This window comes from Vibrio sp. RC586 (genome assembly GCF_000176715.1).
Lineage (GTDB): Bacteria > Pseudomonadota > Gammaproteobacteria > Enterobacterales > Vibrionaceae > Vibrio.
In genome coordinates this window covers 230,686-344,472 of the sequence record NZ_ADBD01000010.1, presented here as the reverse complement: position 1 = coordinate 344,472, position 113,787 = coordinate 230,686, and the positions used below count along the sequence as shown (strand labels likewise).

Sequence of the window (113,787 nt, the reverse complement as noted above, 5' to 3'; positions counted from 1 at the left end):
CGTCACGCAGACCGTAACCGATATCCGTTACCGCTTGCTTGAAGTGGGTGTGTTTGTTCACAAAGTCCCAGTTCACCGCATCGTTTTGAATGATGTAGTTGGCGATGAAGTTGGCAATCGCTAAGTCAGACTGTGGATGGAAAATGTAGCCGTGATCTGCCAACTCAAAGGAACGGTGATAGTAAGTGGAGAGCACATTCACTTTGACATGAGGGTGACTTAGGCGGCGGTCAGTGATGCGAGTCCAGAGTACTGGGTGCATTTCCGCCATGTTTGACCCCCAAAGCACAAAAGCATCGGCGTGTTCAAAGTCGTCATAACAGCCCATAGGTTCATCAATACCAAAGGTACGCATGAAGCCCACTACCGCAGAAGCCATACAGTGGCGCGCGTTCGGGTCAATGTTGTTGGAACGGAAACCGGCTTTCATCAGCTTCACTGCGGCGTAACCTTCCATGACTGTCCACTGACCAGAACCGAACATGCCCACGCTGGTTGGGCCTTTGGCTTTTAGTGAGGCTTTCCATTTTTCAGCCATGATGTCAAAAGCAGTATCCCAAGACACAGGAGTAAATTCGCCATCTTTGCTGTATTGACCGTCTTTCATACGCAACAAAGGTGTTTTTAAGCGATCATGCCCGTACATGATTTTTGAGAGGAAGTAGCCCTTAATACAGTTAAGGCCTTTGTTCACGGGGGCTTCAGGGTCACCTTGAGTTGCGACAACGCGACCATCTTGGGTACCGACCAGCACAGAGCAACCAGTACCACAAAAACGACAAGGCGCTTTGTCCCAATGAATAGCGGTTTGATCGGAGCTAGCGATCAAGTTGGTGGCAGAAGCGGGGAGGGTGATCCCTGCAACCGCCGCAGCTGAGGCGGCTGCGTTTGCTTTCACAAACGCACGTCTGGTCATTTTCATACATTACCCTCGAGTTCAGAAAAGGTATTTCCTGTGTGTAATATTTCCTTCCTACAGAGTGCCGTCACGACATCGGCGACAGGCTACTCAGCAGTTTGGCTATAGTTCTTCTTCCGTTGCAGTCTCTACCTGATGGAAAACCAAAAAAGCGTTAAGTACATTAGGAAGATTATTTATGTGTTCAATCGTTTCGGTGATGAAGCCTTGACGATCGGTTTCAATCACCACGACGAGTTTGCCTTGCGGATCTTCGCCGTAAATTTCCACGTCACGCAGTTCGCTCACTTGCTGTTTTACGGTGAGTAGATGCTCTGGCAAGGTGTGAACCACCAAGCTGGAGATGTGTACTTCATGCAGTGAAGCTACAGGTTGTGGCATATTGCTCTCCAATTTATCCACACCGTCTAAGCGATGTTATGAGTATAGTGAACCGTCATTGCGTTGCTTGGGCAAACTGAAACACAAGCACCGCAACCCGAACAGTTTTGCGAGTTCACTTGTGGGCTCGCGGTACGGCCAATTTGCAAAGCAAAATGGATGGCCTCTTCTGGGCAAGCATCCTGACAAGAGCGGCACTCAACTTGGTTATGTGCCAAGCACTGGCTCGCGATTTCAACGGACGCTTGCCATGGCTCTTCACTTTGCGGCAGAAAAAGCGGTTCCGGACAGCTCTGCGCGCACTGGTAACAAAACGTGCACTCATCAATCGAAAAGTTGACGGAGGGGAAACCCCCATCACCTTTTTCGATGATGTGGGTTTCACACGCTTCAACGCATTTTCCGCAACGTGTGCACTCATCAATAAATGCTTGTGGACGTGCAATCCAAGGCAGTCGGACTTGGCGTTGGTTTTGTTGACGGCCAAGGGCAAACCAACGTCGTTTGGTTAAATCAACCATATTTTTCTCCGTGCCTGTTCACAATCTGCCACATTTCCATACACAAATTGTAGTTTTTGACATATTTGTATAAATACCTCTTAGGGGGTAATTGGGGTGGTGGATTGTTTTGGATCAATAAATTAACCTGCTCGTTTCGGATAGTGTAGCCCTAAAGAGGTGGAACCTTGGTTACCAATGAGAGAGAAACCGCGTTGTCTAGTCCGGTACGCAAGTCATTAACTCGCACGATGGCGAAAGCCATGTTGCTGATTTTATTTTTATCCGCGCTGACGACAGGGGTCGCGATTGTGACGCTGGCTTCTTCACTTAATGACGCGGAGGCGGTTAACGTTTCTGGCTCAATGCGTATGCAAAGCTATCGACTGGCGTATGACATTCAGGCTCAATCGAAAGATTACAAAGCGCACATTTATCTGTTCGAAAATTCGCTCTATTCACCTTCCATGTTGGCGCTGCTGGATTGGACAGTGCCGGGTGACATCCAGCACGATTACTACCAGTTAATCGAACGTTGGCATCAATTAAAAAAGGTGCTCAATAGCGACCAAAATGCCGATTATCTTCGCCAAGTTGCGCCATTTGTCGGCTTGGTGGATAGTTTTGTACTCAAGCTGCAGCGATTCTCGGAGCGTAAATTAATTGCTCTGGCGGCGGTCGGCAGCTTTGGTTTGGGTGGTATTTTTGCCGTCTCGTTGTTTGTGGTTTATTACATCCGTGAGGAAGTGGTGCGGCCTTTAAATGCGATGGTGGCTGCCAGTGAGAAGATTAAAAACCGTATTTTTGAAGTCTCGCTGGATGAAACCAGCAGCACAGAAATGGGTATTTTGACCCGTACCTTTAACAGCATGGCGGGGGATCTTGGCAAGTTGTATCGCGGGTTAGAACATGCGGTGAATGAGAAAACGTATAAGCTGCAAACGGCCAACCAATCATTGCAAGTTTTGTATCACTCTTCGCAAGAATTGACGGCGTCTCGGATTACGGCGAGTAATTTTCAAACCATATTACGTCATTGGGTGGCGGTTGAGGGGATCAACGCCCTGCGTTTAGAAATTGAAGAAGAAGCAGGAAAGCCATTGATTCTACAAGAAGGCAAGCCGAGCGGTGAGACTATGCTACAAACCCCTCTGACGCTCGATGGTCGTCATCTTGGCTATCTCTACTGGGACGCAAGCGCGGCAGGGCCGGATCGCGCTTTGATTGATAACTTTGCGATGATTTTATCGCGTGCCATTTACTACAATCAGTCGCAGCGCCAAGCCGAGCAACTGCTTTTAATGGAGGAGCGGGCAACCATAGCGCGTGAGCTGCATGATTCGTTGGCGCAGTCGCTCTCTTATTTAAAAATTCAATTAACCCTGCTGAAACGCTCGGTGATGCCGTTAAAACCTTGTGGTGATTTGAGTAAGACGGAAAATATTATCAGCGAGATCGATAAAGGTCTGTCGGATGCTTACACTCAGTTGCGAGAGTTGCTAACCACCTTTCGCCTAACCTTAAGTGAGGGCAGTTTTGGTCAGTCATTACTGGGAATGTTGACTCAACTCTCAAGCCAAACTGAAGCTAAAATTGAACTCAATAACGCGCTTTCTTCAATTGCGCTGGATGCTCATCAGCAAGTACATTTAGTGCAGTTGATCCGTGAGGCAACGATCAACGCGATCAAGCATGCACAAGCGACAAAGATTACGGTGAATTGTCACGAGCAACAAGGGGCAGTCAGAGTGACAATTGAAGATGACGGGGTCGGTTTCGACCCACAAGATCACAAGCTCAACCATTATGGTATGAGCATTATGCAAGAACGTGCCGCCCGCTTGCGCGGTGAATTAAAGGTTGAATCCGCTCTAGGTAAAGGCTGCAAAGTGGTGCTGACTTATCAGCAGGGCGAGGAGAAAAATAAGAATGAGTTGTAGAGTCCTTTTGGTGGATGATCACCCGCTGATGCGCCGTGGTATTAATCAACTGTTGAGTTTTGAAGAGGAATTTGAAGTCGTTGCCGAAGCTGGCAATGGGGCAGAGGCCATAGCTCTGGCACATGATCTGCAACCGGAGTTGATTCTGCTCGATCTCAATATGAAAGGTATGTCGGGATTGGATACGCTGACGGCGCTACGCACCGATGAGTGTGATGCTTATGTGGTGATCCTGACGGTTTCAGATAGCGCGGCGGATATTGAAGCGCTAGTGAAAGCGGGGGCTGATGGCTATCTGCTCAAAGATACGGAACCAGACCAGCTTGTGGCGTTACTAAAACAAGCCATGAGAGGTGAAAAAGCTTTTAGTGAATCCGTAGAGCGCTACCTATTAAATCGCGATGACGCGAGCAATCCTTTTGAAGCGCTAACGGAACGCGAAATGCAGATTATGTCGGAAGTCGCGAAAGGGTATCGCAATCGACAAATTGCTGATCGCCTGTTTATTTCCGAATCCACGGTGAAAGTGCATATGAAAAGCTTACTGAAAAAGCTTGATGTGCCTTCGCGAACCGCCGCAACGATTCTTTATCTAGAACGTTTTGCCACCTCATAGTGGGATCTTTCCCCAAAGTGGTCTAGGTAGATGGGTATATACTGATGAGTATGATGACTCGAACTCGGATGACATAGGGGAAAGTGATGCTCTCAATCTTTGATATTTTCAAAATTGGTGTTGGTCCATCCAGCTCGCATACTAATGGGCCGATGATCGCAGGTTATCGCTTTGTGCAACGGCTATTGCCCCAGTTAGACAAAGTTGAACGTATACAGGTGGATCTCTACGGGTCACTATCTCTAACGGGCAAAGGGCACCATACCGATCGTGCGAGCTTGCTTGGCCTAATGGGGAATCAACCTGCCACTATCAAGATTGCTGAAGCCAATCAGGCTCTACGTGAAGCACTGCAGTTTGGTAAGCTGAACCTGAACGGTGAGCATGATATTGCCTTTGATTACTACCAAGACCTTCTCTTTCATTCTGAAAACCTGCCATTGCATGAAAATGGTATGACGCTGAGTGCGTTTGATTCTCAAGGGCAACAGATTGATTTTGAAACTTATTATTCTGTTGGGGGCGGATTTGTTGCTACTGCTGAGCAACTGCAAAATGGTACAGCCAGCGCCGATGTTTCCGTCACTTATCCTTTCCTCAGTGCTGATGAAATGCTGCGTCAAGCCGAAAATCATGGTTTGAGTATTGGAGGGATGATCCTGCGCAATGAACTGGCTTTTCAAGAGATGGCGGTGATTGATGCCAAGGCCGACCAGATCTGGCAAGTGATGAGTCAATGTATGGAGCGCGGCTTTGCGACTGAAGGTATTTTAGACGGAGGATTGAGTGTTACTCGCCGTGCGCCGAGTTTACTTAAAAAGCTAGAAGCCAACGCCGCGATTGAAAACGATCCGATGGAAGTGATGGATTGGATAAACCTGTTTGCCTTTGCCGTCAGTGAAGAAAATGCCGCCGGTGGGCAAGTGGTGACATCGCCAACCAACGGCGCTGCGGGTGTAATTCCCGCTGTTTTGATGTACTACCACCGTTTCATTAAGGCGCTCGATACCAAGCAGCTCAAGGATTTCCTTGCGGTGTCTGGTGCAATAGGCATTTTGTACAAAACCAATGCGTCGATTTCAGGCGCTGAAGTGGGGTGCCAAGGAGAAGTAGGAGTTTCTTCCTCCATGGCGGCGGCGGGCTTAACCGCTTTGCGTGGCGGCAGTAATGAGCAAATCTGCATGGCGGCGGAAATTGCCATGGAACACTCATTGGGTATGACATGCGATCCAATTGGCGGGCTAGTGCAAGTCCCTTGCATTGAGCGTAATGCGATGGGGGCTGTGAAAGCGATTAATGCATCGCGCATGGCGTTAAAGCGCACCAGTAAATGTCTGATATCACTCGACAAGGTGATTGAAACCATGTACCAAACCGGGAAAGACATGAATAAGAAATACCGCGAAACGTCATTAGGTGGGCTGGCGCTTATTCATCTTGCGCCACCTTGTGAATAATCCAGAATCGGAAATGTTTTACGAGTTGCTCATGTGACTGAAAAAGAAAAGGGCGTGATTTCACGCCCTTTTGAATTTTGGTCATGACACGGGCAATTAAGCGTGCATAGGTACCAGAACCATAGTGCCGATGATAACGGTCACAAGACCCAGTAAAACAGGAACAGAAGTACGTTTTACTACTTCGAATGGGCTGATTTTACCCATACCTGCCGTTGCAACCACTACGCCTGAAACCGGAGAAATGGTACGACCGAGGTTAGATGCTTGCAGCATTGGGATGATCAAGAACGCTGGGCTCAGACCCATTTTCGCAGCCAATGCTGGCGCGAGCTCGACAAATGCATAGAAAGGCGCGTTACCAGAACCGGTAGCAATAGCGGCTGCTACGGTTAAACCAGTGAGGATCAGCATCAGCGCAATACCACCAGCGCCCGCCACTTCTGCTAAGTGCAGTAGGTTGTCAATCGCGCCGATAGACATCAAACCTTGTGCAAAAACCCCCGCCGCGACTAACAGCATCACCACGCCTTTAAAGGCATCGGCCATACCAGCGTAACAGGCTTCCAGATCTTCCAAGATACTTGGCATCACTACGTAGCAAAAAATCTTTTTCGTTACGGCGTAAATTGAGTAGCCTTACTTCCAGTTTGTCGACTTGGTTGATGGCTTTGTTGAGTTCATCGCTAGTGTGGGCAAATTCAGAAGTGGTAAAAAAAATGGCAATGGCCCCTAAAACGGCTAAGCTGCCCAAGGTATAAAGTTTATTCCTAATGTTCATAGCGTTACCTATTTATTATTATGACTACAACAGACAGCGACTTTAGGTGTCTGAGTGTAAATGTGCTGCAGTGTACTGAGAATATCGAAACTAGCAATACCAGTGACATTTATATCTCCAGTAGCATACCACGCATTAATGATAGTTCTATTACAAATAATTGGTGAGAATGTGTTGAGTGTCAATCTAAACTCTTATCAAGGGTTCATCTTTGATATGGATGGAACCTTGCTTGATACCATGCCGGCCCATTTAGCTGCATGGAAATTAACCGCCGAGCATTTTGGCTTTCCCTTTGATCCTCAGTGGATATATTCATTAGGTGGAATGCCGAGTGCCAAAATCACGATGCATATCAACCAAAAACTAGGCTTAACACTCGATCCTGAACAAGTCGCAGGATACAAAATGGATGTATTTGCCAGTATTGGAACACAGGCTGAAGTGATTCCAGCAACCTATGATCTGCTGTGTCAGTGGTATGGTAAGAAGAAAATGGCAATTGGGACGGGGAGTCAGCGTGACAGCGCTCTGCGTTTGCTGAGTTCTGCACAGGTGTTAGAAAAGTTTGATGCCGTAGTTACAGCAACGGATGTGCAAGAACACAAACCGCACCCAGAAACATTCTTGACGGCCTGTGAGTTGATGGAATTAACACCCAAACAGTGTTTGGTTTTTGAAGATACTCAATTAGGGTTGCAAGCCGCGCATGACGGTGGAATGGATTGTGTGTTAGTGACCGAACAAGGACTCGTGTTTTATCCCTTACCGTCCTAAAACAAAAAGCTGCCGCGGCAGCTTTTTCGTATATTGGATAAGTTGAAAGCATTGGCTTAGTTATTCGATGGCCAACAATTCCACTTCAAAAATCAGTACGGCAGAGGGGGGAATAGGACCCGCCCCATTTTTCCCGTAACCCAAATTACTTGGAATATAGAAACGCGTTTTTTCACCCACCACCATCAATTGCACGCCTTCTTGCCAACCTTTGATCACCTGATTCAGGCCAAAACTGATTGGCTCACCACGTTCAACAGAACTGTCAAACACTGTGCCATCCAGAAGTTCGCCATGATAATGCACTTTCACTCGGCTTTTTGGCCCAGGGTGCTCTGTACCCGTACCGGCTTGAAGCACTTCGTATTGCAAACCGCTATCCGTGGTGATGACATTCTCACGTTGGCCATTTTCGGCCAGAAATTGCTGGCCAGAAGAAAAGTTCACATCCGCAGCTTTGTGATTTGTCCATGTACGATAAATCATGAAGCCAGCGAGCAGAAACACAACTAAGGGAATAATAATTTTAGACATAAAGCTTTTAGCGTCCTTTAACAGCGATACCGTACCCGCTTAAACCTACTGTTGCCAGCTTGGTTAGAGTATGCAACTCAACGGGAGTAAAGAATGAGGGACATTCTAGCGATGGATTATGTGATGGCAAGCAACCTATTTGTAAATTGTTGTTGATAGACAATAAAGTTTTTCAAAAAGTGCCGATAAAATAAGGGAGTCTAATGGCTGGGTGTTTAATATGAAGTTCTGGGTTGTGTGCATAGTGTTTTTACTGACAGGGTGTGGTTCACTCGCGACCGACCGTATGTTTAATGACAATTTGCTTGATGTTGCCCCCAAAGGTGATTTTGATGTAAGACACCCAGAATGGGGAAATGCACCACAGCAAGAGGTGACGGGTAAATCAACCGCATCTCGTGAATTGTCCCGAATGGATCACTCTAGCTATGCTGACTTGCGCCAATTTTTGCTGAGTAATGGCATTGCCCATGAAGTGGTTCCTGGTGACTACCCCATGATCAAGGTGAGTAATACCATCCGGTTTGAAACGGGCTCTGCGAAAGTCTCGGCATCGTCAAAACGCTGGTTGGATTCTATGGCTCGATTCTTAGCATCGGAATCTGGCATTGATATCGTACTGGAAGGGCATACCGATAACACTGGTGCGGAACGATTCAATGATAAATTATCGGAAAGACGGGCAAGCGCAGTAAAAACGGTCCTAGTACAAAGCCGAGTTGCACAAAATGCCATTTACACTCGTGGGTTTGGCGAAAGCGTTCCTGCTTGCACGAATAGCACAGTAAAAGGGCGTGCTTGTAACCGCCGTGTGGAAGTGCGTTTTATCCTTTCTTCTAATTAGTGCTCATCAAATTTGTCTTTATATTGAGACGCTATGGAAAACAATCAGAAGTTCTAAAGTGGCGGAGGTTCATAGCATGAGTCTCCGCTTTTTAACATTTTCTAAGTATTAACCTTACTAATTTTGATGTAATTCACGTTTGCGTATTTCATCTGGTTTATAAGATTGAGTTTTTGATAGCAAATGTGCAACATTTGCGTCCATAAAAAATAACCATAAAAGAATGCGCAAGAATGCCAGTTTATTCAGCCACTTCTCAACAAGAAATCCTTCTTAATGACCACGAACAATTGGTTTCCACCACTGATCTAAAAGGCGTTATTACCTATTGCAATGAGACCTTTTGCCGTATTGCGGGTTTCCAAGTCGATGAACTTTTGGGACAAAATCACAACATAGTCCGTCATGCTTCTATGCCGAAAGCAGCATTTGCCGACATGTGGCAACACTTAAAGCAGGGGAATGCGTGGCGAGGGATAGTGAAAAACCGTACCAAATCAGGAGGCTATTATTGGGTTGATGCGTATGTTACCCCAATTTATCAACAAGGTAAGATTGCGGGTTACCAATCGGTACGAGTGAAAGCGCAAAGAGAGTGGGTTGATATGGCAGCTAAAGCGTATCAAGCGCTGCTGTCTGCGGAAAAAGCGGGTAAACAGTTTCAGCTTAAACTCAACACTTCATTGCGCTATGCGCTTTTGCTCGGCGCATTAATGTCACCGGCATTGGCGCACGGGTTCAATGTCAGTGAAGGGTGGCAATGGCTGGCGAGTTTACTGCCCGTTGGCGTTTTAGCTTTATTGTTCCGTCAAGAGTTACTGCATACCCCGCATCAGTTGAAACAATTACAGAGCGAATATGACAGTATCAGTCGGCTGATTTATTCGGGTTCTGACTCGTTTTCTGTGGCGGATTATCATTTGAAAATGGCTTCAGCACGTATTCGCACCATACTTGGCAGAATGATGGATTCTGCATGTCCACTCGGTCAACTTGCTAACCAACTGCATTCGACCACTCAAGAAGTGCATCAAGCACTGGCACTGCAGGACAACAACATACGTGCAGTAACGCAAGCTACCGATGAAGTGGAAAATTCCGCAGAGCAGGTATCTAGTCACACTGAATCTGCTGATCAACTGATTCATCAAGTGCAGTCACATTGTCATAAAACCAAGCAGAGCATTGAAACCACTCACCGCAATTTAGAGCGATTGGCACAGCAAGCGGAAAATGCAACGTTGACCACGGTTAAATTGAGCGAGCAAGCGCAACAAGTTGGGCTGCTGATGAGTGAAATTGGTGGAATCGCTGAACAGACTAACTTGTTAGCGCTCAATGCTGCAATTGAAGCGGCTCGTGCCGGTGAGCAGGGGCGTGGTTTTGCGGTGGTTGCAGATGAGGTTCGTGCTCTGTCTGGACGTACCCAGCGAGCAACGCAGCAGATCCAAACGAGCATTGATGCGATGTTGAGTACGATTGATGCTTGGCGAAGTGACATTATCACTAGTCGAGATCAAACGGATCACTGTGCAAAAGAAGCCAATACCACTTTGCAACAATTGCGTGACGTAGAGTGTGTGATGGGAGAGATGCAACGCGTGATTGGTGACGTTGCTAATGCAGCAAAACATCAGCGCGTATTGACATCAGAAGTGAATCAGCACGTCCATTCTATTGCTTGTGCCGCCACTCAAAATTTGGCAGCTACCCATACGGTAGAAGAGCTGGCAGTGGCGATGAGTGAGCAAGTTGCAGCGTTTGGGTCGTTAGCCAAGCAGTTTGCGGAGAAATAGACCAAACTCAGTCCATTCTGTCGAGAAATGGCCACATTATGTGGCCATTTTTAGTGATAGATAAGTCACCGCTTTTCGCGATGGTGAGCGTTTTAAACGGTTGCTTGCAGCGTGTTAGATGACAAGGCTTTTTGTTGGAGATAGGCTTCTACTTCGGTCACTACGCTATTATCTTGGCTCAAGCCTAGCTTGCTTCGACGCCAGAAAATATCTTGTGCGTGACGGGCGAATTCGTGATCCCAAAGATAATCCACTTCTCTTTGATAAAGTTCGCCACTAAAGGCGATGCCTAAATCTTCGATACCCGTCACTCCGGCAAGTAATTGTGAGGTACGGCTTCCATAGCTGTGCAGCCAACGCTCAATCACTGACTCAGTAATAAAAGGAAATGCCACAACCAGTTGTTTTTTTAAGGTGGCGTAGTCAAAGTTTTCCCCCCCCGGTAGAGGAGCTTCCGCAGTCCAAGGCGCTTTCATATGCGGGAAGAAAGGGGCGAGGTTCTTCATTGCTGCTTCGCCCAACTTGCGGTAAGTCGTCAGCTTGCCACCGAAAATGGACAGTAGTGGTGCTTCATCCGCTTGCTGATCCAGTGACAAGGTGTAATCACGAGTAATGGCTTGTGGTGAGTTAGACTCATCATCGCACAGTGGGCGCACCCCGCTAAACTCGGCAACAATGTCTGAACGCGCAATTTCGCGCATAAAATGCTTATTGACGACGGAAATCAAATAATCCCGCTCTGCATCGGTGATCGCTACTTTTCTTGGGTCACCCTTGTATTCCACATCTGTAGTGCCAATCATCGAAAATTGATCTAAGTAAGGGATGACAAATACAATCCGTTTATCTTCATTTTGCAGAATATAGGCTTGTGGCTCATCGTGAAGTCGCGGCACGATAATGTGTGAACCTTGAATTAATCGAATGCCGTAAGGGGAACTGACCTGAGCATTCTCGTTTAAAAATTGTTTTACCCAAGGACCTGCTGCATTCACCAGTGCATGACTACGGCGCTCAAAGCGCTGCTGAGTTAACTCATCAAGTAAGGTTACGTGCCATAAATCGCCTATACGCTTGGCTTTTTCTACTGTGCAGTAGTTCAGCACTTCCGCGCCTTGTTCTTGAGCTTGCATAGCGTTGAGGATCACCAAGCGCGCATCATCAACCCAGCAATCGGAATATTCAAAGCCAATTTGCATTTCAGGTTTGGTTACAGTACCTGCTTTGAGAGTGATTTTGTGACTGGCTGGTAGGGAGGTGCGTTTGCCCAAATTGTCATAAAGAAATAGGCCTGCGCGGATCATCCATGCTGGGCGCAAGAAAGGACGATGTGGCAAACGAAAACGCATTGGTGTCACAATATGCGGCGCTTTTTTGAGTAGCACTTCGCGCTCCGCCAGCGCTTCACTGACCAAGCGAAATTCGTAATGTTCTAAATAACGTAAACCGCCATGCACCAGTTTTGAGCTAGCAGAGGATGTCGCACTAGCGAAGTCTTTGGCATCGTATAAACCCACCTTAAGCCCTCGGCCTGAAGCATCCGCGGCGATACCAGCGCCATTAATGCCGCCACCAACAATTATTACATCGAGCACTTCATCTTGGGAAAAACGTGTTGAGCGAGCATTCATTTTCTTTCTCCGAGCTTAATTGTTTTCGTTTTTGTTCTTTAATGTTCGTATGAAAGCATTAAATAGGTCAATAGAGCAATAGTTGCTGTGTAAAATTTGATCTTAATCATAAATGAAAGCGGATTTTCATTTTCAAACGACAAAGAAAAGACACAGAAAAATGTGGTAGGCGAATGCGAGGGAATAAAAAAGCCCACCAGTGAATGGTGGGCTTAGGGAGAAATGCATGAAAAGCTTATTTCACGAACACGTCTTTGAAATCGCGCTTCAGAATTGGGTCGCGGCGTGCTTTTTTGATCTGCTTAACCATGTCTTTGACACAGTTGCCCAGCACTTGGTCGAGAAGTTGAGCGCGGTACGCGTCTTTATCTTCTTCGCTCATGTCTTTAGGAAGGTTCAGTGTTGGGAACTCTTCCATCACATTTAGGCCTGCAAATGCTTGGCTTACCGAGATCAGCGCGTGGAACTGCTCAAAGTTATCCAGAATGTTTTGCGCACTCGCTGGCAGTGAATCCCATGCCTCACGAACCACTTCTTCAGAGACTTCATGGATTGAAGTCACCATATGGAACATGGCTTCAGGCACCTGATCAAACTCTAGAACCTGACGCAGTTCAGGAGAGATGGATTCTAGATCCACTTTTGGTGTTTCGGTTTGGTTTGTCTCAGACATGGAAAATTCTCATTTGAGTAAAAAACGCCATGCTAAAAACTTATCTCAAAATGTCAATACAACAGCGGCAAATTGCTGTTTTGCGCACGTTTATCGCTTCTTTTACCACCAATAGTCGTTGTCTGAGCGACATTTTTTGGAGGGCGTGAGCGATTTTTTGCGCATTTTATTGCGCAATGAAATTTTAATTGAACAGATACGGTCTAGAGTAATAGGTAGAGTGAATAATTATGATGGATTGATTGATGGAGTTAGCGTTAAGCCAATGGATTTCAGCACATAGCAGCTCACCGCTGTGGGTATTTGTTGGCATCGTTTTACTTTCGTATTTATTAGAAGACGTAGCGATAGTGACGGCGGCTGGTTTAGCCAGTCAACACCTCACCTCATTGCCTTTAGCCCTAATGGCTGTGTTTGTGGGTATTGCAACAGGGGATGTCGCCTTATATTACCTTGGACGTTACTGCCGCTATTTTCGCACGGTTCGCTATCGTTTATTGACTAACCCTTATTTTCGAATTGTACGGCGCCGGTTATTACAAAGACCGTTTGTTAACCTATTTTTTATTCGATTTATTCCTGGGCTACGAACCGTGGGCTTTACTTTAAGTGGTTATGTTGCTCTACCACTACAATTGTTTATGACGGCAGTGCTGATCGCGACTGCATTGTGGACGATATTGGTTTTTTTTGCCGTTTACCAATTAGGCAGTCAGGCTTGGTTTCAAGCCAGTGAATATCGCTGGTGGTGGCTGTCGATATTCGTTTTGTGTTTACTGGGTTTTAATCGCGTATTCAGTGCCAAAGTTATTAAGGAAATAGCATGACCGCCTTCTCTTCTGTTTCTTACATCGCGGACAATAAAGTTAATGCAGGAATGCCACTATTAGAGGTGGATACGGAGCGGGTGATTTCGCCATTCGAGTTTTTGCCAAGTTGGTTTTTTTATACTCCCGTAGTGCTGCAAAGTTTAGTGCAAGGCTTGTATTACCGAGATTGGCGTCTGCCTCTGGTCGCAAACCCTAGCATTCGCTTAAGTGGCATGGTCGGGGAGTCCAAACACGATATTTTGAGCCTTGCTGGGGACAACGCTCGCCGTTGGATATCACCATTTATCACTTGTACAGTGAGCGAGCGGCCAGTCCAAGAGCAGCTTGATCTGATTGCTGAGCGTTTGGCGCAAGCCGAACTGAATTATCCCTTGGTAGCAAAACCTGATTTAGGTTGCCGTGGCGTTGGCGTGAAACTCATTCATAACTCTGTGCAGCTTAGTGATTATCTGCATCGATTCCCTTCACAAGCCCGTTTTCTTTTGCAGCAAAAAGCACCGTACCGTGCCGAGGCGGGTATTTTTTACGTGCGTTTTCCTGGCGATGCGCATGGTCAAATCATCTCGATGACCCTGAAATACGCACCGAGTGTGGTGGGAGATGGAATGCGCACTTTGCGTGAGTTGATTCTGGCTTGCCCACGAGCGGGACAGCTGGCACATCTCTATTTACCTCGCCATCCCGAACGGCTTGATTGGGTGGTTCCTGCTGGTGAAGAGTTTCAATTGGCATTTGCGGGCAGTCATAGCCGTGGCTCGATTTTCCGCAATGGTAATCGCTACATCACGCAGGCACTTGTGCATCAACTTGATGCGATATTCGATGATTTCCCTGGATTTCACTACGGTCGATTGGATGTGAAATTCAGCAATATAGATGCACTGATGCGCGGTGAGGAGTTCACCATTTTGGAAGTCAATGGTGCGAGCAGCGAAGCGGCGCACATTTGGGATCGTGAAACACCACTGCATGAAATTTTTTCCACGTTGCTTAAGCAATACCGAATTCTATACGCGATTGGTGCGGAGCAGAAAAAACGCGGTCACACTCCACCGAGCTTACGTGCACTACTACAAGCTTGGAAGGAAGAAAAACAGTTGATTAAGCACTATCCGGAAACCGACTAATTCAAACCGCAATTCAGAAACTACGGACTAAAAATGCATAACCAGAAACAAAATTCATTGAAGGGGACTTTATGTTTGCTGTGACAACCTTAGCCCAACCATACCGTTACTCAGCTGCCATTCATGGTTGCCTTGAAACGCTAGAGCAGGGACGTGATTTTCTCAATACGATTCAAGATGAGCACTACACTTACCTTGCAGAACCGTATGTCAGTAGCAGTATTGGCCAACATTTTCGTCACTGGTTAGATATTTTCCATGCGCTGCGTGCGGCGCCTGAGACGGTGGATTATAACCAGCGTCGCCGCGGCCATCCGGTGGAGTCTTCTCGTCAAGTGGCATTAAATGAAATTGATGGTTTGATTGCGTGGCTGGAATCGGAAAATGGGCTTACTCCAACGCTAGAGATTGATGTGGTGACAGAGGTTTCTTTATCGCAAACCGAAAGTTGCACCTTTCACTCCACCTTGGAGCGTGAATTGGCGTTTGCTGCGCTGCATGCCAACCACCATTTTGCGATGGCTAAAGTGGTGACCAGTCTGCTTGAATTAGACACCGCTAGTACCTTTGGTTTAGCGCCGGCTACGGCCACCTTTTTACGAGGTAACGCATAATGTGCTCCGTCACTTGGTATTTAAGTGATACTGGTTATCAGGTGTTTTTCAATCGAGATGAGCAAAAAAGCCGTGCATTAGCGCTGCCACCTGCTTTGTACGAGCTGCAAGGCGCTTCGGTATTGATGCCTCTTGATCCACAAGGTCATGGCAGTTGGATCGCCGTGAATGAGTTTGGGTTGTCGATCTGTTTGCTCAATAATTATCAAGGAAAAGTCCCCTCTGGGCAGTTGATCAGTCGCGGTTTATTGCTCAAATCCCTTGCAGGGCTGGCCACTGTTGAACAGGTGACTCTCGCGTTTGAGGCGATGAATTTGTCTCATTTCGCCCCTCTCACTTTATTGGCTTTTGATCCTCTGCTCACCAAGCAGCACGGAGATGTATTGGCTTACGCTTGGGATGGTGAGCAATTTGCGTATGGTGCGACATCATCACCGCTCTTTTCTTCGGGAGTGGCGCTTGCAGAAGTGCAGCGCTATCGCACTCAGATTTATCAGCAAATGATGGCTGATGGGGTGACACCAGAAAAGCTGTTGGCATTTCATTGTCATCAGCATCCACAATTTTCGCATCTCTCAGTGGCTATGCAGCGAGAGGATGCCCATACCGTGAGTTTTACTCATATTAAGGTCAGTTCTGGGCACCAAGTGATGAGTTATATCTCTGGCCGACCCACACAACTGGCAGAGCAGATATTGCAACATCAGCAATATCCACTTCCTCAATTGATTTCGCTTGTATCGTAAGGAGTTCGCTATGAAATATTGGTTAGGTTTAATTCTATTTTTCGTGAGTACACTGGGCATGGCTCAGGATCAGATTTACACCGGAATTTTCAGTAATAAAGCGTTGGATGGCTACGATACCGTCGCTTATTTCACTGAAAACAAACCTGTAAAAGGGCTGCCACAATTTAAGACCGAGTACAAAGGTGCAGAGTGGTTTTTCGCCTCTCAGCAAAATCTCGATTCGTTTGTCAGCGATCCTGAAAAGTATGCCCCACAATTTGGCGGTTACTGTGCTTGGGCGGTATCAGAAAAAAATGATTTTGCCCCAGGAGATCCACAATATTGGGCGATTGAGGACGGTAAACTTTATCTAAACTACGATAAAAAAATCAAAGGGTTGTGGGATAAAGATCGCACACATCATATCGTTCAAGCCAACAAAAACTGGCCGGCGTTAATCGGTAAGGAGTAATCCATGAAACTTCGACTCAGCAAAACTCTGCCTGCGATATTCATTGCCTTTGTCTTTGTGCAATCGCTGTTTTACAAATTTTCTGGTTCTTACGAAACTCAGTTTATTTTTCAAACCTTAGGGGGATGGTCAGGTTTTACATGGTTTGGTGATTGGGGCGCGTACTTAATTGGCAGCGCTGAGTTGGTGGCCTCTATTCTACTTTTCACTCGTTGGCACGGACTGGGTGCGGTAATGAGTGTCGGTATTATGAGTGGGGCGATATTTTTCCACCTTTTCACTCCACTTGGTATCGCTATGCCTGAATTCAATGAGGCAGGGGAGATGGTAGGCAATGATGGCGGGCTATTGTTTACTATGGCCTGTTTGGTTTGGATCTGCGGTGTGTATCTCACCGTACGTGACTGGCGTTCGTCAGAGAGCACTCTGCAAAGAATGATCGGAGGGATCTAATGATGCAAACCCACCCATTTCGGCTGCCTCGCTACACTCCATTTGGGGTTATAGAGAAAGGAGTAGAGCTGGCAACAGGGCTTAGCAAACTAGAGCGCTACTACCAACAAAGGCCAACTACGCGAGATGGTTTTGAGTTTATGCGCTATACCCTTGATGCGCTGAATGTGCATTACCAAGTGGATAGGGGCAACATTGAACAGATCCCAGCACAAGGGCCAGTGGTGATTGTTGCTAATCATCCACTTGGCGCCATCGAAGGGGTGATTTTGGCGGATCTGGTTGGGCAAGTTCGTAAAGATGTCAAAGTGCTTGCCAATCAACTGCTCAAACGTCTACCAGAAATTGAGCAGTTGTTCATTGGTGTGGATGTGTTTAATAGCGCACAAGCGAGTAAAACCAATGCTCGAGGGATTCGTGAAGCACATCGTCACCTTGCTGAAGGTGGTGTATTGATCGTGTTTCCTGCCGGAGAAGTCTCGACACCGCAAAAGGAAACCGGACAGCTGAGCGATATCGACTGGAGCCAGTCAGTCGCCAAGTTTATTCAGCGCAGTCAGGCGACCTGTGTACCGATTTATATCAATGGCCGTAACAGCGCTTGGTTCTATCGCGCGGGGCTAATTCATCCACTTCTGCGTACTGCCATGTTAGGCAGAGAGCTGCTGAATAAGAGTGCGAGCACTATTTCACTCTGTATTGGTCAGCCTATCCCTTATGCAGAATTAAAAGAATTCGCTCAAGATGAAGATATGGTGAATTATTTGCGGCTCAACACCTATTTGATGAGTCCTAATGGGCAAGCAGAACCTGCGAAAATTTCTTTTGCCACTCCGGTGATTGAGCCGGTATCCAAAGCTGAGTTAATCGCGGAGCTTGCACAGTTGGATAAGCAAGCGACTTTGCTTGAGCAAGGTGAGTTCACCGTGTACTGCGTACCTTCAACCCAAATTCCGCTCATGATGCAGGAGATTGGACGCGTGCGCGAAATCAGTTTCCGCGCGGTCGGCGAAGGCAGTGGTCATGCATGTGATGTGGATGCCTATGATCAGCATTATTGGCAACTGTTCGTTTGGAATCGAGAAAAGAGCGAGCTGGTTGGCGCTTATCGCATGGGCTTAGTGGATAAGATTGTGGCGGAAAAGGATCTGCAAGGGCTCTATTCGCGCAGCCTGTTTCATTACGATCAAGCTTTCTTGGCAACCTTGGATAATGCGATTGAGCTTGGGCGCTCGGTGGTGGCTGAGCAGTATCAACGCAATCTCAACTCGTTGCTTTTATTGTGGAAAGGCATTGCTCGTTTCGTGGAATTGAACCCACGTTATACCCATTTGTTTGGCCCGGTCAGTATCAGTAATGATTACAGTCCGGCCGCTCGACAGCTGATGGCGGCGACGTTATCTATCCATCATTATGATCAAAATAAAGCGGCGTTGGTTAGTCCATCAACCCCTTTGCGTACTGGAGCCGAAGTGTTCTGGCAAAAAAGCCTTTTATCCGCACTCGCCAGTGTCTCTTTGCTCTCTAAAGTGGTTGCACGTATGGAGCAGGGCAATGGGCTGCCTGTGTTGCTGCGCCAGTATCTCGGCATGAATGGCAAATTGGTCTGTTTCAACGTTGATCCAGCTTTTAACGATGCGTTAGATGGTTTGATTGTAGTGAATTTAAAGCAAGTACCACTGAAAACGTTGGCTAAATACATGGGCAAAGAAGCGGCACAAAATTACCTTAAGGCCGCCGAGTAACAAACATAAGACAACATAACCGACAGGAATTGACTATGGTGATTGAGGAGATAATCAAGCCCCAAAGCGTCTCTTGAGGCACATTTCTGCGAGTAAGGGGCATAACAAACAGAGGTGACACCATGCAAAATAACCCGGTCGGTTGGTTTGAAATTTATGTCAATGATATGGAACGCGCAAAGAAATTTTATGAAACCGTCTTGAAGGTTTCCCTAGAAGAACTGCCTAATCCAACATCGATGCCTATACAAATGTTCAGTTTCCCTGCCAATATGGAAAAATATGGCGCATCTGGCGCGTTGGTCAAAATGGAAGGCATTTGCGCTGGTGGAGGCGGAACACTGATTTATTTCTCATGTGATGATTGTGCTGTTGAACAAGAGCGAATTGTTGCCGCAGGAGGACAAGTCCACACGCCGAAAATGTCGATCGGCCAATTTGGTTTCATTACTTTAGCGGTGGATACCGAAAGCAATATGTTTGGTCTGCATTCTATGCAGTAAATCCTTAGCCCAACCGATGAAAAGAGATGGAATACACCATCTCTTTTTTGCTGTTTTTCCTAAAATGCCACTTATGCTCGTTAACGTTGAACATCGTTGTTCAAAACAAGGCGTTATTTCTCTTCTAACCCACGAACATCATGATGTTTCAATGACATCACACGTATTCCATGGTGCACGATCCACATCAACATGGTGGTCGCAATGACGGCGACGAAGATGGAACTAAAACGGTACAAGATGGAAAAGAAGGCGTCTTTTGTTTCAGGCACAATGGCGGTCAGTGGCACCACCAGTGCGGACATCGCTGAAAAAGCAATTGCGCTTTTGATCGGGCCTTTAGTGAGTAAATAACAAAATGGCCCCATGGCAATGGTAAAGGCCAGCCAAAACAGTAAACCGTTGCTGTACCAACCGCCTAAAATCAACTGCACGGCTAAGCCGGCTAGGCAGCCCAGTGCGGTACCAATCACCCGAATTTTTGCCATCGCCATCGAGCCCGCTAATGTCATTGGCGTCAGAATAATGATGACAGAAGCTTGTGCTGAGAGTGAATCGTAGAGATCCGCCATTTGAAACAACAAAAAGGCACTCATCGCAACAATCCATCCCATAGCGACTTGGCTGATGTAATCTAGGTCGCTTTTTACTGGCGTTGTCATGGCGTTCTGCATTTCGTCCCTTTTGGGCTCTGGGAACAGCCAAAATGCCATGGCACAAATAGCGATATTGGCGAGTGAGATGACCCATAAGTTGACGTTAAAGTCTTCGATGTCGATGAAGTCATAGCTAGCAAAATTCAGCACGATTGACCCCATCAATAGCCCCATATAGCCGAATAAATAAGTGTTGGGATTCATCATCGCGATGCATTTGAGTAGGAAAAACAGCCCAACTGCCACCGTCATCAGCACAGGGTGAAACTGAAAATATTCCAACAAAAAGGTGGCCTGTAATGTAGTCCACACTGCCGAGAACGCTACCATCAGTAACGGAGTGATTTGAAAACGCTCTGCTCTGCTTAAAACGAACAGTGGCAACATGATGGCAAAAAAACCGTAGGACCAATCAAAAAGCATACTTAGGGCAAGGCCGCTGGCGCAGCCAAACCAAATTCGCTGAGTTTTCATCGGCGGCCTTAATACAAATAGTGGAACACGCTGGCCAGCTTGATCTGCCAAGTCGCCATCCAGCGCCAAAACGTACTTTCTTGTGGATACAGCACAATGGTGGCGCGCGAGCCAACAAAAAGCGCTTTTGGCATGACCGCATCACTGGCGAGATTGACGCGAGTTCTTTGCGCATCACGCACCCAACGGTTGTTAATTTCAACGCTGGTTAAAGATCCATTCGGTGTTTGCTGTGCAGCGGCAACGCCATAGTCTCGGCTAGAGAGGGAGAAGTCGTAAACTTGGCCGGGGTAAGCATCAAAGGCCACCATGGCGTGATAGCTGGTATCCACGTTGGCGACAGATTTTTCACGAAAATCGCCAGTAACCCAAAGTGAACCAGTGGGAATAAAAGTCAGCATTGGTTGATTGGCATTGGCCATACTACCCACCTCCAATTGCAAATTGGTGACTACGCCATCGCTAGGGGCAAGCACTCGGGTGTTCGCCAGATCCAACTGCGCTTTTTCAATGCCATTATGTGCCACGCGTACCGCAGTGCTTTGCCCTTCACCCTTTCCAAGTTGTGCTTCAATCACTTTCAGGCTCTGTTGTTCGGCTTTTAGATTGGCGTGTGCCACTTGGTTTTGAGCAAAGGCATTGTCGAGAGCCGAGCGTGAAATCACTTGTTGCGTCGAGAGTTTTTGTAAACGCAAATATTCGCGGTGCGCATTGTCATAGGTGGCTTGCGTACGGGCAATGTTGGCTAAAGCAGCTTCGCGTTGCGAATAGAGGGTTGCTTCTTTCTCTAGGGCTGATTGCAACGAGAGTTCCGCTTGTTCTAATGCGATGCGATATTTACGCGCATCAATCGTAAACAACACATCGCCTTGATGTACCTGTTGATTGTTACGGATCTGCACTTGGGTGACTTTGCCTGAAACCTCAGGTGCTACCTGCACAACATAACCTTGAACGCGTCCTTCTGTGGTTATTGGGGAGTGCTGGTCAGCAAAAATGATGTAGAAGAATAGTACGATAAATAGGACAATCAGTGTGCGCATCCAGAGTCGAAATTTATGTTCTGCCGTCATGGTAATTATCATTCAAAAAGAAAGAGTGCAATTATAGAGAAGAGTAAAGCGGTGCAGTAGAATGTGAAAAAAGACATTAATGAGCTAAAAGTAGGACAATGAACGTTAATCTTGATGATCTGTATCTCTTTACACAAACAGTGATGCATGGCGGCATCAGTGCCGCGGCACAAGTTCACCAATTGCAGCGTTCAAAAGTGAGCCGTCGTTTGCAAGAATTGGAGAAGGCACTGGGCTGCCAGTTATTAATTCGCACAACACGTTCGATCGAGCTGACCGAACACGGCCAACGTTTGATTGAATTGATAGGCCAGCCGATGGCGCATATTCAACAGGGTTTAGCCGTCATGTTGGAACATAATCAGTCGTCTGGCGGTAAAGTGCGTTTGGCTATTCCTTCTGCATTGGTGACTTCGGCGGCATTTAACGCCATTATTCGCGAATTTAGTCGGCGTTACCCTGCGGTGGCCTTGGAGATTGAAAACCATCAGCAAAGTGTGGACTTGCGCCGCCAAGCTTTTGATCTTCAATTGTTACCTGACATGGTAAAAGTGAGTGATGACAACTATGTGCAGTTTAGTTTGTTGCCTTATCGCTCGCATTTGGTGGCATCTAAAGAATATTTAGCAAAGTATCCAGCTATCAATAGCGTGAAAGATTTACGTCACCATCGGTTGCTTACCAATCGTTATAACGCGAATTTGCTTGATTCCGGGCTACCGCTGGCACTTAAATCGGACGATTTACATTTGCTGCGTTCGATGGCGATTGCTGGCCAAGGCATTGCTTTTATTCCTCAAGTGCATTCAAAGCCAGCGTTAGAGGAAGGAAACTTAGTGGAAGTGTTGCCAAACTTACGCCATCCCCAGCAGCATTTGACCTTAATCTATCCTTCGGCAGTTTATCTCCCTCAGAAAGTCAAAGTGCTTATCGAGTTGTTCCGTGAAAAATTTCAATAAATGGATACTGTTTTGCTTTTGCTAGGTCTTATGACTGTTGAACGATAACGAGAAGAGGTGATTAGAATGGTATTGCGGCTATTTAAACCGAATCTTATTTCAAGAAATATCTCCTCGATATTGGCATTTATCAACATCGAGGAGAGGGATTTCACTACTCAGCCGAAAGCAGCGAATAGGTGATAGGTCTCACTAAGCCTTAGCAAACTTATAAGTGCGATAACCGCCAATCAGATTGCGCGCTTTAAAGCCGTTATTGACCAGCTGACGATATGCTACGTTACCGCGTAACCCAACTTGGCAATAAATCACGATCTCTTTGTCTTTCGGTAGCTCATTCATACGCTGGCGCAACTGATCAACAGGAATGTTGATTGCGCCGGGCAAGTAGCCCATATTTTGTAACTCCATCGGGTTACGCACATCGAGCAACACTTGATCATCGGTGAGGCTATCAATCTCATCAAAATGAATCGCTTTAGCATCGCCTTTCATTAGGTTAGTCGCGACAAAGGCGGCTTGGTTAATCACATCTTTCGCGCTACCAAACGGTGGAGCGTAGGTCAGTTCAAGGTGCTGTAACTGCTCAACCGTCATGCCTGCACGTTGTGCAACCGCCATCACATCGATACGCTTATCGATGCCATCTTTACCCACGGCTTGTGCGCCGAAGATTTTGCCTGTCTGCGGATCAAACAACATCTTGAACGAGACGACTTCCGCACCCGGGTAGTAGCTCGCATGGCTTGCGGTATGTACGTACACTTTTTCGTAAGTAATGCCTTCACGCTTAAGTTGCTTTTCGTTTTTACCGGTTGAAGCGACCGCTAAATCAAAAATCTTACAAATCGCGGTACCTTGTGTGCCTTGGTAGCTTTCGTTGCGGCCAAGCATGTTATCTGCGGCCATACGACCTTGACGGTTGGCTGGACCTGCCAGTGGTACCAGCGTTTGCTTGCCTGTGACAAAATCTTTCTCTTCAACCGCATCACCGACCGCGTAAATCGCCAGATCGCTAGTCTGCATCTGCTCGTTGACCCAAATGCCGCCAAGTTCACCGAGCTGCAAACCGGCTTCCGCAGCCAGTTTGGTTTCTGGGCGTACACCAATCGCCATGATCAAAATGTCAGTAGTTAGGGTGTCACCATTGCTGAGCACCAAATCCAGTTCGCCTTCCACGTGTTTATGCTCAAGGGATTCACCCGATTCCGTGCTCGGTAACGTGGCGGTGGGTCTGTATTCGACCGATTTCAAAGCCACGCCTAAACGCAGGTCGATACCTTTGGCGCGAATTTCAGCGTGAGCAAAGCCCGCCATTTCGCGATCGACCGGTGTCATGACTTGATCGGCCATTTCAATCAGTGTGGTTTTGATTCCAAGGTGATGGAAAGCTTCCATCATTTCCAGACCGATAAAACCACCACCCACGACAGTGGCATGTTCTGGCTTATTCATTTGCAGTGTTTGGATGATCTTATCCATATCTGGAATGTTACGCAGCGAATGAGTCAGTGGGTTTTGAATCCCAGGGATAGGTGGCACGACAGGGCCTGCACCGGGAGAGAGCAGCAGAAAATCATAGTTTTCATCATACTCAGATTGGTCGAGCAGATTACGTACGGTAATGGTTTTTGCCGCACGATTCACGCGCAACACTTCATTCATGGTGCGCACATCCACATTAAAACGCGCTAAAAAACTCTCTGGCGTTTGCAGCAGCAAATTGCTGCGTTCTTTGATGTCGCCACCAATGTGATATGGCAAGCCACAGTTGGCAAAAGAGACATAGGGGCCGCGTTCAAACATGATGATTTCAGCGTCTTCGCTGAGTCGACGAGCACGAGCCGCTGCGGAAGCACCACCTGCAACACCACCAATAATCACTATTTTCGTCATGAGTTACTCCAAATCAGTTGCTAGATCCCAACACACTATCTCGATAAGACAGAGTGTTGGGGTGTCATTAACGTAATCCTAGTTTCTTGAGAAAGAATGCGGCAGGACAAAAGCCCGTGAATGCGCTTTGGATCAGGTTTACGCCCACAAATACTGTTAGCCACAGAAAATTAGGGTGAACACACCAAGTGAGAATGACTGAAAGCAGAACCATGCTGCCAGCTAATACTCTTACACCGTTTTCAATCGTCATGTTGGTAACCTCCATTGTTGTTTGTTCAAAACTATACGCCTATTAATTAGATGTGTCTAATTTAATTTTATCTAAAATGTTTTCAGCTAAATAAGAATTGACTAATATAAATATATTTGTATGATCTCGTTAAATTTTAGTTAGAGGATAAGCCATGACTAAGCAAGCCAGTGACCATATTGAAATCGAACAAATGAAGAGTAATGCCGTGGAGGTTGCTGAATTACTGCGCGTGATGGCTCATCCGGAACGGTTAATGGTGTTGTGCCAACTGACCAATCGCGAGATGGGGGTTGGGCAGTTACAACAAGGTTCAACATTGAGTCAGTCTGCGTTTTCTCAGCATCTTACCGTGCTGCGTAAGCACGGCATTATTCAGGCGCGTAAAGAATCACAACAAGTTTTCTATAGCCTAGCTGACAGCCGAATCACCGCGTTGATTCAAAGTTTACAGAATGTGTTTTGTCGATAATTAAGTAGAGGAAAGTATGACGTTTTCTATTCCTTGGGACTCGTTAATTGGAGGGATGCTTTTAGGGATTTCAGCGACATTGATGTTGCTCATGAACGGAAAAATTGCCGGAATCAGTGGTATTTTGACGGGCTTACTGACGCCTAAATCGCGAGATTTTGCATGGCGACTGCTGTTTGTGGTTGGCATGATGTCTGGTGGTGTTATCGGTGTGAGGCTTCTTGGTCATCATGTCCCTACCGATTTTGGTGTAAGTGGTATTGTGCTTGCGACCGCAGGTTTATTGGTTGGCGTGGGTACACGACTGGCGAATGGCTGCACCAGTGGACACGGTATCTGCGGCATTGGTCGCTTCTCTAAGCGTTCCATCATTGCGACCTGTGTGTTTATGGTGGTTGCTGCTATGACGGTTTTCGTTCGTCTTCATCTGATGTAAGTGGGTTGGTATGCATAACGTATTATTTCGTGTGACTTCGCTCGTTGCTGGTCTGTTATTTGGCTTAGGAATGGTGGTATCTGGCATGGCGGATCTCGCAAAAGTGATCGGGTTTCTGGATGTGGCAGGAGCTTGGGATCCCAGCTTGATGTTTGTGATGGGGGGCGCGTTAGCAGTCTTCATGCCTGCTTATTTCTTGCTGATCAAACCGAAAGCCAAGCCAGTTAATGCCAAAGTGTTTTGTTTGGCCAATAACACCAAGATTGATCGTCGCTTGATCTCAGGATCTGTGATCTTCGGTTTGGGGTGGGGATTGGTTGGCATCTGTCCGGGGCCGATTGTTTCCAGCTTAGCGTTAGGGAATTTAGGGGCATGGGTCTTTTTTCCCGCAATGATGCTTGGCTTAGGTGTTACTAATTTATTGATCTGTATTAAAAATTGTAAAGAAATTCAGACACAAAATGCCTAATGCAACTAGTCTATTAGGCAGTATCTAGGAAATCACTCTCTGACCCGCTTGAAGCGTTCGCGATACCGTGTGGCAACAAGCGGGAAAGTAGAATCTGCGAGGGAAGAGGATGAAAGCGTTAAGTTGGAGTATCGCACTGGTGCTCGCCAGTTCGGCCTATGCTCAAAATCAAGACAGTAACGAACTGTTTACCGTGAAAACAGAGTCGATCTCGCAGGTGGTCGAATTAGATGGCGTTGTGCAACCTGTCAATCAGGGGTCTTTAGCGGCGCAAACCTCGGGACGAGTGGTTGGCTTATATGTTGATGTCAATGACTATGTCAAGAAAGGCCAAGTGCTGCTAGAAATCAGTGCGGTTCAACAATCGGCTTCGCTTGATGCGGCTAAAGCCCAACTGGCGAGTGCCAATGCACAAAATCGTGAAGCGCAAGCGCAGCTAAACCGCTATCGCCAACTTTTTCCCAAAGGGGCGATTTCTAAAGATCAAATGGACAGTGCCGAAGCGCGCGCGCGCAGTGCGGATGCCGCAGTGAAATCTGCGCAAGCGGCGGTGGAACAAGCCAAAGAGTCTTTGGGTTACACTAATATCACCGCACCTTATGATGGCATTGTTACCAAGCGCATGGTGGAGTTGGGTGAAACCGTTGCACCGGGTACGCCATTGCTTAGTGGTTTTTCGCTCGATGAACTGCGAGTGGAAACGGAAATTCCTCAGCGCTATCAACCTTTTGTTTCTCAAGTCGATCAATTTACTGTGCGTACCGCGCAAGGTGAGCAACTCAAGCCAACAGAATTTAGTTTGTTTAGCTATGCCGATCCGCAATCACATACCTTCAAGACTCGGCTTGAGCTGCCGGAGAAAACTGCCGCACTTGTCCCTGGTATGTGGGTGAAAACCGAATTCAATTATGGTCAACGAGAAGTCTTAGTGGTTCCTAACAGCGCCGTTTTGCGCCGCGCCGAATTGAGTGCCGTGTACCGAGTGAATAACGGCCAACGTGCACTTAACCCAGTACGTTTGGGGCAAAATTATGGCGACTACGTTGAAGTGCTTTCTGGCCTTGAACAAGGTGATGTGGTTGCTACACGAGCAGTAACAGCAAAAGGTGAATGACATGGATAGTCGACTCGGTATTTCGGGTCGCATCGCTGCGGCCTTTCAAAATTCAGCCATGACACCACTGCTTGCCTTAGTCGGTTTGCTGATGGGGTTATTTGCGGTCATGGTGACTCCGAAAGAAGAAGAGCCGCAGATTGATGTGACTTTCGCGGATGTCTATATTCCATTTCCCGGCGCTTCTCCTCGTGAAGTGGAAAGTTTGGTCACCTCACCGGCAGAACAAGTGATTTCCGAAATTGAAGGGATCGATAAGATCTACTCGTTTTCTCAGCCGGATGGCGCAATGATTGTTGCCATTTTTAAAGTGGGTGTACCGCGTAATGATGCGGTGGTGCGGATCTACAACAAACTCTATTCCAACAAGGATTGGATGCCGCAAGGCGTTGGGGTGGGTGAGCCCATCATCAAACCGAAAGGAATTGAAGATGTACCGATTGTGACCATTACCTTGGCAGAGAAGAGTGACCGCTTCGATCAACAGCAACTCACACAAGTTGCGCATGGTTTAGAAACTGAGCTGAAACGTATTCCCGGCACGCGTGATATCTACACGGTTGGCGGACAAAATACCATTGTTGATGTGCGTCTTGACCCTGCCAAAATGAACAGCTTTGGTATTACGTTAGATCAACTCAATCAAAGTTTGCCGGCGGCGAATCAAAGCTCACCGATGCTGCGTTTAACCCACGATAACCAAGAGTTTCCGGTGCAAGTTGGCCAGTTCTTAACTCGGGTGGAAGAAGTGAAACAGTTGGTGGTTGGGTTACACAATGGCACACCCGTTTATCTGGAAGATATTGCGAGCGTTTCCTTTGGGGTTAACACGCCTACTCAAAATGTATGGACAGGCGATCGCGACGGAATTCATCCTGCAGTTACGATTGCGGTGGCTAAGAAAGGGGGAGAAAACGCGGTCGATGTCGCCAAAGCGGTGGAGGCGCGCCTAGTCAGCCTTGAAAACCAACTGATCCCGCAAGGGATTGATGTGGATATCACTCGCGATTACGGACAAACTGCCGCCGATAAAAGCAATACCTTGATTGGAAAACTCGCTTTCGCCACCACGGCAGTGGTGATTTTGGTGCTGCTGACTATGGGCTGGCGTGAAGCGATTGTGGTCGGTATGGCGATTATCGTCACCTTGATGATTACCTTGTTTGCGTCTTGGGCATGGGGTTTTACTCTCAATCGTGTGTCGCTATTCGCTCTGATTTTTTCCATCGGTATCTTGGTCGATGATGCGATTGTGGTGGTGGAGAACATTCACCGGCATATGGCGATGGACAAAAGCAAGTTGTCGGAACTCATTCCCCCTGCGGTAGATGAAGTCGGTGGGCCAACCATTCTTGCTACCCTAACTGTTATTGCGGCCTTGTTGCCGATGGCGTTTGTGTCAGGCTTGATGGGGCCGTACATGAGCCCAATTCCAATTAACGCTTCAATGGGGATGCTGATTTCCCTTGCGGTAGCTTTTGTACTTTCTCCTTGGCTGGCGGGTAAATTCCTCAAGGCGGGGCATCATCATGAAGAAGGCAAAGCGGCGAATGGCATTTTCCACAAAATTATGTCGCCTTTTGTCACTGCACCAAAACAGGGGCGTAACCGACTGTTTTTGCTGCTGACCATTCTGGCTCTGATTGCCGGTTCCGTACTGCTACCAGTGTTCCAAGCCGTAGTGTTGAAAATGCTGCCGTTTGATAACAAATCGGAATTCCAGATTGTGCTCGATATGCCCGAAGGCAGTTCGCTAGAAAAAACACAACGGGTGCTGTTTGAGATGGGGGCGGCGCTGAATGACGTTCCTGAAGTGCGGGATTACCAAATTTATGCCGGCACGGCTGCACCGATCAACTTCAACGGTTTAGTGCGCCATTACTTTATGCGTAACCAAGCCAACCAAGGCGATATTCAAGTCAACTTGCTGGGGCGCAAAGAGCGCGACAGAGATAGCCACACCATCGCCAGCCAACTGCGCCCACAACTGAATGAAATTGCGCAGCGTTTTGGCGGCAAAGTCAAAGTGGTAGAAGTGCCGCCAGGACCGCCAGTTTGGTCGCCGATTTTGGCGGAAGTGTATGGTCCTACACAAGAAATTCGCAACGACGCAGCGCGCCACGTACGGGAAATTTTCCGTGAAACGAAAGACATTGTTGATGTGGACATGTACTTGCCGGAAATGCATGAGAAATGGCAGGTGGTGATTGACCGTAGTAAGGCTGCGCATTTGCAAGTGGCTTATGCCTCGATTGTCGATGCGTTGGCGACGGCGGTGGGCGGTAAGCCCATTACTTATCTGCACAGTGAACACAGTAAGTACCCGATTCCGATCCAGATTCAAGCAACCGAAACCGCCAAAGTGCGCTTAGAGCAGGTGCTGAATATGAAAGTGGGTAGCCAAAACGGTTACGCTTATCCGCTTTCCGATCTGGTTGAAGTACGCCAAACCCGTATGGACGACTACATCGTGCACAAAAACTTGGTGCCTATGGTGATGGTGGTCGGCGATATGTCCGGCAATTTGGATAGCCCACTGTATGGCATGTTTGAGATTGGCTTCGCGCTTGATGAACAAATGGGGCTGGAGCAGTACTACATCCATCAACCAGACGGCCTAAGCGGTGTTGCTGTGGCATGGGATGGCGAATGGACGGTGACTTACGAAACCTTCCGCGATATGGGTATTGCTTACGCTGTGGGCATGGTGCTGATTTATCTACTGGTGGTTGCACAGTTTAAATCTTATCTCGTGCCACTCATCATCATGGCTCCGATCCCGCTGACTATCATCGGCGTCATGCCCGGTCATGCCTTGCTAGGGGCGCAATTTACTGCGACATCCATGATTGGGATGATAGCGTTGGCGGGGATCATTGTGCGTAACTCAATCTTGTTGGTGGACTTCATCAACCAACAGGTAGAGCAGGGCATGGAGTTCTCTGAAGCGGTCATTCAATCTGCGGCGGTACGGGCAAAACCGATTATGCTGACTGCTCTGGCGGCCATGATTGGTGCGGTGTTTATCCTCGATGATCCTATCTTCAACGGTCTGGCGATCAGCTTGATCTTCGGGATTTTTGTCTCCACCGTACTGACTTTATTGGTCATTCCTGTGCTCTATTACGTGGTGATGCGTAAACGCTTCTCGGCACATTAACTCAAAGTGACGAGACAATTTATGGATAGAGGCTGATCGCACAGGTCAGCCTCTTTTTTAGGTGCTATTCGCTATCCCAAACATGTAGCTGGCCTATTCAAGGTTGGATTATCAAAAAATTTTTGAAAATGATTCAAGCAGCAGGTGGTTTCTTGTTGTGTGTCAGTCAGATATCTTAGCGCCATCTTTACCCAGACGACTTGCAATGGCAGGTCATATACCCAAACTACTTGGAGTTGCAGGTAGGCGGCAAGTAAGTTCATCCCCATGAGCATAGATACACTATGTGATTGGGGTGAACGAACGTAGCCAACACCGCTGCAGCTTCAAGTAGGAAGGGTATAGAGAATTTCCTTAGGAGTGAAACATGAATATTCTACAAGCGTCGCAGTCTCGCTATTCCACCAAAGCGTTTGACGCTAGCCGCAAGCTGTCTGAACAGCAAGTTGCAGATTTGAAAGAGTTGGTACGCATGAGTGCCTCTAGCGTGAACTCGCAACCTTGGCATTTTATTCTGGCCGGCAGTGATGAAGGCAAAGCACGCATTGCCAAAGCAACGCAAGGCGGTTTTTCGTTTAACGAGCGCAAAATTTTAGATGCATCGCACGTGATGGTGTTTTGTGCCAAAACCAGTATTGATGATGCTTATCTGCTCTCACTGCTGGAGAACGAAGATCAAGATGGCCGTTTTGCTAACGAAGAAGCAAAAAATGGCATGCATGGCGGACGCAGCTATTTCGTTAATCTACACCGTGAGACCCTGAACGATGCTGAGCACTGGATGCAAAAACAAGTTTACCTCAACGTGGGTACACTGCTACTGGGTGCTGCGGCGATGGGGATTGATGCGGTTCCGATTGAAGGCTTTGATGCTCAAGTGCTGAACGAAGAGTTTGGCTTAACCGAAAAAGGCTTCAACAGCGTGGTGATTGTACCACTAGGATTCCACAGTGAAGGCGACTTCAACGCCAAACTACCTAAATCACGTTGGCCTGCGGAAGCGGTCTTTACCGAGCTGTAAGTTATGATCCATTTACTCGCAGAAATCAAAGCCTTCCCCGATTCAGCGCAGCAAGTGCAAGCGCTGCTCGAAGCGCTCCTTGAGCCTAGTCGCAATGAAGAGGGGTGTTGCCAATATGAGCTGTATCGTGACAACTCGATTGAGGGGCTGTTTTTAATGCAGGAAATTTGGTGTTCGGAAGAGAGCTTGCAAAAGCACCAACAGAGCGCCCATTTCCAGCATTTTCAGCAAAAGATCGGTGAGCGCGAGATGTTGGAATACCTGCAGTTACGCCCACTGACTTTTGTTGGCTAACGAGGATTTTGCTCTCGCTCTTGAATGGCTGTCAGTACCGCACGTCGTTGCTGACAGCCTTTTTCACGAATGAACTCCTGAAAAGCGCGAATGGTTGGGGTGATCAAACGTCGATCGGCACACACCATATAAATGGGTACTGGGCCGCTTTCCCATTCCGGCAAAATCCGCACTAAACGCCCATCAATAATGTCCTGACTGATGTCCATCAGCGATTTATTGGCAATCCCTTTGCCTTTTACCGCCAATCTGTGTACCACTTCGCCATCATTACAGGCAGGGTTGCCTTGCACCACCACACTGTGCGTTTCACCATTACGGCTCAAAATCCATTTGTTGTGTAGTGTATCGGCCAACATAAAGCACAGACAGTTGTGATGCTGTAAATCGTCAGGATGCAGAATGGGCGGGTGAGCGGCCAAATACTCTGGCGAAGCACACAACACGCGCTCGTTAGAATCGCACAGCAACATTGCCACCAAATTAGAATCGGCTGGCTGACCATAACGAATCGCGATATCGACCGGATTGGCGTACATATCCGTGAGACGATCGGAGAGATCCAGTTTCACCGTGACATTCGGGTGCCGCGCGATAAATTCATCAATCCAGTCGAGCAGCAAATTACGCCCCAAATCGGAAGGCGCGCTGATGTGCAGTTGGCCAGCCAACTGGCCACGCGCACAAGCGATCTGATCTAAACCCTCTTGCAAGGTGGCCAGTGCGGTTTGGGTTTTGGCGAGAAAGATTTCACCCTCATGAGTTAAACGAATATGTCGCGTCGAGCGCACAAACAGCGGAAATTGCACTTGCTCTTCCAAGCGGCGGATCGCAGCGCTCACGGCGGCGGTTGTAAGTGATAGGCTGTTAGCGGCTTTAGAAAAACTGCCTTGGCGCGCGGTTTCGACAAACAAATTCAAATCATTGAGTGCTTTCATCTTTCTAGCCTATTGAGCGAGTTCTAGAGTGGCATCCATGTGCTGAATGATCTCCACAGCCTGATACGCTTGCCAACACTGCTTTGCACCTGCATCACCGCCTTGTGCTTTGCGCTGATAGTGCTGCTGCAACTGCTGTAAATAACGCTGTGCGATCTTCTGTTGATCTGCGCCGTTTGTTTGCCAAAGCAATTCACCGACCAAAGAGAGAGGGTGAGAGCAAGCCCCCGAACTGGGATGGATCTGCACATGCAGTAGCTCATAAATGCGCTGATTCTCTTCCACTAAACGCTCGCTTTTCAGCTCCGCATTAAGCGCGATTAACTGCTCGCGCAACGTATAAGTGTGGTGAACCGGGCACAGCAGCAGCTCAAACGTCATGCTCGGGTGACGCTTGGCAAGCTCGGCAATAAATTCCATCATCAAATCTCCGCCCACTCCGGCGATAATGACGAGATGCGATCCTGCGTTGGCTTCGAGTGGCAAATCGCGCACATCAAGGCAGTAAGTGCGCCAGCGCGGTGAGTTGGTCGTGGCAGGAAAATAGCGGGTTAAATCGAGCGTGACCTTCTCAATCAAAGAGGGAACGATATCGACAAAATGCACTGTGGTGCTAGGGTGCTGTTTGAGTAACGCCGCACCGAGTAAACCGTGGTCGCAACAGCAATCCCAAATCTGGTCGTAGTCGTGTTTTACGTGTTGGACTAACTGAGTCAGCCGTTTTCCTAATTTCATGCCGTACCTACATGTCGCAACTAAAAGAAGCCGCTGAATCAAAACTGAGGCGGCCATTTTACTCAGGTTCGGAAAAATGTTGCAGAGAAATTAACAAACTGGTTAATGAGCAGTTCTTCTTAACGGGAGAGTGATTTATAGTGGTTGCCTGTAACCTGTTCTGACAAAAGGAAATGTCATGGCGGCTTTGTTTTTCAAGTGCTTGCTTGGAGCGCTTGCGGTGTTGATCATTGCCCTGTTATCGAAAACCAAAAGCTTTTTTATTTCTGGCCTTGTGCCGCTATTTCCCACCTTTGCTTTAATCGCCCATTACATTGTTGGCACCGAACGCACTATGGAAGATCTGCGCACTACCGCGCTGTTTGGGCTGTATTCGCTTATCCCTTATGCGGCGTATCTTCTTGCGGTGTATTACTTTAGTTACCGCTTGAGCCTTACTGGCACACTGGTCTGTGCCACCTTGGTTTGGCTGGTATTTGCTGCACTTTTACTGGTGGGTTGGACTCGTTTACACCCGAGCATGGCCTAAGCTCACTCGCCATCATGAAAGGATTTAAGGAGAAAGCTGTGTCTGTAGAAAAAACGACAACAAGATTGCCCGTGGCCGAATGTGTCTCTTTTTTGCTGATCAAAGAGGGCACTTGTCTACTCGAACGTCGCTCAGCAACCAAAGCGAGCGATCCTAATATCATCGCGATCCCCGGTGGGCATATCGAAGCGGGAGAAAACCAAGCGCAAGCGTTGCAGCGTGAAGTGCAAGAAGAGTTAGGCGTGGACGCTACGCGCAGCGTTTATCTCTGCTCGCTCTATCATCCGACAGAATTTGAGCTGCAACTGCTGCACTATTACGTGGTGGATCAATGGCAAGGTGAGATCGCCTGCCACGAGGCGGATGAAGTTTTTTGGACGCCGATTGCGCCAAGTGCGGTGGAAACCGTTGCTGATAAAATCGCGATTCAAGAGTTCCAACGCCTGTATCCACGCTATCTGGCGCTTTAAATTCGCGCTCAATCATTCGTCAAGGAGAGACTATGCCGTTAACTCGATTAACTTTGCAGGATGAAGCGGCGTTTGCCGAGTTCTTCCAAGATTTTCAGCGCCACGACCCGATCAACTGTGATTTTTACCGCCAAGGCGATGAGAATTTTGCCGACTACGTGCAACTGCTGGATGACCACGCCCACGGCCAAAACCTGCCTTGTGGCTACGTGCCTTGCAGCTATTTTTGGTATCAAGATCAACAAGGCAAGATTTTGGGTGCGCTGCGTTTGCGTCACCACATTGATACGCCATTTCTTACTAACGAAGCGGGGCATATTGGCTACGATGTTGCACCCAGTGCGCGCCGCAAGGGCATTGGCTGCGAAATGCTGCGCCTTGGATTGATAGAAGCCAAACGCTTAGGCTTAAAACGCGTGTTGCTGGTTGCCGATAGCGATAATCACGCATCACGCCGAGTGATTGAAAGCAACGGCGGTGTGTTTGAAAGCACGATCACCGGAGAGTATTTCCCCTCTTTACTGGCACGCTACTGGATTGACCTTTAGCCACAAGGACGTGAGATGAAAATTGCGATTCTAGATGATTACCAAAATGTGGTGCGTGGCTTAAACGCCTTTCAATGCTTACAAGGGCATGACGTCACCGTATTCAATGACAGTGTGAGCGATGAAACGGTATTGATTGAGCGCCTGAAAGCTTTTGAGGCTTTGGTGCTGATCCGCGAGCGCACCCCAATCACTGAAAATCTTTTGGCTCATCTGCCGAATTTAAAACTCATCAGCCAGACCGGAAAAGTCAGCAACCATATTGATGTGGCACTGTGTGAGCGTTATGGCGTGACCGTGTTAGAAGGCATCGGCTCTCCTGTTGCCCCAGCGGAGCTGTGCTGGGGTTTAATCCTTGCCGCTTCGCGCCATTTGCCAAGTTATATCGAGCAGTTACACGCAGGCCATTGGCAGCAAAATGGCGGATTAGGGTTAGGTCGAACCCTCTCTGGTCGCACCTTGGGCATTTGGGGGTTAGGCAAAATCGGCCAGCGCATTGCTCAATTTGGTCACGTATTTGGTATGCCAATCTTGGTGTGGGGCAGTGAAGCCTCGCGGCAAAAAGCGCTTGAGTTGGGTTATCAAGCTGCCGCCGATAAAGCCGAGTTTTTTGCTAAAGCCGATGTACTTTCACTGCACTTACGTTTGAATGACGCCACGCGTGGCATTGTGACCAAGCAAGATCTGCTTGCCATGAAACCCGATTCGCTGTTTGTGAATACCAGCCGAGCTGAACTGGTGGAGTCGGGCGCACTCTACTCAGTGATGCAGGCTAACCCAACGCGCCAAGCCGCGGTCGATGTGTACGAAAACGAGCCCGCGTTACCCAACAATGAGCCGCTGCTGAGTTTGCCCAATGTGCTGTGCGCGCCGCATCTCGGTTATGTGGAGAAAAACAGCTACGAGATCTACTTTCAGGCCGCGTTTGAGAATGTGGTCAAGTTTGCTCACTCGGCCGCGAAAGCGTCACTGAGCGATAAGGCCTAAAGGAAACACAGCATGTCCGAAAGAGCTTCTTTCACACTCTTTATTCAAATCTTGATTATCGCCGCCGTGTCTGCGGGGGCAGGGACGCTACTCTCCATCCCACTGTCTGAAATGTTTATTGCCTCGGGTTTGGTTATTGTGCTGCACAAGAAGCGTTGGCTAACTATTCATACGCCGCCGTGGCTGCTGCTGTTTGTGCAAGTCGTGCTTGGGATCAGTGTCGGTGCGACTATCAGTTTGAGCGAGCTAGGTACCACCTTAACCTTGCCGGTGATCGTGGGTTTGGTGTGCTGTTTAACGCTGCAAATCATCAGTAGCTATTTGTGGCTCACCAAAAAAGAGGGTTGGACGCCGTTTGAATCTCTACTCGGTGCCGTACCGGGTGCGATGGCTGCAATTTTGGTGATCAGCGAATCAAGCGAAAAGCCTTCCGCCAAAGTGGTCTATTCCCACTCTGTGCGCCTGATGATCCTCACTTTATTGGCACTGTTGATCTCCAACAGCGCGCCGGATAGCGCATCCGTAGACGGCAGCTTGACCGTTTACGCTTGGCTTATTTTCTTGGCTCTGGCGCTTATGAGCTTGCTACTGGGTAAAGCTTCCACCTTACTCGGCATTCCTGCGCCTTATATGTTGGCAGCGTTACTCATCACCGCCAGCTTTAATGGCTTTGCCACCGGCATTGATATGCAACTGCCGAAATGGATGGTGATATTCGCCACCGCTTTGCTCGGCATTTTGATCGGCTCACGCATTGCCGATACCACACTGCGCGAAGCCATGGCGTATTCCCGCGCAGGGGTAATGGTCACCATGATTGGCCTTTTGGTCGCGGTGGGCGTCTCCGGCGTCTTTTCTATTTTGATCGATAAATCATGGGTCGTGCTGCTGCTTTCTTGGGTTCCCGGCAGTGTAGAAGCCATGACCGCCGTCGCCTTACTGCTCGGAATGGAGCCCGCGTTTGTGATGATTAACCACGCTCTGCGCCTGTTGTTGCTCTATTCACTGCCCGCCATGCTGAAAAAGCAGTTGGAGGAGTTGAGGGGGAGGTGATGGGGGAATTCTTGAGTAAGAGCTAGCTAGTGGATGGGGTTAGCTCAGAAGTGCCCCTTTTCGTGCCAGCAATGATTAACCTCTTGATTTTCTGCCGCTTGTTCAAGAGCTCTATGTACTTAGAGTGGGCAAGTGATTGGCCATGACGTTCTTGTCAAAGGTCAATCATATCAACCAAGCTTCTAAGCTCGACCTTATCACCAAGCCAAGGTTTCTCATCAACCTCGGCCATAGTGAACTTTTCGAACGCAAGTGCTTCGCCTTTAGTAGTGAAGCGCTTGCGAATCCGCTTACTAGCCCGGCCCTGTAGGTAGCATTCACAAAGCCAAGTTTTTGTGGCCGTCTTTTAAGTTTCTAATAGACATTATAATCACAGAGTTATACTGTTTTTATATACAGTTTTCTGGTGAGGTCTGATTATCCATTATTTGTTTTTGTAATGATAAATAAGTTAATTAACGTGGTGTGTACCGAGGTGTTAATCACATATATGGCTATGGCGTTTAACCCTCTAAAAATTAAGGATTAACTGGATGTAACCGAGCACGTATCATGAGGGTTATTTATATGTGATGGGTGCTCAAAATATATGATTTACACTGATGTTGGCCTATTAGACGGTGACAGATGGGAAAGGTTGATCCAGTCGGTCTTTAAAAAGAGATATGACACCTATCAAGATATGGTAGCGTCTCCGGGTGATCTAGGCATTGAAGGCTTTGTTCTGGACGAGGGCATTATGATTCAGTGCTATTGTCCTGATGAAGAATATAGCGCTGGGATTCTTCATGAGAAGCAGCGAGACAAGATGACGACCGACATTGGTAAGCTTGCTAAGAACGAAGAAGCTCTAATCAAGCATATAGGTGATTGCAAGATTTCTCAGTGGTTATTCATTACTCCTCGTATCGGAAAACATGACATTCATGCGCATGCGAGAAAGAAAGAAGCTGAAGTCAAAGAGCAAGGGTTGGCATTTATAGCTGATGACTTCCAAGTACTAGTAAAAGACCTAGATTACTTTATTCAGGATATAAGACAGCTGCAGGTGGTGAACGGTCAGCAACTGTGTTTTACGAGTGCTAAAGGTGAAGTAATTCCAGAACCTGAACTAACGACAGAGTATGACGAAAATATTTTCGAAAAAAATGAAGTCAGAAGCTCTATCAATAATGTTTATAAGCCTAAAACACATCAACGACTTAATGAATTGACCAAAAAGCAATACCTCAAAGGGTACGAAATTTTAAGGCGTATTTTTAACCAATCACCAGAGCTCTATGAGCGTATAGCAAAGCTTGTAAACAATTTTGAGGACGAGGTAGAAGAAGTGTCGATGACATGGGAAGACAGTCCTCAAAGGTTAGTTTCTTCAATTGAAGAAAAGCTGATTGGTCGATTTCAAAAAGACCCTCACATTTCAACGATTGAATACGAAGATTTGGTGTCGATTACCAAGCACATGGTGGCGAGGTGGATTGCAGAATGCCCAATGAGGATTGAGTAGTGAGCAAACTGATATTTAACAGAAAAAAATCGGCAGTAATCCCTGAGTTGAGACCAATGTACAAAATTGGAAAGTTGCTTTTGATTTTGAAATTGTGTTGTAGCGGTGGTAAAGCGAGTCTTCTTAAATTGCACTTGTTTAATTGGGCAATGCTTGAGCCTCAAAGAATGAAAGCATTACAGGTGTCCGCTGAGAAAAAAGAGCTTCTAGTAGGTGTATGGGGCATTGATCCATCACTCAATATGGCACTTAGCTATGCAACCTCAGAAGGTTTGCTTGAAAGGACTAGTAATGGTGCATATCAGCTAACTGCGAAGTCTGAGAATTTTATAGCAGGGTCAAAACTGATTGAGTTGTTTGATTCAGAAGCGAAAGAACTGAAAGTAATTGCAAAAAAAATCACTGAAACAATGGTAAGTAATGCAGCTAAAAGGTGGGTAGATGAAGTTTAACCAATTATTTGTAACGTTATCTGCTACAGACAACCAAGATTACGGGTATAGAATTCCGTTCAGTCCTGGTCTAAACATTATTCGTGGTGACAACTCATCAGGAAAAAGTACTTTCGTTAACTCGTTAATTTATGCTCTTGGTATGGAAGAGATTATCGGGTCTAAAGGAAGTGCAGCTCTACCATATGCACTAAAAGATAGATTTGATTTAGATGGTGAAGAAAAGCGAGTTGTGAGTTCTACGGTCTATTTAGAGCTAGAGAACAAACAGGGGCAAATCATAACATTAAAACGCGCTATCAAATCGGACGCTGTTGATACAAAACTGATTCAGATTATTGAAGGTGCATATCTGACTAACGAATCTTTATCAAACTTCAGAAGCCAATATACGTTTTTGCATGATGCGGGTTCTGCCCAAGATGAATACCGAGGTTTTTTTGCATATCTTGAAAAGTTCTTAGGCTTTGAACTTCCTAACTTGTCAGATAATAAAGGTAAAGAGACCAAGCTGTATTTGCAATCAGTCTTCTCGGCTTTACTTATTGAACAGAAAAGAGGTTGGACAGATTACATTGCTAATATCCCATATTATGGAGTAAGTGGGATGCGAGAAAAGGTCGCTAGTTTTCTGCTAGATCTCGATAGTTTCAGGAACACCAAAAAGCTCAATGAACTGCAATCTCAGCGTGCTAGGGTACTCAGTGAGTGGTCTGAGTCTGCAACTGAAATTAAGGTTTCAGCAGAAAATAAAGGCTTGTCTGTTTCTGGGGTGAGTAAAGCACCATCAGTCGAGTTTGACCCGAAACTGGTAACCATAGGTGAAAGAGTAGGTTTAGAGGTTAAACCTTTTGAACAGGTTAAAGCTGAGCTAAACCAAGAAATGTATGAGGTTGTGAAAAATGAGAAGTCACAGCTCTCTGACGACTCGCCGGACTTAGTAGCCAAAATCGAATCAGTTCAAGATAGAATCGATGAGCTTTTGCTCATGCAGGGGATGTGTGGGAGCCAGATTAAAATTAATGAGTCTCAGCTTGGTCAGTATAAAGAAAGCTTAGAGAGTATCGAAAAAGATTTGAAAGGCAACAAACTTACCAGAAAGTTAGTCAAGTTTGGTGTGGATGAAGCAGAGCTGGATTTTGCCAAAGGTAGGTGCCATACCTGTCTCAATCTAATTGATGATATTTTAATTTCTCCGGATAGCGTAGCTATGCCGATGTCACTAGAAGAAAATATCACTCACTTAGACAACCAAAAGAAGATGACTAAGTCGTTAATTGATGGCCTCCAAAAAACAATTGAGCGAGACAAAGGTCAACTACTAACCATAAATCGAGAGGTGGCTAAGTTTAGAAAAGAGCTCATCTCACTGAAACGAGACATTAAATCAACGAACAGCATCAAAGAAGCTGATATTAGAAAGAAAATCGTTATAGAAAACCGACAGACAGAACTGCAAAAGCTTGAAGAGAAAGTGAAGGGGCACCTAGAAACATTGGCGTCTTTAGCTAAACACTATAAGAAGTTAAATTCAGAGATAGCTTCACTTTCAAAACATAGCTTCACAGGAAATGACTGGGGCAAGATTAACGCTTTCTCGACTGAGTTTAAGTCATTAGCTTCCAAATTTGGCTACCGAAGTGCTGTAGTCGACGAAATCGAAGTGAAGCCAGGAACACTTCTCCCATATCTAAGTGACATAGAGCTAAGAGAGCAGCTAGAAACACCTACGGAGCTTCAGAAAAAGCAAAGTGCAAGTGTGGCCGATATTAAATCTGACTCATCAGCGAGTGATTTTGTAAGGCTTATTTGGTCTTACTTGATTGCACTATATAAAGCATCGGCATCTCAAGGAGGGAACCATCCGGGGCTAATACTGTTTGATGAGCCAGCACAGCACTCTATGAGTACCAAGAGTGTGAATCAAATGCTTGACACCTTAGCAAAAACTCGCGGGTTACAGAGTATTGTGGCAGCATCATTTGATGAAAATGAAGATACTTTTAACTCTTCAGTCGCGGGGTTAAGCGAAGATAGCTTTGAGTTGGTTCGTTTACCTAGGAAAGTAATTGTAAGGCTTGAATCTAGTTCTTTGAATGCGTAATCATGTTCAGGTAAAACAAAAACAGAAAAATGGGGCATGTCTTGCCTTTTGACTTACTTTTGCTAATCGTAGCCTGGCGAGTGAGCATAATAATCTAGCACGTTTCTGTCCATAAACGTGTTATCAGTTCACAATCAGCCACAAAATCCAAATGACCGCAAATCCAGTTCCCTCCCCTTCTAGGGGAGGGTTAGGGTGGGGTATTTTAGTTGTCGCTGATGTAAAGTTTGCACACAGTTGAGTAAGGCTGGCGTGAAATACCCCCTCCCATCCTCCCCCTAAAAGGGGGAGTGGCATGAAGCATTTTCGTTATCGCTAACGTAAAGAGTGAACGCGGTTTAGCTTTTCACCTTCAACCGATTTTTATTATCTCGATTGGCGATCACTTGTGCTTGATCGTCAATCTCACCGAGGCTTTTGGCTAAACGGTCATACAGCACAACATTGACGGTGGCGGCGAGGTTCATACAGCCGTGGGTGGGCACGTAAACCACATGATGCGCTTGATCGACCACCTCTTGCGGCAGCGAACCATCTTCGGGGCCAAACAGATAAATCGCTTGCTCTGGATGCGTAAAGTGAGGCAGCGCGGTTGCACCTACCGCCAGTTCGACACAGACGATTTTGACTTCACTATCCAATCCCGCGGTGAGGTCGTTCATCTCGACCAATCCAATACGTTCATGGCTATTTTGAGTGTCGGTCTGAAATTTCACGGCGCGAGCATAACGCGTACCGTTGTAACGCACTTGAGTGGCGTTGTAGCAGCCAGCAGCACGCATTACTGCGCCGACGTTGGTTGGGCTTTTCGGGTTGTGCAATCCAATAATTACAGTGGAAGAGGTGGTCATTGCGGTGGTTCTACTTCTGTGTTGCTTTGGTTTGAGCTTGGCTCACGAATGGCGCGATTGTCGCTCTAACACGAGAGAAAAGCCAGTTGATCGTTATGGCAGCTTTAATAACAACAAAATCCCGCCGCAGCGGGATTTTGTTGTTATCCATAAACCCTCGCCTTTAGCGGTGGTGATTGTTTTGGGGGTTATTACTAGCAACTACCTTCAAAAGCCCACACCCAATAATTACTGTATGGATTCTCTCCCCAGTTGTCATGCATGGAAATAAAGCGATTCCCCCAGTATTTCACAGCAGTCCCCGCAGGGTAGTAATGGTAAGGAGACCACTCTGATAGAGCGTCACAGTGGTTTTGAGGTACAGGTTTGGGTTGCGGCGTTTCTAATTCTGCGCTTACTGCAACGTAAGCTTCTGAAGCTCCTTGTGTGTTTGTCACGAGGATATAAATATCGGCATCCTTGATATTGTTGAATTCACAATATTCGTGATTACCTTCGTTACTCGACATGCAGTCATAGTCGGACAGACTTGCTTGGCGATTAAGTGCAACATACATGTTGACATTGCCAAGGCCATGGTATGTTTGAATCCAAACTTTACCTGATGGGGACTGGCGTAATACGAACGGCTGTTGATGGTCTGCTGTTGGCTGCACCATTGATGGTTCATTGATTTTGAGTTCTGTCAGGCCTGATTCTGGTTTAGGTGTGGGTGTTGGCTGTGATTCTGTGCAATTGACTACCTGAACACCAACTTGAGAAAACGCAGATGCAACGGCTGCGCTATCATACCCTAGTTTTTGTGCGGCTTTACACACTCCTTCTGCACCTTGCTGGAAGTTAGAGTTAGATTGCCAGTACAGTTGATTTGCTGTCGCGTAAGCAATGAAGGCTTTTTTGATGTCCCAGCCCGCACTCGTTGCTAAGTGATAGAAGGCTTTATTAAAAATGCCGGAGCTGTGGTGAACATCAATGCCGTTATAGTATTGGTTTATATGTTCGATCGATGCTCCATCGTGACTTGGATTGATGAAGTACCGCATCGCAGGGGAGTGCTTCATTACGTGCTCGCCCATTTTCCAGTTAAAACTACCGTGTACATACTGGCTGAGTGCTGCAGCTGCTACATCAGAAAAGGATTCATTCATTCCCCCAGACATCCCACGGTATTCGAGTCCTGAGTTTTGTTCAGTAAAGCCATGGCTTACTTCGTGGGCAATCACATCCCACGTTGCGAGTGGATACATATAGCTATTGCCATCACCAAAAGTCATTTGTCGACCATCCCAAAACGCATTGCCATAATTTGAAGCGTAGTGAACGCGCATTGTGAGCTTTTGGCGAATAGGGCGAGCACCAATCCACTCTTGATACATATTGAAAACACGCTGCCCAAAATAATGAGCATCGTTCATCGGTGCATAAGCTCCATTTACTGCACGGTAGTTATTGATGCTGCAATTAAAACGATGAACCTGTCCTCCCCATTCTTGATTGTTCATATTCAGTGTTATTACGTTCTCACTATCCATCTGGCACTGATGATTTACTTGGAATCCACCAAATTTTGTGTTGGGACCAAAATAGTAACGACCGCTTTTTTGATTTCCGCCCGGACCTTCAGCTTGATGAAAAGCAATGCCTTCCCATTTATCGACAATTTCCCCTGATTTAGCATCGACAAAAGTAATAGGCCGTGATGGGTGATGGTTCTTTATCTGGAGCGCATCGACCTTGTAAATTAAACGTGCGTTCTTTTGTTCATCTAACCAGATCAGTAAATCAGCCTGCGCATCATTGGATTGCGATGTGGATACTGTATACCCTTGTGATGCACCCGTAGCAATTTCAATCGCTTGTTTGGCGCTGATCATCGGTAATGTTGAATCAATATCCTCCTCGATCCCCGTGACCACGTGACCTGCGATAGGTTGAACAACCCCTTGTGTAGAAAGATCTGCGACAATAGAGTGCCCATAAACAGGGATTCCATAATGTAATTGTTGTTTACGAACAAAAACCTGCTTACCAATCTCAACACGGTTGAGATCCTGATAGCTCAACTTGCGGTTAGCGACTGAATGAACAGCAGAGTGTGGAATATTTAGTGCTGATGAAATGTCGGTTTCTGAATAGTCCAGAACTTGTGCCGCCTGTGAAGCAAAAGCGAAGGGAGCAAGTGTTAATAAAGTGATATTTCGCATAATTTACCTTTTTATTATGTTATTTATTTGTGCAATAAATGCCATATAAGGTTAACTATAAAAGAGTAATATCATTCAGTGCATTGAGTTGAATATTAGAGGTTAATTCAAAACAAGTTCATAAATTGTTTTATTTTTGAGCAAATAAGTTTGGCCATAAAGCGGTTAGGATTAATTTTGTGAATGAGAAAGAACACTATTTTGGGGCTATTTATAAAAATCAAATAATAAAAAAATCCCGGCGCAGCGGGATTTTTTATCATCGATTTTTCTTTGCTTAACAAAGAATGGCTTTGATTACGCCAGCAGTTCTTTGGCTTGTTTCACCACATTTTCAGTCGTGAAACCAAACAGTTTGAACAGTTCACCGGCGGGTGCTGATTCACCGAAGCTGGTCATACCGATGATGCGACCACCAAAGCCAACATACTTGTACCAGAAGTCGGCAATACCCGCTTCAATCGCGATACGCTTAGTCACAGCGGCTGGCAGAACGGCTTCGCGGTAAGCGGCATCTTGCTTGTCAAACGCATCGGTGGATGGCATAGACACCACGCGAACGGCTTTGCCTTCGGCGCTCAGTTGCTCGTAAGCGGCAACCGCGAGTTCCACTTCAGAGCCAGTCGCAATCAGAATGAGCTCAGGTTGGCCTGCACAATCTTTCAGGATGTAGCCGCCTTTAGCGATGTTCGCCACTTGCTCTGCGCTGCGTGGTTGCTGCGCGAGGTTTTGACGCGAGAAAATCAGCGCAGATGGCGCATCTTTACGCTCAATCGCCAGTTTCCACGCCATCGCTGACTCTACTTGGTCACACGGACGCCATGTGCTCATGTTTGGCGTCATACGCAGAGAAGCGATTTGCTCAACCGGTTGGTGAGTTGGGCCATCTTCGCCCAGACCAATCGAGTCGTGCGTGTACACTTGGATGTTTTGCACTTTCATCAGTGCCGCCATACGCATCGCGTTACGCGCGTATTCCATAAACATCAGGAAGGTCGCACCGTAAGGCACAAAGCCACCGTGCAGCGCGATACCGTTGATGATAGCGGTCATACCAAACTCACGCACACCGTAGTGGATGTAGTTGCCTGAGAAGTCTTCTGCTGTGAGAGACTTAGAGCCAGACCACATGGTGAGGTTAGATGGCGCTAAGTCAGCAGAACCACCCATAAATTCTGGCAGCAGTTTGCCGAACGCTTCTAGCGCATTTTGTGATGCTTTACGCGATGCAATGTTGGCAGGGTTGGCTTGCAGTTCAGCGATGATTGCGCTGGTTGCTGCTTCCCAATTCGCTGGCAGCTCGCCCGCTACGCGGCGCTTGTATTCTGCAGCTTCGGCTGGGTAAGCGTTCGCGTAAGCGGCGAATTTCTCATCCCAAGCGGCTTCTTTGCTTGCGCCTGCTGGTTTTGCATCCCACGCAGCATAAATGTCCGCCGGGATTTCAAATGGAGCATATTCCCAACCCAAGAATTCACGCGCAGCTTTGATTTCATCGTTGCCCAGAGGCGCGCCGTGACAGTCGTGTGAACCCGCTTTGTTTGGAGAGCCAAAACCGATGATGGTTTTGGTACAAATCAGCGTTGGGCGAGACGTTTCTGCTTTCGCGGCTTCAATCGCTGCATTGATGGCGTCTGCATCGTGACCATCAACCGCTGGGATCACATGCCAGCCGTAGGCTTCAAAGCGTTTTGGCGTGTCGTCTGAGAACCAGCCCTCAACGTGACCGTCGATAGAAATACCGTTGTCGTCCCAGAACGCAATCAGTTTGCCAAGGCCCAGCGTACCCGCCAGTGAACAGGCTTCGTGCGAGATACCTTCCATCAAACAGCCGTCACCCATGAACACATAAGTGAAATGGTCAACGATGTCGTGACCCGGTTTGTTGAACTGCGCGGCCAGAGCTTTCTCAGCCATCGCCATACCTACGGCATTGGTGATGCCTTGGCCTAGTGGGCCCGTAGTGGTTTCGATGCCCGGTGCGTAACCGTACTCTGGGTGACCCGGTGTTTTGGAGTGCAGTTGACGGAAGTTTTTCAAATCGTCAATCGACAGCTCGTAGCCGCTCAGGTGCAGCAGCGAGTAAATCAGCATAGAGCCGTGGCCGTTAGACAGCACAAAGCGGTCGCGGTCAGCCCAGTTTGGGTTTTGTGGATTGTGGTTCAAGTGTGAACGCCACAGCACTTCGGCGATATCCGCCATGCCCATTGGGGCTCCCGGGTGGCCAGAGTTAGCTTTTTGAACGCCGTCCATGCTCAGGGCGCGGATAGCATTGGCAAGTTGTTTGCGATTCATAGTGTTACTCATTTCAATAAAGGAGGTTGAACGGGGTGCGTTCAACAAAAATAAAAAGCAGAAAGAAGCGAGCCGGAGCTCGCTTCAAAATCAGGATTACAGCTTAGCCGCGATCATCGCTTCCAGTTTGCCTTGGTCAACCGCGAAGTTACGGATGCCTTCAGCCAGTTTTTCAACGGCCATAGCGTCTAGGTTGTGTTCCCACAGGAATTCGCTGTGCGTCATTGGAGCAGGGCGAGCTTTAGAGCCTTTTGAGTCAACCAGTTTTGCAACCAATTCGCCTTCAGCCGCTTCAAGCTCAGCCAGTAGCGAAGGTGCGATAGTCAGGCGGTCACAGCCTGCCAGTTCTAGGATCTCGCCGATGTTACGGAAGCTTGCGCCCATCACGACCGTTTTGTAGCCGTGCTCTTTGTAGTAGTTGTAGATCTTGGTTACTGACAGTACTCCTGGATCTTCGTTTGCTGCGAAATCACGACCTTCTTTAGCTTTGTACCAGTCCATGATACGGCCAACGAAAGGAGAGATCAGGAAAACGCCTGCTTCAGCACACGCACGCGCTTGTGCGAAAGAAAACAGCAGAGTCAGGTTACAGTTGATGCCTTCTTTCTCAAGAATTTCCGCCGCGCGGATACCTTCCCAAGTAGAAGCCAGTTTGATCAGGATACGATCGTTGCTGATGCCAGCATCGTTGTACATTTTTACTAGCTGACGTGCTTTCGCTACGCTGCGCTCGGTGTCGTAAGAAAGACGCGCGTCAACTTCAGTCGAAATACGACCCGGAATGGTTTTTAGGATTTCTTTACCGATGTTGACCGCCAGCATGTCACAAGTATCTTGTACTTGTTGTGCTTTGTCGTTGCTTTGAGTTTTTGCGTAGGCGATAGCTTGATCAATCAGAGGTGCGTATTCAGCAATCTGCGCAGCTTTTAGAATCAGAGAAGGGTTAGTGGTTGCGTCTTCTGGCTGGTATTTTTTGATTGCATCAATTTCACCAGTGTCGGCCACGACTGTGGTCAGTTTACGAAGTTGCGCTAATTTATTGCTCATTTCGATCGTCCTATTTCGTTGGGCTTATCTGCCGATGAGGGTCAGATAGGGCAAGCAGTTGAATGACTCAATCACTTTATCCCCTTCCTACTTGAAGCTGCAGCGGTGTTGGCTACGTTCGTTCACCCCAATCACATAGTGTCTCTATGCTCATGGGGATGAACTCACTTGCCGCCTACCTGCAACTCCAAGTAGTTTGGGTATATTTAGAGAGTGCGAGTCAGTAAATGCAAAATTTTCAGCGCCCGAACTTTTGCTCTGAACATTTGCTCGTTCGCTGAGTAAATGATGGAGCCATATTTATCCTATCTGTCGGGAAAGTCAATTCAACAACCCGGTTTATGACGCGTTGAGCGGAGTTTTTTTTCGCCTTCACAGCCCTTGCTGCCATTAAATCGTTTGCTCAAATTTGGCCTCACCATGGGCTATCCGCCCAAGGTGAGAAAACCACGCTGAGAAAATGTTATGACTAAGATCATTTGCTCACTCCAAAAAGGCGAGTAACATAGCGCGCATACTGATGTTGAGCTGAATGTTGAGCGCTGCGGCATGCAAGGCCGCTGCCATAGAAGGATAGCCCATGAGCCAAATTCCAGAGATTTCGGTTGAAAGTACCGATCTGCTGACTGAAATCGCCGTCTCTTATTATCAAGATGGCGCAACACAGGAAGAGATTTCCAAAAAATACACCATTTCACGCGCCAAAGTGGGGCGGTTGCTCAAGCAAGCCCGTGATGAGGGGATTGTTGAAATTACTGTGAAATACCATCCGGTGTTTAGCGCCAAAATCGAGCAGCGCTTGATCGAACGTTTTGGCGTGCGCCGCGCCTTGATTGCCCTTGATCAACCCAATGATGAAGCGCAGCGTCAACAAGTTGCAGGTTTGGTATCCAACTATCTCACCAGCACGCTAAAAAACGGCATGGTAGTGACGGTTGGACAGGGGCGTAATGTGTCGGCCGTAGCACATCATGTTGGGGTGATCACGCCGCGAGATTGCAAATTTGTGTGCAGCATCGGCGGCATTCACCCACGTGGCGGTATGTTTAACGCTGACCATATTTGCCGCCAACTCGCAAAAAAATACGGCGGCAGCTCGGAAACCTTGTATGCCCCAGCTTACGCAGAAAACCCAGAGCAGAAACGGGTATTCATGCAGAACAGCACGGTGAAGCAAACGCTCGATCTTGCTCGTAAAGCGGATATCGCACTGGTCGGGATTGGCGATATGAGTGAAAACAGCTACATGGTCGATCTGGGTTGGTTTACGCCGGAAGAGGTGGTGCAATCACGCCTGAATCAAGGTGTGGTCGGGGATTTTGCTGGGCATGATTTTTTTGATGTGCACGGGCGCATCGCCAATACCGTGATGAATGATCGCGTGATTGGCTTGGGGATTGATGAGTTCCGCCCGATTGCAGAAGTGATCGCGATTGCGGCGGAAAACAGTAAACCGCTTGCTCTTTTGGGCGCACTGCGCACCGGCGCGATTGATGTGATCGCGACGAGTGTAAGTAACGCTTTGACGGTGCTCAACTTAGATGAGCAGATGCAAACGGCATTAAGTTCATAAGGTTGAATGAAATCGATGAAAAAGTGAGCCAGTTTTTAACACTGGCTCGCAAGAGTCGCATGTTTTTTAGGTTTGAATCGATTAAATAATCTTGCAGGGCACACAAAACAAAGGCCACTGAGGTGGCCTTTGTTTTTTCTAATGCTTGAATGTTCGGACATTACTCAATCGGCAGATCTTGCCGTTGTCCCCATTCCGTCCACGAACCATCGTAAACCGAGAGGTTTTGATAGCCGCACACATACGCCGCGAGCAGCACAATACATGCAGTGACGCCTGAGCCGCAGCTAAACAGATATTCTTGTGCTGTCTCGGGCAGCATATGAGTCAGCAGCGGGCGTAATTCGGCTTCCTCTTTCAGCTTGTGACCGGTGATGAGCTCTGCAAAAGGCAAGCAGGATGAACCGGGAATATGTCCACTGCGCACGCCGGGGCGAGGTTCTGGCACTTCACCGAAAAAGCGCGCTAATCCGCGAGCATCAATGGTTTGGCTGTGCGGATTAGCGATCTGTTTGTGAACATAGCTCGCATCAACAAAGGCTTGTGGGTTGAGTTTGCCGTCAAAGTTGCCTTTTGCGGTGGGTTCACGATAGCTTTGAGTGACGTTGTAACCCTGAGCCTTCCATTCGGTTAATCCGCCATTGAGGATATACACCTTGTGGTACCCCATGGCTTTGAACATCCACCATGCACGGGGAGAGGCAAACGTGCCGCTATTGTCGTACACCACAATGAAGGAATCTTGGTTGATACCCAGTTCGCGAGCGAGAGTGTTAAAGCGCTCTTCTGAGGGCATCATATGGGGCAAGGGCGAATCAGGGTCGCAAAACACTTTGTCGTAATCAAAGCGCTGTGAATTAGGGATCTTGTTGACCCAATCTTTCTCAGACTCGGCTGGAATTTGAAACTCGATGCTGCTATCGAGGATCACTAAATTAGGATCGTGCAGATGTTGTTGCAGCCATTGCGCCGTGACGAGTGGGGAGGTCATTGTTATTCCTTATTTTTGTGATTACACAATACGTTGTCCAATACGCCACAGAACATCACTCGGGTCAACTAAGCAAAACTCCAACATGCCCCAAGGTTGAGTGATGAGATCAGTCACTTTGCTTTCAAAACGCTCTTCGAGTTGCAAAGTTTTGACGTGATCGAACCAGCTTTGCGCATCTTCCACTAACAGATGCATCATGGTGTTGCCTTGATGGGGACGTTGATGAATGTTTTGCAGTAAAAATGCACATTTGCCTAAACGCAAATAAGCCACATCACCAAATTCTGAAACCACTTCAAAACCGAGGGATAAGTAAAACTGTTTGGAGGCAGTAAAATCCTGAGCTGGAACAAAGGATTTGATTTCAAGCACATCGAGATTGGGCATAGCGACTCTCCTTAACACATCAACTGAGGTAACTGTAGCGACCTTTATGATGCTGAACCAGCGAGCCACCCACAGTTTTGGCGGCAGAGGAATGGCAACACCCCAAAATTGGAGCGTTGCCACACTCTATCTGTTCTCAAATATTTAGCTCGGTCACTCTGATGTATGACAGACAGGACACTGAGGAAGTTTCATCAGGTTCATTTCACGCCATGTCATGCTCATCGCATCAAGAATCAAGATCTTACCTTGCTTAGGTGTGCCTAATTCAGTCAGTACCTTAATGGCTTCCATTGCTTGAACTGCACCAATAATGCCGACCACTGGAGCCATCACACCCGCTTCAACACAACTGAGTGCCGATGAGCCGAATAGGGCGCTTAAGCATTGGTAGCAAGGCTGTGTGGGGTCTTGATAAGTAAACACGCTCACTTGGCCTTCCATGCGAATCGCCGCACCGGAAACCAGCGGCGTTTTATGTTTAAAGCAGAGACGATTGAGCTGGTTGCGTGTGTCCACATTATCGCAGGCGTCGAGTACCAGATCGTGGCGTGCAATCAGCGCGTCCAATTCGTCATCACTTAAACGTGCTTGAATCGTCTCGACATGAAGATGAGGATTGAGCAGACGCAGCGAATCGGCCGCCGAATCGACTTTCGCGCGGCCAATATCCGCATCATGGTGTAGCACTTGGCGCTGAAGGTTGGAAAGCTCAACCACATCATCATCAATCAATATGATGTGACCGACCCCCGCCGTCGCTAGGTATTGGCTACTCGCACAGCCTAAACCACCCGCACCGAGGATCAGTATCGAACTCTGCTTTAGTTTCTCTTGTCCTTCAAAATCAAACGCTTTGAGAATGATCTGTCGGTTGTAACGCAGCATTTCTGCATCGCTGAGAATATCCACCATCACTCCTAGTACAGGGTTGAGTTAAACAGCTGGATTTGAACGGTTTCACCGACTTCCACGCGGCCACGTTCACGCTCAAGCACCACAAAGCAGTTAGCCAAGCTCATTGAGCGGAACGCGCCAGAGCTTTGGTTGCCTGTGCTTTCCACCACGAATTGACCATTTTCAATGCGGTAAATGCCGCGTTGGAAATCCGTCCGTCCCGGTGCTTTTTTAAAGGGGCTGCGCGTGATCGCTGGGATAGATTCCGGCGCTTGCCAAGCGCTGTGTCCCGCCAATTTGGCAAGCATAGGTTGTACGAGCACGTACATGGTCAGTACGGCAGAAACAGGGTTGCCCGGCAGGCCGCAGAACCATGCGTTTTGCAGCGCGCCAAATGCAAAAGGTTTACCCGGCTTGATTGCCAGTTTCCAAAAACCGATTTCGCCGAGTTCTTCCAAAATATCTTTGGTGTAATCGGCTTCACCCACGCTGACACCACCGGAGGTGACCACCACATCCGCCAAGCTTTGTGCTTGCTCAAACGTGGCTTTCAGAGTGGCAGGGCAATCCGGCACAATACCGAGATCAATCGCTTCGCAGCCGAAGTTTTCAATCAAGGGTTTAATGCCGTAGCGGTTGCTGTCGTAAATTTGTCCGGCTTGCAGCGGTTCACCGAGTGGTTTGAGCTCATCACCGGTGGAGAAAAACGCCACTTTCGGTTTGCGATAGACAGTGACATGGCTAATGCCTAGTGTCGCAATCATTGGAATATCACGTGCGGTTAAGCGCGCACCGCGTTCCAGCACCACATCATTTTGGCGTATGTCGTCACCCGTCGGGCGGATGTTGTCATTGGGTTTGACTTCGTGCTGGCAGAACACCACGCCCTCTTCGGTGATGGTCGCTTGCTCTTGCATGATCACCGCATCACACCCAGCAGGAATTTGTGCACCCGTCATAATGCGCACGCAGGTCATTGGCGGCCATTCTGCTGTAAAGGGTTGACCAGCAAACGATTTTCCTGCAACGGGCAACGGCTTTTGCTGCGCAAGTTCAGCTCGACGAACGGCATAACCATCCATCGCTGAGTTATCAAACGGTGGCACATGAATCGGCGAAAGAATCGCTTCGGCAAGTACATAGCCCAGCGCTTCTGGCAGCGGTAAACGTAAAGTGGATTCAACAGGTTTAATGCGCGATAGCATTTTCTCAAGCGCATCTTCAATCGGCATTAAGCCGGGTGCATCACAACAGCCCATCTGGATATCCTATGGTGTTCTTCTTTTGCGGCAGACTGTAGCACAGAATCCTTCTGTGATGCAGAATCCCACGTGAATTTAGGGGTGTAATTGTCACTAAATCCGAGTATTCTTGTCAGCCATCCGAAAGGGGTATTTAAGAGGTAGAGGAATGTCAGGTCTTAGCGAATCCGCAAAGTTAGTCAAAGATGCGCTAGAGCGCCGCGGGTTGGAAACACCAATGCAACCTAGCTTGGCGAGCCCAGCAGAAAAAAAGGATAAAATCGAACATCACATGCGTGAGGTCCTCAACCTGCTTGGACTGGACTTAACCGATGACAGTTTGGAAGAAACCCCACAACGCATTGCTAAGATGTATGTGGATGAGATTTTCTCAGGGTTGGATTACGCCAACTTCCCCAAGATCACTGTTATCGAAAACAAGATGAAAGTGAGCGAGATGGTCAAAGTCAAAGACATCACGCTGACTAGTACTTGTGAGCATCACTTAGTCACCATCGATGGTACGGCGGCGGTAGCGTATATTCCGCGTGGCAAAATTATCGGCTTATCGAAAATTAACCGCATTGTGCGCTTTTTTGCGCAGCGCCCGCAGGTGCAAGAGCGTATGACGCAACAAATCTTAGTCGCGCTGCAAGCGCTGCTTGAGTCCGATGATGTGGCGGTAACGATTGATGCAACACATTACTGCGTAAAATCCCGCGGTGTGATGGATGCAACTAGCGTGACCACAACAACGGCGTTGGGGGGTATTTTCAAATCTAACCCAGCGACGCGTGCTGAATTTCTACACGGTTTACGTTAAATTCATTCTCTTAAGAATATTAATCAGCCCTCAATTGAGGGCTGATTGCTTTTCGGGGATAGGACTAATTAAGACGTTATTTGAACAGTGCTAGATATTCGCCGTAGCCTTGCGCTGCCATCTCTTGTTTGGGGATGAAACGCATCGCGGCGGAGTTCATGCAATAGCGCAAACCGGTTGGAGCAGGGCCATCGTTAAACACATGGCCGAGGTGTGAATCGGCAAAGCGGCTACGCACTTCGGTGCGAGTATAGAACAGGCTATTGTCATCTTTAGTGACAATGTAACCTGAATTGAGCGGTTTAGTGAAGCTCGGCCAACCGGTTCCTGATTTGTACTTGTCGGTAGAAGAAAACAGCGGTTCACCCGATACAATATCAACGTAAATACCATCTTCTTTATTGTCCCAATATTCATTATCGAATGGACGTTCTGTGCCTTCGTGCTGAGTCACCTTGTATTGCAAGCTGGTCAGTTTAGCGCGGATCTGATCATCTGATGGACGCACATAAGTTTTGACGCTAGCTTGCCCATTTTTCTCATCAATCAACTGACGAAGGGTTTTCGCTTTTTCATTTCGGTCGGCACCAAAAATCTCATCCAAATACTGATCACGTCCGGAAGCATAGCGATAGTAGTTGTAGCGAACTTTGCTCTTTTTGTAATAGTCCTGATGGTAGTCTTCAGCCGGCCAGAATTTTTTAAACTCGATTAATTCCGTTTTGAGTGGCTTCTTGAAAATACCGAGTTGGTCAATTTCCATCATAAAACGTTTAGCAACGTCAAGTTGCTCTGCATTGTGATAGAAAATCGCAGGACGGTATTGTTCACCTCTGTCCACAAACGAACCTTGGTTATCAGTAGGGTCAATATGGCGAAAGAAGTTATCCAGCACTTGTTCATAACTGACAACCTTAGGGTCAAAGGTGACTTGGATCGATTCGATATGTCCGGTTTTACCAGACGAGACTTGCTTATAAGTTGGGTTATCGACATTCCCCCCGGCATAGCCTGAAACCACATTCACGACACCGGGAAGTTTTTCCATATCAGATTCTGTACACCAGAAGCAGCCGCCAGCGAGTGTGGCTTGTTGATAACTGTCTGGAGTTGGTGGCATCGCACTTGGTTTGGTATCGGCTTGACTAAATAGAGAGAGGGTCAGCGCAACCAAAGCGAACAGTGGAGCTCCCCAAGCAAAGAGTCGTTTCATGAGCATTTCCTTTTGGTTCTTTACAGAGTTATAGAAAAAGAACGGCAAACAGGAGCAGAAATTTCAGCGTTGGAGGGGACTTTTTATCTTGAGCATTACGCCGTGCATCAAGTGACAGCACGGCGTAGATAACAAACGGTGGTTAACTGAGGCCGACAATATTGCCGTCTTGATCGATATCGAGTGACATAAAAGAAGGCTTTTCAGGCAATCCCGGCATGGTCATTACGTTGCCACACAAGGCGTAGACAAATTCTGCACCTGCACATAAACGCAGTTCACGGATCGGCACGATAAAATCTCTTGGAGCCCCTTTAAGCGCGGGATCAGTAGAAATAGAAAGCGGTGTTTTGGCCAAACAGACTGCAAGATGATCAAAGCCTTGAGCTTGCAGTTTTGCCAATTGCTGCGCGGCTTTATCACTCAGGGAAATCTCTGTCGCGCGATAGCCTTTCATGGCCACCGCTTTAAGTTTTTCATCCAATGGCATGTCTGAATGGTAGAGCGGTGTAAACTGAGTATGGTTTTGGCACTGCTTAACGACTTTTTCTGCAAGCAATTTTGTGCCTTCGCCGCCACGAGCGAAGCCTTCAGAAATTGCCACCGATACACGGTTGGGTAGGGCTTCAATCAGCTTAACCAGTTGATCCAGCTCTTCAGTGCAATCTTGTGGGAAGCGGTTGATCGCCACTACAGCAGGCACACCATACTGGTTTACGTTATCAATATGCCATTTCAGGTTTTCAAAACCGGCTTGTAAAGCGGCACTGTCAGGAGCGAAGAGGGCATCCGGTACTGTATGACCGGGGCGCAAGTCATACAGGCCTGAATTGGCTTTTAAACCGCGTAAGGTGGCAACAATCACGGCACAATCTGGGGTTTTACCAGAAGCTTTCGCTTTGATATTGCACGCTTTCTCAAACCCCATATCGGAGCCAAAACCGCCTTCGGTCACGGTGTAGTCAGCCAAACGGGTGGCGATTTCATCGGCAATAATTGATGAGTTACCGTGCGCGATGTTGGCAAACGGGCCTGCGTGAATCAGCGTTGGTACGCCTTCCAAGGTTTGCATCAAGGTCGGTTCAATCGCTTCTTTCATGCTCACGGCCATTGCACCTGCCACTTTCAAATCTTCGGTGGTGACCGGATTACCGTCCAAATCATAAGCCAGCACCACATTACCGATGCGGCGACGCAAATCACGTAGATCCGAGGCGAGAGCCAAAATCGCCATCAATTCGGAGGCGGCAGAGATATCGAAACCATCTTCGCGCTCATAACCATTAATATTTTTTCCCGGTTCATTGCGGCCGACTGTCACCATGCGCAGCGCGCGATCGTTATGATCCATCACGCGTTTCCATATGACCTGTTTGGGGTCAATGCGCAGCGCTTGCATGCCTGTGCGGCGTTCAAAATCGTCATATCCGAGTCGTTGTTCGTGATAAATTCGCGCATCAATCGCAGCTGCCGCAAGGTTGTGCGCCGCCGTTACGGCATGAATATCACCAGTTAAATGCAGATTGAGTTCTTCCATTGGTGCGACCTGCGAATAACCACCACCTGCCGCGCCGCCTTTTACACCAAAAATAGGCCCCATAGAGGGCTGGCGAATACACGCCGTGACCGAGTGATTAAGTTTGGCTAATCCTTGCGCTAAGCCAATAGTGGTGACGGTTTTACCTTCGCCCAGTGGTGTTGGGGTAATTGCGGTGACAAGAATAAGAAGCGGCTAATAGTAAGGTCTCCGAGCAGCTTAATCTGTTTGGGTAAGAGGTTGTGGAGTTTGAATGGCGCTTGATCCCAGCTTGGAGCAAGCGTCATTTTTATTGGTATAACCGTAGAAGGTGCGATTGCGCTCAAGCTTGCAGGCGCATAACCGAAAGTACGTTAACCAAACTTCATCGCGGCTGGCCGCTTCACCATAGGTCTTTGGCTTTTGATTAAAAGGCTGCTCACATTCGATTAGGTCGCTACTGGGTGGTGCCTGAATCACATCCTGATACTCATAGCGAGTCACAATCTTAGTATCCTGACACCCAGTCAGCAGGATAAGCGATAGGCACAGTGCTGCACGTTTCATCTTTGAGTTCCTTTTCTAATTGTTCAATGCGGTCGCTTAGCCGAATGCGGGCATCGCGCTCTCGATGCGACGACTCGTCAGCGGCTTGCTGCGCCTTGCTTCGTTGATTGGTTAATTCAGAGATACGCTGGGCCAGTTGATTGTTGGTGGTCTCCTGACTGGTGATGGTCTCGCTCAAGGTGTTATTGCTGGCCTTTAGCTCACTGGTGTAACCAAACAGCTTGTAGTTCACCAATAAGCTCAGGATGAGAATGGCAACTGCTGCCCACAGAACTGTGCGTTTGAATTGGCTCAGAGCATCCATGTTATTGCCACCCGTATAAGCAGATGTTCATCTCTTTATCACGCCGTTTGGGGATGCCTGGGCAGTCGTTCTCTTCGATTCGGCAGTCCTTGCCATTGACATACACCCATCTTGGATACTGTTGGCAAGCACTTTGGTTGTCGCCCTGGTTAAACTTTCGAAGCAGCGTTGAGGTCTGAAAGTTTCCAGCCCCTAAGTTAAAGACAAAGCTCACCATCATGTCGTATTCCGCTTGGTTCGGGGTTTGAGTAATGTATTTTTTCACCACCTTTTCGGCCGTGGCCACGTCTTTAACAAAGTACTGGGCTACTTGCTCGTTCGTTGCCTTATCACCTTGCTTTACGCCTGACGTGTGCCCTAAGCCAATCGTCCAGACATCAGCGCTGCATTGGTAAGCTTTGGCTCGGCAACCTTCTTCATTAGCAATATGACGAAGCCCATTTTCACTCACGCTTAGCTCGTCATCGATGTTGAACACAATCGCTAACACCGCCGTCACCGAGCAGACGATGACTTGTGTCGCTTTACTTTTCAGGCTCATGAGGTCTCCTCCGACTTCATCATGGTCTCATCACCCGCTTGCAGGCGTTTCAGTTTGGCTTTGTTTAGTTGCGTGGCCACCGCGTAGTGACGAATGGCCATGCAGCCCGACACAATCCCCACGGTAATCGCAATAAGCTGCGCAATATCATTCACCCCAAAACTGACCACGGTTGCCGTAACGGAAGTCACGACTTTCTTTAGCCCTGTTAAGTCAGCCAGTGACATCAACGCCGCTTTTATTCCCGTTTCATTCATTGTTTTTCTTCTCTTGTTATTGTTGTTATTCAAATGTCTGTTGGCTGTTCTCAGTCACCACCTCAAAGGTGAAGCTCTCTAATGTGATGAGCGGTCGTTGTTTTTTGGTCACGCTCTTGGTGTCAGTGATAACCGTGCCTTCACTGTCTTTCACGGTGCCTTTGGCGAGGTAAACCCCTTCAATGCGCTGCGCCAGTGAGGTTAAAGCCGCAGGCACAATGTCGCGTCCGTGCTGGGTCTTCCATGCATTCATCGCCGCTTCAATATTCGCTTTGGCCGTGCTTTGAATGGATTCAGCCAGTGACGCGTAATCACTAAAGATTTGCAGGTGAAAGCTCGCGGTTGCGGTCACATCTTCAGCGTCAACAACGCGCACCAAATCCCCCATAGGGACACGCTTTTTCCCTGAGCACTCCGATTTAATCAAGTCCTTGATGGCTTGATTCGGTAGCGAGCCATCTTGCAAAATGGCGCTGATCTCAATTTCATTCGGTGCAGGCGTCCAGACAGATACGTTCTTAATCGACGAGCTGCTGGAGCGTGCAAAGTACTCATACGCTTCATAGGGACCTGCCACACTGAACTTGGATGGTGAGATATAGATGCGATAAGCAAAGGCATCATTGTCTTCAATCTCCGCACCACCTTGTGTGGTCTCGGTATTCGTCACGCTTTCCAGTGCGGTTAATGGCTCAACCGCTTGGTTAATTTGTCCAGGCAAGAAGCCGTTACCTTGAATACCCGCTTCAATGCATTCCACATTCACAGAGACAGCGAGTGTGCCGGCACTGACCACCGTATCTTCGAGTGTCTCAAAAATGGTTTGGTTATCCACCGCAATCACTTGATAGCCCTGTGGAATGACAAGCCCAGTATGCAGGGAAAAGTTAAACGCCATTACCGTACGGGCCTTTGAGGCTGGCAGTCGTTCGGTTTCGGTCAGTAGCCCAATGTTGTCCAAGCGTTCATCCTCAGCAAACGGCAGCAAGTTCTGTTTGCTTTCATAGTTGATGAGCGCTTTGAGTTCGTTCTTCTCGTAGGCAATCTGCTCAAGGTGGAAGGTTTCGGGATCATTAATACCAGGGTAGTGCCCCGTGCCTTCTTGATAACGCGCCTTCAAACTGGCAAGGTCAGCGTCATAGTCCACCTCAACCAGCTTCGGCTCTGGAATGTTCGGAAATCGCTTTGTCATCTCAGCTTGCTCTTGATAGTTGTGCGCTGGCCGTCCACGAACGACCACTGATGGAGGTGGTGACGGTGGTCGGTTTCCAGCGGTTTGGCACTTTGCCAAGGTTTAAAAATTCAATCAGGTGCGCGGTGGTCAGCATGGTATTCACCACCGACATTCGCCCCTTCGCGCCTTGTTTGCCGTCTTCACCGTTTTGCAAATAGGATTCGGCGTACGCTCTGGCATCAGCCATGGATTTCACGTTGTCGATATTGCGAAGTCTCTTCACTCTGTCACCTGTGGCGGTGGCATCACCGGCGCGGTAGCTAAAGAGTTTGTTTGACTGTTGATCGTATCCTTCGACTTCCACAGCTACATATTTAGAACGATCGCTGTCAGGCAGATTAAGAGAGGTCAGAATGCTGCGGTTGAAGGTGTCGATTTGAATCACATCGGATTCAAAGCTGCCCATTACAAGGTTCTTACCCTTGATGGCCATCGGCACACTGGTTTGCTCTGACAGTCTGGTTAAGAACGCGGGTGTACTTTCATCACGTTGCTCGATGCGATCAAAGCGAAAGTCCGGAGTGCCAGGCGCTTTGATAAAGGACAAGCCACTCTCTTTTGCCCAAGACTGAGCAACACGTTCAAAGGTCACGTTCTCTTGCACAAGGCATTGCTCGTTATCAATAAAACCGCGCTCAGTGACTGGCGGTTTGGCGTTCGCGCCGACTATCACATCATCAGGGCCAACTTTGAATGCCACCTCATCAATACTGAACTCACCCCATAGCCATTCATGACGTTGACCTTGCTCATCCAACCAGCCAATACCCGGCTTTAAGGTGTCGCCTTTGGTTGGATACCACGCATCACAAAAGCGTCGGTCTTTGTTAAACAGCGTCAAAGACAAAGTATCAGTGCCCGTTTGCTTGCTCTCCATCACATCGGTATAGGTCATCGACTTCACATAGCGGCTAAGCTCTGCGGTCACATCCTTTCCCGCCCAATGCAGGATTGCGAACGGGCGAATAAGCCCTGTTGCGGTTATGCCCATGGTGGTGTCTCCACAGTGACGGTGTTCACCACTTTCACCGCAGGGATGTTGACGGTTTCCCCTCCGCTGAAGGTAAAGCTAGTCATAGTTCGGGTTAGTTCACGGTTGGCATCAAAGAGCGCATCGACGAGTGCTTGATTGGTGGCGCGATAGGCGCGATAACAAAGCTGCTCCCAGCGCTCGCCTTGACGAGCAATTAAGGTGTTCATGCACGTACTTCCACAATATCCAGTTGATAGTCCACGTTGGTCACCACACCACTTGGCAGCGTTTGAATATTGGTGCAGCTAATTTTGCGAATGCTGAACTGACCATGTACGGTTGAACCCACCACCAAAGCGCGAGGTACTCCGTTTTCACCCATCTGCTCTAGTTGCTTGGTCATCTTGGTGATGTCCACAAAGTGGTTGTTGAAGGTCAGCTCCAGTGAGGCGGTGTGCTCATCTTCGCCCATGTTCTGGTGCATGGGATAACCGTTAACCAGATCTTGTTTGTTGATCTTAAAGGTGCGCGAGTCGCTGATTTTGTTGGGTGTGAAACGACCTTTAAACACCAAATCACCAAAGCCGCCCCACTGGGCATAGTTTGCCGATTGCTCTGCCATGTTATTGCTCCTCGTTGCTGATGGTATGGCTTTCGCCGGTTAATTCACTGTGGGCGGTAATTTCGGTTACTTCAGGGTTGGTAAACTGCTTGTGCACGGTCAGCTCTAATGTGGCTTGCCAATCTTCACGCCAGACAAACAGCTCGTCTTTGTGTTCAAAGTCATCATCACGTTTCGGCTCGCTCCAACCCGAACCCATTTTGCGAGCATCAGAAATCTCCGCATCGCCCACAATGGTTAATCGTTCATTCAATCCTCCAAAGCCTGCTGGCAGCGCTTCACCAATGTCTTTCAACACAATCAAATCGTTGGTCAGAAAATCGGTCATACACAGGTTGAGCTGCATCTGCTGACTAGATAAGAAGCACTGCGTGTTGCCACCACTGACACGAGCGGAAATCACCACATCAATGAGCGTTTCGTAAGGCACATAAGCCCCTTGTGTCACCAGTGGCAAGCGGCTCATGCTTCGAATGCCACTGAGCATCACGCGCACTTCTTTTCTGGCAATCGCATTGGACGGCTCGATGACCGCTTGCATCCCAAGCGCTTCTTCTAAGGATGTCTTTAACGCTCGTATTACTTTCATTGAATCGCTGCCTTTAAATGCTCTAATGCCATCTCTCTTTGCGCTTGTTGTTGCTCAGGACTGAGGTACATAAACTCGCGACTGGAGACTTTGACCTGTGGCGTTCGGATATACAGCACATAGAACACGCCTTTATCCGCGCCTTTGTTATTTCGGTTCGCTTTGGTTTTGACTCGCTGACCAAAGGCTTTCGCACCGAGTGGCGCTCGCCCCATAATCGAATGAGGGCGGTAGAAAATCTTCCACCCTTGGCGCTCTAAGCCTTCAAGCGTTTTACGCACCCCATACACCTCAGTGCGTTTCTTCACTTGCTTGTTCACTGGAATGGCGAGTTGCTTGGCTTTCTTGGCCTTAATTACGCCGCCATCGTTAATCAGCGGTGCATGGGCTTTGTTTGTCCCTACTCGGTATTCATCTTTTCCAGCCTGATACGTCAACGACGCATAAGTTTCACCTGTATCAAACAACGGTTTCGCACCTGCGTTCTTGGTGTTTTTAGTCAGCGGAGCGTTGGCTTTAAAGGTGCCGCTTTTCATGTTGTCGCGCACACACTGCAACCCAAATGGAGCCAGTGTTTCTGGCAGTCCATCAATCGCTTTGGTGGTGTTGTGCAGCGCATCGAGAAAACCTTTCATTGCTGATGTGCTCCGTTGAATGGTGTTTGAACCTGGATTGAATTGTGCCTTTTATTTAGCCACCATCTGCCGAACGGAAATGTAAACGGTACATGAGGGTAAGCTTCAAGCTCACTAAAATAATAAAAAGGAAAACCCATGGCCCCACGCTCAAAGGTGGAATTGCACGGGCTGCTTGAGCGCGTCATTGAGATGTACACCGTAGACAAATTGAATTTGGATGAAATCGCCGCCCAGCTTAAAGAGGACGGCTTTGATATCTCCCGTTCGTCGGTGCATCGTGTCATTCGTAGTAACCAAGAATTGATTGAAGAGCAGCGTCTGGTTCAAGAGCAGGCAGAGGTCTTTCTAAAGGAATTCAAGGACAGTCCAAACACCGATATTTCAGAGCTGAACTTACAAATCATGCAGCGCTACATGTTTAAGGTGCTGCGCGAGTTGGAGTTTGGTCCTGAATCATTTAAAGATCCCAATAAACTTGCCAACCTTTTGGCACGTCTGTCTGATGCACAGGTCAACCTTGATCGTCTGAAAGTCGAGTTTCGTAAAGGCGTTGATGCGGCGAAAGCGGAGTTTGAAAGTCAGCTCACCGATATGCTCAAAGAGAAACACCCAGAGCTGCTGCTTGAGCTGGTGAGCATCATCCAGAAAATTCGCATTGAGCAGAAACCCAAACGAGGCCGTCGATGAGTGGCCTGTTTGAAGGTTTGTCTGATGCGGATTTAGAGAACATTCGTGACAGCGCCAATATCGCTGCTGAAAACAAACGCATCGCCAAACAAAGTCAGGCGCAAGAAGCGCGAGCGTTAGCACGTCAAGAGAAGGAAGAAAAAGCCCGCAAGAAACGCCGCGCCAAATCCAAGCATGACTTTTCTTACTTCTGTCAAACCTACATGCCCGATGCGTTCACGCTGGTGTTCAGTGAATACCAACTGGCGCTCACACGTCTTGCCGCCAATCGAAATCTTAACCGTCAAGATGAAGCGCTGTTTAAAGAGCTCATCGACCCACGCGATCATGGTTTTATTAAGCAACCCATCAGTGGCGAGTATGAAGGTATTCTTGATATTGAGCCGCGTGACCACGGTAAGACTACCCGTAACACTCAGGCGATGCCGCTGTGGCTGGCGCTCAATCACCCTGGTTCCTTCATTGTCATTTGTGGTGCATCGGCGGATAGTGCCAAAGAGATGATGGACGCCATCAAGGATGACTTAGAAGATAACGAACTTATCCTAGACGACTACGGCGAGCAGCGAGGCAACACTTGGACCAAGCGTAAGATAAAGCTCGCCAATGGTTCCTCCATTGTTGCGGTGGGTCGTGGTCAACGTCTTCGTGGTATCAAGAACAAATACCAACGTCCGACCCACATCATCTGTGATGATTTGCTGGATGATAAAGAGGTGGAATCGCCCACGCTGCGTCGTCAGGCTGAGCGTTGGTTTAAGCGCGTTATTATGAACTTGGGTAAAGGCGCACTGACCATCATCGCCAATACCATCATGCACCCAGACGACTTGCCGTCACGCTTGTTAAACCAAATTGAAGACGGTCGTCTGCCGAACTGGCTAGGTTTGCGCTTTAGTGCCATTACGCCTTCAGGGCGTCCACTGTTCCCGTCTCGCTGGAGTTTGCAAGACTTAGAGAATAAGCGGATAGCCTCCGGCAGTGCGTGGTGGACGGAATGGATGAACCGCCCGATTGCCGATGAAGATGCCGACTTTAAAGAAGACTGGTTTGTCTACTTCAAGCCTTACGAACTTGATCTTCGAGACTGCACCATTGGTATGGCGGTTGACCCTGCAACAGGACTCAAAAAAGGCGACTGGTCATTTATTGCGGTCGTGGCTCGCCACAAAATCACCATGGTGGATCATGTGCTGTTTGCCAAAGGCTGGAAGGAATCGGACTTGCAGTTTGCTCAACGCATTGTGGATGTGTATCTGCAACATCGGCCGTCTTTTGTGATGTTTGAAACGGTCGCCTTCCAGAAGATCTACAAAAAAGAAGTGATGCGTTACGCCAAGAAGAAAGGTGTGCGTCTTCCGGTTCGTGAGTTCAAAGGCGGTAATAAGCAGGTGCGGATCAAGTCTCTGTCTTCTCAAGTGGAGAACGGTCTTATCCAGTTCTTAGAAACCCAAACGCTGCTGCGTCAAATGTTCCTAGAGTTTCCACGTGGCCATGATGATGGCCCTGATGCGGTTGAAATGGCCATCAGTGGATTTGAATCCGGCTTTATGGGTGGCGCAGTGCCACAAACACCAAGGCCTATCCGCTCGGCTGCGCAGACTCTGTCTCGATTCGGCGGTGGTGCGTTAAGCCGGATACTGCGTTAGGAGGCGGCATGTTTAACAAACTGGCAGAGATAAAAAACAAGCTCAGTGATGTGCTCTCGATGCTGCGTAAACTGGTGTGCATTGGGGAGGTCAGTAAAGTCGATGCCCAGCTGCGACGCGTGAAGGTCACGTTCCCTGGACTGCCGTATCCAGAATCTGACTGGCTTCCTGTTCTGGGGATGCGCAGCAAAAGCGTGAGTATCTCGTGCAACTTAGAAGCCGGTGAACAAGTGCTGTGCTTGTTCATTCCCAGTGGCTCAATGATGTCCGGCTATGTCCTTGGCTCCATGGCGAACAAGTCAGCCAAACCTTATGTCGCAAACGTTGATAAGTTTGGAGTTCGTTTTAAAGACGGCACGCTTTTAGAGTATGACCAGTCAACTCAAACGGGCGTGCTCAAGATTGGCGGTGGAACACCAGCCATCACCGTCAACCCCGACAAGGTATTGATTGATGCCAAACTGGAAGTGACCGGAGCTACCGAGCTTCTTAATACGCTCAAGGTCGTCAAAGCTACCACCTTGATGGATACGTTGACGGGAATGAAAACGGCCACCTTCACCGGTTTGGTGGGCGCGGCGGGTTACGGCAGTACCACTGGCGGCGCGGCAGTGATGAGCAGCGGCGCAGTTATGCAAGGCTCAGTCACCATTAATGGGGTAACGGTCGCTGTGATTAGCCATACCCACAATGACGCTGAAGGCAGACTAACCTCCGGTGCAAATCAATAAAATAACAAAACGCTCTCAGAGCGATTCTAAGGGCGTTTAATTTCAATCTGGTGTGAATGTTCGAATATTTTTATTCAAACTCATTCAAACCGGATTTCAAACGAATTCAAACGGGGTACGCATGACCTACTCACTCAAATTTGCAGCAAGCGGACGAAATACCGATTTGGTGTCCGATATTAAGCAGTCGCTTTTTATGATTGTGTACACGGGGAAAGGTGAACGGATTTACATGCCGGACTACGCGGCCGATGCGTTAGAGTATGTTGATAAGCCTCAATGGGAAGTGCAAGGTCTGAAAGTCTCGATTGCCGAATCGGTGGCTAAGTACGAGCCTCGCGTTAGGCTGGAAAACATCATCGTATACCAAACTGATTTGCCACAGGGCATCATTGGCATTAAGCTTTCTTGCCAAATCCTCGCCACGGGTCAAAGTGAAGTGTTCGATTTCACCAACGCCTAACCCTGCCGAACGGAAATTATCCCCATAGAAATCTCAGATACTGACTCCACTGATTAACAGGAGACAGTATCCATGGCCGAATTACTTCACGGCATCCGAACCATCGAATCGCTCACAGGTCCCATTTCGGTCATCGAAGTGTCGTCCAGTGTGATTGGTGTGTTCGGCACCTCTGAGTTGGCAGAGCCATTAAAGCTCTACCACACCACCAATTACGACGACGCGAAAAAAGTCTTCGGTGAAGGCACGTTGAAAAATGCCATTCGTCGTGTTCACAACTATGTGCCAAGCAACTCCATTATTGCCATCCCACTAGGTAAAGACAGCGACTTCCCTGAAGTCGAAGAGCCTGTGGTCTCTGGCGTAACGATGAGCACGTCTAGTACCTCTATCTATATTGATGATGGTGCAAGCTTGCCTATCTCAATTTCAAACCCTCACGCCTATGACATTGCGTACAGCTCAGACAATAAAGCGATTGCGACCGTTGATGCGGTGACAGGTGTTGTCACTCCCGTACAAGCAGGTATTGCCAACATCACTGCGTTAGTCACCTTTAACGATGGTGAGAATGATGTCGACGAAGCGCATGTCTATGGCGTGATGGTGGCTCAAACCAATCCGAACGCAGGCAAAGTGATGAGTCCGGCTGTGCTTGGTGATTCCATGGCAACCGCATTTTTAGGCGCAGACTCTCAGCCGAACGGCTTAACCAACCCATACGAACAGACTGCTGTCTGGTCGATTGATGATGAAGCGATTGCATTGGTTGATAGCAGTGACGGCACCATTACGCCTTTGTCTGAAGGTCAGACGGTGGTCACGGTGACGCTCGCACCTAAGAGTAACTACAGCTACACCAATGATAATGATGTCACCATCAATGTGGGTGACGTGGCGGGCGTTGAATTGACCTACGTATTAACAGTGGCTCGCGTGACCGATGCGCTGCTGGCGAAATTTATGGAAGCGCTGCCGCTGCTTCGCAAAGCGAAACAGACCTACGGCTTCTCATCCAAAATTAACATGGCTCCTGGCATCTTGCACAAGGATGGCGCTATGGGGCTTGCGGTTGCCGCAGTGAGTACCATTCGCGGTATTTGGGTGGGAGATATGCCAGAGCATATTTCAACCCCAGAAGAAGCTTACGCGTGGAAACAAAAGTACACCTCACAACGTGCGTATGTGGGTTGGCCGCGCCCGAAAGTGTTAGCTGAAGATGGCGCAACGGTCGTGGATTGGTACGCGCCAAGCCTGTGTGGATTGATTGCCCAGGTAGATCGCAACCAAACCGAGCAGAACATTGTGCCGGAGACGGGTTACTGGTGCTCCCCATCAAACTATGTGATGGCGGATGTGATTGGACCATCGATTGAGCTCGACTACATCCCAAGCGACCCGTCGTGTGATGTGAACTATCTCAACGTGAACGGTATTACCACGCTGATGAACCATGGCGGTTGGAAGAACTTTGGTAACTACTCGACGGCGTTCCCAGCCAAAAGCGATTACCTGTCGTTTCTTTCGGTGCGTCGCACGGCCGACATCATTGAAGAGAGCATCGAAGACGTCACTCGTCAGTTCCTGGACTTTCCGATGTTCACCAGTCCCACCGATATTGCCAACACCACGTGTGGTCGCGTGAAAGATACGGTGAACGACTATCTGCGTTCGAAAGAAGGCACGGCGTTGGTGTACAGCAGCGTGTCGATTGATGCCGGCGATAACCCGCTTACCAATCTGATGCTTGGCAAAATTAAGTACCGCTATCGAATGACGCCCCCTGTACCTATGCAGAGTGTCGAGTTTGTGGCTGAAATTTACGTTAAAGGCTTGGAAAGTGCCTTTAACAAGCTGATTGCGTGAGGTAAGTCATGGCAGAGAAAAGTGTGGTCTGGCGTGACCAGATGACGTTCATCAATGAGACCCAATACGTTGGACGTGTAAAAAGTGCGAGCGCGGATTTGCAACGTAAGATGGCCACCGTGGGCGGCTTAGGTGGTCTGGGTGATGTTGAAGTGCCTACCGGCAAATACGAAGCGCCAACGGCAACCATCGAGTTTCAGTCCGTCGCGTTAGGTGATGTGAAGCAACTAACCAATAACGACGGTTGGATAAAGCTGCGCATGACGGGCCAAGTGCGAATGCTGGACTCTGACACGGGCACGAAAATCATCGATGCCGGTATCACTCGTATTCATGGCTATGTGAAGAATCCGCCAGTGCCTGGCTACAACGATGAAGGGTCACCTTACACCGCCAACATTGCTGTGCACTTTATTGAGATCAGCAATACCTCGGGGCGTGTGTTCATGCTCGACATGCAAACGGGTGCGAAGTACCCGCCAGATAACCCTGGTCAGTTTGGTGTCACAGTCACTTTGTAAGGAGCGGTTATGCGAGTTCGTAAGTTAGAGATAGTGGCTGATGGTATTCAAAAGAATGGTCAGCCTGTCACTAAAGCGCAGTTGGAATCGGTGGTTCGCAACTACAAACCGGACGCTCGTCCACCGGTGACCCCTGGTCACCCAACCAAAGGCAGCGACAAGATTGCCGTGTTGGGACGAGCGTCCAACCTTCGAACCGAAGCCGGCCGTGGTGATAAAGCCGGAAAAACAGTACTGGTTGGTGAAGTGGTCTACACCCCTGAGATGGAGGCATTGGAAGATTCAGGCGCATTCGAGGGTTTTAGTGCCGGTATCCATCCGGTGCCAGATAAAGACGGTGAATGGTACATGCACCACCTTGCGTTCTTGGGGCAGCTTCCTCCTGCGGCGGACACCAAAACTCGTGATGTGGTGAATCTCAGCGATAGCGATTTTTGCGATGGCGCTATCTATCTCAGTGCAGAAGTCGGCCCCCAGTCTGGCTTTGATGACAATGAAACAGGAATAACGATGAAGAAAGACGAACTGAAAGCGCTACTTGGCGATGCTGTCAAAGAGCAGCTTGAAGCGATGGGCATTAAACCCAGCTCGCCTGCACCGGCTAAAAAAGACGGCGGACCTAATACAGATGGTGAAACCACCACTGATGGCGACAAATCCAGTGCTGCAGTTACCGCTATGCAAGACACGTTAGCGGGTGATCGCAAAGAAACGCTGACTGAACTTGCGGACTCACGTGAGATGAGTGATGAGCTGCGCAAGAGCGTAAAAGCAATGATTGAAGGTGCAACTGCTATTGAGCTTTGCGCGCCTGGTGATGGCAACCGCTACAGTCAACTCAAGAGCATGCTGACAGCCATGCCAGAGAAGAAAGCAGCTCCTGCGAAATCATCGGCGTGGGATCAGTTAACCCAACACTTAGAGCTGGCTGATAACGGCAGCGCTAAAAAAGACAACTTTGATCCGGAGGGTTGGTAATGGATTTTGGAATGAAAACGACCATCAAGGGCGCACCTGCCATTATCGGTAGTTACAACGGTGGCAACGTTATCCAACAAATGATGGTCAATGCCGTGGAAGGTTTAGAGCCTGGTCATGTGGTCGTCATTACAGATGGTGTCATTACGGCGCGTTGGGACGGTTCCCCTTTGATAACCGTACAAGATGGTGGTGCAGGAAGCCTGACGGTGACTCAAGTTACGCTGGGTATTGTGATCGCAAAACAAATGGAAGGTGATGTATCGGTTTCTACACTTCGTCTTGGTGCTTACCTTCGTGATCGCGTTGTGCTTGCCGATGGTAGTGCGCTTTCCGCTTCCAATGAGTTCGCCTTGTCATTATCTCATCTGTTCACAGAAGGATCCTGGCTATGAGCCCGCTAGAACAACAAAAAGCCAAACAAGATGGTGTGTTTTCCAAAGCGCTGCGTGAAGCGTCCAACGCTTTTGTACAGATGGGGGCACATCCTCGCACCTTGCTGCATCACTCACGTCGAAACGATTTGATTGAGCAAGCCATTGCGAAATTGCAAATCCTCAAACGTGAAGGCGATGTGTATCACCAACTGGGTCAGCCTGCAGTGAAAGCCTCCGCTGAATCTATCCAAGATAAAAGCCTTGAAGATGATTCAACGTTGGAGCACGTCGGCTTCGTGAAAGTGGATGATGCGCCAGTGCCTTACGCCACTCTTGTGTTTTCTGATGGTGATAACGAAGGCAAGTTCAGTTTGGGGATCAACAACCCCTACGAGCAAGTTGTGAAGTATTCCTCCAGTGACACTTCGGTGGCTACTGTGGATGAGAAGACAGGCGTCATCACCCCTGTGGGTAATGGTGAAGTCTCCATTCAAGTGGCGTTTACCAAAAAAGGTGACTACCCACGTGTTGAGGACAGTTTCGGCTTAGTGATTGAAGATGCATCACCAAACGAGAACGCCCCATCAACGGATGGCTCACCACAACCTAGCGTCGATGCGCCTGAGTCTGGCTCAGAGAAGTAACCACACCCATTAATGCACACAGCCGTTCAATAAGCGGCTGTTATAAAGAGAAAGAAGTATGGATATTATTGATATTTTACGCGGCCTGTTAGCGCCACAAGAATGGGCAGAGCTGCTCAATAACTATAAAAAACGTAAGCCTGTTCCCATGCGTATCCGCAATAAGGTGTTTGGCCAAGCGATCTTTTACCCAAGTGTGCGTATTCCGTGGAGTGCATTGAAAGAGACTCTTTCTAATATTCCGGTTGTGCGACGTGGCACCAAGGCTTATCAGCTAGGCGGTGATGATGTAGAAACGCAAGCTATTGAGCCTCAGGGGTTCTCGACCGTATCACATATTTCCGCAGCAGAGCTGAACAACATGAAAGCGCTGGGCTTACAGAACATTCAAAAGTTCTTTGACATGCTCCAGTTTGGTGTCATGCGAAAAATTGAGTTCTCCACCGAAGCGCTGTGTGCTCAATCGCTTACAGGTAAGATTGCTTACCCCATGAAAACCACCGATGGTGCGATGGAATTATTTGAAGTCGATTATGGCGAAACCCTTCGCTACCACTTTGCGACCGCACTGAATGCTGCTGATGCAACGATTGAAATGGTGTACACCGCACTGCAAGAAATGGATGAAGCCATTCAGGCAAAAGGCTACGGCATTAACGTAGAAACCCTATGTGGTAAGACGTTATTCGCTCGCATTCTGACACTGGCAGGCCAAAACAAATCGAATGTGCTCGATGTCAAAGTCGGTAAAAGCCAAGTGAATGTGGGGGGATATATTATCCACTCCGAAAGCGGCTCTTACGAAACCATGGTAGGCGGTGTCAAAACTCGAGTGAAAACCGTTGATGATGACAAGATGGTGATGATTGATCTCGATGCAGGTCACAATCTTTACTACGCGGCACTGGATGATTTAGACGCAGGTCTTCAGGCATTACCCTTCTTCTCAAAAGTGAAGAAGGTGGATGATCCAAGTGGTGCAGATGTTTACACCATGTCCAAGCCGTTACCAGCGGTTATCGTTGATGCCATTTGTTGGGCAGACAACGCACTGGCGTAAGGAACGATTAATGGCTATTACCCTTACTCAGTTAAGAGCGATGGTCACCATCCAGGGAGTTGCTGACTCTCTGGATGGGCAAATCTATGAGTCCTTAACTTACAACGACGACAGAAATGCTCAGACCGCCTGCCAATCTTCCGCCCGTTGGTGCTATGCCTATCTTGGTCAAAAAAATGCACTGACCCGACTCTACAGCGATGATGATAAAGAAGTGCTGACTGAAGCCATGACTCAAATGGCTATCTATGAGTTGGGCGAAATCAGCGAGTTTGATTTTGACGATCGCAAAGAGGAAGCCATCGCGTTAATCAATTCTTTACTTGGTCTGAATAATGGCGCTGAAAGTGGCGCTCAATACACAGGAGCTGCGATTGCCCGTGATAAAGAATCTCACATTGTCGTCCCTTATCGCTCGGCTTCCCACCGACGTTATCGTTAATCACTATCCACTGCCAACCGAGTTGGGCAATGCGCGTTACCAAAGCAGTAACTACTATTTTGGTGCGATTCGCGCCATGTTGCTCGATGAAGAGGTGGCGTCAGACATTGAAATGCGCCATGCCACCGCCATGACCGTGCCTTACGTGATTGAAGGCTCTGCCAGTGACATCGCGTTTTACAACGAGGTGACGGTGGACTTTGATTTAGAAATGCTCATGGAGCAGATGCTCAGTGCCACCGAATTTGGCTTTATGCCAGTGGAGCTGATTTGGGATAAAGATGGATCTTTGCTTGTCCTCACTAATTCTGAGCAAAAACGCCCTGAAGACTTTCGTCTATTAAAAGATGGCACCTTGGTGTACAGCGCGGCGGACTACACCGCAAGAACACCGGTGACAGGTAAAGTCATTCCCGTTCTGCGCAATGCGACCACTGAGCGTCCGTACGGCGAAACCATCTTAGAATCAGTCTGGCCAATCTGGCAAAGTAAATGGATTAGCTGGGCGAACATCGAACGCTTGGGTGAGAAGTATGCCATTCCTACGGCTATTGCATTGGCTGAAAATGCCAATGGCGAAAATGACTTGCAAGCGATTGCAAACTCATTGGCTCCTGTGATGAACGGCGATGCGGTTGCCCTGTCTGGCGTGAAAGAGATTGTTGCGCTCGATGCGAACGGCAAGGTGGACGAGCTACTGCGTACTATTGAATACATCGACAATAAAATCTCCAAGCGCATCACAGGGCAGACTCTCACGGGTGGCAATCAAAAATACGGCTCTCGTTCATTGGGTGAAGTTCACGAACGTGCGGCTATGCGCGTCTCCAAACGCGATGCTCGCATGGTGCATAAGACGCTCAACGATACACTGTTTAAGTGGATATTCTTAGCTAATGGGCGTGAAGGCAGTATCAAAATCCGAGTGGATGAAGATGCCTACAAAGCCATGTTGGAATCTGCACTGGCGAACGGCTCAGGGGTTGAACCGGTACAAGGTTTTAATCAACATCCAAGTCTGGAATTTTCAGATATACCAGGAAAGCACCTATGTCTGCTTTAAAGAGTCTCGATAAGAAAGAGACCAGTAACCTCACCAAACTACAGCGCCTCGAAAATGAGGCGTTATCTTTAACTATCAAGAGCCTTTCAAGGGAATTAGAAACGGCTTTCAAGGCCCATTCAAACCCTGACGATATCGATATTACCCAAGCCACCAATCAGTACACCAATATCTACGCCGCATCGATGATGGTGAGTTGGTTGCTTGGTCAGGTGCATATTAATAATGCCATCACTGAAGCTGAAGATAAGCCCATCGAGCTGACCTACGCACCCATTTATCTTGCCGTGGATGATGTACCTTTTCAGGAAGCGATTGATTCACTCAAAGCGATGATACCGACCGATACCAAAGAGTATCGTCAAATGGAAGCGGCGATGAAACTTCGTGCTTTTACGGTTGCGAACGTCTCCAGTATTGATGCGGTAAACAGAGTGAAAAAGCGCTATGAAGCTGCATTAGAAAGCGGCGCATCTCGCTCTGAAACCTTGGGTAATATTCGTCAGCTTCTAGAGCAAGAAGGAGTATCTGAAGCCAACACTTATTGGCTAGATCTGCACTATCGCAACAATATGATGACGGCGTATAACTCTGGCCGCTGGACTCAGATTGCGAATAATGACTTGGTTGAGTTCCTGGTCTATTCCTCCGTCCTAGACTCAGGAACGACTGAGCTGTGCAGGAAGATCGATGGCGTGATCAAACCCAAAAACGACCCGTTTTGGGAAAGCTTCTATCCACCGAATCACCACAAATGCCGCGCCACGGTATCGGTGCTTTCACGTAAGCAGTATGAGGCGCTACCAACATCAATGCAACGAGCATCAGAGCAGATTAGTGGCAAAGCATTGGATAACGATGCCACCACAGGCAAAGAGCATCAGTTCACCAGTTCGCCGCTGGTATCAATGAAAACGCTACCAGCGTCAATGATGGAGCGAGCGCAAGAGTATGGACTGACACAAAGCATCTTGAATTACTCTTATGCGCAAAGCCAGCGTGTGCTGAAAGAGCAAGCCAAAGCGGTGACCAAGCAAGGGTTGTCTACGGCAACCCTCAGCAAAGCGATAATACAATCACCCGAACTAGAGCCGTTCCGCGAGATGATACAGGATAAGCTAATCACATCTCCCGATGAAGTGTGGTTGGTTTTTGATGAGCTTAAGGATGGGAGTTTCTTACCTAGTTTACAGTTCGTACTTGAACTGGATGACTCACTCAGAGCCGTAGCCTTTGCAAGTGCATACGATAGCAGCCAAATTTATCAGCTTGTCAGCATGACTAAATCTGAAATAGAGCAACAGATATTTTTAACACTAAAAATATAGCAGAGGTCTCCTTTTCAGAAGGAGACCTCATAACCAACGTTACTCATGTTGATCCAACGCAGAACATAACTCTTCACTGACTGCATACGTCCGGCTTGAGTAACGACTGGAAATCTTTCGTTCACTTTTACATTCGACATAACTAGAAACAACAGACTGCATTTGGCTATAAATGGCTATAGTTAGCAAAGGTGACACTATTAAGGTTGAGACAATAATGACCTTATTGATTTCACCAATCGGGATAGATAACTTGAACTCGTCTTTTATCGAATATATGACAAGATAAAGACCCGCAATGATGCTACAAAAACCAGCCCATACATTCAGAACACCAGACACTTCAACAATAGAAGATATTGGACCAAACGCTTTACTTACGTTGTCAGATGATATCCACCAACCTAGCCATGTTAATAATGAAAATAAAACAATTCTAATATAATTCACTGAAAATACTCTTCTACTGCTTTTGTTATATTTTTTGAATATCCATTTTCGGCATCGACAAAATCCAATATTTGTCCAATTGCAAATGACGTAGTTGCAAATAATACACCAGTACCTAGCACTCCAAGTGTTACTGGCATCGCAGCAGTGAGTAACGCTGCGCCTGCTAGAGATATAAACCCTTTTGCCAAATCTCCTGCCGAGTTAACGCCAAGTTCTGCCAGGGTTGCATCGTCGCGCAGTATATAGTCGACAGCATTTACTCCAACTGCAAACGCGATTTCAATACCTGCGTTAAACCGAACATATCGAACTGCGCCCTTGAGATCGTTCAAACCGAGTCCAGCTTGAACCACTTTGGGATTTGCTGCGCCCCACTTATTTCCTTTCATTAGGGTTTGTTGATGACGACGAAAATCACGAATAATCACCCAGTCTCGACCATGAATGGTCTTCGTTGACGCCTTAACTCCGAGCCCGCCTAGTCCTTTTGCAGTGGCGTAAGCTTCCGCTGAGCCTTTCGCTAAATCACCATAAGACTTAGTGGTGCCAATCGTTTCTTTTCCACCTAAATTGCTGTATAGCTCTTGGGCTTCCTCCAACGACAATACCGCGATACTCACGATCGGTTTCACATACTCGACCTCGATCTCTTTCTGGCCTTCTGGTGCTAAAGGGTTGTAAGGCGGCCAATACATATTTTCAGCGGCAATTTGTGGTTTATTGCGAGCTTGTGCTTCTGTGAATGCTGTCTCATTGGCATCCATATTGGCTTTTCGCTGCGCTTCCAACCTTTCTTTAATGGTTTGCTTCGGAGGCTCTGGTGGTATCACACTGTGGCTCATAGGCGTGGTAGAGCCTAATGGTGCAAAATTTTTTGCCTCGGCCATTCTCAGTGCTGCAACACTCTTGTCCCAATTTCGCTGCATTTGGCAAGAACCGCATTTACAGAACTCAGGATTTTGGCCCACAGGACATCTATAAAGCTTATTTTTATCAAACATATCGTATATTGGCACGGAAAGTCTCCTGACTGACATTGAACACCATTTCCGCATGATAACCTTAAAATTCGACAGGCAAAAATTTGCCCGCTGCTCACTTTTTTATCTCTCCTTAATAAATAAGACTGGATGGTATGGTGTGCCAGAGTTAGTGTCGTGATCTCGTTTATTGCTGGGGATACAACATGTTAACAATTGCACCTGAGGCACAAAAGCTTGTACAAACGATCACAACCTATTCGCGTTATGGCGCGGTAAAACTACACATCATTGCCGCACAACACCCCGAATACAGTGAACATCATATTGCTTTCGTACTGGAGCAGCTCGCACAAGCGCCATTCGCCGATTTACAACACCTGATCAAAAACACCAACAACTGTATATAATGACAGTACCAATGGTGATAGACTCTCTTGGTGTTTTGATGCCTTGAGTACCTGAGACCCAGAGCCTTTTAATTAAGGAATTGGAGAGGAAGCAGCAAAACGCCGCCAGCTTTAATTCGTTATGGCTGGCGGCTTCACTCGCTCTTTGTGTTCAAGGCTCTTGCTAACAGGAGATTAGAATGCACCAACACACTCTGCACGATGGCCGTGCAACTCTTATTCATGCCGATTGCTTAACCTACCTTAAAAAACTTGAAGATAATTCAGTGGATCTGATTTTAACCGACCCACCATACTTCCAAGTTAAACGTAATGCTTGGGATAACCAGTGGCCAGATGTTGCTTCATTCCTAGCATGGCTAGATGAAGTGCTCCTCGAGTTCTGGCGAGTGCTCAAACCTTCAGGAAGCCTTTACCTGTTTTGTGGCTCAAAGCTTGCCAGTGACACCGAGATCCTAATCAGAAACCGCTTTGAAGTGTTTAACCATATCATTTGGGCGAAACCTTCAGGCCCATGGCGTAGAATGCACAAGCCTGACTTACGTATGTTCTTTCCGGCAACCGAGCGTATCTTGTTTGCTGGTCATTATAATGCTGAAGGGTATGCGAAAAGCTGCTCAGGTTACGCTTCTCAGTGTAGCGAGCTAAAGAAACATGTGTTTAAACCGTTGATGGATTATTTTATTAAGGCTCGTCAACAGCTCGGCGTGACAGCAAAAGACATCAATGAAGCAACAGGAACACAAATGTGTTCACACTGGTTTAGTGAAAGCCAGTGGACATTACCAAGCAAAGAGCAGTACCAGAAACTCCAACAGCTCTTTGCCAATAAAAAAGGACGGTTGGCCAAGGCGCATGGCGAACTGGTAGAAGAGTATGATGCCTTAAAAAATAGCTATCAGAGTTTGGTTTTGGAATACGATGATCTAAAAGCTCAATACGAACACCTACGCCGCCCGTTCTCTGTCACCAGTGAAGTGCCTTATACGGATGTATGGCAGTTTGCTCCTGTGCAATATTATCCTGGCAAACATCCTTGTGAGAAACCGCAAGACTTGCTGCAACATATTATCTCCGTCAGCAGTCGCGAAAACGATGTGGTACTCGACGCGTTCATGGGAAGTGGTTCAACAGGCAAAGCTTGTCTGAGTTTGAATCGATGTTTTATCGGTATTGAAATGGAAGAGGAAACGTTTGAACAAGCGTTGGCGTCGATGAAAAATATTTAATGTTAGTCCGCAACTTAAAAGAAAAGGCGCTTGATTGCGCCTTTTTGCCTTCAATAGCCATCTAATTGCCACTGGCATATTTTAGCCAATACGAAACCTGATATTCCTGCACTTCGCATAACTCACTCAGATGCTTGATAACGGTACAGCAAAGTTGGTGTGTATCTGATCCAATATATGACGGTTCCAAACGGCACATCAAGTGACTACCAACAGAAATCAGGTTAATGCATCGACCAATTAAATCGGCCGTTTTCATTGAATCGTGTTCAATCACTTCACTCAGTATGGCCAGATGGCAAAATACATCTCGGCTGGTATCCGTTGCGTGTTTACCATTACATGTGTGATCAATAAACTCAGACAATGTATCAACTAGGTTACGATACAGTTCATTGTTGTATTTCATAATTCCCCTGAAAATCACATGCCCATACTTGGTGAGTTTGAAATACCTAAGCGTTGTTCTGCTTCGTAAACCCTATTCGCATATGCTGCCTTAGCCGCAGCTTTGCTAGGATAAAATTTTATATTGCCATCGGCATCAATCACTTTGTATGAGATAGATATTACCATCCCATTGGCGTCAAGCTCTTTGACAAGAACAAGACTGCAACCGTGTTCTGATAGTAACGTTGTTTTTTGTGCCATTTAATTTTCCCTTAACTCAATATGAGATAACCATTAGACAATTCATCATTTCTGGTTTCTAGTTGTACAGCCATTCGTCCGCTTCGTTGAACATCTCTTCCAAAATCTCGTGAGCTTTCTCCCGGTTGTCTTTACTCTTGTCCATAATCTCAAGGTGATTATTTTCACCCTTGCGGATACGAACTCGGACATCGGGATCAATTACTGACAAGCGTCTTTGGATTTCTGGTTCAATCAAAGAGAACTTGTCTTTTGGTAAACCATCCGCTTTAACGATCATTTCAACACGCATAACAAACCTTGCTTTAAATTAAACTGTATAAATAAACAGTATTATTATTTTTAGCCGAGGTCAACATGATCCATATCTTTCCATAAGTCATCCATCACATCGTGAAGGGCTTGTTTGAGTTGTGGGGTCATATCACGCAGTGCTGCCACTAAAGTTTGAGCCATCACATCCGGTTCGGTACTGGTTGCTTCAATCTGAATGACGGGAGCAAAACTGACCTCAACGGTCTCTGGTGGTTGAGTGATGATGGCTCTGGATTGTGCGCTTGCTGACTGTACGGTTTGTTCAACTTGGGCAACGGCTTGCTGGTTAACCTTATCGTCTCCACCATTGAAAACGTCATACAGCCAGCCTGCGATTTCATCACCTGCAATTGAGCCACCTATTGTTCCAGGGAGAGCTCCCACACCACCAAACAAGGCACCAGCCAGTCCACCAAGCCCACCGCCTACGGTCGAGCCAATACTGCGCCAAACGCCTTCTGTATCTCCATCCATTGCACTCATTCCTATGGATGCAGCGTTGAGCGCTGTACCAATAACAGGAAGCTTTTTGAGTACACCTTCACCACCACCCAATGCCTTTTGGCCTACCGTAGACCAAAAGCTAGGACCTTTGGCAACGTTTGCCACAGGCTCGGCAGCAGACTTGGTAAATAACCCACTAAACATACTGGCAGGTTTGAAACCACCTTGAGACCCGATTGCGGTACCGAGGATTTTATTGAAAAGGCCTTTACCCATTCGCGTAGCAAGTAACCCCCCAAACCCAGCTAAACCAATAGAGCCAACAAGGCCAGCATAACCTAAACCAGAGTTATCATTCATCGCTCCAGTTGCGGAGCTAGTAGCATTGGAAACTGCATCACCTAAGCCATTAAATTTATCAATCAAGTTAGCAGCACTGTTAGACACTGTATCTGTCATTGAATTAAACGACTGTGTCGCCTTATCTATCGACGTTGATACGCTTTTGGCTGCATTATCCAGCGAATCCGCACCTTCAAATACCTTTGCTCCTTCATGCATGCCTTGTTGCATCGCACTTAAACCTTTGGTGCCAATATCCTCAGACATAATGGTGCCACCAATGGCCTCAAGAATGGGTTTAACTGCGGCGGCATCTGTTTGGCTGGCACTGTTTACAAGAGTCAACAGTGCCGCATAGCTATTACCAGGAGCGGCTCCAGTTGCCACGTCATTGCGAACTCGGTAAGCTGCTTCTTTGATTCGGTTTCGTAGGTCTACATTCTCAATCGCATCAACTGTTCCTGCTTTATCACCTTCACCAACCAACTTGGCAAACTCATCCTTATCACTGAAACGAGCCATGAATGACTCTTTGAATGAGTCTCCAACCTTATCAGTGTTCCAAACGCCAGCTTGACGCGCTCGAACGATGGAAGCTGCAAACTGATCAAACGATATTTTGTCACCAAGTAGCGGTGAATACTCCGCAAAGGTATCGAGTAAATCCCCGTTGGCATCACCAACCATTGCGCTGGTGGCGTAGAGTTTATTCGCCGCTTCCTCAATACTGATGCCAAAGCCTTTTGAAATGTTGGCAAGGGCGCGAACGGTTTCTGGTGATGAGTAATCGGGGAAGATCTTTTGCAACTGGATGGTAGCTTTCGTTAGTGCTTGAGTGTCTTCTTCGCCTAAGTTTTGCTGCTTCGCTAACGCTTGAGCCGCAAATATGCTTTCTTGGTCTGCGCCATACATGCGAATTAAGTCTGTACGGAATTGACGCTGTGAAGCCGATTGTACCTCCTCAAGCGAATAGCTACTGCGAGCCGCCAAAAGGCGCTCATTTCGAGATTTATCATTACCTGCCCAAGCAAGTCCTGCTGAAGCCATTGCACCGCCAGCAATTGTGCCTATCTTCTCTATATTCTGTAGAGCGCTTCCTTGTTGCTTTAGTCCTTGGTTTGTTTTTTGGATTTCGGCTTGCAGGCGTCTTTCTTCCTGAGCGATGTTATTAACATCGACGCCCGTATTTTTAAGTGTTCGCCCAAGCCGCTCCAGCTCACGCTCTTGGGCTGTTATTGCTTTTTTGTTTTTGGTTTCTTGCTGATTCAATTCCTTCAGAGCGTTTTCGGCTTTCTTAAATGCATCGATATCAGTGGTGGTTTTCTGTAGCTGCTTAAACTCTCGCTCCAGCTTTTTCGACTCATTCTCAATCTTCTTTGACTGCTGCGTAAAGGCGTCTTTAACCCCAACAATGAGTTCTAATGCGTAGCCACTGTTATTACTTGTTGCCATGATTAAAGACCTCTATGAAATAGTTGTATTGCGCCCAATCGGCATTCATTAGCTCTCCAACGGATGCAATGCCTATTTTCTTATGCGTCAGCAAATGAAAGGATTGGTCAAAGATTTTCGATTTGATTCGAGCGAGGTTTAGCTCTTTCCCATCAAGTGAGCCAGATTGATGTGCTCTTCGTACGGTAGGTTGATGAGCATGTCGACAGGAACGACAACTTCACCTTTCATGCTTATATTCGTAAGCTTTCCGTGTTCATCTCGCTTCTCATCAGTGTGCTCACCAAACACCAGAATGCTCGATGCAATGTGCGCGGTGATGGCATCATTTGACTCAAACCAGTATTGCTCTTTGGTGAAGCGCACCGCTTCAATTCGGTCTTTCACCAGCGCTTTACGAACCCGTTTCGCACAATTGAGCTCCATGCCACCAAACTGGATTGGGGTATTCAAAATACAGAGTTCAAATTCCATCATAGCTCGTGCAATGTCTTCCAAAGTGAAAACCTTAGCTTCCGGTTTCAAGGTGGTTTCAATGGTGTTTGTAGTTTGATTTTCAGTACTCATGACTTGTCTCGATGTGAGTGATTCATGGCCTGCATTGTGTCTTTTTATAAACCTGCCATCTGCCGAACGGAAATTAAGTTCTCGATGCGGGGTATCCTACCATCACTGGATAAACGAGAGGTGATGATGCTTCCCAAAATCTTAAAGCAAGATATCAGGCTAAGAACATTAAGCCGTCTGACTACCGAGGAAATGAACGAGCTTCGCTCTGCCATTAAAGGGTTGCAGGCGCTTGATATTGACCATGTGCACGAGTCATATCTGCCGTGGTTAGCTTGGTGGTTTCGTGTTGATACTTGGGATGATGATTGGATCGTTGAAAGAAAACGGACAATCGTTAAAGAGGCTCTGACACTCTACAAGTACAAAGGAACCATTTGGGCTGTAGAGCGAGCACTGGAGCTAACCGGATTCGGCCCAAAGCTTACCGTGTGGCATCAGATGAACCCTCAAGGACCCAAAGGCACCTTTTTAATTGAGGCAACTCAAGAGCAAGGTGGTTTGACTCAAAAGGATTACGAGAATGTGGTCACACTGGTTGAGAGTAACAAGCAAGGCTCTCAGCACTGGAACATGATTGTTCGTAACCCAGTGAGTCAAGGTGGCTTATATGCCGGTGTTCGCGTTCGCAGCCGCAAGCGCATTACCGTTACTCTTATGGATTAATATGGCAAATGAACCTTTAAAAGCAGCAGTCGTCACAGACATAGGCATGGCAAAGCTAGAGGCTGCCTATCTAGCAGGGGGGAAGGTGGTCATCAGTGAAATGGCACTCGGTGATTCAAACCTTGTGTATGTCAAACCTAACTCCTCGTTCACTGAGTTGGTGAATGAGTTTGGACGTCAGGCGATCAATGATGGTAATACCACGGAGAGTTGGATTAATGCTCTCGTCTACGTGGATAGCACACAATTTGCGAACAAGTCAGTATTAGAATTTGGCCTATATGATAGCGATGGTGATCTTATCGTATACAGCTCATACACACCAAGCCTAGTTCCCGACATTGGACCCAATTACATACAACTTGAAATTGAATGCTCTGTAAATTTATACAATGCCTCTGCTGTCACGCTTGAAGTAACTCCCATTTACCCTCAGGCCACAGAGTTTGAGATGGGTATTGCTAAAGTTGCAACCAATGCATTGGTTGATGCTGGGACTAATGACGATACGTTCTTAACTGTAAAGAAATTTCTCTATGCGCTCGATGTTACCCATGTGATAGACAAACTTGTCAGTAACCTTTGGTTAAAACTAGCGGCTAAAATTTGTCCTGTTGGAGTCCCACTTCCTTGGCCCAGTGATATCGCGCCAGAAGGGTTTGCTATTCACAAAGGACAAGCCTTCGATAAAGTGGCCAACCCTGAACTAGCGAAACTTTATCCAGATGGGATACTTAAAGATCTGCGAGGAATGGCGGTTGTAGGTAAGAAAGAAGGCGAAATTATACTCAGTTATGAAGCAGACCAAGTTAAACAGCACGGTTACCCAAATTCAACTGTCAGCAGTACAGATTTAGGTTCTAGAAATACTAACACAACAGGAAACCATGCCCACGGTTATCCTGCTGGTACATCAAACGGTCCTAATGGCCCCTATTTAGATACAGCCCATGCTAGTTACGGCTACCGATATACCACAACTGAAGGGAATCACTATCACTCTGTGGCGATCGGCTCCCATGCTCACTCCATCGCTATCGCTCTTTTTGGTGCAACCGAAAACACTATTAAGAATATTAAATTTAACTGGATTGTAAGGATGGGTTAGCAATGGTGTATTTTTCTGTTTCTCAAACTGTAGAAGTCTCTCGCATTTCTCATGAGGGATGGTGGATTGAAAACACATTAGAACATGTAGTTAAAGGTACCGCGTTGGGTTCTGATTTTACTCAAAGTATCTATACACCATCGCAAACCGGTATGATTGCACGCTACGATCGTGAAACTGATACGTGGTCTGATGAAATTCAAAACCGTACATGGGATGAATATTTCAATCAGCATGGACAGAGCTTTATTATTGATAAGCCTGATGGTGATTTTCCTGATTGGGCAATTGTTGAAAAACCACCAGAATACGACACACAAACCCAAACAGTGCTGCATAAAGATAAACAATGGCATATTTACGACATTCTTATTGGCCAATCGTTTTATGACGAATACGGAAACGAATTCAAAGTATCAGACTACAACTTTGAGTTACCGGAAAAGTGCACATTCATTGCGCCCCCAGAGCCGTTATCAGAACAACATTCACTGAAGCTTATCAATGGGCAATGGCAACAGTTTCTTGATCACCGAGGGGAAGTGGCCTACGCCATCGACCGAGATAATGGCGAAAGTTATGTGATCGATGAACTCGGAGAGTTACCCGCGACACATACGCTGATGGAGCCAGATTCATATGATTCATGGTTGGATGGGCAGTGGCAATATGACATCGAACGTCACCGCCCACTTAAAGCGGCCGAGGAGAAACAGTGGCGTGATGCAAAGCTACACAAAATATTAAGTCGTATCGATCAGTATGAGAAAGACCAGAGCTATCCAATAGAGCTGAGAACGTCACCAATCAGGACTAAAGAGGATTATCTAAAATTACTCGAAGTACGAAAATCTTTAAGTGACTATCCTGACCGTTCTGATTTTCCATTCGGAGATCGGCCTGATTTGTCTATGCTTGATTCTCTGTAAAAACGAAGGCGCAAAATGCAGCGCCTTTCTTTTTTTTTGTTACTCACTAACAATAATCATTTATCCCTCTTTTTGTTTCGCTTAATCCCGCTTTATTTCGGGTAATTTCGCATCAAAAATGTTTTAACTATAAAAATCAGAATGTTTTAAGACTCGTTCGTCGTTGTCATGGATCTTATTTGACGCTGACGAGACCTTGTTTCATTTCGATGCTTTTAAAGGGATGCAGCTGATGTTCGCGCGTAAAGGCGTGGAGTTTACCGAACAAGATTTTCACCAATACCAAGAAGTGAATAAACCGCTGTGGGTGGATTACCAAAACGGCGATATTACCGCCGCGCAGTTGAAGCATACGCGCTTTGCTGGCTGGGCAGAAAAGCTGGATACCACAACGGCAGAGCTCAACAGTGCATTTTTGCAAGCTATGGCGGATATTTGCACCTTGCTACCAGGTGCCATGGAGCTGATGCAGGCGCTACACGGTAAAGCGCGCTTGGGTATTATCACTAACGGTTTTACTGAGCTACAAGATGTAAGGTTGGCTAAAACAGGCATGACAGACTTTTTTGATCACATTGTGATTTCCGAGGAAGTCGGGATTGCTAAACCCGATGCGGGTATTTTTGCCCATGCATTGGAGCGAATGGGGAACCCTACAAAAAGCCGAGTGCTGATGGTGGGGGATAATCCACATTCCGATATTTTAGGTGGCTTGAACTTTGGAATTGAGACTTGCTGGTTAAACGTACATCAGCATCCGCAACCTGAAGGGATCATTCCACATTATGAAGTGGCTTCACTGCATGAGCTGAGAGAGATCTTATTGGCGTAATGCCATGAGAAGGAAGGCAAGGCGCTCCTGGTGCAAAGTGAATCACTTTGCACCGGATACCTGATTAACGGTGGAATTCGCCAGCGCGTTCAGGTTGATAGACTATGTCGATGATTTCGAGGGTTTTCAACGCGCCGCCCGGCATAGGCCAAGCCAGTTGTTGACCCACAGCAAGGCCAAGTAACGCACTACCCACAGGGGCAAAAATCGATACGTCAGCGCTGCTTTTTACATCGTTTGGGTAAACCAAGGTTTTTTCCATTACTTCATCGCTGCCTGAGAATTTAAAGCGCACCGTAGAATTCATGGTGACGACATTCTCTGGCATATCTTCAGGTTCGAGCACAGTCGCACGATCCAACTCTTCTTCCAGTTTTTCTAACTCTGGCGACAAGGTGGCTAGGTTATCCATCAACTGGCTGATTCTGTCCATATCGCGAGTGGACACCACGATAGTATTGAGTTCAGACATTTTATTCCTCCAAAATAAATACCGCCCTGAAAACAGGGCGGTATCAATCAGTTTTGTTAAGTTGTCGGACTAACCATAGCTCGCATAGCAGAAGATTTCAAGCCCTTAGTATGTAACCAGTTTTTTGCATGGAATTGAAGATGGCTCATAAACGAAGCGGCTAGTTAAGGTTGTTCACCGGCTAATAATCTTTGCTCAATTTGCGCGAGCACGGCAGGCAAGTTTGCAACCGTATCGATCAAATAATGCGGTTTTGCCTGTTGCAGTTTGGCTTGTGCACGTTCGCGCGCCACTTGCAGCGTTTGAGCATCAGCATGTTGATACTCTTCAAGGGTTAACCCAGCTTCGTTTCCTGACAGCAGTAAACCGACCGTCCACATCCCCGCATTATGACCTTCCTCGATGCCGGGCAGGGCATCATCGACTTTTACGCAAGCGCGTACATCGGTCACGCCAAGCTCAATCACATTTTTCAGTGCCATAAAAGGGGCGGGGCGGCCACCTTGTGGTAAATCATCAGTGGCAACCACATAATCGGGACGATAACCGTAATCGGCAGCCGCAGCAATCAACACATCCATCACTTGGCGTGGATAACCAGAGCAAGATCCGATTTTGATCCCGCGTGATCGGATTTGCTCAACCACTTCAAGCGAGTGGGGAATCGGTGCGGCGTGATCGGCGACTTTGGCGATTTGCAATGGCATAAAGGCCGCGTAAATCGCATCAATATCGTTCGAGTTCATTGGGCGACCAAATTGCTTTTGCCAACGCTGCGCAACACTGGGGAGTTTTCCTACAGCTTGAATGTGTTGCCATTTGCCCAGTCCCATCGGCTCGCGCGCTTCCGCAAGGCTAATCTCAAAATCAAAGCCATGCTTGAAAGCTTCAACAAAAATCGAGGTCGGCGCAAAGGATCCAAAATCAACTATGGTGCCAGCCCAATCAAAAATAACGGCTTGAATCGGTGAATTCATAACTTTTCCTTAATGTGTGTAACCCATTTGCTGGCTGATGGCGAGCAAAACGGAGTGCAAAATATCGAGTGCTTGATCCAGTTCTTGACGCGAAATAATTAGAGGCGGACTGAGTTGAATCACATTGCCTTGTGAGACTTTAAAGCTCAGCCCATGACGTAAACAGTGGTAGAGCACAGCTTCGGCTTCATCGTAAGCGCGCTGTTTGGTGTGGCGATCGGTCACTAGTTCGATCCCCCAAAGCAAACCGATACCGCGTACATCGCTAATCAGTGAAAATTGCTGCTGCATTTGATTGAGACGTTGGCGCATATAAACGCTATCTGCCTGAACTTTGGCGAGTAAATTTTGCTGCTCAATCACTTCAATGCTGGCTAATGCCGCAGCGCAGCCGAGTGGACTTTTTTCATGGGTGTAGTGACCCAAAGAAACCTGCGCGGCGGTGTTGTATTTTTCTTTGGTGAGTAGGGCCGCGATGGGGATAAGTCCAGCCCCCAAACCTTTGCCGATACACAAAATATCAGGCTCTATGCCGAACGCTTGGTGAGTAAACCACTCGCCGCTGCGCCCCATGCCGTTGGGAATGTCATCAATGATCAACAGCACATTGTGTTTATCGCAGATCTCCCGCACCCGCTGCCAATAGGCGCGGCTTGGTACTTGTACATCGGTATTACGTACCGCTTCGGCGATGAATGCGCCGATGCCGCCTTCTTTTTCAATCACGTATTCCAAGTAATCGGCGTAGTGCACATCGCTGCCGTCTTCACGGGGAAACGCACCTCGGTAAGTGATGGCTGGAGGAATGCGTTCCACACCTGCCATGAGTGGCCCCATGCCTTGGCGAAAACAAGCTTCGCCACCGACAGAAATGGCATCCAAAGAGGCACCATGAAAAGCATCCCACAGACTGACTACTTTAAAATTGTGCGTCACATGGCGCGCCAATTTGAGCGCCATACCAATGACGGAAGTACCGCCGGGAGCAAACAGTACGCGTTTGAGTTCGCCACCGGCAATCTCTATGAGTTTCTCCGCGCAGCGAACCGCGGTTTCATGGGTAAAGCGGCGCGGCGCGAAAGGTAGCATCTGCATTTGTTCGGTGATTTTTTCGATCACCTGTGGATGACCATGACCGAGTTGATGCACATTATTGCCATGAAAATCGAGGTAGCGTTGTCCTGACACATCTTGCAAATAACAGCCTTCCGCACTGACTAACGCATCTAGGCAAGGTGTGGACATAGCTTGATGAAGAAATACCTCAGCGTCACGTTGTAACAATTTTTGTGTCGCTTCATCATCCAATTGTGCCAACCAGGCTTGTCGTGCCTCGGTAGTGTTGATATCGCCTTCACTGCGCCAGTGCGTGGGGTTGTGTGGTGACGGATTATCGAGTGGTTTCATTACGTTTTCCTGATCCGTTACGCTGGATTCCAGTACATGGCTTGCTGCATCGCGCTGAGTAGGCGATCAATATCTTGCGGATACACTTCGCCAATGTTGCCAATGCGAAAGCAGTCTGCGTTGCTTACTTTGCCGGGATAAATCACAAAGCCTTGCTGTTTTAAGCGCTGATAAAACTCACCAAACTGATAATCAGAATCCGTGGGTGAATAAAAAGAAGTGATGACGGGAGAGTGCAGATGTTCCGGTAGCAGCGGAGTAAAGCCGAGTGTGCGCATACCGTTAACCAATTTTTGCTGATTGGTGTGATAACGCTGATAGCGCGCCGCGATGCCGCCTTCGCTCTCCAACTCCAACAAGGCTTGGTAGAAAGCACGAACCGTATGGGTTGGGGAGGTAAAACGCCACTTGCCACGATTTTTTTCCATACACTGCCATTGGTCATAGAGATCAAGCGTGAGTGAGCGTGCTCGACCTTGGCATTGCTCAAGTTCAGAACGTTTGGCAATCACAAAGCCAAAGCCGGGCACACCTTGAATGCATTTGTTGGCCGAGCTGATCATAAAATCGATGTCCATCTCACCAATATCCATTGGGATGCCGCCAAAACTCGACATGGCATCGAGAATCACCCGTTTACCACGCTGTTTAGCCAGTTTGGCGATTTCCGCAATCGGATTGAGCATGCCGGTGGTGGTTTCACAGTGCACCACAGCAACGTGTGTGATTGCGGAATCTGAGGTTAGAACTTGAGTGATCTCTTCAAGATTGGGCTGTGCGGTTTCTCCGGGGGAAATGACGTGACAAGCAATGTTGAGATACTCCGCGATTTGCGCAATACGCGCCCCATAAGCCCCATTATCGATCACGAGCAGCTTATCCGTCGGCAACATCACGGTTCCAATCGTTGCTTCTACGGAAGCGGTGCCGCTGCCTTGCATCAATACTGAGGTGTATCCGGATTGTGTTGTGGCAAGAATTACGAGTTTGCGGCGAATCACTTCGACAATATCGAGATTGTAATCATCATCCCAAGTGCACCAATCCTTCAGCATGGCTTCACGTACTGACTCCGACGTAGAAAGGGGGCCAGGGGTAAGCAACAGATACGCGTTCTTCATTTATCACTCCGTTTGGACTATACCATTAAATCAATATTATCTAACAACGAGAAAAGCCACGGGTAAACCCTCCATCGAGTAATTTCACAAAAGTTTCATAACTTAATCGTTCTGAAAATAGGTAATAGAAGGGAATCAAACTTAGTCAAATTGCCAATTTTTGTTCATCGAAACGTCATACAGAATCGCTAGGGTAAATAATAATTCTGGTACATACCAAATTAACTACATTGGAGATGATGATGAACAAAGTCATATTGAAAGGAACACTTACCCTAATCGCAACGCTGATGGCGACTCATGCGTTTGCAGCGCAGGAAGTCACGGTTTATACCGCACTAGAAACCGATCTGTTGGCGAAATACAAAAACGTATTTGAAAAAGCTAACCCAGATATTGAGATCAAATGGGTACGTGACTCAACGGGGATCATGACGGCGAAGCTGTTAGCCGAAAAGAATAACCCACGCGCAGAAGTGGTGTGGGGGCTGGCCGGTTCATCCATGGCGCTTCTTAAAGAGCAAGGTATTCTCAAACCCTATACGCCTAAAGGTGCCGACGAACTGCGCAGCAATATGAAAGATCCGCAATCGCAACCGGCTTGGTATGGTAACTATGCTTTCTTTAATGCGCTCTGTTTTAATGAAGCGGTAGCCAAACAGCTGAACTTGCCCAAACCCCAAAGCTGGGAAGATTTAACTAAGCCGATTTATAAGGGGCATATTGCCATGCCAAACCCTGCTTCTTCAGGCACTGGCTACATGCAAGTTTCCGCATGGTTGCAAAATATGGGGGAAGAGCAAGCGTGGGATTATATGCAGCGACTTGATCAAAACATGGCGCACTATACCCATTCCGGCTCGAAACCTTGTGTACAAGCGGGTATGGGAGAGGTGGCGATTGGGATCTCTATGGCCACTCGCGGTGCTAAACTCAAAACCCAAGGCGCACCTTTGGATGTGATTGTGCCTAATGGCATCGGCTGGGAATCGGATGCTGTGGGTTTAGTGAAAGAGAGTGACGCCGCGAAACGCGTGGTGGATTGGTCTGTCTCTAAAGCCGCCAATGAACTTTACATTGAAAGCTATCCTGTGGTTGGCCATCAAGATGTCAGCAAACAAGTCGCCAACTATCCGAATGTGGAAAAAGTGATGGCGAAGATGGATTTCAACCAGATGGGTAGCGATCGTGCCCGCGTGTTGAAAGCGTGGTCTGAGAAGTTTGATTCAAAATCTGAGCCGAAATCTTAAGAGAAAATCATCAGAGGAGGCTGCGGCCTCCTTTGCTTTCATTCAGCCTCTGAATTCAGCATTCCTTACACCGCCAGCCATTTTTATAGGTATCTCATCTGTCATCAGATGGTCACACTTTAGCGATAAAACTGTCACTGCTTTGCAATAAAGCTTCGTTATTTTTGGACTATACCAAATTTAAGGGTGACTTTTATGACCACGCAGAACCCTCGTGAACAGAAAAACCTTGAAAGCCAATACCCTGAAAAACAACACCTTGGACATCCGTCCCCAGAGAAAAGCTACCTAGATATTCGTCATGTCGTGAAACAGTTTGGCGCATTTACGGCTTTGAAAGAGATCAGCTTGTCGATCGAGCAAGGCGAATTTGTCTGCTTTCTTGGCCCGTCGGGTTGCGGTAAAACCACTTTATTGCGTGCTATTGCGGGTTTAGATCTGCCGACCTCTGGCACCATTCATCAAAACCAACAGGACATTACTTTTCTGCCGCCGGAGAAACGCGATTTCGGCATTGTGTTTCAATCCTATGCTCTGTTTCCTAATTTAACGGTGGAAGAAAACATTGCCATCGGTCTGCGAAATCAAGGTATGTCGGTACGTGATGCCTTAGAAAAAGTTGAACAGTGGTTGGAACTCATTGGGCTCGCGACTTCGGCGCAAAAATACCCAAGCCAGCTTTCAGGCGGCCAACAGCAGCGGGTGGCATTAGCGCGCGCTTTGGCGTTATCTCCTGGGCTATTGCTGCTTGATGAGCCACTGTCTGCATTGGATGCCAAAGTGCGAACTCACTTGCGTGATGAGATTTGCCAATTGCAGCGTAAGTTGGGAATAACCACCATCATGGTGACCCACGATCAGGAAGAAGCATTAACCATGGCGGATCGTATCGTGGTCATGAATCACGGCGTCATTGAGCAAGTCGGCACGCCACAAGACATTTACCAAAAACCCGCGAGTCGTTTTGTGGCGGAGTTTGTCGGCACCATGAATTTCATTCCCGTATCTATGGCAACCTCTCATCAGTTGCGCATTGCAGAATCACTGATTGCGCTGCCTAAGATAGAAAACTTGACGCCTACTCAAGGTGAGCAATTTGATTTAGCCGTTCGCCCAGAAAATCTAGAACTGGTCACGCGCTACAACGATGCCATTCCAGTCGTCATTCGCCATTTGGAGTTTCTTGGCGCGTTTTATCGAGTCGAATGTGTGTTTCAAAACGAGCGTTTGGCTCCTCCCGTGTATGTCGATTTACCTATCACGCAGGTGCACGCCATGAATTTAAAAGCAGGCGATGTTCGATATTTGGCACTGCGTGAAGGGCAGCTTCGTGCGTACCGTCGCAAGGTTATGTCTACGACACAAGCGGTTACAACAGCATGCGCGTATGCCGCGTAAGGAGAGGAACATGCTGAATCTCACCCGTACTCTTCCGGTGCGAATGTTGCCACGCTGGAGCCGTGATAGCCTGATTCTGTCTGCCACTTTGCTGGTGTTGTTATCGCTGATGTTGGTGTTTATTGTCGCGCCTTTAGTCGCTATGTTGGCGAAAAGCGTGCAAAACGCGCAGGGTGAATTTGTCGGGCTGACTTACTTCGCTCAATATTTTGCTTCCACTGCGCTCTGGCAATCGATGCGTAATACCTTGGTGTTGGGTATCGGTGTGACCGCTGTGGTTGATTTACTGGCTTTTGGTTACGCCTATGCGTTAACGCGTTCCTGCATGCCGGGGAAAAGTTTGTTCCGAGTGCTAGGAAGTGCACCGATTTTGGCGCCTTCGTTGTTACCTGCTATCAGTCTTATCTTTTTGTTTGGTAATCAAGGCATGCTCAAAACGTGGTTAGGCGGAGAGTCCATTTATGGAGGATTAGGCATTGCTCTGGGTTTGATTTTTTGGACGTTCCCACATGCGTTGATGATTATCACCACCTCGCTCAGCACTTCGGATGCTCGTTTGTATGAAGCGGCGAGGGCGCTGAAAACTTCCCCAATCAAAACCTTCTTGATTGTGACGCTTCCCTCCGCAAAGTACGGATTGATCAGTGCCTTGATCGTTGTATTTACTTTGGTGGTGTGTGATTTCGGGGTGCCGAAAGTGATTGGTGGCAGCTATAACGTGTTAGCAACCGACATTTTCAAACAAGTAGTTGGGCAGCAAAACTTTGCCATGGGGGCGGTGACCAGTATTGTACTTTTACTGCCTGCGGTATTGGCGTTTGTTGCGGATCGCTGGGTACAAAAAAAGCAGCAAAGCTTGTTTGATACCCGCTCCGTGGCTTACCAACCCGCTCCGCATAAACTGCGTGATGGGCTGTGTTTGCTTTACTGTGTACTGGTTTGCGTGGCGATAGTGGCTGTATTAGCAACGGCGGTGTATGGCTCGCTCGTCACTTTTTGGCCGTGGAATACGGCACTGACACTCAAAAACTATCAATTTGCAGAAACCAGCACTTACGGTTGGAGTCCATATTTCAATTCATTGACTTTGGCCAGCTTAACGGCGTTGTGTGGCACTGTGCTGATCTTCCTTGGTGCTTACAGTATCGAAAAAGGGCGAATTTTAGCACCGCTGCGTCAGGTGATGCAGATGCTGAGCATGATTCCGATGGCAGTGCCGGGATTGGTACTGGGTTTGGGGTATATCTTCTTTTTCAACCACGCCAGTAATCCGCTCAATGGCCTATATGGTGGCATGTTGCTTTTGGTGATCAACACCGTAGTGCATTACTACACGGTAGGGCATATGACGGCAGTTACCGCACTCAAGCAGTTACCGCCTGAGCTGGAAGCCACTGCGGCCTCCATCAAGCTGCCGCAATATCGCTTACTGTGGAAAGTGACATTACCCGTATCCTTGCCTGCGGTATTAGACATCGCTAGCTATCTGTTTATTAATGCATTAACCACCACTTCTGCGGTAGTATTCCTCTACTCAACGGATACCGTTCCCGCATCGGTTGCGGTACTGAATATGGATGATGCAGGCCAGACAGGTTCGGCCGCGGCGATGGCTGTGATGATTATGCTCACAGCTGGTTTGATGAAGCTGCTGCATGTCGGGTTGGAATTTGGATTGTTTGGTCGCATGCAAGCATGGCGCAAGCGTTAGTGGAAAGAAGCAATAGGATAGCAATGCAATACGTAAAAATTAAAGATGCCATCGTAGAGCAGATTGATGCGGGTATGCTGATGCCACGTCAAAAGCTGCCTGCGGAGCGCAAATTAGCCGAATCATTTGATACTACGCGAGTCACTTTGCGTGAGGCGCTTTCACTGCTTGAAGCGGAAGGGAAGATTTATCGCGAAGATCGCCGCGGTTGGTTTATTTCGCCGGCACCTTTGCGCTATGACCCCACTCAAACACTCAATTTCACCAATATGGCGCTGTCACAAAATCGCCAACCAAAAACGGAACTGATTGCAGCCAAGGCGGTGATCGCCAACAAACAGGCCACACGTCTGCTCAAGCTCAAACCGTTTTCCGATGTTTACCGAGTAGATCGGGTGCGTTATCTGGACAATCGACCTGTGGTGTATGTCACCAACTACGTTCGCCCAGAGCTGTTTCCGAACCTGCTCAATTTTGATTTGTCGCAATCATTGACCGATCTGTATCGCGAGCATTATTCGACACAATACCAGACGATCCACTACCGTATTTCAACCAGCTCGTTACTGGGTGAAATGGCACAAGCGTTACGCGCTACATCGGGTACGCCGGCTATGGTGGTAGAGCGAGTTAATTACAATCAAGAAGGCGAGCTGATTGATTGTGACATTGAATACTGGCGTCACGATGCCATTACCATTGAATCCATCGCAGAGTTAAAACGTTAACCCTTCCTCACGAAAGAGGCAGATTGCTTGCCCTGTCGGAATGACAGGGCTTTTTTGACAAGGTTGTCGTATGTCTTTTGTGCCCATCATCATTGTCTTGTTTTCTGCATTACTGCACGCCGGTTGGAACATCATCGGCAAACGCTACCAAAGCTCGGGGGCATCTTTCTTCTTGGCGGCAACGGCAGCCACATCATTACTGCTTACGCCGTATATCTTGTGGTACTTCGCGCAAATTGGTTGGTCAACACTGCCAACCCAGTTTTGGGTGCTGCTGGTCATCAGTGGGATTAGCCAGATGGTGTACATGCTTGGGCTCGCTTTTGCTTACAGCAAAGTGGATATCGGGATTGCTTATCCTTTAGCACGTGGGCTACCCGTGCTGTTAGTGGGGGCGGGTACCGTATTGCTAGGCTACGATTTGCACCTTAATCAATGGATGGGATTTGGATTGATCACACTTGGCTGCTTGATGATCCCGCTCCAAAAATTCCGCCAATTTCGCTTTACGGATTATGCCAACATCGGGATTGTATGGGCGTTAGTGGCGGCGGTGGGCACCGCTGGGTACTCCATCATAGATAAAGAAGCACTGGCGATCATTGAACAGACCGTGGGCTTACAGATACCAGCCAGTTACTCTGCCGTGCTTTATTTGGGGATTCAGTTTTGGGCGATGTGTTTGCCGCTGACCATTTGGTACTTATTGACTGGGCAACGCGCCCCTTTCATAGAAGCGTGGCGAATTCGTTACACCGCGATCCTTGCGGGCTTGATGATGGGAGGCACTTACAGCTTGGTGCTGTATGCGATGACTTTGACGGAAAATGTGAGCTTTATTGTAGCGCTACGCCAAACTAGCATCGTATTTGGGCTGTTTATGGGCATCGCTTTTCTGGGTGAGCGCTGGTATGTCACTCGTCTGTTAGGGGTTAGCGCCATTGTCGCAGGACTCATTGTGGCGTTTGCTTAGCTTCCTCCAAGCATAAAAAATGGCCCGTAGGCCATTTCTCATAAAGGCAATGAATCTGCTGTTTAAACGTTGGATTTCATAACTTCTGGTGCGTGTTGTTCAGCAGAATTCAGCATTTTTCGGATTGCAACGGATGCAATCAAAGCTACACCCACCATCACAACAGCCAGAATGGTCAACAGTTTGAAGTAGTCACCGTAGATAATCTGAACGATCTGTTGGGTGATGATTTGACCTTTTTCCAACGCGATTGACGTTGAGAATACCGCACCGATAATGCCACTCAGCGCCATGGCAATATAGAACAGACTTACTGAGAAGTTCTCGATCTGTTTTGGCGCGACAGACAAAATAAACGCAACCACTAAGCTGCCCACCACAACCTCAGCAAAGGCTTGGAAGAAGTGGATCATCAAAAACACTTCAGGGCGGATAATCGCATCTTCCCCGACAGTCGAAACCGCAAACGTCAGAATGCCGAACGAAATAGCGGTCAGTACAAACGCAAACGCAATTTTGGTCGCAGTAGAGAAGGTAATGCCACGCTTTTCCAAGTTCGAAAACAGGTAAGAAATGGCTGGGCCAGCCACAATGCACCACAGTGGGTTCATCGCCATTGAAGCTTCTGGTGCAATAGGGATAATGCCGAAGAGATCACCACGCATGGTGTTGATGGTGACCATGGTCATCGAGGTCATCATTTGCCCGTAATACACAAAGAAACAGGTTGTTAGCACAGTCACAATTAAGATCGTGCCCATCTTCAACTCTTCTGCACGATTGGCTTTAAACATCAAACTGATGAAGTAGAAAATCGCTGCCAAACCAATGGCGTACACGATGTTTTGACCCATTGCCATGTTGGAGAACATGAAGAAAACCAGTCCCACCATCGCCATTGAAAGTAAAGCGAACGCTACCCAATTTCCTACGCTGACAGGTTGTTGATCTTTATTACTCGCCACTTCAACCAGCGGACGACGCATTACCACTATGGTGATCGTGGCTAAGGTTGCCATTAATGCAGAAAGCGCAAAGCTGCCATGAAAACCCAGTAGTAACACCAGCATTGGGAATAAATATTGCCCCAATAGTGCGCCAACGTTGTTGACCGAATAGTTGACCGGATAGCCATTATTAAAGTCTTCTTCACTGGCGAAAGTACGCTTGTATAGACTTGGATAGGATGGAGACATCAAACCACGTGCGTAGCTAGCCAGTGCAATACCCACCAAGCTCAAAGGAACGTTAGTGGATGATGCGCCGAGCACGAGCAGCAGATAGCCCACGGCAAACGTCAGGTAGGAAATCGCCAGTGAACGGTACGCGCCGAGAAATTTATCCGCAATAAAGCCGCCTGCTATAGCAAAAAGAGGACCAATTGACGAAAATGCGCCAACGACCATCATGGTGTCCGCTTCACTGTAATTAAGATCTTCAAGGAAGAAACGGGTCAAGATAACCATGACACCGTAGAAAGAAAGGCCAAACATCATTTGGCAGAACATCATTGATTTGTTGAGCTTATTCCACATATCGGTCTGCTGTTACGTTGAATGCTAGTGCTTCTATCTAAATAAAATGCATGCATTAGCACCTAATAAAATAAGGGCGAGATTATGGCAGAAAAAAACAACGATGCACTCATTTTCTGCCTGCACGAAGAAAATCTATGTGTGCATAATTCAGGCTCGCTTTACATCCCATTCAAAAGTATGGAATTCTGTTTGAGTTAGTTTCTTAGAGATGGATGAAAAGGATTGCGCGATGTCAGCGGCTTGCCCGATATGGGTTGTACTTGGTAAACGTTTAAATAGCGATACGCTTACAGTAGAAGGCAAAAGCAGAGTCGATGGGTTACTTTCGGCGTTACAGTGTCATGAAAATTCATCAGCACTGGTGGTTTTTTGTGGTGGGATTACGGCAGGGCAGTCAGTATCTGAAGCGCAATGTATGTATGAGTATTTCGAGCAGCAGATTCAACAATTCGGTAGATCGTTTCCACAAGTCAAAGTGCTGCTAGAGCAGCAATCGACCAGCACGGTAGAGAATATTGAGCATGTCACGCAAGTATTGCTCGCCAGTGGGGAGCTCAAAGCTGGCGCGAAACTGACGCTAACCCTAGTTTCTAACGATTACCATCTCAAGCGCATTTTCGAAATTCAACATCTGATGGATGAACAAGGGTTATTACGAACCTTGGATCAGCGCTGTTTGCGATCAGGAGTCACGTTGGATATTTCACGCGATCTGAATCATCATCTCACCGTTCCTTATCCACATCATAGTGAACAGGGAAGACGTTTTCTGTGGGTGGATGAGCTGACGACGTATCGCGTGTTCCTTGAGGGAGTGGTTTCTCGTTCTTTCCAAAGACCGTTAGAAGATGTGCGTTGCCAACCTTATCAGATTGCTCAAGCTGCGCTCATCCAATTACATCAATGCATAAGCGATCCTGTGATGCAGTCCATGTTGACCTTGATTGAAAACGTGGTGGAGTCATCGTCCTACTTAACGGATCGAGATAAAGCGCAGGAAGAGTTAGCGATTCTCGATACTCAGCTTACGTTACTTAACCGCTTGTGTGATCCTGAGCTTGAACGCCATGGACGCTGGTGGAAACGTTAATTCAAGAAAATCATGAAAAAAGGCAGCCAAGCTGCCTAATCAATTTCCACAATGAGACTACTGTTTATCGTGGTTTTGGCGGAAATATTCCCACTGCTCAACTTTTTCGCCATCTTTCGTTACGCAGTAAGTCACACGCTCTGCATTCTCCGTCACCATCTCCAATTGCCCACCTTGTTCAACGCAGTAAACCGAAGCTGGGTTTGCCATTGAAGTGTACTCCTTTACGGTGTACTTATTTTCTTCACGTGCACAGCCAGTGAGCAGAAGAGTACCAGCGATACTTGTGAGTAATAGGGCTGTTTTGTTCATGCTTTCTCCATTTTTTGTTACGGGTTGCATATCCACATTCTACAAAAAATGTTTTTTGCTATATGTCAGATTTGTCAAAAGATTGATGCTGTCTACAATTAATAAAAAGCGAAATATCATCCTTTTTAATGAGATTTTGTTATGGGTTTTGCCTTGGAAGGGGAATAGCATGTCATCACTTAAGTATCGATTAGTGACACGCAGTGATTTTGATGGTTTGGTGTGTGCAGTTTTGCTCAAAAATATTGAGCTGATCGATGACATCCAATTTGTTCACCCCAAAGACATGCAAGATGGAAAAATACCGATCACCGATCGCGATATCGTGACTAATCTTCCGTTTGTTTCCTCGGCTCATCTAGTATTTGATCATCATGTTTCGGAAACCATTCGAAACAAAGGGGACCATCCCAATCACATTATCAATCCCAATGCTCCATCCGCTGCACGAGTGGTGTGGGACTACTACGGCGGTGAGAAAACGTTTCCTTTTGAGTGGCTAGAGATGATGGATGCAGTCGATAAAGGTGATTCAGCCCAGTTTTCCCGTGATGAAGTGCTCGATTCTACAGGGTGGAATTTGTTGAACTTTCTGATGGATGCTCGCACCGGATTAGGCCGTTTTCGTAACTTTCGCATTTCTAATTACAACCTAATGATGGCGTTGATCGATCACTGCAGTTACGCATCGATTGATGAAATATTGCAGTTGCCTGATGTCAGAGAAAGGGTGGAGTTGTATCGCGAACATGAAACCTTGTTCAAGGAGCAGATTCAGCGCTGCGGTAAAGTGCATGACAATTTGGTATTGCTCGATCTTACCGAAGAAGAGATCATCTATGCTGGTAATCGCTTTATCATTTATGCCCTTTATCCCCAGTGCAACATCTCGATTCATAAGATGTGGGGGTTTCAAAAACAGAACATTGTCTTTGCAACGGGCAAATCGATTTTTGATCGCAGTTCAAAAACAAATGTCGGAGAATTGATGCTCAAGTATGGCGGTGGCGGACATGCGGCGGCAGGGACTTGCCAAATTGCGATTGAAGAAGCGGATCGCGTTGAACAAGCCTTAATCAAACAGATCAATGCCGATGGTTAAAATTGATGCAGCGCAAATAGACCCTGATAAATCAGGGTCTTCTATTTTTTACTGTGTTAGTATCGGTCGAAACCGTTGGAAAAGGAGAGCCGATGAAACCGTTATATGTCGCAATACACCCCGATATTAAGCCTCTGAATCAACAGCGTATTGTGCAACGTAAAGCCGCACGAGCCATCGCAGTACGAGGTGAGCGTATTCTGTTAATGTATACAGAACGTTACCATGATTATTCACTGCCCGGTGGTGGGCTTGAAGCCGATGAAGACGTGCTGATGGGCATGATCCGCGAACTGCAAGAAGAGACTGGGGCGCAGAATATCCAGAATATTGAGCCTTTTGGTTTGTACCAAGAGTTTCGTCCTTGGCATAAACAGCAAGAAGCTGATGTAATTCATATGGTGTCTTACTGTTATCGCTGTGAGGTGGATGAAAAACTAGGTCAAACCCAGCTTGAAAACTACGAGCAACGTAATGGCATGAAACCCGTGTGGGTGAACATCCACGAAGCTATTGCTCATAACGAGCAAACCCTGCTCAATGATCCACGCAAAGGCATGAGTATCGAGCGTGAAACGTATTTGCTGCGTTTAATCGCCAAAACCCTTCATTGATCACGTCTTTAGGGGAAGCCGCTTCCCCTTTTCCCCCGTCTTGCAATTTTTACCTATACTTATCCAAGTAACTGAATTATTAATAGTTTGTGTTGTCCAATCAGCATCCTGTTAAAGGGGATGAATGATGCGTTAAACCATTGGTAGCAAGAATAATAAGGGAGAGAGGTATGCACAGTTGGAAGCCCATTGCATTAGGGATCACACTCGCTTTATCGAGTCAGATGAGCTGGGGAGCGGTGATTGAAACGACTCGGTTGGTTGGATTCGGTGAAGCAAAATACCCAGAAAATTTCAGCCACTTTGATTATGTCAACCCTAGTGCACCTAAATACGGCAAAGTGGTGTTTGGCCAGTTGGGGACGTACGATAATTTCAACCGTTATGCCTCACGTGGTGTAGCTGCGGCCAATACGGAAGAGTTGTACGATCCCTTGATGTTTTCTCCATCTGATGAAATCGACTCTTACTACCCATTGATTGCCAGCAAAGTGCGTTATTCTGACGACTACACTTGGCTTGAACTTGATCTCAACCCTAAAGCCCGTTTCAACGATGGCCAGCCTATTACCGCTCAGGATGTTGAATTCACCTTTGAAAAATTCATGACAGAGGGCGTACCACAATACCGAGTGTATTACCAAGATGTTAAATCGGTTAAAGCCATTTCTGATCTGACCGTGCGGATTGAAATGAAGCAAGCAAACCGTGAGCAGTTATTTAGCTTGGCACAATCGACTCGTGTTTTACCGAAACATTTCTGGAAAGACAAAAATTTGGCTGAGCCACTTAATGAACCACCCGTAGGGAGTGGCGCTTATCAAATCAGCCATTTCAAACCTGGTCAAAGTGTTACCTATACCTTAAATCCTGATTATTGGGCAAAAGATCTACCAGTGAATGTTGGACGCAACAATTTCGAGCAGGTTCAGTACGACTATTACCGCGATGACACTGTGATGCTCGAAGCGTTTAAAGCTGGGGAATTTGATATCAGGGAAGAGAACCAGGCCAAATTCTGGGCTACTTCATATACAGGCAGCAATTTTGCTCAAGGATTCATCAAAAAAGAAGAGATTGCCCATCAAGCTCCCGCATCTACGCAAGGCTTTGTCTTCAATACTCAACGGCCTGTGTTTCAAGATGTGCGCGTCCGCGAAGCGTTGAACTATGCGTTAGATTTTGAATGGATGAATAAAAACCTGTTTTACGATCAATACAAGCGCACTCGCAGCTATTTTCAAAATACCGAATATGAAGCTCAAGGGTTGCCTAATGCCACGGAACTTGCGGTGCTATCACCATTTAAAGACCAATTGCCTGAGCGTGTATTCACTGAGTCTTATCAGCCTTCAGTAACCGATGGTAGTGGACGGATTCGTAGCCAAATGCGTGAAGCCTTTGCCTTGTTGAAAGCGGCAGGATGGGAGTTGAAGAACAAGGTGATGACCAATGTAAAAACCGGTGAACCCCTAAGTTTTGAGCTACTAATATACAGCCCAACTTCAGAGCGAATTGCGATTCCACTGCAAAAGAATCTGCAATTGATGGGCATTGAGATGAAGATCCGCACCGTGGATACCACGCAATACACGAAACGACTGCGAGATCGAGATTTTGACATGATTTCGCAAGGTTATAGTGCAAATCCATATCCAAGCCCTAATCTACTGATTGTATGGAACTCACATTATATGGACTCTACCTATAACTCAGCGGGGTCGAATAATCCGGTTATCGATGCTCTAACCGAACAGATAGCCAAAAGCCAACAAGATGCCGAGAAGCTTCATGCATTGGGTTCGGCACTTGATCGTGTATTGCAATGGAATTTCTACATCATTCCCCAATGGCATTTGAGTATGTATCGCGTTGCGATGTGGGATAAGTTCAGCCGGCCGAGTGTGTTACCGAAATATTCCCTCGGTTTAGACACTTGGTGGATTGATAAAGAGAAAGCTACACGACTTCCTGAAAAACGGCGTTAGGAGTTGCAATGCTCAGTTATATTCTGCGCCGTTTGTTATTGGTGGTGCCCACATTGTGGGCCATCATCACCATTAACTTTTTTATTATTCAGATAGCCCCGGGAGGCCCTGTTGAGCAGGCTATAGCCCAGTTGGAAGGCAATACTTCCGGCGTGATGGAGCGCTTCTCCGGCGGGGGACAAGAAGTAGCCGCTCCCACGGAAGCGCACACTTCTGGTTACAAAGGCTCACGAGGGCTTGACCCCCAAGTGGTGGCAGAAATCACTCGCCGATTTGGGTTTGATAAACCGCTACATGAACGCTATTTTCAAATGCTCAAAGACTACGTCACCTTTAATTTTGGTGAAAGCCTCTTTCGTGGCGGTAATGTTATTGATCTGATTGTGGAGCGCTTACCTGTTTCCATTTCTCTGGGGTTGTGGAGTACTTTGCTCATCTATCTCATTTCCATTCCTTTGGGCATCAGTAAAGCCATTCATCATGGTTCACGATTTGATGTGTGGTCGAGTGCCGTGGTGATTATTGGTTATGCGATCCCAGGGTTTTTATTCGCCATTATTTTGATTATTTTGTTTGCTAGCGGTAACTATTTCAGTTGGTTCCCACTGCGTGGACTGGTTTCTGATAATTTCGCGGTGTTACCTTGGTATGAGCAGATCATCGACTACTTTTGGCATTTAACGCTTCCCACCATCGCAATGGTGGTGGGCGGTTTTGCAACCTTAAGCATGCTGACCAAAAACTCGTTTCTGGATGAAATTAACAAGCAATATGTTGTTACCGCACGCGCTAAAGGGCTAGATGAGCGACGGATTCTTTATAAACATGTCTTTCGCAATGCCATGTTGATCATCATTGCAGGATTTCCGAGTGCTTTCATCAGTATCTTTTTTACCGGCTCCATGTTGATTGAAGTGATGTTCTCCCTTGAAGGGATTGGACTGCTTGGTTTTGAAGCAACCATACAACGCGACTATCCGTTGGTGTTCAGTTCACTCTACATCATGACTCTACTGGGGCTACTTCTAGGAATTGTCTCCGATTTAACCTACATGTGGGTCGACCCACGCATTGATTTTGAGGCTCGCTAATGAAGGGGTTGTTACGCAAAAATCGTGCTCTGAATCCTTTAAGTGACGCGCGTTGGGCGAGGTTTAAAGCCAATCGACGTGGTTTTTGGTCTTTATGGGTTTTCTTACTGCTGTTTGTGGTGAGTTTATTCGCAGAATTGATCGCAAATGATAAACCACTGCTCGTTCATTATGACGGCCATTGGTATGCACCGATTGTGCAGCGTTACAGCGAAACACAATTTGGCGGCGAATTTGATACCGAAGCGGACTACACCGATCCCTATGTGGTGCAGTTAATTGAAGAAAAAGGACAAATCATCTGGCCGCCAATTCGGTTTCACTATAACACCATTAATTTCGACATTACAGGCAGCGTACCATCACCACCGGATGCGGTGAATTGGCTAGGGACCGATGATAAAGGGCGTGATGTCTTGGCGCGGATCATTTATGGCTTTCGGATCTCGGTGCTGTTTGGATTTGTGTTAACCCTGATCTCATCACTAATTGGTGTATTGGTGGGCGCGACTCAGGGTTACTACGGCGGTTGGTTGGATCTGTTTGGTCAGCGTTTTATCGAAGTTTGGTCTGGAATGCCAACGTTATTCTTACTGATCATACTCTCGAGCTTTGTGGAGCCTAACTTTTGGTGGCTGCTTGGTATTATGGTGCTGTTTAGTTGGATGAGTTTAGTGGGCGTGGTGCGTGCTGAATTTTTGCGCTGCCGAAATTTTGATTATGTGCGAGCAGCACAAGCAATGGGAGTCAGTGATACACGGATTATTCTGCGCCATATGTTGCCCAATGCGATGGTGGCGTCACTAACCATGATGCCATTCATTCTCTCGGGTTCCGTTACCACACTCACTTCATTAGATTTTCTTGGGTTCGGCTTACCTGCCGGTTCGCCTTCATTGGGAGAGCTGCTTGCGCAAGGTAAAGCGAACCTACAAGCGCCTTGGCTTGGCATTTCAGCGTTTGTGGTGCTGTCAGTCATGTTGACTCTGCTGGTCTTCATCGGTGAAGCAGTGCGTGATGCTTTCGATCCAAATTTACAGCGGAGATCCTCATGAGTGATTGGGTATTAAAGATCGATAACCTCTCCGTAGGCTTTGGCGTACAGGGCAGCGTTCAACCGGTAACGCAAGGAGTGAGCTTACAAGTGGCTCGCGGTGAAACCTTAGCGTTAGTAGGAGAGAGTGGATCGGGTAAATCCGTCACGGCGAACGCTATATTGCGTTTACTTCCCAAAGGCTCCGCGTACTACCTCGGTGGCAGCATACGTTTTGCGGATATAGATACGCTGCAATGCTCAGAGCGAGCTCTGCGTGGGATCCGTGGTGGGCGAATTGGTATGATTTTCCAAGAGCCCATGGTTTCGCTAAATCCATTGCACAAAATTGGTAAGCAGCTCGTGGAAACACTGGCGATCCATAGGGGAATGCGTGCCACCGCAGCTGAACAAAAAGCCATCGAGTGGCTTGGTAAGGTTGGCATTCGTCACCCAGAAATGAAAATTAACGCATACCCACATGAACTCTCTGGTGGTGAACGCCAGCGGGTGATGATTGCAATGGCGTTGATTAATGAGCCAGAGTTGTTGATTGCTGATGAACCCACTACCGCTTTGGATGTGTCTGTTCAAGCGCAGATCCTCGACTTACTCAAATCGCTCCAGCAAGAATTGGGTATGGCCATGCTGTTTATTACTCACGATCTCAGCATAGTACGCCGAATTGCCGACCGTGTGGCCGTAATGCAGCGTGGGCAACTGGTAGAAACCAATCAATGTCAGGCATTATTTAATGCCCCGCAACATCCTTATACTCAGCAGTTGATTAATGCCGATCCACCTGGATTGCCTGTGCCTATTCAGCCCAACAGTCCAACACTACTTCAAACTGAACATTTGCGCGTATGGTTTCCGATCAAGGGTGGTTTTTTACGGCGCACGCAAGCGTATATCAAAGCCGTGACGGACATGAACTTCACCCTCCCTAAAGGACAGTCGCTCGGTTTAGTCGGCGAAAGTGGCTCGGGAAAATCGACAACAGGGATGGCGATTTTAAAATTGTTAACTTCACAAGGCGTGATTCGTTTTTCTGGACAAGATCTTCAAGCTCTCGATCGGCGGGAGATGCTGCCTTATCGCAGCAAAATGCAGGTAGTGTTTCAAGACCCATACTCGGCACTTAACCCACGGATGTCCGTAGCGCAGGTCATTGGTGAGGGTTTACGTGTGCATAGCCAAACGGATGATGACCAGATCGACCAAACGATTTGTGCCGTGATGCAAGAAGTAGGGTTGGATATTGAAACTCGACATCGCTACCCCAACGAGTTTTCCGGTGGTCAGCGTCAGCGCATCGCGATTGCCCGAGCTTTAGTGTTAAAACCGGAGTTTCTTTTGCTCGATGAGCCAACATCATCTCTCGATCGCACTGTTCAAGCCCAAGTATTGGAGCTGCTCAAGCAATTGCAGCAAAAGTACCACTTAACGTATCTGTTCATCAGTCACGATTTAGCGGTGATCCGTGCGCTGTGCCACCATACCATTGTGATGAAAGCGGGGGAGATTATTGAACAGGGGGAAACCCAAACTCTGTTTGAAAACCCAACGCATCCCTACACACAAGAGTTAGTGCGCTTGTCTTTGGCTTAGCGTATCGAGTCGTTGGAGGATGCGCTAGCGAAGGTATGCCATTGTAATTGACTACGGCTAATAGCAAACCACCCTCAATTTGAGGGCGGTTTCAATCGCATCAATTACGAAGCGGATGGCACGATATTCAAAATGGGTGGATTTGACCAACTCTGTTTTAGTGCTGGGGTTAAATCCCCCTCATAAGCATGTGCCATGAAGAGGTCAAACAGCGCCAGTTCTGAAGAGGGGGCTAGGTAGACTTTGCGCTGTGCAATGTCATTCACCAAGCGATCGGCTTGATTTCGGATGTGATCCGCAGGGCTCAATTCCGTCTGAGCTAGCAAGCGGGCACGTATCGTTGTCACCGCCAGTTCAAATTCCGCTTTGCTAAAACCGTTGGCTAGAGCACGCTGAATTTCTGCTTGCACTTGTTGCTGAATTTTATCGCTCTGCTCCTGAGTGACACCTGTAACAGTCACACTTGACCAAACTGCTTTATCCATCATCCACTCAACTTGAGTGGATGCAGACAAACCCTCTTGCTGAAGTATTTGGTTCAATCGGTTTTGTAACGCAGCATTCGCAACTTGGATCAACATAGTTTCACGACGCTGTTGTTTACTATCACGTTCGGGTAAGTAAGAGGAAAGGGCATTGAAACTGACATCTTGCTTAGTCGTAATCTGCGTTTGAGTATGCAAACTTGGAATCACCACTGGGTTGGGAATAGTAGCCGCCGTTCTTTGCCAATCCCCAAACTGCTTTGCAATCCGTTGTTCCAATTGGCGTTTATTAAAATCACCGACTACGACTAGCGTTATATTTTTCGGTGCATAAAAACGCTGTTTGAAGCCCATAGCTTGTGCGCTATTGACTTGGCTCAAATGGTTCTGTAGAGCATTGAAACTGCGTTGAATTTGCTGTTGCTGAGCATAACTCAATGCTGGAGCTAGTAAGCGACCATCTATCGCAATGTTTTCAACAGTTTTCTCAAGTTCACTCGCGTTAAGCGGTGAATCATTCACTAAAGCTATCGCTAATTCGCTCAATGCTGAATCCATCTGATTTACGGAATTAGCATGTAGGCTGAGTACGGTTTGGTTTAGTTCAAGCTGCGCTTTAGCAACCGAAGGAAATTGCCCAAGAGTTTGCGCCGCGGCATACATCGAGCTGCCTTCTTGCCCACCTTGTTCTTGGAGAAGACCAGCGTTCATCACCACACGTACAGCAATATTATGCTGTGAGTTCGGTATGGGCAGAAGTACGAACCGTAGTCCATTTTCCAATACCCCTACGGAAGTCTGACGAGGGAGTTGTAAATCACTACGCTCAAACCACAGTTCATTGGCCGATTGAGCATGAATTACAGGGGCGAGTAATAATCCAGAGCAACATAGAGTAAGGCTTAGTGTACGAGCCAAAGTTTTTAAAGGGCGCAAGGCAGAATCCTCTCGATAGGATGTCAAGATCACACAACAACGGGATGTTGTTTAGTTTTGTCATCAACAACTTCCGTGTTCCGCTTGATAGGCCCTTTTTTTCGAGATAGGCAACACCGCCAAGTGCGATGTGGGAACTGAGACTGACGATAAACTGAACGGGCGCGATTTTGTATTGCCTCACTGCATGTGTCAATTCTAATTCATTCGTTTAACTGACGATCTCACGCCTGAGACATTCTGATGAGTCAATCAATAACTCACTGTAGCCTGTGTTTGGATCAAACTGACGGGTAAAACGGTGCTGTGGGTAGTGGTGGATCATGAGTTCAGCCGTAGTATTAATCAGATTACCTTCCAGTAAATGACCTCCCCAAGTATGGCCCTGAGCATCCGCGACAGCGATATGTAGATGGCAATGATCGTGAGTCAAAGTGCCGCTAAGGGCAAGGATCTCAAAGGGAGCAAGCATTTTTAGAGTAGAAACGCTATCAGCAAGACGGACATTTAACTGCGAAAGACACCCCACACAAGAAGCAATAGAGCCGGCGTGTATCCCATGCATTCTCACTAATTGTGCGATCTGCTGTTTGAGATCATCACCTTGAGTGAGACGTACTGCGATCAGCTCTATCATGCTTTGCCCTCAATCAACGCCACTAACGCCTGAAACCCCTGTTCGAGATCTGCGTGGCGCTGTGCCTTGCCCAAAACACGCATACCTTGCATCTGGGTTAGTACCAGTTTAGCGAGCATTTCAGCGGGTATAAGAGATGGAATTTGCTCTTGCGTGATCGCATTGCTAAGAGCGCTGGTCATCAAATTTAATAGTTGATCGAATAGAGCATGGCCTTTGGCAAGCACTTCGCTATCTGTATCTGCATGTTCTACCAAGGCATTTTGGATAAAACAGCCATTTTTAGCTTCTCTTTGTATAGCAGCGAAACTAGCGAGGAAGGCTTTTAACTCTGGCCAGCTCGCATCCTTCTTTGCTAAAGCCTTAAAAGCGGGAGAACTGATTTGACTCAGGTAGCGATCCAATGCTTCGTAATAGAGTTTTTGTTTATCACCAAACGCATTGTAAAGGCTGAAGCGGTTGATTTGTAAGTGTTCGACTAAATCAGAAATCGCAGTATTGGCATAACCCTTTTGCCAAAATAGCGTCATTGCTTCGCGTAGTTTTTCTTCTCGATCAAAGTTGCATTTTCGTGCCATTGGAAACTCTACTTCTCAAAATATATTCTTGACTGAACGTTCAGAAACTGCGTAGAGTATATCCAGAACGATCGTTCAGAAAAAGAAATTAAGGATGCCAGAATGAAATTATATGAAACCGCGATGACCCCAAGCAGCCGTCGAGTATCGATTTTTCTTAAAGAATTAGGCTTAGAGGTTGAGCGTGTCTCTGTGGATGTTCGTGGTGGGGAAAACTTATCCGCAGTATTTAAAAGCAAAAGTATCAACGGTAAAGTACCACTGTTAGAACTTGATGATGGAACCACCCTCTGTGAAAGTGTCGCGATTTGCCGTTATTTTGATCAAGCGAATCCTAACTCGCTGCAGCTATTTGGACGCTCGGCATTAGAGCAGGCGCAAGTTGAAATGTGGCACAGGGTTGTTGAGTTTCAAGGCCTTTATGCCGGTTTCCAAGCATTTCGAAATTTAACCGGTATTTATAAAGATCGCGAAAACTGCGTACAGGCTTGGGGGGAAGAGAGCAAAGCACGCGTAGCTGAATTTATACCTCAGCTTGAGCTGCGTTTAGCACAATCTGAATTTATTGCTTCAGACCGTTTCACCATTGTTGATATTACCGCCTACATTTTTATTGGTTTTGCCCACAAAGCGTTGGAATTGCCAGTGCTTGGACATTACCCGCATATTAGCCGTTGGTTTGAGCAACTAACCCAACGCCCCGCTTTTCAATAAGGAATTTCGCTATGATTGATTTTTATACTGCCGCAACCCCCAATGGTTATAAAATTGCTATCGCTCTTGAAGAGATGGGCTTGGAATACAACACTCATGCGTTGAATCTTTCTAGCAATGAGCAAAAAGAGCCTGCTTTTACAGCAATCAACCCTAATGGACGTATCCCTGCTATTGTCGATCGTGATAATGAAGATTTCGCTGTATTTGAATCTGGTGCAATTTTGATTTATCTCGCTGAGAAAACAGGAAAATTTTTACCACAAGAAACCAAGGCTCGCTCACGAGTCATTCAGTGGCTGATGTTCCAAATGGGTGGAGTGGGTCCCATGATGGGGCAAGCGAATGTGTTTTATCGCTATTTCCCAGAAAAAATCCAACCAGCAATCGAGCGCTATCAGAAAGAAGGGCGTCGTTTGTTTGAAGTGATGGACGGTCAATTGAGCAAAACGGCATATCTGGCCGGTGAGGAATACACGATCGCTGATATCGCGACTTACCCGTGGGTTCGAATTCATGAGTGGAGCGGGATCTCTATTGATGGTTTGACACATTTACAACGTTGGATGAATAACATTTCTATTCGTCCTGCTGTAGTAAAAGGCCTAACCGTGCCACCTCCAAGCACAGTCAGTGATGAAGAACGAGCCAAACAAATTCAAAAAATGGTGACACGTTAAATTTCACCAGTTAAAGCTTTCCCAAGCGGCTTGAAGTTGTTGCTGGATAGGTTGCAACTTCAAGTGGGGAGGGGATTTTGATGAGGATTCTCGAAATATTGACCTGACATGTAATAAATCAACGTCGATTAGCGTAATGACTTGCAGTAACAGCGTTGGTAAATATGGCTGAAAAGGCTAAACTGCGTAAAATTTTTTGAGAGTAAAGTCATGTCAGACGAGCAATTCAACCCACAAGATGAAGAAATCGAAATTGAAGCTATCGGAGTGGAAGTTTCTAACCAGCCTATTGAACTGTACAAAGTGCTAAAAATAGCCAGCGCAGTCAGCGGTGGGGGCGAAGCCAAGCATGTGATTAGCGAAGGGTACGTGTTCGTTAATGGTGAAGTAGAAACTCGGAAGCGCTGTAAAATTTTTGACGGAGATCTGATCGAATTTAACCAAGAGTTTTATGTGGTGATTTGTGATGCCCCAGTCTCCGAACCTGAGCTAGGGACCCAAGTTGAGCCAGCTAAGTCGAATGAGCGTAAACGAGATAAATCATCGTCAAACTCACAGCCATCGTCCAAAAAGCAAGGTAGCACTAAGTCTAAACCCGTGGCAAAGAATCGATCGAAGGGCGAGAGTCAAGAAAAAAAAAGCGACCAGAAATCCTCTTCTGGCCGCAGTGCGATTCGTTTCTTTTAACGTGACGTTGTGACTTTATCCGCAGGCCATAATGATAAAGCCTGCGGATTTTTGAGTCAGTCTGATGCTTAATTCATCCGATTAACGCATTCACTTCACATAGCGCAATGTGCTCTGTTACCTTGGTGGGGAGGCAACGAAGCAATTGTTGCACTTAAATCATTAATACGAGTGCTGTGTGATGGATGGGTTGAAAGCAGCTCTGGGGGTTGGTTTCCGCCTGAGGCTTTGGCCATGTTTTTCCAAAGCTCGATGCTTTGATTCGGTTCAAATCCGGCTTTGGCCATTAATGCAAGTCCTAACACATCGGCCTCTGATTCTTGGCTCCGTCCATAGGGTAAAATCACCCCGTACTGAACACCTACACCTAACGCAGCCATGGTGAGGCTGCGATACTGGTTATACTCTGATGCACCAATTGCGATGTCCGTCAGTTGTAACCCTGCATTAGCTAATTGTGACTGTGATAAACGCTCATTACTGTGATTGGATAGTACATGCGCGACCTCATGACCGAGCACTGTCGCTAGCTGATCCTGATTAATCGCAACTTTCAAAAGACCGGTGTAAACGCCAATTTTGCCCCCAGGAAGAGCAAACGCATTCACTTGATCGCTTTCAAATACCACTACTTCCCACTGTTCAAAGCCCTGTTGTTTGGGGACCTGAGCCGTAATTGCATTTGCCACACACTGTACATAACTATTGGTTTTAGAGTCTTTATTGATAGGGATATCTTGTTTCATCTGGCTAAAAGACTGTGCGCCTAAATGGCTCATATCATTATCAGAAAAGAGCAGTAACTGATTTCTACCCGTTGGTGAAGCGCTACAGGCAGCTAAGCTGATGGTCATCATTAAAGTGAGCGCCAATCGAGTTTTGTGCATTTTATTTTCCTTAATTCAGTGGCGACCAAAGGATGGCCTCATATTAGCACCATACAATCGCAATGTTAGCCCTTACCATTGATGGTTTATCATCTCTTTGATTTATGCGTTGTGCCCGTTGTTAGTTATATCAAGCTCTCTGGCAAATAATTGGGGGTTGCTCTGCTTCTATTACTTTGTTGCTTGGTATCAGTGTGTTAGAGCCGTACAATAATCGCCTTATTCATGTTTATGGAACATTGTAATGGCGATTTGGAATAAACCTATCAGTCTTGAAGTGCTCAATGCCACCTCAAAAAATACTCTGATTGAACATCTAAATATCGTTTATACCGAGTTAACTGAAAATAGTATCTCTGCCACTATGCCTGTGTGCCATTTCACACATCAGCCCTTGGGTATGTTACATGGTGGTGCTTCCGTTGTGCTTGCGGAAACCTTGGGTTCGGTTGCTGCAAACTTTAGTGTTGGGGAAGACGCTTATTGCGTGGGTTTGGATATCAATGCCAACCATGTACGTGCCATGCGTGAAGGCACCGTAATGGGTACTGCGGTTCCTCTTCATATGGGCATATCAACCCAAGTGTGGCAGATTGAAATCAAAGATGAGCAAGATAGGTTAGTTTGCATCAGTCGCCTTACCGTTGCTGTTAAACGCGCTCGGGCAAAAAGAACAATGCCAGGTTTAGAGGTGTAAGTGGTTATTCAATTTAAAAGCGGAAAAATCATCCTTACTCCCCATGAAGTGGTGGTTCGACTCGGCGACACGAATTTCGCAACGCTGCAAGCGGATGCCGATATGATTACATTAATGACGAATGGTGCAAACATCATGATTGCCAACGGAAGTGGAAGTAAGTGGTCAATCAAGCTGGATGACGAAACCCAGTTGCAAACGATAGCTCAGACTCTGGGTTGTGATGTGCTTTAAAAGTTTTTTATCTTAGCTTGCTCAAAGTTCAAAAAATAAGGAAACTACCTAGCAGTACTTTCTTTATGAGATTTCCTCTTTATGAGCAGCCCACGCTTACGCGTTCAATTCGAGACCCTCTTTGAACACTTTCAAGGTCAGGATACCGATACTCAGCTAGATGATGTTACGGAAATTCTGTTCTGTACCCGCCGTAATGCGCGGATCGTTCTGAATAAAATGGAAGAAGAGGGCTGGATTGAATGGCATCCAGCCGCTGGGCGCGGCAAACTTTCACAGCTGATTTTTAAACGCAGCCGTGCAGATGTCAGTGAAAATCTCGCTCGGCGCTATCTCAATGAAGGAAAAATAAGCCAAGCCTTTTCCGTACTTGATCAAGATGCGGCGAAATTAACCCAAGTTATTGAGAGCTACTTGGGTGTTCAACACCAAGAGGGGCTACAAGTCGTTAGACTGCCATATTACCGACAGCTTTCTATGCTGAATCCGCAGAAACCGATGCGTCGCTCGGAGCAACATATCGCAAGACAAGTGTTTAGCGGTTTGACTCGCCTTGATGAAGATGAACAATTACAGCCCGATCTGGCCCACGCTTGGCAAGCCATTTCAGAAACACATTGGCGATTCTATCTGCGCCCAGGGGTTCGTTTCCATAATGGAAATTTGTTAACCACTGAACTTGTGGTGCAAAACCTCTGGCAATTGCGTTTGCTCAACTTGTTCGCTCACATTGATCGCGTAGATTCTCCTTATCCTTGGGCTGTGGATATTTATCTGCAAAAGCCGGATGTACAATTACCACTCTTACTGGCAGAAGCTTGTGCCAAAGTTCTACCAGCAGAGGTGGATCGTAACCCTGATTTTGATTTGATGCCGGTGGGTACCGGACCTTATAAAGTGGTTCTTAATGATGAAAAACGCTTGGTTTTACAAGCTTTTGACGGTTACTTCGGTTTCCGGCCACTGCTCGACCGTGTCGAAGTATGGGTGATTGATGAAGTGCACTCGTCGATGGTTTTTCCAAGCTTATCCAATCCAATGAAGACCGCTCGTGGTTCTTCAACGGAAGAGGTGGAGTTGGATCCTGGTTGTACTTATTTATTACTCAATCGCCGTAATGGAGTGGCTAAAGATAGTCATTGGGCAAGATATTTATCCGAAAAGCTGAATGCTTTTAGTCTGTTTAGGCTGTTACCTGAAGAGAAAATTATTGAGCTTGGAGTTTTGCCTGCTTATGGGTTGAAGCCAGGTTGGTATCATCATTCCACTTCGCAGCATAAAACGTTGCCCCCTCAAGCGCGTGAATTGACCATTGCTTATCATGCGCAGCATCCGATGTTTCCTACGGTCGCCAATGCGATTAAACAATTACTGCATCAAGATGGGATCGGCGTAAATGTCATCAAATATGAACATACCGTGCTTGAGACAGAACAGGTGGATATTTGGATAAAACCTATGGGAATTGCCAACCATCGTGATGATGCGTTAGCTGGATGGCTGCTCAACTATTCTGATATCGAATTTTTGAGTAAAAGTGATGATTTCAATCAATGGGTAAGTTTAATTGATACCTGGCGTGCTGACCCTTCAACCGCTTTTCCCGCGAAAGAATTAGGTAAATCCTTGGTAGAAAAGTATCAATTGATCCCGATGTTCCATTGCTGGCTTGGGATCAGTAAAGACCAATGTGGCGCCCTGCAAAATGCGAAATGTAACGCGCTCGGTTGGTTTGACTTCAGCCAAGTTTGGGTGAAACCAGACCTGACTTCTTCGTAAGGTTTAAATGCGTTTTGATCTCGATCGCTAATTGACCAGTTTCACAAAATAAACACTGCTTATGTACTATCCCAGTGCTAGACTATTGGCGAATTCAATAGAAACTCTTAGGAGGATAAGTGGAACTGGCATTGATCATTGCTTTTATCGTTGCTGCCGCAGTAATGGTGAAAAAAGAGATGAGCGAGAACAAATAATTCATTTCATCACTTTTCAATTTCCTTTTGAATGAAACGTTCTCAGATGACCCAAAGCCAGCTTACGCTGGCTTTTTTGTACTTGTTTGGTAAGGCGATTGCTGAACTTCAGCCATGACAGCGCACTCTGTTATGTGGTATGTCTTGTAAAAGAGTTATGCTTTTTGACAACGGATTAGCCGTTTCAACGGTTCCATACGACTTTGAAACCCTTAGGAGAGCGCTTTGCTAAGTCCAATAACCCTAGAAGCCTTACATATTTTGGATGCCATAGAACGTAGAGGAAGCTTTGCTGCCGCTGCAAATGAACTCAATCGTGCACCTAGCTCTTTGAGCTATCAAATACAAAAGTTAGAACAAGATTTGGATCTGATGATTTTCGATCGTTCCGGTCACCGAGCCAATTTTACCGAGGCGGGAAAACTGATCTTAGAACGGGGCAGGGCGATTCTCGCTGCAACGGAAAAACTGGTTAATGATGCAACATTACTCGCGAATGGTTGGGAGCTCGATATCACCATCGCACTCGATGGTATTGTTCCTGCCACCAATCTATTTCCTATGGTGGAAGCCCTTGGCAACATCAGTAAAACTCGGGTTCGTATTCAAGATGAAATTCTTGCTGGTTGTTGGGAAGCCTTGGCAACAGGGCGAGCCGATCTCTTAATTTGTCCTCGTATCGATGCGCTGCCCCAAGAGGTGAAAGCGGAGACGATCGGTTCAGTGAAAATGATTTGGGTGGCTGCACCTACGCACTATGTACATCGCCGCTCCGGTGAATTCAACAATGAAGCTAGAGAGAAATACCGCGCTATAGCCATCGCAGATACAGCGCGTGAGCAGCCGGCGATGAGTGTGAACATTCTTCAACGTCAACCTCGTTTAACTGTTAGTAATTTGGATTCGAAGTGCAAAGCGCTGGTTGCAGGCTTGGGGATTGGTACGCTGCCCGAACAAGTTGCCCAACCTTACATTGATAGAGGTGAACT

Annotated in this window: 118 protein-coding genes and 5 pseudogenes (2 of these 123 cut by a window edge); 70 read left to right on the top strand and 53 right to left on the bottom strand. The window is 47.2% G+C overall.

Annotated elements, in window-relative coordinates:
- The 3 genes from napA to napF form a co-directional block, all read right to left on the bottom strand.
- Window positions 1–922 carry the start of a periplasmic nitrate reductase subunit alpha gene (napA, locus tag VOA_RS06440; protein ID WP_000784562.1) on the bottom strand. It extends 1,568 nt beyond the left edge of the window, so only the first 922 of its 2,490 coding nucleotides appear in the window; its start codon is at window positions 920–922; its stop codon lies off the left edge, out of view.
- 99 nt (window positions 923–1,021) lie between these two features.
- Window positions 1,022–1,300, bottom strand: a complete 279-nt coding sequence (locus VOA_RS06445; protein WP_009356050.1) for a chaperone NapD — start codon at window positions 1,298–1,300, stop codon at window positions 1,022–1,024.
- Between the two features lie 26 nt (window positions 1,301–1,326).
- Complete coding sequence (napF, locus tag VOA_RS06450; RefSeq protein ID WP_000228081.1) at window positions 1,327–1,821, bottom strand: ferredoxin-type protein NapF; 495 nt, start codon at window positions 1,819–1,821, stop codon at window positions 1,327–1,329.
- A gap of 230 nt (window positions 1,822–2,051) precedes the next feature.
- On the opposite strand from napF, the gene narQ reads away from it, so the two are divergent.
- From narQ to VOA_RS06465, 3 genes are all read left to right on the top strand, one after another.
- Window positions 2,052–3,740, top strand: coding sequence for a nitrate/nitrite two-component system sensor histidine kinase NarQ (narQ, locus tag VOA_RS06455; protein ID WP_050413496.1), 1,689 nt, complete (start codon window positions 2,052–2,054; stop codon window positions 3,738–3,740).
- Window positions 3,730–4,356, top strand: a complete 627-nt coding sequence (locus VOA_RS06460; RefSeq protein WP_001277854.1) for a response regulator — start codon at window positions 3,730–3,732, stop codon at window positions 4,354–4,356. The genes narQ and VOA_RS06460 overlap by 11 nt, the downstream gene beginning before the upstream one ends.
- 86 nt (window positions 4,357–4,442) lie before the next feature.
- On the top strand, window positions 4,443–5,813 hold the full coding sequence (locus VOA_RS06465) for an L-serine ammonia-lyase (protein WP_000948683.1): 1,371 nt from the start codon (window positions 4,443–4,445) through the stop codon (window positions 5,811–5,813).
- 96 nt (window positions 5,814–5,909) lie between these two features.
- Here the strand turns inward: VOA_RS06465 and dcuC are convergent.
- Both dcuC and VOA_RS19625 read right to left on the bottom strand, forming a co-directional pair.
- Window positions 5,910–6,392 (bottom strand): annotated as a pseudogene (dcuC, locus tag VOA_RS06470) (C4-dicarboxylate transporter DcuC); the annotation flags it as partial.
- Window positions 6,391–6,594 (bottom strand): annotated as a pseudogene (locus VOA_RS19625) (methyl-accepting chemotaxis protein); the annotation flags it as partial. The pseudogenes VOA_RS19625 and dcuC, both read right to left, overlap by 2 nt.
- A 138-nt stretch (window positions 6,595–6,732) precedes the next feature.
- Between VOA_RS19625 and VOA_RS06475 the strand changes: the two are divergent.
- On the top strand, window positions 6,733–7,371 hold the full coding sequence (locus VOA_RS06475) for a beta-phosphoglucomutase family hydrolase (RefSeq protein ID WP_083806567.1): 639 nt from the start codon (window positions 6,733–6,735) through the stop codon (window positions 7,369–7,371).
- Window positions 7,372–7,431: 60 nt separating this feature from the next.
- On the opposite strand, the gene VOA_RS06480 is transcribed toward VOA_RS06475, so the two are convergent.
- Window positions 7,432–7,905, bottom strand: coding sequence for an FKBP-type peptidyl-prolyl cis-trans isomerase (locus tag VOA_RS06480; RefSeq protein WP_000034753.1), 474 nt, complete (start codon window positions 7,903–7,905; stop codon window positions 7,432–7,434).
- A gap of 220 nt (window positions 7,906–8,125) precedes the next feature.
- Here VOA_RS06480 and VOA_RS06485 point away from each other — a divergent pair, with 220 nt between their 5' ends.
- Complete coding sequence (locus tag VOA_RS06485; protein WP_000675199.1) at window positions 8,126–8,749, top strand: OmpA family protein; 624 nt, start codon at window positions 8,126–8,128, stop codon at window positions 8,747–8,749.
- A gap of 233 nt (window positions 8,750–8,982) precedes the next feature.
- On the top strand, window positions 8,983–10,545 hold the full coding sequence (locus tag VOA_RS06490) for a methyl-accepting chemotaxis protein (RefSeq protein ID WP_001145742.1): 1,563 nt from the start codon (window positions 8,983–8,985) through the stop codon (window positions 10,543–10,545).
- A 92-nt stretch (window positions 10,546–10,637) separates the two neighbouring features.
- Here VOA_RS06490 and glpD read toward each other — a convergent pair whose 3' ends face one another.
- Window positions 10,638–12,176: a glycerol-3-phosphate dehydrogenase gene (gene glpD, locus VOA_RS06495; RefSeq protein ID WP_000994103.1), complete on the bottom strand. Its 1,539-nt coding sequence runs from the start codon at window positions 12,174–12,176 to the stop codon at window positions 10,638–10,640.
- Between the two features lie 235 nt (window positions 12,177–12,411).
- A complete protein-coding gene (locus VOA_RS06500) occupies window positions 12,412–12,849 on the bottom strand; it encodes a DUF3069 domain-containing protein (RefSeq protein ID WP_000005279.1) in 438 nt (145 codons plus the stop codon).
- A 245-nt stretch (window positions 12,850–13,094) separates the two neighbouring features.
- On the opposite strand from VOA_RS06500, the gene VOA_RS06505 reads away from it, so the two are divergent.
- The 8 genes from VOA_RS06505 to VOA_RS06540 all read left to right on the top strand — a co-directional run bounded on the left by VOA_RS06505 (window position 13,095) and on the right by VOA_RS06540 (window position 19,321).
- A complete protein-coding gene (locus tag VOA_RS06505) occupies window positions 13,095–13,676 on the top strand; it encodes a DedA family protein (RefSeq protein WP_000417701.1) in 582 nt (193 codons plus the stop codon).
- Window positions 13,673–14,806 carry a hypothetical protein gene (locus VOA_RS06510; protein ID WP_000123668.1) on the top strand — a complete coding sequence of 378 codons (1,134 nt, stop codon included), beginning with the start codon at window positions 13,673–13,675 and terminating at the stop codon, window positions 14,804–14,806. The genes VOA_RS06505 and VOA_RS06510 overlap by 4 nt, the downstream gene beginning before the upstream one ends.
- A 71-nt stretch (window positions 14,807–14,877) precedes the next feature.
- Window positions 14,878–15,420: a hypothetical protein gene (locus VOA_RS06515; RefSeq protein WP_000458432.1), complete on the top strand. Its 543-nt coding sequence runs from the start codon at window positions 14,878–14,880 to the stop codon at window positions 15,418–15,420.
- A complete protein-coding gene (locus VOA_RS06520) occupies window positions 15,420–16,166 on the top strand; it encodes an NRDE family protein (RefSeq protein ID WP_000337295.1) in 747 nt (248 codons plus the stop codon). The genes VOA_RS06515 and VOA_RS06520 overlap by 1 nt, the downstream gene beginning before the upstream one ends.
- A gap of 10 nt (window positions 16,167–16,176) precedes the next feature.
- A complete protein-coding gene (locus VOA_RS06525; RefSeq protein ID WP_000878553.1) occupies window positions 16,177–16,620 on the top strand; it encodes a YHS domain-containing (seleno)protein in 444 nt (147 codons plus the stop codon).
- A gap of 3 nt (window positions 16,621–16,623) precedes the next feature.
- Window positions 16,624–17,073, top strand: a complete 450-nt coding sequence (locus VOA_RS06530) for a hypothetical protein (protein WP_000776797.1) — start codon at window positions 16,624–16,626, stop codon at window positions 17,071–17,073.
- A gap of 2 nt (window positions 17,074–17,075) precedes the next feature.
- Window positions 17,076–18,818, top strand: a complete 1,743-nt coding sequence (locus tag VOA_RS06535) for a lysophospholipid acyltransferase family protein (protein ID WP_009356044.1) — start codon at window positions 17,076–17,078, stop codon at window positions 18,816–18,818.
- Window positions 18,819–18,940: 122 nt separating this feature from the next.
- Entirely contained in the window at window positions 18,941–19,321 is a 381-nt protein-coding gene (locus VOA_RS06540) for a VOC family protein (protein ID WP_001180703.1), read from the top strand.
- A 113-nt stretch (window positions 19,322–19,434) separates the two neighbouring features.
- Here VOA_RS06540 and VOA_RS06545 read toward each other — a convergent pair whose 3' ends face one another.
- Together VOA_RS06545 and VOA_RS06550 are read right to left on the bottom strand one after the other, a co-directional pair.
- Window positions 19,435–20,451, bottom strand: a complete 1,017-nt coding sequence (locus VOA_RS06545; protein ID WP_000857066.1) for a DUF2955 domain-containing protein — start codon at window positions 20,449–20,451, stop codon at window positions 19,435–19,437.
- A gap of 8 nt (window positions 20,452–20,459) precedes the next feature.
- Entirely contained in the window at window positions 20,460–21,524 is a 1,065-nt protein-coding gene (locus VOA_RS06550; RefSeq protein ID WP_000123144.1) for an HlyD family secretion protein, read from the bottom strand.
- 98 nt (window positions 21,525–21,622) lie between these two features.
- Between VOA_RS06550 and VOA_RS06555 the strand changes: the two genes are divergently transcribed.
- Complete coding sequence (locus VOA_RS06555; protein ID WP_001102164.1) at window positions 21,623–22,483, top strand: LysR family transcriptional regulator; 861 nt, start codon at window positions 21,623–21,625, stop codon at window positions 22,481–22,483.
- Between the two features lie 192 nt (window positions 22,484–22,675).
- Here the strand turns inward: VOA_RS06555 and VOA_RS06560 are convergent, their stop codons facing one another.
- Together VOA_RS06560 and VOA_RS06565 are read right to left on the bottom strand one after the other, a co-directional pair.
- Complete coding sequence (locus VOA_RS06560) at window positions 22,676–24,379, bottom strand: FAD-dependent oxidoreductase (protein WP_000161815.1); 1,704 nt, start codon at window positions 24,377–24,379, stop codon at window positions 22,676–22,678.
- 67 nt (window positions 24,380–24,446) lie between these two features.
- Window positions 24,447–24,632 carry a YgaP family membrane protein gene (locus VOA_RS06565; protein ID WP_000151362.1) on the bottom strand — a complete coding sequence of 62 codons (186 nt, stop codon included), beginning with the start codon at window positions 24,630–24,632 and terminating at the stop codon, window positions 24,447–24,449.
- 154 nt (window positions 24,633–24,786) lie between these two features.
- Between VOA_RS06565 and VOA_RS06570 the strand changes: the two genes are divergently transcribed.
- From VOA_RS06570 to VOA_RS06600, 7 genes are all read left to right on the top strand, one after another.
- Entirely contained in the window at window positions 24,787–25,104 is a 318-nt protein-coding gene (locus VOA_RS06570; RefSeq protein WP_000165909.1) for an ArsR/SmtB family transcription factor, read from the top strand.
- A gap of 16 nt (window positions 25,105–25,120) precedes the next feature.
- A complete protein-coding gene (locus tag VOA_RS06575; protein ID WP_009356043.1) occupies window positions 25,121–25,540 on the top strand; it encodes a YeeE/YedE family protein in 420 nt (139 codons plus the stop codon).
- 10 nt (window positions 25,541–25,550) lie between these two features.
- Window positions 25,551–26,009: a YeeE/YedE family protein gene (locus VOA_RS06580; protein ID WP_000552045.1), complete on the top strand. Its 459-nt coding sequence runs from the start codon at window positions 25,551–25,553 to the stop codon at window positions 26,007–26,009.
- 109 nt (window positions 26,010–26,118) lie between these two features.
- On the top strand, window positions 26,119–27,123 hold the full coding sequence (locus tag VOA_RS06585; RefSeq protein ID WP_000646057.1) for an efflux RND transporter periplasmic adaptor subunit: 1,005 nt from the start codon (window positions 26,119–26,121) through the stop codon (window positions 27,121–27,123).
- Between the two features lies 1 nt (window position 27,124).
- On the top strand, window positions 27,125–30,283 hold the full coding sequence (locus VOA_RS06590; protein WP_000378343.1) for an efflux RND transporter permease subunit: 3,159 nt from the start codon (window positions 27,125–27,127) through the stop codon (window positions 30,281–30,283).
- Window positions 30,284–30,650: 367 nt separating this feature from the next.
- Window positions 30,651–31,304, top strand: coding sequence for an oxygen-insensitive NAD(P)H-dependent nitroreductase NfsB (locus tag VOA_RS06595; protein WP_001023821.1), 654 nt, complete (start codon window positions 30,651–30,653; stop codon window positions 31,302–31,304).
- A gap of 3 nt (window positions 31,305–31,307) precedes the next feature.
- Window positions 31,308–31,598: a putative quinol monooxygenase gene (locus tag VOA_RS06600; protein WP_000581562.1), complete on the top strand. Its 291-nt coding sequence runs from the start codon at window positions 31,308–31,310 to the stop codon at window positions 31,596–31,598.
- Here VOA_RS06600 and VOA_RS06605 read toward each other — a convergent pair.
- On the bottom strand, window positions 31,595–32,536 hold the full coding sequence (locus VOA_RS06605; RefSeq protein WP_000645870.1) for a LysR family transcriptional regulator: 942 nt from the start codon (window positions 32,534–32,536) through the stop codon (window positions 31,595–31,597). The two genes, VOA_RS06600 and VOA_RS06605, sit on opposite strands and share 4 nt — an antisense overlap.
- 9 nt (window positions 32,537–32,545) lie before the next feature.
- Window positions 32,546–33,271, bottom strand: a complete 726-nt coding sequence (locus VOA_RS06610) for a tRNA (adenine(22)-N(1))-methyltransferase (protein WP_000765941.1) — start codon at window positions 33,269–33,271, stop codon at window positions 32,546–32,548.
- Between the two features lie 178 nt (window positions 33,272–33,449).
- On the opposite strand from VOA_RS06610, the gene VOA_RS06615 reads away from it, so the two are divergent.
- Genes VOA_RS06615 through VOA_RS06635 form a run of 5 tightly spaced genes read left to right on the top strand, consistent with a single transcriptional unit; the run spans window position 33,450 to window position 36,858 of the window.
- Entirely contained in the window at window positions 33,450–33,800 is a 351-nt protein-coding gene (locus VOA_RS06615) for a GlpM family protein (protein WP_000729333.1), read from the top strand.
- Between the two features lie 14 nt (window positions 33,801–33,814).
- The gene (locus VOA_RS06620) at window positions 33,815–34,270 is read left to right on the top strand and encodes an NUDIX hydrolase (protein WP_032468318.1); all 456 of its coding nucleotides are present in this window, start codon (window positions 33,815–33,817) and stop codon (window positions 34,268–34,270) included.
- A 32-nt stretch (window positions 34,271–34,302) separates the two neighbouring features.
- Entirely contained in the window at window positions 34,303–34,818 is a 516-nt protein-coding gene (locus VOA_RS06625; RefSeq protein ID WP_001131616.1) for a GNAT family N-acetyltransferase, read from the top strand.
- Window positions 34,819–34,833: 15 nt separating this feature from the next.
- On the top strand, window positions 34,834–35,805 hold the full coding sequence (locus VOA_RS06630; protein ID WP_000684295.1) for a D-2-hydroxyacid dehydrogenase family protein: 972 nt from the start codon (window positions 34,834–34,836) through the stop codon (window positions 35,803–35,805).
- A 12-nt stretch (window positions 35,806–35,817) separates the two neighbouring features.
- The gene (locus tag VOA_RS06635; protein WP_000003783.1) at window positions 35,818–36,858 is read left to right on the top strand and encodes an AbrB family transcriptional regulator; all 1,041 of its coding nucleotides are present in this window, start codon (window positions 35,818–35,820) and stop codon (window positions 36,856–36,858) included.
- A gap of 157 nt (window positions 36,859–37,015) precedes the next feature.
- On the opposite strand, the pseudogene VOA_RS20305 reads toward VOA_RS06635, so the two are convergent.
- A pseudogene (locus tag VOA_RS20305) lies at window positions 37,016–37,223 on the bottom strand (site-specific integrase); the annotation flags it as partial.
- A gap of 224 nt (window positions 37,224–37,447) precedes the next feature.
- Between VOA_RS20305 and VOA_RS06640 the strand changes: the two are divergent.
- Genes VOA_RS06640 through VOA_RS06645 form a run of 3 tightly spaced genes read left to right on the top strand, consistent with a single transcriptional unit; the run spans window position 37,448 to window position 40,921 of the window.
- The gene (locus tag VOA_RS06640) at window positions 37,448–38,365 is read left to right on the top strand and encodes a hypothetical protein (protein WP_000640648.1); all 918 of its coding nucleotides are present in this window, start codon (window positions 37,448–37,450) and stop codon (window positions 38,363–38,365) included.
- The gene (locus VOA_RS0118410) at window positions 38,365–38,817 is read left to right on the top strand and encodes a hypothetical protein (protein WP_000040036.1); all 453 of its coding nucleotides are present in this window, start codon (window positions 38,365–38,367) and stop codon (window positions 38,815–38,817) included. The genes VOA_RS06640 and VOA_RS0118410 overlap by 1 nt, the downstream gene beginning before the upstream one ends.
- Window positions 38,807–40,921 (top strand): ATP-binding protein, encoded by a 2,115-nt coding sequence (locus VOA_RS06645; protein WP_000671489.1) that lies wholly within the window; start codon window positions 38,807–38,809, stop codon window positions 40,919–40,921. The genes VOA_RS0118410 and VOA_RS06645 overlap by 11 nt, the downstream gene beginning before the upstream one ends.
- A gap of 338 nt (window positions 40,922–41,259) precedes the next feature.
- Here VOA_RS06645 and VOA_RS06650 read toward each other — a convergent pair whose 3' ends face one another.
- The 5 genes from VOA_RS06650 to tal all read right to left on the bottom strand — a co-directional run bounded on the left by VOA_RS06650 (window position 41,260) and on the right by tal (window position 47,315).
- Window positions 41,260–41,772, bottom strand: a complete 513-nt coding sequence (locus tag VOA_RS06650) for an RNA methyltransferase (protein ID WP_000213753.1) — start codon at window positions 41,770–41,772, stop codon at window positions 41,260–41,262.
- 10 nt (window positions 41,773–41,782) lie between these two features.
- Window positions 41,783–41,923 (bottom strand): hypothetical protein, encoded by a 141-nt coding sequence (locus tag VOA_RS19900; RefSeq protein WP_156794480.1) that lies wholly within the window; start codon window positions 41,921–41,923, stop codon window positions 41,783–41,785.
- Window positions 41,924–41,966: 43 nt separating this feature from the next.
- The gene (locus VOA_RS06655; protein ID WP_001244583.1) at window positions 41,967–43,976 is read right to left on the bottom strand and encodes a M4 family metallopeptidase; all 2,010 of its coding nucleotides are present in this window, start codon (window positions 43,974–43,976) and stop codon (window positions 41,967–41,969) included.
- Between the two features lie 297 nt (window positions 43,977–44,273).
- Entirely contained in the window at window positions 44,274–46,268 is a 1,995-nt protein-coding gene (tkt, locus tag VOA_RS06660) for a transketolase (RefSeq protein ID WP_001080533.1), read from the bottom strand.
- A gap of 96 nt (window positions 46,269–46,364) precedes the next feature.
- Entirely contained in the window at window positions 46,365–47,315 is a 951-nt protein-coding gene (gene tal / locus VOA_RS06665; protein ID WP_000066344.1) for a transaldolase, read from the bottom strand.
- A gap of 580 nt (window positions 47,316–47,895) precedes the next feature.
- Here tal and VOA_RS06670 point away from each other — a divergent pair.
- Window positions 47,896–48,888, top strand: coding sequence for a sugar-binding transcriptional regulator (locus VOA_RS06670; RefSeq protein WP_000078374.1), 993 nt, complete (start codon window positions 47,896–47,898; stop codon window positions 48,886–48,888).
- Window positions 48,889–49,048: 160 nt separating this feature from the next.
- Here the strand turns inward: VOA_RS06670 and VOA_RS06675 are convergent, their stop codons facing one another.
- The 4 genes from VOA_RS06675 to moeA form a co-directional block, all read right to left on the bottom strand.
- Window positions 49,049–49,879 (bottom strand): sulfurtransferase, encoded by an 831-nt coding sequence (locus VOA_RS06675; RefSeq protein WP_000203688.1) that lies wholly within the window; start codon window positions 49,877–49,879, stop codon window positions 49,049–49,051.
- Between the two features lie 21 nt (window positions 49,880–49,900).
- Window positions 49,901–50,269, bottom strand: coding sequence for a VOC family protein (locus tag VOA_RS06680; RefSeq protein WP_001133084.1), 369 nt, complete (start codon window positions 50,267–50,269; stop codon window positions 49,901–49,903).
- Between the two features lie 153 nt (window positions 50,270–50,422).
- A complete protein-coding gene (gene moeB / locus VOA_RS06685) occupies window positions 50,423–51,181 on the bottom strand; it encodes a molybdopterin-synthase adenylyltransferase MoeB (RefSeq protein ID WP_032468346.1) in 759 nt (252 codons plus the stop codon).
- An 8-nt stretch (window positions 51,182–51,189) separates the two neighbouring features.
- Window positions 51,190–52,425, bottom strand: a complete 1,236-nt coding sequence (moeA, locus tag VOA_RS06690; RefSeq protein WP_000501673.1) for a molybdopterin molybdotransferase MoeA — start codon at window positions 52,423–52,425, stop codon at window positions 51,190–51,192.
- A gap of 151 nt (window positions 52,426–52,576) precedes the next feature.
- Here moeA and folE point away from each other — a divergent pair, with 151 nt between their 5' ends.
- Window positions 52,577–53,230 carry a GTP cyclohydrolase I FolE gene (gene folE, locus VOA_RS06695; RefSeq protein WP_000016197.1) on the top strand — a complete coding sequence of 218 codons (654 nt, stop codon included), beginning with the start codon at window positions 52,577–52,579 and terminating at the stop codon, window positions 53,228–53,230.
- Between the two features lie 76 nt (window positions 53,231–53,306).
- Here the strand turns inward: folE and msrB are convergent, their stop codons facing one another.
- From msrB to VOA_RS06750, 12 genes and pseudogenes are all read right to left on the bottom strand, one after another.
- Window positions 53,307–54,443, bottom strand: a complete 1,137-nt coding sequence (msrB, locus tag VOA_RS06700; RefSeq protein WP_000825085.1) for a peptide-methionine (R)-S-oxide reductase MsrB — start codon at window positions 54,441–54,443, stop codon at window positions 53,307–53,309.
- A 142-nt stretch (window positions 54,444–54,585) separates the two neighbouring features.
- Window positions 54,586–56,166 (bottom strand): annotated as a pseudogene (locus VOA_RS06705) (formate--tetrahydrofolate ligase); the annotation flags it as partial.
- A 33-nt stretch (window positions 56,167–56,199) separates the two neighbouring features.
- Window positions 56,200–56,463 carry a hypothetical protein gene (locus VOA_RS0118400; RefSeq protein ID WP_000199142.1) on the bottom strand — a complete coding sequence of 88 codons (264 nt, stop codon included), beginning with the start codon at window positions 56,461–56,463 and terminating at the stop codon, window positions 56,200–56,202.
- A 4-nt stretch (window positions 56,464–56,467) separates the two neighbouring features.
- Window positions 56,468–56,830: a hypothetical protein gene (locus VOA_RS06710; RefSeq protein ID WP_000339574.1), complete on the bottom strand. Its 363-nt coding sequence runs from the start codon at window positions 56,828–56,830 to the stop codon at window positions 56,468–56,470.
- Between the two features lies 1 nt (window position 56,831).
- On the bottom strand, window positions 56,832–57,371 hold the full coding sequence (locus VOA_RS06715; RefSeq protein WP_000054095.1) for a lysozyme: 540 nt from the start codon (window positions 57,369–57,371) through the stop codon (window positions 56,832–56,834).
- Window positions 57,368–57,628: a hypothetical protein gene (locus VOA_RS06720; RefSeq protein WP_001005978.1), complete on the bottom strand. Its 261-nt coding sequence runs from the start codon at window positions 57,626–57,628 to the stop codon at window positions 57,368–57,370. The genes VOA_RS06715 and VOA_RS06720 overlap by 4 nt, the downstream gene beginning before the upstream one ends.
- A 25-nt stretch (window positions 57,629–57,653) precedes the next feature.
- Complete coding sequence (locus VOA_RS06725; protein WP_000166625.1) at window positions 57,654–58,820, bottom strand: baseplate J/gp47 family protein; 1,167 nt, start codon at window positions 58,818–58,820, stop codon at window positions 57,654–57,656.
- A 1-nt stretch (window position 58,821) separates the two neighbouring features.
- Window positions 58,822–59,853 carry a phage late control D family protein gene (locus VOA_RS06730; RefSeq protein WP_009356042.1) on the bottom strand — a complete coding sequence of 344 codons (1,032 nt, stop codon included), beginning with the start codon at window positions 59,851–59,853 and terminating at the stop codon, window positions 58,822–58,824.
- The gene (locus tag VOA_RS06735; RefSeq protein WP_001094093.1) at window positions 59,844–60,062 is read right to left on the bottom strand and encodes a tail protein X; all 219 of its coding nucleotides are present in this window, start codon (window positions 60,060–60,062) and stop codon (window positions 59,844–59,846) included. Before VOA_RS06735 ends, VOA_RS06730 begins: the two co-directional genes overlap by 10 nt.
- On the bottom strand, window positions 60,059–60,457 hold the full coding sequence (locus VOA_RS06740; protein ID WP_000840599.1) for a phage tail protein: 399 nt from the start codon (window positions 60,455–60,457) through the stop codon (window positions 60,059–60,061). The genes VOA_RS06735 and VOA_RS06740 overlap by 4 nt, the downstream gene beginning before the upstream one ends.
- Before the next feature lies 1 nt (window position 60,458).
- Window positions 60,459–61,046: a hypothetical protein gene (locus VOA_RS06745; protein ID WP_000864784.1), complete on the bottom strand. Its 588-nt coding sequence runs from the start codon at window positions 61,044–61,046 to the stop codon at window positions 60,459–60,461.
- Entirely contained in the window at window positions 61,043–61,681 is a 639-nt protein-coding gene (locus VOA_RS06750; protein ID WP_000675702.1) for a hypothetical protein, read from the bottom strand. The genes VOA_RS06745 and VOA_RS06750 overlap by 4 nt, the downstream gene beginning before the upstream one ends.
- Before the next feature lie 138 nt (window positions 61,682–61,819).
- Between VOA_RS06750 and VOA_RS06755 the strand changes: the two genes are divergently transcribed.
- From VOA_RS06755 to VOA_RS06815, 13 genes are all read left to right on the top strand, one after another.
- Window positions 61,820–62,371 (top strand): phage protein Gp27 family protein, encoded by a 552-nt coding sequence (locus VOA_RS06755; protein ID WP_000035468.1) that lies wholly within the window; start codon window positions 61,820–61,822, stop codon window positions 62,369–62,371.
- Window positions 62,368–64,020 carry a phage terminase large subunit gene (terL, locus tag VOA_RS06760; protein ID WP_000015637.1) on the top strand — a complete coding sequence of 551 codons (1,653 nt, stop codon included), beginning with the start codon at window positions 62,368–62,370 and terminating at the stop codon, window positions 64,018–64,020. The genes VOA_RS06755 and terL overlap by 4 nt, the downstream gene beginning before the upstream one ends.
- 8 nt (window positions 64,021–64,028) lie before the next feature.
- Window positions 64,029–64,751 (top strand): phage baseplate assembly protein V, encoded by a 723-nt coding sequence (locus VOA_RS06765; protein ID WP_000482340.1) that lies wholly within the window; start codon window positions 64,029–64,031, stop codon window positions 64,749–64,751.
- Window positions 64,752–64,872: 121 nt separating this feature from the next.
- Window positions 64,873–65,214, top strand: coding sequence for a GPW/gp25 family protein (locus tag VOA_RS06770; RefSeq protein ID WP_000222510.1), 342 nt, complete (start codon window positions 64,873–64,875; stop codon window positions 65,212–65,214).
- Window positions 65,215–65,286: 72 nt separating this feature from the next.
- Window positions 65,287–67,080, top strand: coding sequence for a phage tail sheath family protein (locus VOA_RS06775; RefSeq protein ID WP_000818953.1), 1,794 nt, complete (start codon window positions 65,287–65,289; stop codon window positions 67,078–67,080).
- A gap of 8 nt (window positions 67,081–67,088) precedes the next feature.
- Complete coding sequence (locus VOA_RS06780; RefSeq protein WP_000818629.1) at window positions 67,089–67,601, top strand: phage major tail tube protein; 513 nt, start codon at window positions 67,089–67,091, stop codon at window positions 67,599–67,601.
- Between the two features lie 9 nt (window positions 67,602–67,610).
- A complete protein-coding gene (locus VOA_RS06785) occupies window positions 67,611–68,579 on the top strand; it encodes a hypothetical protein (protein ID WP_001266020.1) in 969 nt (322 codons plus the stop codon).
- An 11-nt stretch (window positions 68,580–68,590) separates the two neighbouring features.
- On the top strand, window positions 68,591–68,974 hold the full coding sequence (locus tag VOA_RS06790) for a hypothetical protein (protein ID WP_009356040.1): 384 nt from the start codon (window positions 68,591–68,593) through the stop codon (window positions 68,972–68,974).
- Complete coding sequence (locus tag VOA_RS06795) at window positions 68,971–69,600, top strand: Ig-like domain-containing protein (protein ID WP_000074702.1); 630 nt, start codon at window positions 68,971–68,973, stop codon at window positions 69,598–69,600. The genes VOA_RS06790 and VOA_RS06795 overlap by 4 nt, the downstream gene beginning before the upstream one ends.
- Window positions 69,601–69,658: 58 nt before the next feature.
- Complete coding sequence (locus tag VOA_RS06800) at window positions 69,659–70,660, top strand: major capsid protein (RefSeq protein ID WP_000351258.1); 1,002 nt, start codon at window positions 69,659–69,661, stop codon at window positions 70,658–70,660.
- 10 nt (window positions 70,661–70,670) lie between these two features.
- Complete coding sequence (locus tag VOA_RS06805; protein ID WP_001018783.1) at window positions 70,671–71,102, top strand: hypothetical protein; 432 nt, start codon at window positions 70,671–70,673, stop codon at window positions 71,100–71,102.
- Window positions 71,059–72,165: a phage portal protein family protein gene (locus VOA_RS06810; protein ID WP_232202798.1), complete on the top strand. Its 1,107-nt coding sequence runs from the start codon at window positions 71,059–71,061 to the stop codon at window positions 72,163–72,165. The genes VOA_RS06805 and VOA_RS06810 overlap by 44 nt, the downstream gene beginning before the upstream one ends.
- Window positions 72,153–73,493, top strand: a complete 1,341-nt coding sequence (locus tag VOA_RS06815) for a phage head morphogenesis protein (RefSeq protein WP_001275023.1) — start codon at window positions 72,153–72,155, stop codon at window positions 73,491–73,493. The genes VOA_RS06810 and VOA_RS06815 overlap by 13 nt, the downstream gene beginning before the upstream one ends.
- A 39-nt stretch (window positions 73,494–73,532) precedes the next feature.
- On the opposite strand, the gene VOA_RS19895 is transcribed toward VOA_RS06815, so the two are convergent.
- Window positions 73,533–73,943, bottom strand: coding sequence for a hypothetical protein (locus VOA_RS19895; protein WP_156794479.1), 411 nt, complete (start codon window positions 73,941–73,943; stop codon window positions 73,533–73,535).
- On the bottom strand, window positions 73,940–74,962 hold the full coding sequence (locus VOA_RS06820; RefSeq protein ID WP_001123338.1) for a hypothetical protein: 1,023 nt from the start codon (window positions 74,960–74,962) through the stop codon (window positions 73,940–73,942). Before VOA_RS06820 ends, VOA_RS19895 begins: the two co-directional genes overlap by 4 nt.
- Window positions 74,963–75,132: 170 nt before the next feature.
- Here VOA_RS06820 and VOA_RS06825 point away from each other — a divergent pair, with 170 nt between their 5' ends.
- The gene (locus tag VOA_RS06825) at window positions 75,133–75,336 is read left to right on the top strand and encodes a hypothetical protein (protein ID WP_000955486.1); all 204 of its coding nucleotides are present in this window, start codon (window positions 75,133–75,135) and stop codon (window positions 75,334–75,336) included.
- Between the two features lie 179 nt (window positions 75,337–75,515).
- Window positions 75,516–76,565, top strand: coding sequence for a DNA-methyltransferase (locus VOA_RS06830; RefSeq protein WP_000553939.1), 1,050 nt, complete (start codon window positions 75,516–75,518; stop codon window positions 76,563–76,565).
- 61 nt (window positions 76,566–76,626) lie between these two features.
- On the opposite strand, the gene VOA_RS0118395 is transcribed toward VOA_RS06830, so the two are convergent.
- The 5 genes from VOA_RS0118395 to VOA_RS06845 all read right to left on the bottom strand — a co-directional run bounded on the left by VOA_RS0118395 (window position 76,627) and on the right by VOA_RS06845 (window position 80,336).
- Window positions 76,627–76,974 carry a hypothetical protein gene (locus VOA_RS0118395; protein WP_000876744.1) on the bottom strand — a complete coding sequence of 116 codons (348 nt, stop codon included), beginning with the start codon at window positions 76,972–76,974 and terminating at the stop codon, window positions 76,627–76,629.
- Window positions 76,975–76,988: 14 nt separating this feature from the next.
- Window positions 76,989–77,216, bottom strand: a complete 228-nt coding sequence (locus VOA_RS0118390; RefSeq protein ID WP_000057767.1) for a hypothetical protein — start codon at window positions 77,214–77,216, stop codon at window positions 76,989–76,991.
- 58 nt (window positions 77,217–77,274) lie between these two features.
- A complete protein-coding gene (locus tag VOA_RS06835) occupies window positions 77,275–77,508 on the bottom strand; it encodes a DinI-like family protein (protein WP_001261962.1) in 234 nt (77 codons plus the stop codon).
- Window positions 77,509–77,558: 50 nt separating this feature from the next.
- Window positions 77,559–79,769, bottom strand: a complete 2,211-nt coding sequence (locus VOA_RS06840; protein WP_000235839.1) for a hypothetical protein — start codon at window positions 79,767–79,769, stop codon at window positions 77,559–77,561.
- 138 nt (window positions 79,770–79,907) lie between these two features.
- Entirely contained in the window at window positions 79,908–80,336 is a 429-nt protein-coding gene (locus tag VOA_RS06845; protein WP_000102687.1) for a hypothetical protein, read from the bottom strand.
- Between the two features lie 123 nt (window positions 80,337–80,459).
- Here VOA_RS06845 and VOA_RS06850 point away from each other — a divergent pair, with 123 nt between their 5' ends.
- The 4 genes from VOA_RS06850 (at window position 80,460) to yjjG (ending at window position 83,871) form a co-directional block, all read left to right on the top strand.
- A complete protein-coding gene (locus VOA_RS06850) occupies window positions 80,460–81,002 on the top strand; it encodes a phage tail protein I (protein ID WP_232202797.1) in 543 nt (180 codons plus the stop codon).
- A gap of 1 nt (window position 81,003) precedes the next feature.
- Window positions 81,004–82,110, top strand: coding sequence for a phage tail-collar fiber domain-containing protein (locus VOA_RS19610; RefSeq protein ID WP_001262781.1), 1,107 nt, complete (start codon window positions 81,004–81,006; stop codon window positions 82,108–82,110).
- Between the two features lie 2 nt (window positions 82,111–82,112).
- On the top strand, window positions 82,113–83,039 hold the full coding sequence (locus VOA_RS06855) for a hypothetical protein (protein WP_000262465.1): 927 nt from the start codon (window positions 82,113–82,115) through the stop codon (window positions 83,037–83,039).
- A gap of 163 nt (window positions 83,040–83,202) precedes the next feature.
- A complete protein-coding gene (gene yjjG, locus VOA_RS06860) occupies window positions 83,203–83,871 on the top strand; it encodes a pyrimidine 5'-nucleotidase (protein WP_032468317.1) in 669 nt (222 codons plus the stop codon).
- 64 nt (window positions 83,872–83,935) lie between these two features.
- Here yjjG and rnk read toward each other — a convergent pair whose 3' ends face one another.
- The 4 genes from rnk to phnW form a co-directional block, all read right to left on the bottom strand.
- Window positions 83,936–84,343, bottom strand: a complete 408-nt coding sequence (gene rnk / locus VOA_RS06865; protein ID WP_001292883.1) for a nucleoside diphosphate kinase regulator — start codon at window positions 84,341–84,343, stop codon at window positions 83,936–83,938.
- A 164-nt stretch (window positions 84,344–84,507) separates the two neighbouring features.
- The gene (gene phnX, locus VOA_RS06870) at window positions 84,508–85,320 is read right to left on the bottom strand and encodes a phosphonoacetaldehyde hydrolase (protein WP_001087834.1); all 813 of its coding nucleotides are present in this window, start codon (window positions 85,318–85,320) and stop codon (window positions 84,508–84,510) included.
- A 9-nt stretch (window positions 85,321–85,329) separates the two neighbouring features.
- Entirely contained in the window at window positions 85,330–86,727 is a 1,398-nt protein-coding gene (locus tag VOA_RS06875; RefSeq protein ID WP_000803013.1) for an aspartate aminotransferase family protein, read from the bottom strand.
- A gap of 17 nt (window positions 86,728–86,744) precedes the next feature.
- A complete protein-coding gene (gene phnW, locus VOA_RS06880; RefSeq protein ID WP_000786478.1) occupies window positions 86,745–87,848 on the bottom strand; it encodes a 2-aminoethylphosphonate--pyruvate transaminase in 1,104 nt (367 codons plus the stop codon).
- 239 nt (window positions 87,849–88,087) lie between these two features.
- Between phnW and VOA_RS06885 the strand changes: the two genes are divergently transcribed.
- The 5 genes from VOA_RS06885 (at window position 88,088) to VOA_RS06905 (ending at window position 93,908) form a co-directional block, all read left to right on the top strand.
- Window positions 88,088–89,098, top strand: a complete 1,011-nt coding sequence (locus VOA_RS06885) for a putative 2-aminoethylphosphonate ABC transporter substrate-binding protein (protein WP_198006593.1) — start codon at window positions 88,088–88,090, stop codon at window positions 89,096–89,098.
- 195 nt (window positions 89,099–89,293) lie between these two features.
- The gene (locus VOA_RS06890) at window positions 89,294–90,496 is read left to right on the top strand and encodes a putative 2-aminoethylphosphonate ABC transporter ATP-binding protein (RefSeq protein ID WP_000211614.1); all 1,203 of its coding nucleotides are present in this window, start codon (window positions 89,294–89,296) and stop codon (window positions 90,494–90,496) included.
- Window positions 90,497–90,506: 10 nt separating this feature from the next.
- A complete protein-coding gene (locus tag VOA_RS06895; RefSeq protein ID WP_000933551.1) occupies window positions 90,507–92,207 on the top strand; it encodes a putative 2-aminoethylphosphonate ABC transporter permease subunit in 1,701 nt (566 codons plus the stop codon).
- Between the two features lie 23 nt (window positions 92,208–92,230).
- Window positions 92,231–92,935 carry a phosphonate utilization transcriptional regulator PhnR gene (gene phnR, locus VOA_RS06900; protein ID WP_001200479.1) on the top strand — a complete coding sequence of 235 codons (705 nt, stop codon included), beginning with the start codon at window positions 92,231–92,233 and terminating at the stop codon, window positions 92,933–92,935.
- Window positions 92,936–93,005: 70 nt separating this feature from the next.
- Window positions 93,006–93,908 (top strand): DMT family transporter, encoded by a 903-nt coding sequence (locus VOA_RS06905; RefSeq protein WP_000011446.1) that lies wholly within the window; start codon window positions 93,006–93,008, stop codon window positions 93,906–93,908.
- A 62-nt stretch (window positions 93,909–93,970) separates the two neighbouring features.
- On the opposite strand, the gene VOA_RS06910 is transcribed toward VOA_RS06905, so the two are convergent.
- The gene (locus tag VOA_RS06910) at window positions 93,971–95,443 is read right to left on the bottom strand and encodes a peptide MFS transporter (RefSeq protein WP_009356035.1); all 1,473 of its coding nucleotides are present in this window, start codon (window positions 95,441–95,443) and stop codon (window positions 93,971–93,973) included.
- 232 nt (window positions 95,444–95,675) lie between these two features.
- On the opposite strand from VOA_RS06910, the gene VOA_RS06915 reads away from it, so the two are divergent.
- Complete coding sequence (locus VOA_RS06915; RefSeq protein ID WP_001271177.1) at window positions 95,676–96,536, top strand: YdcF family protein; 861 nt, start codon at window positions 95,676–95,678, stop codon at window positions 96,534–96,536.
- Between the two features lie 57 nt (window positions 96,537–96,593).
- Here VOA_RS06915 and VOA_RS0118380 read toward each other — a convergent pair whose 3' ends face one another.
- On the bottom strand, window positions 96,594–96,848 hold the full coding sequence (locus VOA_RS0118380; protein WP_001043845.1) for a putative hemolysin: 255 nt from the start codon (window positions 96,846–96,848) through the stop codon (window positions 96,594–96,596).
- A 169-nt stretch (window positions 96,849–97,017) separates the two neighbouring features.
- Here VOA_RS0118380 and VOA_RS06920 point away from each other — a divergent pair, with 169 nt between their 5' ends.
- The 6 genes from VOA_RS06920 (at window position 97,018) to VOA_RS06945 (ending at window position 104,287) form a co-directional block, all read left to right on the top strand.
- Window positions 97,018–97,950: a hypothetical protein gene (locus tag VOA_RS06920; RefSeq protein WP_000096563.1), complete on the top strand. Its 933-nt coding sequence runs from the start codon at window positions 97,018–97,020 to the stop codon at window positions 97,948–97,950.
- A 92-nt stretch (window positions 97,951–98,042) separates the two neighbouring features.
- On the top strand, window positions 98,043–98,564 hold the full coding sequence (locus tag VOA_RS06925) for an NUDIX hydrolase (RefSeq protein ID WP_000803727.1): 522 nt from the start codon (window positions 98,043–98,045) through the stop codon (window positions 98,562–98,564).
- A gap of 170 nt (window positions 98,565–98,734) precedes the next feature.
- On the top strand, window positions 98,735–100,552 hold the full coding sequence (locus tag VOA_RS06930) for an extracellular solute-binding protein (RefSeq protein ID WP_000556552.1): 1,818 nt from the start codon (window positions 98,735–98,737) through the stop codon (window positions 100,550–100,552).
- Between the two features lie 8 nt (window positions 100,553–100,560).
- Window positions 100,561–101,643, top strand: coding sequence for a microcin C ABC transporter permease YejB (locus tag VOA_RS06935; RefSeq protein ID WP_000954180.1), 1,083 nt, complete (start codon window positions 100,561–100,563; stop codon window positions 101,641–101,643).
- Window positions 101,643–102,698 carry an ABC transporter permease gene (locus VOA_RS06940; RefSeq protein ID WP_000677380.1) on the top strand — a complete coding sequence of 352 codons (1,056 nt, stop codon included), beginning with the start codon at window positions 101,643–101,645 and terminating at the stop codon, window positions 102,696–102,698. Before VOA_RS06935 ends, VOA_RS06940 begins: the two co-directional genes overlap by 1 nt.
- Window positions 102,695–104,287 (top strand): ABC transporter ATP-binding protein, encoded by a 1,593-nt coding sequence (locus VOA_RS06945; RefSeq protein WP_001286633.1) that lies wholly within the window; start codon window positions 102,695–102,697, stop codon window positions 104,285–104,287. The genes VOA_RS06940 and VOA_RS06945 overlap by 4 nt, the downstream gene beginning before the upstream one ends.
- 104 nt (window positions 104,288–104,391) lie before the next feature.
- Here VOA_RS06945 and VOA_RS0118375 read toward each other — a convergent pair whose 3' ends face one another.
- From VOA_RS0118375 to VOA_RS06955, 3 genes are all read right to left on the bottom strand, one after another.
- Complete coding sequence (locus VOA_RS0118375; protein ID WP_001247658.1) at window positions 104,392–105,708, bottom strand: M16 family metallopeptidase; 1,317 nt, start codon at window positions 105,706–105,708, stop codon at window positions 104,392–104,394.
- 211 nt (window positions 105,709–105,919) lie between these two features.
- Window positions 105,920–106,345 (bottom strand): PPC domain-containing DNA-binding protein, encoded by a 426-nt coding sequence (locus VOA_RS06950; protein WP_000571096.1) that lies wholly within the window; start codon window positions 106,343–106,345, stop codon window positions 105,920–105,922.
- On the bottom strand, window positions 106,342–106,923 hold the full coding sequence (locus VOA_RS06955; protein WP_000101313.1) for a TetR/AcrR family transcriptional regulator: 582 nt from the start codon (window positions 106,921–106,923) through the stop codon (window positions 106,342–106,344). The genes VOA_RS06950 and VOA_RS06955 overlap by 4 nt, the downstream gene beginning before the upstream one ends.
- A gap of 102 nt (window positions 106,924–107,025) precedes the next feature.
- Here VOA_RS06955 and VOA_RS06960 point away from each other — a divergent pair, with 102 nt between their 5' ends.
- From VOA_RS06960 to VOA_RS20520, 3 genes and pseudogenes are all read left to right on the top strand, one after another.
- Window positions 107,026–107,637 (top strand): glutathione S-transferase, encoded by a 612-nt coding sequence (locus tag VOA_RS06960; protein ID WP_000780733.1) that lies wholly within the window; start codon window positions 107,026–107,028, stop codon window positions 107,635–107,637.
- A gap of 11 nt (window positions 107,638–107,648) precedes the next feature.
- Complete coding sequence (locus VOA_RS06965; RefSeq protein WP_000565049.1) at window positions 107,649–108,317, top strand: glutathione S-transferase family protein; 669 nt, start codon at window positions 107,649–107,651, stop codon at window positions 108,315–108,317.
- A 210-nt stretch (window positions 108,318–108,527) separates the two neighbouring features.
- A pseudogene (locus tag VOA_RS20520) lies at window positions 108,528–108,837 on the top strand (RNA-binding S4 domain-containing protein); the annotation flags it as partial.
- 262 nt (window positions 108,838–109,099) lie between these two features.
- On the opposite strand, the gene VOA_RS06975 reads toward VOA_RS20520, so the two are convergent.
- Window positions 109,100–109,891: a M48 family metallopeptidase gene (locus VOA_RS06975; RefSeq protein ID WP_000549657.1), complete on the bottom strand. Its 792-nt coding sequence runs from the start codon at window positions 109,889–109,891 to the stop codon at window positions 109,100–109,102.
- Between the two features lie 244 nt (window positions 109,892–110,135).
- Between VOA_RS06975 and VOA_RS06980 the strand changes: the two genes are divergently transcribed.
- The 4 genes from VOA_RS06980 to VOA_RS06995 form a co-directional block, all read left to right on the top strand.
- A complete protein-coding gene (locus VOA_RS06980) occupies window positions 110,136–110,588 on the top strand; it encodes a hotdog fold thioesterase (protein ID WP_001029267.1) in 453 nt (150 codons plus the stop codon).
- A complete protein-coding gene (locus VOA_RS06985) occupies window positions 110,589–110,822 on the top strand; it encodes a DUF3389 domain-containing protein (RefSeq protein WP_000236588.1) in 234 nt (77 codons plus the stop codon). It begins immediately after the preceding gene.
- An 81-nt stretch (window positions 110,823–110,903) separates the two neighbouring features.
- The gene (locus tag VOA_RS06990; protein ID WP_000098128.1) at window positions 110,904–112,601 is read left to right on the top strand and encodes an SgrR family transcriptional regulator; all 1,698 of its coding nucleotides are present in this window, start codon (window positions 110,904–110,906) and stop codon (window positions 112,599–112,601) included.
- 422 nt (window positions 112,602–113,023) lie between these two features.
- Window positions 113,024–113,787 carry the 5' portion of a LysR substrate-binding domain-containing protein gene (locus VOA_RS06995; RefSeq protein WP_000950826.1) on the top strand. 124 nt of this gene lie beyond the right edge of the window, so only the first 764 of its 888 coding nucleotides appear in the window; its start codon is at window positions 113,024–113,026; the stop codon falls past the right edge of the window.

Bases quoted from the DNA above. Each gene is read 5' to 3' on its own strand.
- VOA_RS06795 (WP_000074702.1), top strand. From the start codon at position 68,971: ATGAGCCCGCTAGAACAACAAAAAGCCAAACAAGATGGTGTGTTTTCC.
- VOA_RS06780 (WP_000818629.1), top strand. From the start codon at position 67,089: ATGGCAGAGAAAAGTGTGGTCTGGCGTGACCAGATGACGTTCATCAAT.
- VOA_RS06520 (WP_000337295.1), top strand. From the start codon at position 15,420: ATGTGCTCCGTCACTTGGTATTTAAGTGATACTGGTTATCAGGTGTTT.
- VOA_RS06635 (WP_000003783.1), top strand. From the start codon at position 35,818: ATGTCCGAAAGAGCTTCTTTCACACTCTTTATTCAAATCTTGATTATC.
- VOA_RS06640 (WP_000640648.1), top strand. From the start codon at position 37,448: ATGATTTACACTGATGTTGGCCTATTAGACGGTGACAGATGGGAAAGG.
- VOA_RS06875 (WP_000803013.1), bottom strand. From the start codon at position 86,727: ATGAAACCACTCGATAATCCGTCACCACACAACCCCACGCACTGGCGC.
- VOA_RS06815 (WP_001275023.1), top strand. From the start codon at position 72,153: ATGTCTGCTTTAAAGAGTCTCGATAAGAAAGAGACCAGTAACCTCACC.
- VOA_RS06580 (WP_000552045.1), top strand. From the start codon at position 25,551: ATGCATAACGTATTATTTCGTGTGACTTCGCTCGTTGCTGGTCTGTTA.
- VOA_RS06530 (WP_000776797.1), top strand. From the start codon at position 16,624: ATGAAACTTCGACTCAGCAAAACTCTGCCTGCGATATTCATTGCCTTT.
- VOA_RS06445 (WP_009356050.1), bottom strand. From the start codon at position 1,300: ATGCCACAACCTGTAGCTTCACTGCATGAAGTACACATCTCCAGCTTG.
- VOA_RS06535 (WP_009356044.1), top strand. From the start codon at position 17,076: ATGCAAACCCACCCATTTCGGCTGCCTCGCTACACTCCATTTGGGGTT.
- phnW (WP_000786478.1), bottom strand. From the start codon at position 87,848: ATGAAGAACGCGTATCTGTTGCTTACCCCTGGCCCCCTTTCTACGTCG.
- VOA_RS06925 (WP_000803727.1), top strand. From the start codon at position 98,043: ATGAAACCGTTATATGTCGCAATACACCCCGATATTAAGCCTCTGAAT.
- VOA_RS06560 (WP_000161815.1), bottom strand. From the start codon at position 24,379: ATGACGAAAATAGTGATTATTGGTGGTGTTGCAGGTGGTGCTTCCGCA.
- VOA_RS06655 (WP_001244583.1), bottom strand. From the start codon at position 43,976: ATGCGAAATATCACTTTATTAACACTTGCTCCCTTCGCTTTTGCTTCA.
- phnR (WP_001200479.1), top strand. From the start codon at position 92,231: ATGCAATACGTAAAAATTAAAGATGCCATCGTAGAGCAGATTGATGCG.
- VOA_RS0118380 (WP_001043845.1), bottom strand. From the start codon at position 96,848: ATGAACAAAACAGCCCTATTACTCACAAGTATCGCTGGTACTCTTCTG.
- VOA_RS06675 (WP_000203688.1), bottom strand. From the start codon at position 49,879: ATGACCTCCCCACTCGTCACGGCGCAATGGCTGCAACAACATCTGCAC.
- VOA_RS06500 (WP_000005279.1), bottom strand. From the start codon at position 12,849: ATGTCTGAGACAAACCAAACCGAAACACCAAAAGTGGATCTAGAATCC.
- VOA_RS06805 (WP_001018783.1), top strand. From the start codon at position 70,671: ATGGCTATTACCCTTACTCAGTTAAGAGCGATGGTCACCATCCAGGGA.
- napF (WP_000228081.1), bottom strand. From the start codon at position 1,821: ATGGTTGATTTAACCAAACGACGTTGGTTTGCCCTTGGCCGTCAACAA.
- VOA_RS06930 (WP_000556552.1), top strand. From the start codon at position 98,735: ATGCACAGTTGGAAGCCCATTGCATTAGGGATCACACTCGCTTTATCG.
- VOA_RS06550 (WP_000123144.1), bottom strand. From the start codon at position 21,524: ATGACGGCAGAACATAAATTTCGACTCTGGATGCGCACACTGATTGTC.
- VOA_RS06715 (WP_000054095.1), bottom strand. From the start codon at position 57,371: ATGAGCCTGAAAAGTAAAGCGACACAAGTCATCGTCTGCTCGGTGACG.
- VOA_RS06545 (WP_000857066.1), bottom strand. From the start codon at position 20,451: ATGAAAACTCAGCGAATTTGGTTTGGCTGCGCCAGCGGCCTTGCCCTA.
- tkt (WP_001080533.1), bottom strand. From the start codon at position 46,268: ATGAATCGCAAACAACTTGCCAATGCTATCCGCGCCCTGAGCATGGAC.
- VOA_RS06480 (WP_000034753.1), bottom strand. From the start codon at position 7,905: ATGTCTAAAATTATTATTCCCTTAGTTGTGTTTCTGCTCGCTGGCTTC.
- VOA_RS06575 (WP_009356043.1), top strand. From the start codon at position 25,121: ATGACGTTTTCTATTCCTTGGGACTCGTTAATTGGAGGGATGCTTTTA.
- VOA_RS06590 (WP_000378343.1), top strand. From the start codon at position 27,125: ATGGATAGTCGACTCGGTATTTCGGGTCGCATCGCTGCGGCCTTTCAA.
- VOA_RS06890 (WP_000211614.1), top strand. From the start codon at position 89,294: ATGACCACGCAGAACCCTCGTGAACAGAAAAACCTTGAAAGCCAATAC.
- VOA_RS06790 (WP_009356040.1), top strand. From the start codon at position 68,591: ATGAAAACGACCATCAAGGGCGCACCTGCCATTATCGGTAGTTACAAC.
- rnk (WP_001292883.1), bottom strand. From the start codon at position 84,343: ATGTCTGAACTCAATACTATCGTGGTGTCCACTCGCGATATGGACAGA.
- VOA_RS06725 (WP_000166625.1), bottom strand. From the start codon at position 58,820: ATGACAAAGCGATTTCCGAACATTCCAGAGCCGAAGCTGGTTGAGGTG.
- VOA_RS06650 (WP_000213753.1), bottom strand. From the start codon at position 41,772: ATGACCACCTCTTCCACTGTAATTATTGGATTGCACAACCCGAAAAGC.
- VOA_RS06950 (WP_000571096.1), bottom strand. From the start codon at position 106,345: ATGATAGAGCTGATCGCAGTACGTCTCACTCAAGGTGATGATCTCAAA.
- VOA_RS19610 (WP_001262781.1), top strand. From the start codon at position 81,004: ATGGCAAATGAACCTTTAAAAGCAGCAGTCGTCACAGACATAGGCATG.
- VOA_RS06485 (WP_000675199.1), top strand. From the start codon at position 8,126: ATGAAGTTCTGGGTTGTGTGCATAGTGTTTTTACTGACAGGGTGTGGT.
- VOA_RS06800 (WP_000351258.1), top strand. From the start codon at position 69,659: ATGGATATTATTGATATTTTACGCGGCCTGTTAGCGCCACAAGAATGG.
- narQ (WP_050413496.1), top strand. From the start codon at position 2,052: ATGGCGAAAGCCATGTTGCTGATTTTATTTTTATCCGCGCTGACGACA.
- VOA_RS06960 (WP_000780733.1), top strand. From the start codon at position 107,026: ATGAAATTATATGAAACCGCGATGACCCCAAGCAGCCGTCGAGTATCG.
- VOA_RS06555 (WP_001102164.1), top strand. From the start codon at position 21,623: ATGAACGTTAATCTTGATGATCTGTATCTCTTTACACAAACAGTGATG.
- VOA_RS06620 (WP_032468318.1), top strand. From the start codon at position 33,815: ATGAAAGGATTTAAGGAGAAAGCTGTGTCTGTAGAAAAAACGACAACA.
- VOA_RS06745 (WP_000864784.1), bottom strand. From the start codon at position 61,046: ATGAAAGTAATACGAGCGTTAAAGACATCCTTAGAAGAAGCGCTTGGG.
- VOA_RS06465 (WP_000948683.1), top strand. From the start codon at position 4,443: ATGCTCTCAATCTTTGATATTTTCAAAATTGGTGTTGGTCCATCCAGC.
- VOA_RS06990 (WP_000098128.1), top strand. From the start codon at position 110,904: ATGAGCAGCCCACGCTTACGCGTTCAATTCGAGACCCTCTTTGAACAC.
- VOA_RS06935 (WP_000954180.1), top strand. From the start codon at position 100,561: ATGCTCAGTTATATTCTGCGCCGTTTGTTATTGGTGGTGCCCACATTG.
- VOA_RS06845 (WP_000102687.1), bottom strand. From the start codon at position 80,336: ATGAGTACTGAAAATCAAACTACAAACACCATTGAAACCACCTTGAAA.
- VOA_RS06610 (WP_000765941.1), bottom strand. From the start codon at position 33,271: ATGAAATTAGGAAAACGGCTGACTCAGTTAGTCCAACACGTAAAACAC.
- VOA_RS06885 (WP_198006593.1), top strand. From the start codon at position 88,088: ATGATGAACAAAGTCATATTGAAAGGAACACTTACCCTAATCGCAACG.
- VOA_RS06920 (WP_000096563.1), top strand. From the start codon at position 97,018: ATGTCATCACTTAAGTATCGATTAGTGACACGCAGTGATTTTGATGGT.
- VOA_RS06835 (WP_001261962.1), bottom strand. From the start codon at position 77,508: ATGCGTGTTGAAATGATCGTTAAAGCGGATGGTTTACCAAAAGACAAG.
- glpD (WP_000994103.1), bottom strand. From the start codon at position 12,176: ATGAATGCTCGCTCAACACGTTTTTCCCAAGATGAAGTGCTCGATGTA.
- msrB (WP_000825085.1), bottom strand. From the start codon at position 54,443: ATGAAACGACTCTTTGCTTGGGGAGCTCCACTGTTCGCTTTGGTTGCG.
- VOA_RS06730 (WP_009356042.1), bottom strand. From the start codon at position 59,853: ATGGGCATAACCGCAACAGGGCTTATTCGCCCGTTCGCAATCCTGCAT.
- VOA_RS06775 (WP_000818953.1), top strand. From the start codon at position 65,287: ATGGCCGAATTACTTCACGGCATCCGAACCATCGAATCGCTCACAGGT.
- VOA_RS06750 (WP_000675702.1), bottom strand. From the start codon at position 61,681: ATGAAAGGTTTTCTCGATGCGCTGCACAACACCACCAAAGCGATTGAT.
- VOA_RS06540 (WP_001180703.1), top strand. From the start codon at position 18,941: ATGCAAAATAACCCGGTCGGTTGGTTTGAAATTTATGTCAATGATATG.
- VOA_RS06840 (WP_000235839.1), bottom strand. From the start codon at position 79,769: ATGGCAACAAGTAATAACAGTGGCTACGCATTAGAACTCATTGTTGGG.
- VOA_RS06600 (WP_000581562.1), top strand. From the start codon at position 31,308: ATGATCCATTTACTCGCAGAAATCAAAGCCTTCCCCGATTCAGCGCAG.
- VOA_RS06855 (WP_000262465.1), top strand. From the start codon at position 82,113: ATGGTGTATTTTTCTGTTTCTCAAACTGTAGAAGTCTCTCGCATTTCT.
- VOA_RS06945 (WP_001286633.1), top strand. From the start codon at position 102,695: ATGAGTGATTGGGTATTAAAGATCGATAACCTCTCCGTAGGCTTTGGC.
- VOA_RS06940 (WP_000677380.1), top strand. From the start codon at position 101,643: ATGAAGGGGTTGTTACGCAAAAATCGTGCTCTGAATCCTTTAAGTGAC.
- VOA_RS06975 (WP_000549657.1), bottom strand. From the start codon at position 109,891: ATGCACAAAACTCGATTGGCGCTCACTTTAATGATGACCATCAGCTTA.
- VOA_RS06735 (WP_001094093.1), bottom strand. From the start codon at position 60,062: ATGAACACCTTAATTGCTCGTCAAGGCGAGCGCTGGGAGCAGCTTTGT.
- VOA_RS06615 (WP_000729333.1), top strand. From the start codon at position 33,450: ATGGCGGCTTTGTTTTTCAAGTGCTTGCTTGGAGCGCTTGCGGTGTTG.
- VOA_RS06625 (WP_001131616.1), top strand. From the start codon at position 34,303: ATGCCGTTAACTCGATTAACTTTGCAGGATGAAGCGGCGTTTGCCGAG.
- tal (WP_000066344.1), bottom strand. From the start codon at position 47,315: ATGAGCAATAAATTAGCGCAACTTCGTAAACTGACCACAGTCGTGGCC.
- VOA_RS06770 (WP_000222510.1), top strand. From the start codon at position 64,873: ATGACCTACTCACTCAAATTTGCAGCAAGCGGACGAAATACCGATTTG.
- VOA_RS06475 (WP_083806567.1), top strand. From the start codon at position 6,733: ATGATAGTTCTATTACAAATAATTGGTGAGAATGTGTTGAGTGTCAAT.
- VOA_RS06630 (WP_000684295.1), top strand. From the start codon at position 34,834: ATGAAAATTGCGATTCTAGATGATTACCAAAATGTGGTGCGTGGCTTA.
- VOA_RS06605 (WP_000645870.1), bottom strand. From the start codon at position 32,536: ATGAAAGCACTCAATGATTTGAATTTGTTTGTCGAAACCGCGCGCCAA.
- VOA_RS06895 (WP_000933551.1), top strand. From the start codon at position 90,507: ATGCTGAATCTCACCCGTACTCTTCCGGTGCGAATGTTGCCACGCTGG.
- VOA_RS06785 (WP_001266020.1), top strand. From the start codon at position 67,611: ATGCGAGTTCGTAAGTTAGAGATAGTGGCTGATGGTATTCAAAAGAAT.
- VOA_RS06525 (WP_000878553.1), top strand. From the start codon at position 16,177: ATGAAATATTGGTTAGGTTTAATTCTATTTTTCGTGAGTACACTGGGC.
- VOA_RS06645 (WP_000671489.1), top strand. From the start codon at position 38,807: ATGAAGTTTAACCAATTATTTGTAACGTTATCTGCTACAGACAACCAA.
- VOA_RS06510 (WP_000123668.1), top strand. From the start codon at position 13,673: ATGACCGCCTTCTCTTCTGTTTCTTACATCGCGGACAATAAAGTTAAT.
- VOA_RS06595 (WP_001023821.1), top strand. From the start codon at position 30,651: ATGAATATTCTACAAGCGTCGCAGTCTCGCTATTCCACCAAAGCGTTT.
- VOA_RS0118390 (WP_000057767.1), bottom strand. From the start codon at position 77,216: ATGGCACAAAAAACAACGTTACTATCAGAACACGGTTGCAGTCTTGTT.
- VOA_RS06965 (WP_000565049.1), top strand. From the start codon at position 107,649: ATGATTGATTTTTATACTGCCGCAACCCCCAATGGTTATAAAATTGCT.
- VOA_RS19900 (WP_156794480.1), bottom strand. From the start codon at position 41,923: ATGGATAACAACAAAATCCCGCTGCGGCGGGATTTTGTTGTTATTAAA.
- VOA_RS06505 (WP_000417701.1), top strand. From the start codon at position 13,095: ATGGAGTTAGCGTTAAGCCAATGGATTTCAGCACATAGCAGCTCACCG.
- VOA_RS06720 (WP_001005978.1), bottom strand. From the start codon at position 57,628: ATGAATGAAACGGGAATAAAAGCGGCGTTGATGTCACTGGCTGACTTA.
- VOA_RS06980 (WP_001029267.1), top strand. From the start codon at position 110,136: ATGGCGATTTGGAATAAACCTATCAGTCTTGAAGTGCTCAATGCCACC.
- VOA_RS06565 (WP_000151362.1), bottom strand. From the start codon at position 24,632: ATGACGATTGAAAACGGTGTAAGAGTATTAGCTGGCAGCATGGTTCTG.
- VOA_RS06585 (WP_000646057.1), top strand. From the start codon at position 26,119: ATGAAAGCGTTAAGTTGGAGTATCGCACTGGTGCTCGCCAGTTCGGCC.
- terL (WP_000015637.1), top strand. From the start codon at position 62,368: ATGAGTGGCCTGTTTGAAGGTTTGTCTGATGCGGATTTAGAGAACATT.
- VOA_RS06830 (WP_000553939.1), top strand. From the start codon at position 75,516: ATGCACCAACACACTCTGCACGATGGCCGTGCAACTCTTATTCATGCC.
- VOA_RS06850 (WP_232202797.1), top strand. From the start codon at position 80,460: ATGATGCTTCCCAAAATCTTAAAGCAAGATATCAGGCTAAGAACATTA.
- VOA_RS0118395 (WP_000876744.1), bottom strand. From the start codon at position 76,974: ATGAAATACAACAATGAACTGTATCGTAACCTAGTTGATACATTGTCT.
- VOA_RS06460 (WP_001277854.1), top strand. From the start codon at position 3,730: ATGAGTTGTAGAGTCCTTTTGGTGGATGATCACCCGCTGATGCGCCGT.
- VOA_RS06490 (WP_001145742.1), top strand. From the start codon at position 8,983: ATGCCAGTTTATTCAGCCACTTCTCAACAAGAAATCCTTCTTAATGAC.
- moeA (WP_000501673.1), bottom strand. From the start codon at position 52,425: ATGGGCTGTTGTGATGCACCCGGCTTAATGCCGATTGAAGATGCGCTT.
- VOA_RS06825 (WP_000955486.1), top strand. From the start codon at position 75,133: ATGTTAACAATTGCACCTGAGGCACAAAAGCTTGTACAAACGATCACA.
- VOA_RS06710 (WP_000339574.1), bottom strand. From the start codon at position 56,830: ATGGATGCTCTGAGCCAATTCAAACGCACAGTTCTGTGGGCAGCAGTT.
- VOA_RS06915 (WP_001271177.1), top strand. From the start codon at position 95,676: ATGTCAGCGGCTTGCCCGATATGGGTTGTACTTGGTAAACGTTTAAAT.
- VOA_RS06515 (WP_000458432.1), top strand. From the start codon at position 14,878: ATGTTTGCTGTGACAACCTTAGCCCAACCATACCGTTACTCAGCTGCC.
- VOA_RS06955 (WP_000101313.1), bottom strand. From the start codon at position 106,923: ATGGCACGAAAATGCAACTTTGATCGAGAAGAAAAACTACGCGAAGCA.
- VOA_RS06910 (WP_009356035.1), bottom strand. From the start codon at position 95,443: ATGTGGAATAAGCTCAACAAATCAATGATGTTCTGCCAAATGATGTTT.
- VOA_RS06765 (WP_000482340.1), top strand. From the start codon at position 64,029: ATGTTTAACAAACTGGCAGAGATAAAAAACAAGCTCAGTGATGTGCTC.
- VOA_RS06905 (WP_000011446.1), top strand. From the start codon at position 93,006: ATGTCTTTTGTGCCCATCATCATTGTCTTGTTTTCTGCATTACTGCAC.
- VOA_RS06670 (WP_000078374.1), top strand. From the start codon at position 47,896: ATGAGCCAAATTCCAGAGATTTCGGTTGAAAGTACCGATCTGCTGACT.
- VOA_RS06755 (WP_000035468.1), top strand. From the start codon at position 61,820: ATGGCCCCACGCTCAAAGGTGGAATTGCACGGGCTGCTTGAGCGCGTC.
- phnX (WP_001087834.1), bottom strand. From the start codon at position 85,320: ATGAATTCACCGATTCAAGCCGTTATTTTTGATTGGGCTGGCACCATA.
- VOA_RS06740 (WP_000840599.1), bottom strand. From the start codon at position 60,457: ATGGCAGAGCAATCGGCAAACTATGCCCAGTGGGGCGGCTTTGGTGAT.
- VOA_RS06680 (WP_001133084.1), bottom strand. From the start codon at position 50,269: ATGCCCAATCTCGATGTGCTTGAAATCAAATCCTTTGTTCCAGCTCAG.
- VOA_RS06570 (WP_000165909.1), top strand. From the start codon at position 24,787: ATGACTAAGCAAGCCAGTGACCATATTGAAATCGAACAAATGAAGAGT.
- folE (WP_000016197.1), top strand. From the start codon at position 52,577: ATGTCAGGTCTTAGCGAATCCGCAAAGTTAGTCAAAGATGCGCTAGAG.